This is a genomic window from Balneolaceae bacterium, assembly GCA_034521445.1.
Lineage (GTDB): Bacteria > Bacteroidota > Rhodothermia > Balneolales > Balneolaceae > JAXHMM01.
In genome coordinates, this window is the sequence record JAXHMM010000003.1 from 458,411 (window position 1) to 573,753 (window position 115,343).

The window sequence follows — 115,343 nt, forward strand, 5'->3', positions numbered from 1 at the left end:
TTCAAGCCCGGCCAGGACCACGTGCACCACGAGCTGCTGCGCATGGGCTTCTCCCACAAGGAGAGTTCCCTCATTCTCTACGGCGGCTACGCGCTGTTGACCGCCGCCGCCCTGCTGGTTCTCGCCCTTCCCGTCAACCTCTTCCTGGGCGTACTGGTAGGCACCTGCCTGCTTGTCTATCCCACGGTGGGCGCCAAGCGCAGGGTCGTGGCCGCGCTGTTCAACGTGGACTGGACCGCCTTCCGCGCCTCCAAGATGGACCGCATGGACTGGGCCGAAAACGGACACAGCCCCGCCCGGAACGGCTCCTCCCACAGGATCTCCACGCATACCCAAAAGGAACACGCGCGGAAAGAGATGGAGGAGGAAGAGGTCTTCGCCGCCTGAGAGGAGGTGAACGCCGGCATGGTCCGGCAACGATGTTTCAAGAGCCTTTCGAACCCACGCACGTCTCCCGTAAACCCGCTCCCGCATGATGCCCCGCTCCAAGCTGGATAAGATGCTGCAGATCAACGAGCGCCAGAAGGACTTCTATGAAGTCGAGGAGCGCGACCTGGAGAGCAAGGGCAACCTGCCCACGCGCCTCTGGCGCTGGATGCGCCGCCGCCAGCAGGCCGTCCGCAACGCCATGGGGGTGGACGAGGAGACCGACGCCCTGCAGAAGAAGTGGATGGGCGATCTCTCCGGCAAGTCGGTACTGGACCTGGGCTGCCACTCCGGCAATCCCCTCAGCCTCTACCTGGCCCGCAACTGCGGCTCCTACCTGGGGGTGGACCTGAGCGAAAGCGCCATCGACATCCTGCGCGACAAGCTGGAAGGCATAGCCCACGCCGAGGCCCGGGCCGTCGATTTCCTCTCCCCGGAGTTTCCCGACCGCACCTTCGACGTCATCTACGCGCGCAGCGTCTTCCACCATTTTGAATACTTTGAGACCTTCCTGGAGAAGCTGCAAGGCCACCTGGCGCCCGGGGCCGTGGTGGTGACCTACGACCCCCTCAAGACCTCCCTGCCCGTGCGGCTGGTGCGCACCCTCTACCGGCCCTTCCAGTCGGATTCTTCCTGGGAGTATCCCTTCGACAAGGAGACCTTTCAGACCATCCAGGAGCATTTCGAGATCACCGACCTGCGCGGGGTGATGGGCGCGGCCAAGTGGGCCCTGCCCGTGGGCATGCTCAACGTGAAAGCTGGGCGGGGCGCTGGGGAAAAAGCTGGACGCCGTGGACAAGAGACGCGCGAATTCCTTACATTCCGGCCTTTGGAGCTGCATGCTCGTCACCATGCGCCTGGAGGCGAGCCGCAGTCAGGACCCCTGATCCGCACCATCATACGCCGACTGCCCCTATACTACCGCACCCTCCGCCACCTGCGGCCGGTGCAGATTCGCTACCGCCTCTGGTACGCCCTGAGGGCGCGCATCCGCGCGCTGGTGGACCATCGGCTGCCCACCTACTACCCGCGCAAGGGTCACCCGCTCGATCTGGCCGAAGGCCTGCCGCGGCCCGAGTCGCTGGAGGAGGGCAAGCGGTTCACCTTTCTCAACCGCACGCACGACTTCGGGGAGACCGTCGACTGGGACCATCCCGACTTCGGCAAGCTCTGGACCTACAACCTGAACTACTTCGACTTTCTGCGTCAGCCGGGGATGGAGAAGGAACGCGGACTGGAGCTGATACGCGATTTCCTCCAGCACCGCGAGCAGAGCCGCACGGCCTGGGAACCCTACCCGCTTTCCCTGCGCGGCATGAACTGGATTACATTCCTGAGCCGGCACGGCGTGGAGGACGCCGACATCGACGGCTGCCTCTACGCCCAGTACCGGGCGCTGCTGGACAACCTGGAGTACCACATCCTGGGCAACCACCTGCTGGAGAACGGCTGCTCGCTGCTCTTCGGCGCCCTCTACTTCGGCGAGGAGGAGTTCTGGGAGCCCGCCCGGCGCATCCTCCGGGAGCAGCTCCCCGAGCAGGTGCTGGCCGACGGGGGACATTTCGAGCGCTCGCCCATGTACCACGCCCTGGTGACCGAACGGCTGCTGGACTGCTACGACGCCCTGCAGCGCAACGAGGTTTTCGAGGGGCAGGAGAAGCTGAAGCGGCTGATAGGGGAGACCGCCCAGCGCATGGGCGGCTGGCTGCAGGCCATGCGCTGGGCCGACGGCAGCCTGCCGGAGGTGAACGACCACTACCCGGAGGGAGGACCCGCCGCGGAGGAGGTGCTGGCTTACATGAAACGCCTGGGGCTGGAGCCCAAATCCACCTCGCTGGGCGCCTCGGGCTACCGCACCTACCGCGGCCGGCGCTACGAGGCCCTGGCCGACGCGGGCCGTATGGGACCCGATTACCTGCCGGGCCACGGCCACTCGGACCTGCTGGCCCTCTGGCTGCGGGTGGACGGGAAACAAATACTCTGCGATACCGGCACCTCCACCTATGAGTCCGGCAGCCGCCGCCAGGACGAGCGATCCACCGCCGCCCACAACACCGTGACGGTGCAGGGCGCCGAGCAGAACGAATGCTGGGCTGCCTTCCGGGTGGGTCGCCGCGCCCGGCCCCGCATCCTGCAGGAATCCGACGAAAAACTGGCGGCCTCGCACGACGGCTTCCGCCGCCTGGGGGTGGAGCACGAGAGGCATTTTCAATTCGAGGAAGATCGCATCGTCCTGCGGGACATGCTGCGGGGCGGGGGAGACGGCGCCCGGGGCACCTTTCACCTCCATTTCCCGCCCGGGCTTGCCCTAAGAAAGGAGGGCAACCGGCTGAAGGGCGAGGACTTTACCATTACCTTCTCGGAGCCGCTCTCCCTGGAGCTGGAACCCTACGAGAAAGCGCTGGGCTACAACCGCCTGGAGCAGGCCACCGCGGCGCGGGTCCGCTTCAAGGAGGAGCTGCGCACGGTGATCACCGTGGGGGAGGAGACATGAAGATCCTGATCGTCGCCCAGTACTACACGCCCGACATCACCGCGGCCGCCTTCCGCATGGGGGAGACCGCGGAGCTGCTGCGCAAGGCCGGCCACCAGGTGCGCGTGATCACCACCTGGCCCCACAAGGCGGACGTGGAGGTGACCTCCGCCGAAGAGGGCGTGGCGCGCGTGCGCCTGGTGCCGGAGCAGGTGGGAGAGGGGGGACTGCTTCGCTACCTGGCCCACTACCTCTCCTTCGTCCCCGGAAGCGTGCTGAAAGCCCTCAAATGGCGCCTGGGCGGGTGGAAGCCCGAGGTGCTGTGGGTGAGTTCCCCTCCGCTGTTCACGGGCCTCAGCGGGCGAATAATCCAGCTTCTGACCGGCGCCCCCATGGTCTTCGACGTGCGTGACATCTGGCCGGACACCGCCGTGGCCGCGGGACAGCTTTCCGGCGACGGACGCGCCTACCGCTGGGGGCGGTGGCTGGAGCGACGGCTCTACCGGGCGGCCGACCGGCTCACCTGCGTCTCACGCCCCATGAAGGCGTACCTGGAAGAGGAATCGGGCGGCAAGCCGGTGAGCGTCATCTACAACGGGGTGGCAGGCGACAACTCTTCGGCCACCGGCACAGCGCCGGAAGCGAAGGAGCCGCGCCCAAGCGATAGCAAAACCCTGGTCTACGCCGGCAACCTGGGGCACCTGCAGGGCCTGGACGTGCTGCTCGAGGCCTTCCACCGCCTGCGCACGCAGCAGTCCGGCGGTGCCGCCGCGAGCTGGCAGATCAGGCTCATAGGCGGCGGGGCGGAGGAGGAGGCCCTGCGCCGCCTCACCCGCGAGCTCGGCCTGGAGGACCAGGTGCACTTCGAGGGCGTGGTGTCCCGCGAAAAAGCCGCCCGGGCGCTCAGGGAAGCCGACCTGCTCTTTTTCAGCCTCAAGTCCCACCCCGTGCTGGAGAAGACCATCCCCTCCAAGCTTTTCGACTACCTGCAGGCCGGCGTGCCCATCCTGGGCGGCGTGAAAGGGGAGGGGGCGCAGATCCTGCAGGAGACCGGCGCCAACCTTACCTTTGAGGCGGGCGACGCCGCCGACCTGGCCCATACCCTGCGCGAAGCCTTCGAAAAGCACACAAGCCTGCAGGCGCGCGCGCCGCGCAACCGCGAACTGGTAAGCCAACGCTTCGGCCGGGAGGCGATGACCCGCAAACTGATATCCGTATTCGAAAAGACCCGCGAGGCATGAACTTCGTCATCGTCACCCAGAAGGACCTCTTTTTCACCCCGGAGTTTTTCCGCGTCTTCCTGGCCTCCGACTACCCGGGCACCTGCCGCGGGGTGGTGGTGCAGTCCACCCTCGGCAACCGCTCCACCGCGGCCTTCCTGAAACGCATGCACGCCTTCTACGGCACCAAAGACTTCCTGCTGCAGGGCCTGCGCCACCTGAAACTCACCCTGCAGGCGCGGCTCTACGATACGGGACTCACCTCCCGGCCCGTCTCCATCGAGAACTGGTGCCGCCGCCACGGCGTGCCCGTCCTCGATTTCCAGAGCGTGAACAGCCCCGGCTTTAAAAATTGGCTCAAAGAGCATACTATTGACCTGGTCGTCTCCATCGCGGCCTCCGAGAAATTCGACGAGGAACTGCTGGAGCTGCCCCCCATGGGATGCATCAATTTCCATAACGCGCCCCTGCCGCGCTACCGCGGCATGCTGCCCAACTTCTGGCAGATGTACCACGGGGAGGAGGTCTCCACGCTGACCGTGCATGAGATGACGCCCGAACTGGACCGCGGGGCGGTGCTCTACCGGCAGGAGACGCCCATCCGGCCCGAATACAGCTTTTACGACCTGGCGGAGGTGACCAAGCGGCGCTCGGCCGAGGCCCTGGCGGAAATCCTGAAGAGGTACCGCGAGAACCGCATGGAGAAAAAACCCATGCCCGAAGGGGAGGGATCCTATTTCACCTTCCCCGGTCGGGAAGACGTAAAAGCCTTCAAGCAAAAAGGAAACAGGCTCATTTGACCGGCCCATGAACGAGGTGTACGTGACCATAGACGTGGAGGACTGGTTCCAGGTGGAGAACCTGCGGCCGGCCTTCCCGCGGGAGACGTGGGACCGACAGGAGTGGCGCGTGCACCGCAACGTGGAGCGCCTGCTGGAGCTGCTGGCCGACCACCGGGCCCGGGCCACCTTCTTCGTGCTGGGCAGCGTGGCCGACGCCTTCCCCGATCTGGTCCGGCGCATCGCCGACGAGGGACACGAGGTCGCCTCGCACGGCTACAACCACCAGCTGCTCTATTCCATGAACCAACAGGAGCTCCGCGAGGACCTCACCCGCTCGAAGAAACTGCTGGAGGACCTCACCGGCCGCGAGGTCACCGGCTACCGCGCGCCCTCCTTTTCCATCAGCGACGGCATTATCGAACACATTCGCGCGGCGGGCTACCGCTACGACTCCTCCTACAACGATTTCGGCAGCCACGGCCGCTACGGGAGCATCGACATGGAGCGTTGGGAGCTCATCTGTCAGGGGGTCTGGCGCTGCAACGGCACGCCCTTCTACGAAATCCCCATTCAGAACCTCAAATTCATGGGACTCAACATCCCCTGGGGCGGGGGAGGCTACTTCCGTATGCTGCCCTGGCGCCTGTTCAAAAAGGGCATCGAAAATATCACCGCCCATAAGCCATATATTTTTTATTTTCATCCCTGGGAAATCGACCCGGACCAGCCCGTCATCAAAGAGCTGCCGGCGGGATCCCGTTTCAAGCATTACGTCAATTTGTCCAAGAGCGAAGCGCGCTTCAAGGAATTGCTCAAGACCTTCGAACCTATGAAGGTGCTCAGTCAACTTGTGGAAGAGCGTTAAATTTCCTTTGTTCCTGCAAGCTGAGCGACCGCAGAACGAAAGACAGGCAAGGTACATGCGCATTTGTATTACCGGAGGGGCCGGTTTCATCGGTTCGCACCTGGTTCGAGAGATCCGGGAGGGGCACTCCGTCACCATCATCGACCGGAGCCCCGGCGACAAATTTCCGGAACTGACCGTCAAGGGAGACATCCGCGACGCCGACCTGCTCAACAGGGAGCTGCAGGACGTGGACCTGGTGGTGCACCTGGCCGCCGAGCATGCCGACAACGTAAGCCCCGAATCCCTCTACTACGAGGTCAACGTGGACGGCACCCGCAACCTGCTGGAGGCCATGGAGCAAAACGGCGTAAAGCACATCATCTTCACCAGTACGGCGGCCGTCTACGGCCTGGAGAACGACAACCCCGAACGAAACCCAGACGCCCACCCCCTTCAACGACTACGGGGAGAGCAAGCTGCAGGCGGAGCGGCTTATCAAGAAGTGGTACGAGGCCAAACCGGACGAACGCACGGCCTCCATACTCCGACCCACCGTGGTCTTCGGGGAGGAGAACCGGGGCAACGTCTACAACCTGCTCAACCAGATCGTCACGGGACGATTCCTGATGGTGGGAGACGGCAAGAACCGGAAATCGATGGCCTACGTGGGCAACCTGGTGAGCTTCATCCGCTACCTGGTGGAGCACCCCGACGGCTGCCAGGTGTTCAACTACGCCGACAAGCCCGACCTGTCCACCAACGAAATTATCAACACGGTCAGCGAGTCGCTGGATCTGGATATTCCCGATTTTCATGTGCCTTACTGGCTGGGCCTGGCCGGGGGCTATACCTTTGACGCCCTCTCCAAGCTTACCGGCAGAAAGTATCCCATCTCCTCGGTACGCGTAAAGAAATTCTGCGCCACCACCCGCTTCGACGCCGGCAAGGTGAGCCGCAACGGCTTCGAGCCGCCCTACAGCATCGACGAAGGACTGGAGCGTACCCTCAAATACGAATTCAAGGAACAGCACCAGTGAAAATCATCAGCGTGGCCAGCGCCCGCCCCAACTTCATGAAAGTGGCGCCCCTGCTCCACGCCTTCAAGGAGAGCGAAGAGCCCATCGATTCCGTGCTGGTCCACACCGGCCAGCACTACGACTACGAGATGTCCAAAATCTTCTTCGACGAGCTGGGACTGCCGGAGCCGGACCATCACCTGGGCATAGGCAGCGGCAGCCACGCCGAGCAGACCGGGCGGGTGATGATCGAATTTGAGAAGGTGCTGCTGAAAGAAAAACCCGACTGGGTGGTGGTGGTCGGGGACGTCAACCCCACCATGGCCTGCACCATTACGGCCAACAAGCTGGGCATCAGGGTGGCCCACGTGGAGGCCGGCCTGCGCAGCGGGGACCGCACCATGCCCGAGGAGATCAACCGCATCCTGACCGACGCCATCGCCGACCTGCTGCTGACGCCTTCGCCCGGCGCCGGCGAAAACCTGAAAAAAGAGGGCATACCGGGGGAGAAGATCCGTTTCGTGGGCAACATCATGATCGACACCCTCTTCCGGATGCGCGAAAAAGCCCAAAAGTCCACCATCCTGGAGGAGCTGGGTCTCAAGAAAAGAAACTACCTGCTGGTGACCCTGCACCGCCCCTCCAACGTGGACCGCAAGGAGACCCTGGAGGGCTACATGCGCCTGTTGGCAGAGCTCTCCGACGAACTGCCGGTGGTCTTTCCGGTGCATCCCCGCACACGCAACCGCGCCGAGGAGTTTGGCATCTGGGAGGCCATGCAAAGCAAACATAACCTCCACCTGCTGGAGCCGGTGGGATACCTCGACAACATCGCGCTGATGGAGCACGCGCGGCTGGTCCTGACGGACTCGGGGGGCATACAGGAAGAGACCACGGCCCTTGGCGTGCCCTGCCTGACGGCCCGGGAGAATACCGAGCGCCCGATCACCGTCACCGAGGGGACCAACCGGGTGGCGGGCGCTGACCCTGAAAAACTGGGTGCTGCCGTCCGGTCGGAACTGGAGAAAGAGCTGTCTAACAGGAAACCCCCGTCCAGGCCCGAGCTGTGGGACGGGCAAACGCGGCCAAGCGGATCCGGGAGGCCATACTCGATTACGGGAACACCTGATAATGATACATACGCGGATAACAACCCTAACTATTTTTTGTATATTTCGCGCTTCCCGAAACCAATGATCAAGAAATAAAACGATGCTGCAAGAGCTGCTGGAAAAGATTGAACGAAAAGGAGTACACCGTGGGCATCGTGGGGCTGGGCTACGTGGGCCTGCCGCTGATGTGGACCTTCCACGAGGCGGGCATGCCGGTGCTGGGTTTTGATATCGACAAGGAGAAAATACGCTGTATCAAGGAAGGCGAAAGCTATATACGCCACCTGGACGGCGGCATGATGGAGCGGCTTGCCCAATCGGACCGCTGCGACGCCACCACCGACTTCTCCCGTCTGGCCGAAGCGGACGCCATCCTGATCTGCGTGCCCACCCCGCTGGACCGCCACCGCGAGCCGGACATGGAGTACGTGGAGAAGACCACCTTGACCATGCGGGAGCACCTGCGCAAGGGACAACTGGTGATCCTGGAATCGACCACCTGGCCGGGCACCACCGAAGAGCTGATCATTCCCATGCTGGAATCGAAATCGGGCATGAAGGCGGGCAGGGATTTCTTCGTGGCCTACAGCCCGGAACGGGAGGATCCCGGGAACAGGGAGTTCAACACCGGCAGTATTCCCAAGGTGGTGGGCGGACATACCGAAGACGCTATCGAGCTGGCCTGTACTCTTTATGAAACGGCTATCACCCGAACCGTGCCGGTCTCCAATACCAAAACGGCCGAGGCGGTCAAGCTCACCGAAAATATCTTCCGTTCGGTCAACATCGCGCTGGTGAATGAGCTGAAGGTGGTATTCAAAAAGATGGACATCGACGTGCACGAGGTGCTGGACGCCGCCGATACCAAGCCCTTCGGCTTTATGAAATTCACGCCCGGTCCGGGCCTGGGCGGGCACTGCATACCCATCGATCCCTTTTACCTGACCTGGAAGGCGCGGGAGCACGAACAGAATACCCGCTTCATCGAACTGGCCGGGGAGATCAACACCTCCATGCCCGATTACGTCATGCGACAGACCTTCAAGGCGCTGAACCATCACGGCAAGCCGGTAAAAGGGAGCAAGATCCTTCTTATCGGCCTGGCCTACAAGCCGGACGTGGACGACACCCGCGAGTCGCCCACCTTCAAACTGATGGATCTCTTTGACGAGCACGGGGCGGAGGTGGAGTACTACGATCCCTACCTCCCAGCCGTACCCCCCACGCGGGAACATCCGAACTGGACCGGGAAGAAGTCGGTGGACTGGAACCGGGAAACCATCGCCAGCATGGACGCGGTGGTGATCTCCACCAACCACTCGGAGATCGACTACCGGCAACTGGCCGAGTGGAGCGATTGCATCGTGGATACCCGCAATGCCATGAAGGGCATTGCCCAAACCCATGCCAACCAGATCTGGAAAGCGTAGAATGCCTGACAAGCACATACTGGTGACCGGCGCGGCCGGCTTTATCGGTTTTCACCTGTCCCGCAGACTGGTGGAGGAAGGGTACCGCGTAACCGGACTGGATAACATCAATGACTACTACTCCCCGCAGCTTAAAAAGGACCGGCTGAAGGAACTGGGCATAGCCCATGATGCCATTCGGGAAAAAGAAACCGTTTCCAGCGAATCGCACGATTCCTTCCAGTTTATCAAGGCGGACCTGGAAGACCAGGAAACCCTGAACGCTCTCTTCGAGGAAGAGAACTTTGACGTGATCGTCCACCTGGCCGCCCAGGCGGGTGTGCGCTACAGCCTGGAGCACCCCCACGCTTACATCGACAGCAACATTACCGGATTTCTGAATGTCCTGGAGGCGGCTCGCCACCATCCGGTGGAGCACCTGATCTTCGCCTCCTCCAGTTCGGTCTACGGGGCCAACACCAAGGTGCCCTTTTCGGTAGAGGACAACGTGGACCACCCGGTCAGCCTCTATGCGGCCACCAAGAAATCCAACGAACTGATGGCCCATACCTATGCCAGCCTGTACGATATACCGGTGACCGGGCTGCGTTTTTTTACGGTGTATGGACCCTGGGGACGTCCCGATATGGCCTACTTTCTATTCACTGATGCGATCGTTAACGACCGGCCCATTAAGGTGTTTAACCATGGAGACATGGAACGGGATTTTACCTATATCGATGATATTACGGAGTCCATCACGCGTCTCATCCCCATGAAACCGGAACCTGACGAGAGCTGGTCAGGCAAGGACCCCCATCCCGCCCGCAGTTTTGCCCCGTACCGTCTTTTCAATATTGGTAACAGCAGCCCTGTGGATCTAATGGACTTTATAGGATGCATCGAGCAAGAGTTGGGAAAGGAGGCGGAGAAGAATATGCTCCCGATGCAACCCGGTGACGTCGCCCGAACGTGGGCGGACGTAGAATCCCTGATTGATTATATTGGATACCGACCTGAGATTAACATTGAAGAAGGTATTCGTAAATTTGTTGAATGGTACCTATCCTATTATCGGGTCCAACCATAGTTAAATCACCTAATAAATGGACAACACCAGCTTTTCCGTTTGTGGTTATGGCCGAATTGGCAAGAGGCACGCGCATATCATCCACAACCATGACAAGAGTAATCTCGGCGGTATCATAGATCCCCGAAGGGAAGCTGAGCAGGAAGTGGCCGATTCCGGACTCGATGTGCCCGTGTACCAGAGTCTGGAGGAATTCATCCGTGCCGATCAAAACAACACCGATGTTATAAACATCTGTACTCCTAACGGTTTGCACGCCTCCTTGGCCGTTATGGCATTAAAGGCCGGATATCACGTGGTCATCGAAAAACCTATGGCCCTGACGCGCAAAGATTGTGAACGCGTTATTGAAGCCGCGGAAAAAACCGCGCGATTTGTCTTTGTGGTCAAGCAAAATCGCTACAGCCCGACCTCCACCTGGCTCAAGGAAATCGTGGAGGAGGGCGTATTGGGGAAAATAAACCTGGTGCAAATATCCTGTTTCTGGAACCGGGACGAACGGTACTACAGCCCGGATGACTGGCATGGAACCCTGGATTTGGACGGGGGCGTGCTTTATACCCAGTTCAGTCACTTTGTGGATATCCTATATTGGGTATTCGGGGATATTGATAACATTTCTGCCCTATTTTCCAATGAGACGCGCAGTGATCTGATTGATTTTGAAGATACCGGTTCCGTGATCTTTGAGCTTGACAGGGGGGGGATGGGCAGCTTGAACTACACCATAGGCTGCTGGGAAAAAAACATGGAAAGCAGTATCACGGTGATTGGCTCAAAGGGGAGTGTTAAAATTGGAGGCCAGTATATGAATACCATCGAATACTGCAACGTAGAAGACTATAATCAACCGGAATTGCCCGAGACCAATCCCCCTAACGACTACGGCCCCTACCAAGGAAGCGCGGCAAACCATCATTTCGTCATTGAAAATGTCATTAATACCTTATCGGGTTCGGCCTCGGTGTCGACCACGGGTATTGACGGTATGAAAGTGGTGGATATCATTGAACGTATTTATAAGCATCGGAAAGTATGAGCACATCCAAACCCTTTATCCATGAAACGGCGGTAATTGATGAGGGCGCTCAAATTGGCGAGGGTACGAAAGTGTGGCATTTCAGCCATGTTATGAGTCAAGCAAAAATTGGCAGGGAATGTGTGTTGGGCCAAAATGTCTTTGTCGGCAATAGGGTGCGAATTGGGAATAAGGTGAAAATCCAGAACAACGTCTCGGTCTACGAAGGAGTAATACTTGAAGACGAAGTATTCTGTGGACCCAGTATGGTATTTACAAATGTCATCAATCCTCGGAGTGGAATTGAACGAAAGACGAATCTTTTCAAAGAAACCCACGTAAAGAAAGGAGCTACCAATCGGCGCAAATGCAGTAATAATTTGCGGGCTAATACGATCGGCCAATATGCCTTAATTGGAGCAGGTGCCGGTGGTAACAAAGTATGTGGCTGATTATGCTTTAGTTGTGGGTAATCCTGCTAGGCAGATAGGGTGGGTTTCCCAAGCCGGAAATCAGTTGTACTTTCATGGACAAGTAGCATTTTGCCCTGAGACTGAAGAAGAATACAAACTTATTAAAGGGAAAGTCCAGCGAAAGTCATAGCTGCCTAAACCTTGTTTTCTTACTCATTATTAAATAATAGATAAGTATACTTATCCCTCGGAAAATTTTGAATGAAATGATTCGTAATTGAGCTTATTTAATACTCGGCTGACAGAATAAATATCTATCAATATTGCATGGCTTCTTTGACAAAGAAGGTATTTGATGGCACATTCTGGGTAATTGGACTTCGTGCCGTTCAGAAAGTTTTTGATGCACTTCGACAAATTATTCTTGCTCGGCTTCTCTTTCCAGAAGACTTCGGTCTCTTTGGTATAGCCGCACTAATGTTACTGGCATTTGAGGTCCTTACCAGGACAGGATTTGACGATGCAATTATTCACATCCAGAATAATTTATCCGAGTATTTACATACGAGTTATTGGATACAAGTAGCTCGTGGCATTGTAATTGGTTCAATAGTTTATGTAGGTGCTCCGTTAATATCGGAATTTTTCCAATGAACCTCGTGTTGCACTTATTGTCCAAGTACTAGCATTGACCGAAATTTTAAAAGGTTTCAGGAGTGTAGGCATAGTAGTACTTAAAAGGAATTGAAGTTTTCTCGGGAATCCGGATTACTTGCCATAGGTGTCTCGGCAAATTTTCTGGTAACCGTTATTCTCGCGTATTTATGGCGAGATGTTTGGGCACTTGTATGGGTAAGGTTGTATCTGAAGCTTTGTTAGTTTTAGTATCCTTTTTCTTTCACGACTACAGACCGAAACTTTCATTCAATTGGAATAGAGCAAAAGAGTTATTTCGGTTTGGAATATGGTTACTGGGTTCTGGTATACTTAGCTATATTTCCCTACAGGCGGATAATATTGTTGCTGGTAAATAATTGGTGCAGGAGCATTGGGGATTTATCAAATGGGGTATTACCTTGCGAATCTCCCAACAACAGAAGTGGCGAAGCAATTGGCCAAAGTATTACAATCAAGTTATTCAGAAATCCAAAATAAGCCGACATTTCTCTTGTGGAGGTCTATAGCAAAACATTTGCTATAGTTTTGATGCTGTTATTGCCGTTCGTAATAATTTCAATACTCTTTGGTGAAGATTTTATTCATCTTTTGTTGGGTCCAAACTGGACTGATGTTACTTCCATATTCCCAATTCTAGTATTTGGGGCATTTTAGAGCTTTAGGGTCTACCACCGTTTCATTGTTTAAAGCAACGGGATATACTTTGAATGTATTCAAAGTTGAACTAGCACGGTCTAGCACTCTAATATTAGGACTATTCATTTGCGTTCAATTAATATTTCATTGATAGCAATATCTTGGGCATTTATTGCCTCCACCTTCGTAATGCTTAGTTTTCATCTGTTATTATACCAGAGGACGTTTGGAGGTGTCGAGCGGATAATACATATGATTTGGCCTTCACTTGTTTCTGGCTCTATTATTTGTTGCATTGTATGCCTGCAAGAACCTGTTTCCTGAGCATGGAGCACATATTAATATCATATATCATGATTTTGTCTTCAATATATATATATATTATTTATAATATAGAAAAATATACTAATAGTAAGGTGTTGCTATTTATTTATGGCTACTTCAGTAGAAATATATACAAGGAAGATTGATGGATTTTTTTATAGTTGGAACTGGCAGGTGTGGCACACAGATTCTGCGCCAAATGCTTATAAGTAATAAAAGAATAAAGATATATCCCGAATCACACTGGATAGTAACATTGTATCGGACATTTGGAAATCAAGTAATTAAAATTGAGGATTTTCTATCCGTATTGATGGATCGCTATGATTCGAGTGGGAACAGGTGGATTGATATCGTTTTAAGAAAGGAAAAGTATTTGTTGATGATTTTCCAGCGAGTTATCGGCGATTTTGTAATCTGGATGGCCGGACAGATTTATATAATTATCTGAACTGCTTAAACAAATTTATTTATGGAGATGGTGATCTTATTATTGGAGACAAAACGCCACAGTATGGTTTGGATATGTCTCTGTTAAAGGAGATGTGGCCCAAAGCTAGATTCATACATTTAGTTCGTGATGGCATGTATGCAAGCAGATCTATGACTAAACATCCGGGCTTTATTAAACTAATCAATTCAACGATATCCACCAATGAACTATCAAAAATGACCGACGGTAAGAGTTTGTTCCACGCCTCTGACGACCCAGAACACAAAGTGAAGCACTTGCATCTTTGGGCGGACAATATTGAATCAATTCTTCAAGAGGCCAAGAAAATACCTACAGGAGACTATTTAGAAATTCGCTATGAAGATTTAATACGCTATCCCCGTAACACTATAGGAAGAATATATAATTTTCTAGAATTAGAGATGAATAAAGAAATTATTGATCGCTCCGCTGTGATGATAAAACCGTTCTATTTCTTCCGGAGTTACAGGGGAGAAAAGTCTGAAAAACTCAGAAACTCGTATCAAGAAAACGAAACCCTTTCCCGTCTGATGAATCGTTTTGGAATACCCCATTCCAAATAACGTTCGAACTAGGAAACATATGGGTAGAATCAATCAGGAGTATATTCTATCTTAAATACCGACTAGTAAAGGGTGTTAAAAACGTCATGGATAAAAATTTCTGGATCATCAGGTTTAACGCACTTCTCAAGAAACTGAAATAATTTCATTTTATAACCTATGCAAAAGGAATTGCCACTGGGGACTGGAGTAGCTAAGAACGACAATAGGGCTAATTCGACTTTCAGATGCAGTAGAAAGCATTGTACTGCAAACATATGAGGAAATCTGGAAATCGATAAATTCTCGACGCTCATTCAAGCGACCATACACCTGAAGTAGCCAAAGAATGGGAAAAGAGAGATTCGCGAATTAAATATATTCGGCATGATAAGAATAGGGGAACTGGAGCAGGATTTAACACTGCTAATGAAGTTGCATCAGGAAGATATGTTGCATACTTAGATGATGATGATAGATGGAGACCCTATAAAATTGAAAGGCAAGTACGATTATTTGAAGGAGTCTCCTGAGGATATTGGTCTCGTCACTGGTGCAGTACAGTATTGGGTAAAACTATGATGGGAGACCTCGCGAAATTAAAGTTTGGCTCCCGCGAAATAGAGGCGACGTATACTTGAAATCATTGGGCCCGAGTGGTGATATTTTTGGCCCTCCTTCGGTGATAATGTTACGAAAGGAGGTGCTCTCAGATATAGGTCGATTTCGTGAGGACATGCCTCGGGGATGTGGGCAACATTATTTCCGTAAGGTTGCCAAAGAGTATAAGATAGACTACGTGGAAGAAAATATGTTCTCAGACTGACGTGTACTCATGAGGAAGCGATTACCTGATATTTCCACTGATTCACGATATTAAAAAATCTGATAAAATCTCTGGGAAATAAAAATTGAAGATACAAAAGATGACCTTTTAAGAGTCCCTAATATTTATTCGTAGCGAATTGGCAAGGACTGGGCGATTTCTACTGTAAGTTGGGTAAAACGAATTGGGACGAAAGTTGTTTCGCAAGGCGCTTAGTTACAATTCTTTGAATTTCCAAGCTTTCTGGGCACTATTACTATTTTCGAGTTCTAGATAAGAAGTATTACAAATCGGCTTTTCTTCTTCGGCACGAAAATGTAAAAATGCTCTCAAATCAAATTGACACCCTGATATCACGTAAAGGTTTACGAGAATTGTTTTTTTTGGTAAGGGCGTGAGAGGTATTACTTGTCTTCGTAACCGACTTAGGAGGGAGGGCTTTGATGTTTCGGCATTCGTCGGGCTGTATCCAAATGAGGAGTGCGCGAAATATGCTTTTCTTATTGTCAACTACCCATATTGTACAGCAATAATATTAATCTCAAAGAATCCGAGCAATGGCTAAAGTCCTTATAGACCCGATGTGTTTTATTCCATCAGGCTACAATCGCATTTTTAAAGGAGAACATTTTTTCGATTCGACGGATAACTTCCATCAATTTGCATGGGTGGAGCATTACCAAAATATCGGGGGGTAGCAACCGATCAACTGGTAGATATTACAGGGTGAGACCGAGGGGGCATGTTGCGTATTGGAGGTAAATGAAGGAATTGACACATGGGGCCGATCTTACTCTTGAAAAATACTAGAGAATTTCTAAACGTGATGACCATTTCTCCATATTAGAGAAAACATTATCCCAGTTTCCTGAAAATGTTAGTCGAAGTTTTATCCAATTGAAATCAAATACTTAGACAGTAAGAGTATAGATGAATCCAATGGAGGTGGAGGGTATTACACAGACGAAGATACTCCGGAAGACAGCGAAATTCATTGGGACCAACGGACTGACAAGCAGGTTCATAATTTAATACGGGCCATGCATGGTCCATATCCTTGGGCATATAGTCTATCGAGATGAGATTAGGGTCGAATCTAACAATCTACGCTGCTGACAAAAAAACATCTACGGTATTCCGGGTCGATTGACAAGATCCGTCGGAGTAGGCTAATTATCATAATATGCCGGAATCGCGGATTGCTGATCGGTCGAGGAAGTTAAAGTCTGAGGAAATGTGACTCCAGCAGCATCTTTTTTAAAATACGGACAAAATATGAATGATTATGGATCATAGCAAAGAAACGGTATTTCTTAACGGTGGGCGGGACGCAATTGGATCGCGCGTTGCTGAAATCGGTAAAGCAAAGGCTACAATGTTGTTATTTTTGATCCCTTTGTGAAATATATCAGCCCGTTTAAAATCAATATTAAGAATTACATCGAGTTACGATTTCCCGGTATCGAAGATCAAGTAATCTTTGAAAGGGGAGACACTACTAATATCAGCCACTCCCGAAATGTGATAAACAAATATAAGCCGGAATATATTTTACATCTAGCGGCTATGCCGTTGGCGGACCTTTCCAATAAGCACGTGGAGGAGGCAGTGGCCAATATTCTGCAGGGGGCTGTTAACGTACTGGAGGTAATTAAGGGTTTGGATGATCTGAAAAAGTTTGTTTATGTCTCCTCCAGTATGATTTATGGAGATTTTCACGAATTCCCTTGTCCAGAGACTCATCCGAAGAATCCCAAAGACATATATGGCGGATGCATGACATGCCGGTGAAGTAATGACCAGAACCTTTGGTCAAAGGTTCAATATTCCTTACTGTATTGTCCGTCCCTCAGCAGTATATGGGCCATATGACGTCAATCGTCGTGTGAGTCAGATTTTTGTTGAAAAGGCGCTATTGGGTGAAAAACTTCGATTGGATGGCGGGGGGAAAATCACATTGGACTTTACTTATGTTGATGTTATTGCCAGGGACTACTTTCTAGTTATTTGAGGATGAGTCTAGGGGAGAGGCGTTTAACATGACCTATGGGAAAGGATATACCTTGCTAGAGTTTGTCAAAATTTTCAAAAGAATTGATCCCATCTACTGAATATTACATTGTTGATGAACAAGATGACTTTAGACCCAGTCGTGGAGCACTTTCTATAAAGAAGGCAAAAGAAAAACTCGGTTACAATCCACAATATCCATTGGAGAGGGGATTAAAAATGTATATCGATACTTACAGAAAACTTGGAGTTTTTAACCAATAATTAGTCACTGTTATGGATATCCCACTTTGTGTCCCTGCAGTAGGAGAAGAAGAGAAGAAGTTGGTGAATGAGGTAATTGAGTCTGGTTGGTTAACACACGGCCCGATGAATTCAAGATTCGAGGAGTTATTTGCTGATTATATTGGGACAAAACATGCCATCGTACTAAATTCATGTACATCCGGCCTTCATCTCACAATTGAAGCAAATGATATTGATGGTGAGGTAATTGTTCCTAGTTTCTCTTGGGTGGCATCTGCAAATGCTATAGTTACTGCTGGTGCGACCTAGTTTTTGCAGATATCAAAAAGGAGGATCGAGCATTGAATATTGATCATGTGGAATCATTGGTAAATTCATCCACAGAAGCGATCATGTTGGTACATTATGGAGGGATGGCAGCTGATATTGATCCATTTTTATCACTATGTAGAGATAAGAAATTACTTTTGATCGAGGATTCCGCAGAAACTATAGGTGGTGACTATAAGGAAAAAAGCAGGTTCATTTGGAGTTGGCAATTTCTCATTGTTTCCAACTAAAAATATCACAGTTGGTGAGGGGGGGATGATAACGACAGATGACGATGTTCTTGCAAGACGTATACGCACCTTAATGGCACACGGATTGGACAGCAGTACATATGAGCGGGAAGCAGCAGAAAAATCGTGGTACAAAGATGCATCTGCAGCTGGCTATAATTTCAGGCTGTCTAATATTTTTAGCCGCAATTGGCGTAGTTCAAATGCAAAAAATTGAGGATTTGAATCAAGCTAGGCGAGAAAAATCACACAAATTAAGCGATCTATTGTCAGAAGTTCAATGGATTGATACTCCTACTGAATTACAGAATCGGACACATGTTTATCAAACATATTCCATTATAGTAGATGATCATATAAACAGAACCGATTTCATAAATTATTTAAAAAATAAGGGTATTGGTGCATCTGTTCATTTTGACCCTCCAATACATAAGCAAAAATATTATAAGGAAAATTATGGATATTAATCTACCGACAACAGACTTTGTTTCTTCTCATATAGTTTCACTACCTATGTTTCCTGGTATTACAGACAATCAGATTGAGTACATAGCAAAAGAGATAAATAAATATAATATATAGTGAATTTTTATGGTGAAGAATATTATTAAAAAATATACATATGACAGAATTCATGAACTTGAGTGTACTATAAAGTTATTCGACAATTTGAATGTATTGTCCAGTAAATTTTTAGTATTCCCTGATGGATCTTCAGGAAGCTCTACATTTTTATACTATTTGCTAAAAATTCTTTATAGTGTAAAGCCAAAATAGAATACTTGAATTAGGTTCAGGACAGTCGACAAAATTAATAAATTTATATGCAATAAATAAATAAATATAATAGAATTGTATATCATTGAACATAATATAGATTGGTATAACAAAATAAGTGCTGAGATAGGGCCTAGTCCTAGTAAATTTAATTACCACAATGTAAGCATGGTAGAATTAAGTATCATCTTATAATAGTGATAGTATAAAGCATTACGCATATGTCTGTGATAGATGATAGTACTGCTTATATGATTTCGTAGTAGTGGATGGCCGACCAAGTAGGGGAGAGAAGGGTAAGTAAATTTCTATTTGAAACCAATTCACTTGCTAGAGATTTTGGTAACTTGATTGACGATTATGTAACAAAAATAAAATTGGTTTTCGATTCCTTAAAGGAGGAATTGAATCATAGAGAAATTGAATTTCAATCTAGAGTAATAAGAGGGAAGAAGCAGCAAGTAATTCTTATGTCGGAAAAGTATCAGTACATATCAACTATATAAAACCTTTATAGTTAATGCATGGGATTAGTTAGTGTTGTTATTCCAACCTATAATCGTAAACAGTTATTGGTAAGAGCTATTCGAGTCAGTAATTGATCAATCTGTCCCTGAAGAAATAATAGTTATTGATGATAATTCAAGGTATGACGTCTGTGGTTACTTATCTAGTATATTCTCTTCACCAAAGATAAGGTGTTATTCAAATATGAAAAACAGGGGGGCAGCTGTATGTAGAAACCTCGGCGTACAATATGCAAGGTGTAAATATATAGCTTTTCTAGATTCAGATGATTATTGGAAGCCAAATAAAATTGAACATTTTTTACCAGCTATTGAAAGCGAATCATTTGACGTCTTGTACAGCGATATAGAAATTGAAAGAAAAAGTGGGATAGTCCCATCAAACAAAGAAATAATTACAAAAAATATATATGCAATTAGTTAACGGTTGAACTGCCCCTAATACATCATCAGTAATCATAAGCAGGAAATTTTTCAACAAAATAGATGGGTTTGATGAGGCATTAACTAGTTGTCAGGATCACGACCTGACGGTTTAAGATCGCTGTCAGTAATGGAATTGTGTACTCAACGACTGAGAAACTTAGCATATCGAGTAAAGTAACAAAAAATAGAATGTCATATGATGTTAACAAAGGGTGGATGGTATGGAAGTATTTTTAAAAAATGGGTAATAGATAGTCAGTACGCATAACAATAGTACTTATATTGAATTTAAATATAAATATTATCTGAAAGTAGTCCCGCCACTTATAATATCAAGCTTAAAAACTGCAACTTAAAATCATCATTTAAATCTCATAGTGAAATATATAATATTTAATAAATATTTATATATGAAAAATACTTAGATATGGAAAATGCCTAAACTACCAATAAAAAGTATTAATTGTTAAGCCAAGTTTATAATTATTGGGTATCAACAATTGTTCTTCAGAATATGCAATAAGGCTGTGAATTTTTCATGGATGTGCAAAATCGTGTGTCCCCTATCTTCTTGCGTAGAATGACAGGGTAGTAACATTTTAGAACTGAAACGCCCAGGGTTTAATGTGAGCCCCGGTACGATGGCATCACCTATGCGAGAAATGGTTTAGTCGGTAGCGTACCTTGAAGATCTTAAAGAACGACACCGGATATCGCCACAGTTTTACGTACGTTAGATATGATTATCGGATCCGTTCGATGATCGATACCACGTACTGGAACTAGCGGCTCAACCGGGGTTATTGCGGGTACTCCGTATGAGAACTAGTATACCCGTAAAGAATCCGTCTTGTACTACTTGGAAACGTAGCTATGAATCGGCAAGCCTATGGAAACTACCAAAATGAATTGCGGGACGCTTTTCCTGCTGACACATACGATGACAGAAACCTAGAATTGTAATAGCTTGTCTATCTACACTAAGGGACGCTGGACTACTCGATAGGATACTACCTATAATAGAGAAGAACTGAGGCACTCCATTACTAGCATGTATAAAAGTAAAAGTACAGCTTTCTTTAATTGGTATTTTAGCATTAGCACAATTACCGATTGTCCGTATCCAAGAGGAATCCATTGGTATATTTGATATATATATTCTTTTATTTGGAATTTTGTTTTTTTACGATCGTTTTAAGAAGGGCGTAATTAAGTATGACCATTCTGCCCTTGCATACTCGTTTTTTATCCTATATGTCACTATTAACTTTTTATTAATTGGAGACTTATCTAACGTAAAAAATTTAGGATTATATTTTAAATTTATTCAATTTCCGATTATATATATTTTGGCAATATATAGTTATAGGAATGTAAAAGTCATGCCTGCATTAATTTAATTGGTATAAGTACAGTAATCATTTTTACATATGGTGTATGGGCTCTATTTGTCGGTAATCAGTGGTACCGGATGGGACTTCCATTCAAAACAGGAGTTTCTTTAATCCTGCAGGTTTCATCAGCGATTCATATAATTATTATACTATACTTTATATTTAATAATAAAAAATACAGGCTATATGGATCAATATTAATACTATTAAATACCATAATTATATATTTTACATACTCCCGTACTAATCAGATTGCGTTAATATTCGTATTGGCATTACTATTTGCCTATGAAGCTAGAAATAGATAAAGTCATTTGTGTATGCATCGAATAATGGCGACAATAGTTTTTTTGAACTATTACCTTATAAATTCATATGAGTACAGTACGTAAAGCATCATTCAATATTCTAAACTACATATTTGATTATGAACAATATGTATTGGGTTCTGGATCTGTATTAGCTAGAATTGATGTTTGGCAATACAACTTTCAATTATGGAACTATTCCATATTTACAGAGCTATTTGGGATTGGCATTTGACAGGGTTGGTCCTGTTGATAATTTATATTTTCGAATTCTATTCAACCTCGGGATTATTGGGTTTCTCCTCTCCCTGTTATTTGTAATACTCCATGTTCAAAAACGTCTTCAGGATAGGCTCTTATTATACATCCTCATTTTTCTGCTTATCAATGGACTAGCGGCCGATACCCTTTTCTCATCGTACAGAACCATTCAGTATTTTTTGATTACTGGTTATATCTGAAATAATTGGAAACAGAGTTCCTGTGAAATGATATATGTGCTAATTCCTATATATCGCGATTATGAAAATATTAACATCTTAATTAGTGACATAAACAGGATAATAGATCAGGAATTAGAATAATTGTTGGCGATGACTCACCCAGGAGATATAGAAAAACTATTACTAGGAGTCATACTGATGTAGTTACCGGTACGGGAGGATGTATTGGGCGGCACAATAAACTTATGCATAAATCATCTAGATAGTAAATATGATCCTGACATGAATGACATCATTGTTTTTTCCAATGATGATATCCGAATTAATCAATCTATAGTTCACATATTGAAACGATGTGCTACTCTCCAGATAGATTTTACACCCGCAAGTGGTTGATGGTGAAGGAAACTGCGCATTGCCGGATCAAGTATTAAGTTGGTTTCCTTTTTTTACTATTCACCCTTTAGTTGAAGAAAAAGCTGAAAGAGTGGATTTAGGCACGGCACGCTTTCTAACGTTTAGCTATAAAGTTTAAAAAAGGTAGGACGGATTCCAGAATACATTAATCACTACGGAGGTGATAATACTTGCTCTCATGCCTATCATCGGCATGGAATACCTACTTATGTGTTCCTGAAACAACAATTCTATTACGAACGGAAAGGACCGGTTACCAGCTGATTTGGCATCTTTTGGTGAATTGTGGCATAGTTTTTGGGATATTAAATCGACAAATACTGAGGGTGAAGTATCGTTTGATGCGCTCTGTACATAGCCCCTTTAAAAGTGCTTTAATATGTCTGAGCATGGCATTTAATGTAGTAGCCAAATATATCATGTCCAGATGAAAATAATATATTTGCACCAGTATTTTAATACTCCGGAGATGAGCGGTAGCACCCGGTCATATGAAATGGCCAGAAGGTTGGTTGCGTATGAACATGAAGTTCATATGATAACTACCGACCGGGAAGGAGGGATGATAAATAATCCCGATAGTTGGTATGTGACTCAAGAATCGGGCATAAAGGTGCATTGGTATCCCATTGCCTATTCAAACACCATGACCTTTTACCGTAGAATTAGTTCATTTATCCGCTATGCTCGGCATGCATTACAAAGGACAAATCAGCTCGAGGCTGATCTTATATATGCCTCTGAGTACGCCGTTGACCATGCTATTCCCGCTGTAATAATATCGAGACCGAACGATTATTCCAATGGTTTTTGAGGTAAGGGATCACGGCTGGAGGCGCCCATAGCCACGGGAATACTCAAAAATCCACTATTGATTTATTTATCACGACTTTTGGAACGGGTAGCCTATTCCAATTCAGATCAGATTGTGGTCCTATCTGACGGAACGAGATGGAGTCATCAGCAGAGGAATATCCTCAGAAAAACTAGCCGTCATACCAAACAGCTCCGACAATGAATTGTTCGACATACCCGCATACCGGGGGACAGAGTTCAGGGAGACAAGATCCTGGCGGGAGAGCCCTTGATCGTATATACTGGGACTTTTGGTAAGGTAAACGGTGTGTCATACTTGGTTGACTTGGCAGTAATGACCTACGAGAAGAATCCAGAGATTAGATTTCTGAGTAGTAGGTGGTGGACGTGAATGGAATAAGGTTGAAAATTATGCACAACGTAGAGGAGGTATTGGAGAAAAATTTTTATATGATGAAGAGCGTGCCCAAGTATCAAGTGCCAGAAGTATTTTATCTGCGGCAGATATTGCGACTTCCGTAGTAATCAATAACGAGGCTCTATGGAAGAACTCTGCAAATAAATTATTTGACAGCTTCGCTGCTAGCACTCCCATAGCTGTTAATCACCCAGGTTGGCAGGCCAGTTGCTGGAAGAAGAAGAGGCGGGATTCATGTTGCATCCCACAGATTTGAACGCTGCAGCTGAACTGTTAAACAGTAGGATTACAGACAGCGCGTGGCTGGCGAAAGCATCCCGAAATGCGAAACGATTGGGTAGGGAGAAATTCGATCGGGATAAACTGGCTATGAAACTAGAGAACGAATATTGAAAGAAACTGTAAAAAATTTATAAAAATTGTATTCTAATACCTCAAACGTGTTTTAGACATTATTGTGGCTATTCACTGTTACTAGTTTTGAGTCTCCCGCTCATGTTAATTATAAGCCTATTGATATGGTATACGATGGGGTCTCCTGTATTTTTCACCCAGAGGAGGGCAGGTACTCGTGACATATTTCGACTAGTTAAATTTCGGACAATGACCAATGAAACCAATGAAAAGGGGAGATTTGCTACCGGACAAGGAGAGATGTACTCGAATCGGATCCTTCTATCTCTACTCAGCTTGGATGAACTACCCACACTTTGGAATGCGTTGAAGGGGGAGATGAGTCTTGTGGGACCCAGGCCACTCTGGTAAAATACGTGGAACGCTATACGGCTTCCAAATGCAGAGGCACCTTGTAAAGCCAGGTGTGACGGGATGGGTCAGGTAACGGGCGTAATGCGATAAGTTGGCAGAAGAAGTTTGAATTGGATGTATGCGTATGTGAAAAATCATTCTTTTTCTCTTGATTCGAAGATATTAGTTTTTAGTATTTGGAAAATTTTTAAAAGAGAAGGAATCAATTCTTCAGAATCAGTTACCATGGAAGAGTTCAAGGGCAACTAAAGCTAAATGCACAACCAGATCGATTGTTTTCGGATCGGGAGGGCATGCAAAGATCGTCATTGAGCTGGCGAAACTTCTTGATAGGGGAATTGTGGCTGTACTAGACGATGATTCCACCAAATGGGGACAAGATATTTTAAATTAATCGTATTAAGGGGGGTAGAATGGCTGGAGGAGAATTACTCAAAATCTGACCATACTTTATTTATAGCTATAGGAATAATAAGGACCGTCGATTGGTTTATGAAAGAAGTAAATCGATTGAACCGGTTTGGCGACGCTTGTTCACCCGTATTCATCGGTTTTGAATTCTGCCCAAATTGCTGAAGGCACCTTGATTTGTGCAGGGTTGTAGGACAGGCGGATTTTGTCATTGGAATCACATTCAGTTATAGATACGGGTGCTACAGTTGATCATGATTGCAGTATAGGTGATTTTGTACATGTCGGTCCGGGCGCAAATTTAGCAGCCCAAATTGAAGTTAAACTAGGAGGATTTATTGGAACTGGTGCCGCTTTGATACCCAACGTGAAAATAGGTGAACATGCAGTAGTAGGAGCTGGCGCGACTGTAATTAATAATGTTATGTCCAGCGAGACAGCACAGGAACCTGACGAACTACACTCAGATGAGTAAGAACAAGATATGGTTATCATCTCCGCACATGGGGGATAACGAACTGGAATACATTCATGAGGCTTTCAATAGGAATCGGATTGCACCACTCGGGGCCAATGTAGAATGGTTTTGAAAACGATATAGCAAAGTATACCGGGTCTTCATTGAGCTGCCTCTCCTCCGGTACTGCAGCAATCCATCTCGCACTGGTTATCTTGGAAGTGGAAAGAGGTGATGAGGTAATCTGTCAATCAATGACTTTTGCAGCTACAGCTAATCCTATTGTCTACCAAGGGGCAACCCCTGTTTTTGTTGACAGCGAGCTAGAAACTTGGAATATGGATCCTGACTACTGGAGAAAGCAATTAAAGATCGAATAGCAAAAACTGGGAAAAAACCTAAGGCAATTATTCCGGTTCATCTTTATGGTATGCCAGCTAGATGGCAGAGCATACTTGATATTGCTGATCATTACCAAATTCCGGTCGTTGAGGATGCAGCTGAAGCTCTGGGATCCAAGATTGGTGAGCAATATGCCGGTACCTTCGGTCGTCTTGGAGTGTTTTCTTTCAACGGTAATAAAATCATTACAACCTCAGGGGGCGGAGCTCTCTTATCAGATGAAAAAAAGCTAATAGATCATGCTCGCTTTCTTGCAACGCAAGCTGGAGATAGCGCACCTCACTATCAACATTCCACTATTGGTTATAATTATAGACTAAGTAATATATCCGCGGGAATAGGGAGGGGGCAAATGGAGGTATTGGATAAAAGAATTCAACAAAAACGAACTTTATTTAGACGGTATTTCGAGAGGCTCGAAGGATCGTGGTTTATTGGTGAGAACGATGACACTTCCTTGGGAATCTCTGGCATTCAATTTTTAAAGGAATCCGATAACTCTTATAGTAATCGTTCGGTTGACGTACTGTTATAATTGATCCTGAGGCCACGGGAGGAATAAATCGCGAAGATGTTAGAAAGGGTCTTTTGATGGAGAACATTGAATCACGCCCTCTCTGGGAAACCCATGACATGCAACCTGTATATCATGATGCCCCGTTCTATGGCAATGGAGTTTCGGAGCACTTATTTAAACATGGGCTCTGTCTGCCATCCGGCACCAATATGACCGAATCTGATTTTTATCGCATTATAACAGCTGTAAATAAGCTCATTTAGGACGCCTGAATGCGTAAAGCGATAATCATAGGAATATTGCTGGTATTTGGGCCGATATATGGTGGTTGGGCTCAGACTATACCAGTCGGCGATATTCGAGAAGAACAGTTTAGGATACAACAGTTGCTGGGACAGGATACGCTTTCCCATTCGTTTTCCCATTGCTCCTTGGGTTTGGATCAATATAAAGCTGCAATAGGGAGGAGAGAGCGTGTTCAAGGATGGTGGAAACGCGCATGGTCATACCGGACTGTATATACCGGAAATAGTTACCGTATCGGCTGTATGACTCAGAATTTACCAATACAGTCAACTCGACATTACCTGTAGGAGAAAATAATGGAGCGGCATGGTACGGTAGAGGATTGAATACGGAAATGCAGGGAGGACTATTTGATAAAATCGGACTATATCACACTCTCTGTCCGCCCCCATCTGAGCTACCAGCAAAATACCCGCTTTGAACCCCCTCGATTCGTGCGACGGGACAATAAGGGAAATATTATCTACGGCTCTGACGTGGGTTATTCCTATGATCGGCCTTTTAGATTTGGTCCCAAACCTTTCTGGACCTTGAATTTGGGACATTCATCCCTCCGCTTTCACACTAGATCACTGGAAGCCGGCTTCAGCACCGAACCGATGTGGTGGGGGCCTGCTGTTCGATATCCACTTCTAATGAGCAACAATGCACCGGGTTTTTTCCACGGATTTTTCAGTACACGTAAGCCATTGATTGTGCCCTATATCGGGTCTATTGAAATAACTTGGGCAGTTGGCTTGCCCCGAAGATTCGAAATGGATAATCTTCATGCCGAATATGGCAGGCGGTTATTTAACGGTGTTAATCTTTCATGGTCTCCCGCGGTGTTTCCCAATTTGCATTTTGCGGTTTAATCCGAATATTTCATGTGTATACTCAAAAGGACCAGTTGTTAGGTGATATTTTCCGTGTATTTGATCCCTTTCAAAAAAGCAGACTTCCCTCCGAAGACAATGATCCCACAAGATTGAGTAGGGGAAGTGAAAACCGACTTGCTCTTTTTATTTCCGATGGGTTTTCCCCGAAGCTCAGACAGAAATTTATGGAGAGTATTTGAAGGACGATCACAATCACGATTTACGTGGCTTCCTTACACATCCCGATAAAGACCGTGCATACACCATCGGGATACAGAAATTTATTTCCTCACGATCTCTAATTCGCTCAAGATAAACTTGGAATATAACCACCTTACTTATTCCCGGATTAATGAGGTTGGTAGAATTCAGGCTCATTGTATAACCACTCTTCCGTGACAGAGGGACACACCAACCGGCGGGCAATTGCTCGGAGCGGCAATTGGTCCCGGATCCAATAGTTTATTTCTTGGAATGGACGCCTATAAAGAAGATTGGCAGATAGGTCTGTTTGTACAGCGCTGGGGTGGACAACTGATGCAGTTCCATCTTGATTATGACCTATCAAATCAGCCGGCATGGCGCGAAGGAGATAAATGGCGTCACAGGGTGAATCTTAATTTAGGAACCCGAGTGCGATGGGTGCGAGATCCCTTTGCAATAAGCGCTAAAATTATATGAGACCAAAGCCTACAATTACGGGCGCTTTAATTATGGAAATTACGATGTTAATTTCGAATCTGTCGAAAAAGATGATGTTAATAGTGTACAATTACAGTTTGGGCTACGATATTTGTTCTAATAAACGGTTAGGATAAAAAATCGCTATTTAATGTTATTGTTTATTATTAGTACGATTTGCATTGAAATTGTTTAGCTGATTTATCGGTATCATTCGACAGGCGAGAGACGTCCCGAAAGAATGAAAATGCATTTGGCCAGATGAATACCATTAAAGAATATTTACGCTGAAGCGTATTGGGGCTAAATTCGGTATAGATTTGCTTATATGGCTGCTATGCCACGCCGATAGCATATCTGTTACGTGTTGAGAGCTCGTGGACCAATCACCTGGAGTCTGTTTTCTGGGTGCTGCTATTGTTCTTCCATTCAAGACGACCATTATCTCTTTCGGGGAAATATTTTCTTCAATCCTGCATCGCATTGGTCTGAGAATATCTTTCAAGCATTAACAAGGGGTAAATCACTTACTCACTGATATTTGTTGCGCTGGCTGTACTGTTCAGGGACGAATTCTTCATACCCTACAGCGTACCCTTTATAGAGGCCATGCTACTTGTACTTGGATTCAGGTAGCGTAAGGCTAGTCAGCCGCCTATGGTATGATTATAAATATCATCAAATAGGAGGCTACGGACGTAAGGGAAAACGGGTCCTGATTGCAGGAGCAGGTGAGGCTGGAACCATGATAGCGCGTGAGATGCTGCGACATCCGGAAGAGCGGATGAATCCCATTGGTTTTGTAGATGATGACAATACCAAAAAAAAAGCAGAGTTTTCTTGGCCCTACCTGTATTAGGTGGCACACATCAGATTGAGTCAATTATCAATAACTATGCTGTTGATGTGCTGTTGATAGCAATGCCCTCTAAAAGTGGTGATGTGATTCGGGAAATTATTGAGCAGGCACGGTCATGCGAAGTTGAACACAAAATTATTCCCTCAATTCATGAGTTGATCAGTGGTAAGGTTTCCGTTAATGAAATTCGCGATGTTGATGTAGAGGACTTGCTGAAGGTAGAGAGCCTGTTAAACTCGTATACGAATGAAATTGCAGGTTATCTGAAAAACCAAACGGTGTTGGTGACCGGAGCAGGCGGTTTTGTAGGCTCGGAAATTGTACGACAAATATTGCCATTCGGACCTCAGAAATTAATATTCACTCGATGATAACGAGTACAACATCTACAAGCTTGAAGAAGAGATCCGGTCGACCAAACCGGATATTCAGTTCGAATCTATTATTGCAGATGTACGTGATATAAACAGGCTCCAGGCCATTATTGAAAAATATCGGCCGACTATACCTTTCCATGCCGCGGCCCACAAGCATGTACCACTGATGGAAAAAAATCGGTGTCAGGCCATTCTTAATAACGTAGGAGGTACCAAGAACCTGGTCGATCTGGCGCTTGAATACAATGTGGAGCATTTTGTAAATATTTCCACGGAGCAAAGGCTGTGGAACCTTCTTCCATTATGGGAGCTTCCAAGCGGGTGGCGGAATTCATTATCGAGTGGGTAGCAACAAAGCCGCTTCCAATCAGATATTTGTATCAGTACGATTTGGAAATGTATTGGGCAGCAGCGGCAGTGTTGTTCCCAAGTTTAAGCAACAGATCAAGCGCAAAGAGGCGGTTACAGTCACTCATCCCGATATGAAGCGCTATTTTATGACAATCCCCGAAGCCTCACATGCTTGTTCTTCAAGCAGGTGGTCTGAGGGAAAATGGCGTGGTCTATATTCTGGAGATGGGGGAACCAGTACACATACTAGATTTGGCAGAAGACTTGATTCGCCTTTCGGGTCTTAAGCCACGAATAGACATTCCTATTGAATTTACGGGTATAAGGAAAGGCGAAAAGTTGCACGAAGAGTTATTTACATCAGAAGAACATACACGGGTTACTCGATATGATAAAATACACATTGCTGTACAGAAAGGATTGCCAGATGAATTTGAGGATAAACTTGAATAGTCTAATCGAATGAACGCAACAGAAAATGATGAAAATGGAATTGCTGAAAAGTTGATTGCGATCATTCCCAATAATAAACTTCTGTCCTCACAAGACAGGATATCCGAAAATATTCAATAACTATTACCCAATAGGCGTATAACTGCAGGGTGGACGTTAGGAGTCATAACCAAAATATTCGAAATCTGCTTCTACAGCAAATTTGTAAATGATCTGTTTGCTTGAGGGCGACAAGTTGGAGTACTTCTCCCTCCCTCGCTTACGTTCATATGCGGTAGATCACCTTCCAGATTTAATCGGTCTCGCAAATCTCTTCCATTCATTCCTCCAGATACTCAAATTTGAGTATATTGTCCACCAATAATTTTCCATTCCCGTCAGTTACAAAGTAAATCTGGGGCCGGAAGTGAATTCCCATTCGGATCGATTTATTGGACAATCCTTTCTGTACAAAAGAATTCAAAGTGCCGTAAGCTGCCAGATGATTTTTCGCCCATACTCTGATCGTAACTGTTCGCTCCTCCCTGTTGCAGGTAGTAATAGGCAGAACATATGCGATGGTAGGGATTTCGCACAATAGTGAATACAGGGGGGAGATCAACTTGTTCAGGCTTTTTTCGGAGTAGAAATGACACGGGTTCGCGCCACTTGTAACAACTGACATTTAATTGCCGGATGCTGGTTCCTGCCGTTTTAGGTATATGAATAAAAATCGGCTTTTCCCAGAAACTTTTGTCGATTGATTCAAAACGAGATTTAATTGATATCTGGTATTGGGTGTGAATATATTCATATCGATCCTGCCCGAAGAAGGGATTTAAGGATCCCATGTAGAAGTACTTTGTAGAAATTGGGAGATTCCGGTCAAGCATGCCGCCGCCTGGTGATGAACATTGATCATATCCTGTGAAACAGTGTGAATATATATTCAACTTATTATGGATACGTATCTGATGCTCCTGATTTAGTGATAAAGGCGTAGAAGGATGGCGTCCATAGGTGATTAGTGCTGTATGTTAATTGTAATAAGATATAGGCCATGAAACACAGAAATAACCAAAAAAATAATGTTCTGATCATGCCAGCCGGGAATTCATCTCATTACGAGGATTGGATATTCGATACGACCGGCAGGAACTTTGACGTCAAACTCTTTTTTTACTGATCCTGAAGATTCAACATGACTGGATAATCGAAGAGATCAGACGCTTTTAAATATTTCACCTACAGGATTTTAAATGGTTCACTGATTCACCGGTTTTTAACCCGAAATTGATCCTGAAACATTGGCTACCTATGAGACATTCTTCTTCCCGGATGATGATTTGGCCATTGGCAAACACGCTTTAAACGATCTATTTGAATATTTTAACCGTAGTGACTTCAAAATGGCGCAACCTTCACTGGCTAAGGGGTCATACCACGCATGGCCGGATGTCATATCCAAACCATTATCCGCATACCGGTATATGTCCACTGTCGAAGTTATGTGTCCCATGATGAAAAAGGAAACATTGGAATTGGTATTGCAGACTTTTCGTGCAACTGAATCCAGTCTGGGTATCGATCTTATTCGGGAGATCTCATTCGGAAGGTAATATGGGCCCAAAAGTGTAGCCATATTCGATACCATAGAAGTTAGACACTTGAAACCAATTGGAAAGGGCGAATTGTACAAAAAACTTAAAACCAGTGCCGAGATTGAGCTGCAGAAGGTAATCGAGCAATTTGATGTCGAGTGCGTGAATATAAAAGGCCTTGGAAATTCCTGAGAATAGGTTGCCTAGAGCTTTCCGGTATTTTAGCTATGTTTTTAAATCGATACTTCAATCGTTTCATTTCTGAGATTTCGGAAATTGACCTATGTCTGTTCCTCTAACGGTGTTGATGCCGGTATTCAACACGATTGAGTACCTTGATGAGGCAGTTGCAAGCATTCTGCAACAGCAATATGAGGAATATGAATTTCTAATCATTGATGATGGCTCCACAGACGGGTGCTGGCGCCGCCTTCAGGCATATTCCGATCCGCGAATTCGTCTCTTTCGGAACGATACAAATGAAGGGCTAATTGCCACCCTCAATAAAGGGTTAGAGCTGGCGCAAGGAAGGTATATAGCTCGAATGGATTCGGGATGATATCAGTTTGCCGGAACGACTGCAGCGGCAGGTGGCATATATGGATGACAATCCTGAATTGGGCGCTTCATCCGCTTGGATTTTACTTGCGGTGAAGGTCCTTCACAGATCTGGAAGAGTCCGGTTCAACATGAAGATATACATTCCTACCTATTTTGTGATAACAAACTTTGGCATCCTGTGAGCAATTATCCGTAAGAAGGTGTTAGATCAACACAATATTAGTTACAGGGTTTCCTACGTAGGATCGGAAGACTATAAATTATGGACAGAACTTGCTGAATGTAGTAAGTTGGCAAATATTCCCGAAGTGTTACTGAAGTACCGTCTCTCACCCTAGGCAGGTTACCTAAAAAATCCAACCGTTCTCAGAGAATAAGGGAAGAACTGGAGCAGAAGATTTGCTGGGGCGTTCATTGACGAAAAAGGTAGCGGAAAAACTTCATCGATGGTTGCATTTCGAGGAGTCATTGACTGAATGATGAAATTGGTCTACAGGTGCGCGATCGGACAATCTTCATTAATGCAAGTGAACCGGGAAAAGGACAAGATAAACCTAAATCCCTTCGACAGCAGGCTCTAAATCCGAAACGGCGGCTGGACCCGGAGAAGGGCGTTTTATGATAAATTGAAAACAAAAAGACGTCTAGATCCATCATTATTGCTGGATTTTTTTTCACCTGGAAAGTAAATATTTTACCGCCTTTGGCTTGTGGGGCACACCTGAAAATTGTCATCAAATCTTTAATCTACTGGCCTGTCAAACGTAAATAATTAAAAAATGGTTACCGGCAAGTTTACTCCATACTGTAATCGTGAACCGGAGAGACTTGATAAATCCGTCCAGTCATTGAGGTCACATGCATTCCAGGATTTTCAGGTGAATGTAGTGGATTACGGCAGTAAACCGAAGGTAGCAGCGCAAATCGAAGTCATCTGTAGGAAGATGTCACTCAAATATATCCGTTGCGAAGCCGAAGGTCTTGCCCTGGAACCGTTCGCATGCACTGAATATAGGAGTTCGCCAATCGGAGACGGAATACGTCCTTACGAACGGATATCGACATGGTTTTTGCAGATGATGTGATATCCCTGTGCTTGAAAGAGCGTTGAAGCCCAAATCAGTAATATATTGCCGCCCGCGTCGGCTTCCCGAAAGGAGGAATTCGCAAAGGGGCTGTGTCGGGAGATAAAGCCCAGAGAGGTGGATTTCAGTTCATCCGGAAGGAAGGCTTATGAAACCGTAGGAGGATTCGATGAGCGAATACATTTTTGGGGAGGTGAAGACACAGACTGGTATTTCAGACTTCGTAGGAATGGATATCGGGAGATTTGGATAGATGCGGAAGCAAAAATTTATCACCAGTGGCATCCTAAGAGCAGTAGGCATTAGAGAGCGATCACCTAATTCGGCCCTTCCTGATACTTGGCGAATTCAAATGGAAAATGCTGTTGGTCAAGTAAGAAAAGCCGTTTGGAGCGAACGGGGACGGAACTGGCATCGCGAGGATCGTCCTATTCTAAAGTACATGTCAGAAAATGATTGCGATATATTTGTAGTGAAAAACTATGTCAACCAATTCCCTGAAATTATTGAGCAACTATTTAATCAATCTTTTATTTGCCTGGAGCTTGGAGGTCGTATTCGACACGAAAATTGGGTGACGGAAGAGTTTAAATTTATTTTCCTATTTGGAGCGGACATCTTCTTTCCCGCCTCGGTTATCATATCCGTCCCATAATGAACTGGAACTATGATCAGTTTTACACCTCCCTGCCATTGCTTGAGGAAATGGGTCTGTTGGATTACTATGTTAGTGCAGAAGCAGGACCCCGTGTATATTTGCTTGTGAATACTTGATTAAATACAGTCCCTTCTTGTGGAAACACCTCCTATTTTGCTGCTCGTGTACAATCGCCCGGATACAACACGGGGAGGTGACGAAATCCCTGCGAAAATGCCCAGCCTTCACGCATTTATGTGGCAGCTGATGGACCTTGTTCGGAACGTCCTAGAGATCTTGAACTATGTAAATTGGTTCGATCGGAGGTTGTCAATGGTATTGACTGGGAATGCGAAATTAAAACACTATTCAGGGATCAAAACTTGGGACTCCGCCGCGCTGTAAGTGAGGCTATTAACTGGTTTTTCAAACATGAAGCCGCCGGTATCATTCTGGAGGATGACTGTGTTCCAGACTTAACTTTTTATCGATTTTGTGGCGAAATGCTCCAGCGATATCAAGATGATGAGCGGATAATGTCCATATCAGGAGTGAACTTTCAGCCATACAGAAGAACAAACTACAGCTACTACTTTTCTCGCTATTTACACTGTTGGGGTTGGGCTACATGGGCAGGTGCGTGGAGTCATTTCGATCGCTATCTCGATCATTGGCCGGATCTGGCTGTGATGTCCGACAGATTTGACTTACCCGAAGAAAGATCATACTGGAATAACATATTTAATCAGGTGAAGAAAGGTAATATTGATTCTTGGGCGTATGTTTGGTTTTACTGTATGCTTAGGCAAAATGGTCTTTCAATTATTCCTGAGGTGAATCTGGTCAGTAACATTGGTTTCGGAAGTGAGGGAACGCACACTCTTGATTCAGATGATCCTTGGGCAAGCCGTCCCTTAAATTCGTTAAAATGGCCGCTGAAACATCCTCCTTCCGTTGTGCGCAGTGAAAAGGCCGATCGGTATACGTATCGGCATCATTACTCGAGATCAATTTGGCACCGTATTAAACACCGATTAGCAACATGGCTAAAATAGGAGAGGCAATGGGGATGATCAGAATATGGCAGATTGCCGGATATGTGGAAAGAAATCGTGGAATTTATGACCGGTACAATATTAGGCTTTGAGGTTTCCTACTTCGAGTGCCCCCGGTGCCGGTTTGTATTTACGGAAGATCCCCACTGGCTCAGCAATTCATATAGGGTGGATGTAATAAACCGTTCGGATACTGGAATTTTAGAACGTAATCTGCTCAATGACGGATTACCCTTTGTGCACAGGTTTTGACAGGTCATCTGGGAGAACCAGTTTTGGATTATGCCGGTGGTTACGGACTGCTGGTAAGACGGTTGAGAGATCTGGGTGGATGCTTACTGGGAAGATCCATATGCCGAGAAAATCTGTTGGCCCGTGGATTTGAATTCGAAGGTCAAAAGGTATCTTTACTTACCGCTTTTGAACTCTTTGAGCATTTGGAGCATCCCACCAAAGAACTCAAAAAAATGGTGAATCTGGCTCCAAACATTCTCTTCAACTATGATGATTCCTGATCCCGCACCTCGCATTAGTGATTGGTGGTACTACGGAACAGAACATGGTCAGCATATCGGTTTTTATCGCTTAACAACTTTAAAATACCTGGCCAGGCGTTTTGAAAAATATCTGGCCAGTGACGGGATTTCATGCCATTTATTATCCAGTCAGCCATTTTTGCGACGTTTTGGAACTGGGCGATTCGCCTGAATAGGGTGATTGCATGGTGGGTAGGACGAAGGCTTGATTCGAAACTAAGACGGATCACCAACAGCTTTCCCGTTCGACAGCAGCGCGTGAAAAATCATGAAGGTAGCCTACGACCATACAATTTTCGCTATGCAAAAATACGGGGTATTTCACGTTATTTCACAAGTCTTTTTGAACATCTGCCCAATGAGGACGTGGACTGCAAGGTATTTGCTCCCATATATATTAACCAATTTCTTAGAAAGCTCCGAGGTGAAGCTTGCAGGTCGCTCCATAAATTCATTTCCTCCTTTCACCGCCCGATTGTTTCTCAAATACAATGACTGGATGGGGCGCAGGACAATGAGAAATGGAGCCCGGACATCGTTCACGAAACCTTCTACCGCTCTGAACCTGCATTCACCTTGCTCGCCTTCCATACTCACGGTTCACGACCTGATAACTGAGCGGTTTCACGAATCCTATGTTCCAAGGATTGTTTCTTCAAGATACTAAACGAGCGGCTGTCCGGCGCGCCGATCATATCATATGCGTATCTGAATGTACTAGAACAGATCTTATGGAGATATTTAATGTACCGGAGAAGAAGATATCCGTTATATATCACGGTGTATCCCGTCTAGAAGGGGGAGGAGGAAGCAAAGTTAATCCTTCGTTGGATGTACCTTATCTTCTCTTTGTAGGACGGCGTGACAGTTACAAGAACTTCAAACTACTTTTGGATGCATTCTCTGTTTCCGACAGACTGGCACGAGATTTCCGAATTGTAGCTTTCGGGTGGTAATTTCACCCCTTTAGAAGGTTCGCTACCTTCAGAATAAGGGTCTCCAGGGGTGTGTTAGTCACTTGGAGGGTGGAGATGAACTGCTGGCTTCTCTGTACAAGAGAGCTGAGGCTTTTGTATTTCCTTCCAAATACGAAGGTTTTGGGTTGCCTGCCCTCGAAGCCATGGTTTACGAATGCCCAGTGGTTGTTTCCAGGGGAGGGGCTCTGCCCGAAATAGTAGGGGATGCCGGATTGTATTTTTATTCTGACAAAACGGAGGAACTTCGTTCTGCCCTTGAAGAACTTCTTTATTCCGACGATCTCAAGCAGAGATTACAGGAAAAGGGTTTACAAAGAGTCGGCAGGTTTTCATGGGAGAATTGCACGAGGGAAACAGCACGTATTTATCGGAAATTGCTCGGGTCTAGTTAACTATCTGTTACGTGTCCCACTCTATGAATAATTGCGAGGTGTATCCAAAGATCCCCATTTGAAAAGTCTCCGATACTTATTACTGGTGCGCATCGGTCGGGGACGACCTGGGTGGGGAAAACACTCTGCTCAGAATCCTGGAATCCGATATATCCATGAACCCTTTAATGTGAATAGCCCTAATCCGCTGTACGGTCTTGCACTCGATACGTGGTTTCTTCATGTCCCTTCATCTGGAAAGGAAAAACTGATACATAAAAAGCTTAATTATCTGATGAATCCATTTGGCTATGCTGTCAAGAAGAGCAAGGTAAACGGCATTGGTCCCCAATTCTTACAACTATTTCTAGGTGAATTACTGTACGAGTTCTGCCATCAACCGCGATTTCTTTTAAAAGATCCTCTTGCCCTCGTATCGGCTGATTGGTTTAGCGAAGTACTGGACTTTCAGGTGGTTGTAACGATACGAAACCCACTTGGATTCGTGGGCAGTCTCAGAGAAAGTGGGATGGGATTTTGACTTTGAACATTTTCGTCACCAGCGAGAGCTAATGGAAGGTAAATTGTCGCCCTTTTGCTAATCAAATACGGGCTATGTGTTCGCGATCCAGGCCGGGTGATTTTATTGATCGGGCAAGCTTATTATGGAACATCCTCCATTTTATTATTTTGGACTATCAAAGAAATCAAACTGACTGGTATTTCGTGAAACACGAAGATTTGGCAGTTCAGCCCCGGAACGAATTCCGACAACTGTTTCAATTTCTGGATATACCTTTCAACAGGGAAGTGGAAGAGTATATTGAGAAATATACTTCAGAGAGAAATCCTGTGGAGTCACAATCCGATAATTATGGGCCACGAGCGTCAATAGAAACACTTTACACTTGGAAGGATCGGTTAACGGAAGGAGAGGCAGAACGTGTAATAACGGCAACCAAGGAAGTGGCATCTTCATTTTATAAACATTCATATGTATACTAAATTCTAAGTAGTGAGTACTTCAAGGGAAACAGTATTATTTCAAAGTCATATCCTTAGCAAGCCGGTAGTCCAGGAATTTCAGCGCCTGCGGGAAACAGCAGGTAACCGACACGTGGTTTTTCTATATAATGGCCCAAACACTGAAACAAGCCCCAAGCCCATTTTCCAGTACTCTGACGAAATGGTGCAGCATGCTGATTATCCTACCTTTGACCGGCAATTATTTCCATGGCATGTACATTTCCCCCTATTCTCATACTTTGCGAATAACCAAGAAATAAAAGTTGACTATTTCTGGGTGGTGGAATACGACGTTCGATTCACCGGCCCGTGGCATCTTCTATTCGATGGCTTGTCGGATAGCAAAGCAGATCTTATATCATCTCATATTGAATGGTTTTCGGATCACCCGGATTGGTCTCTCTGGCATTTGGAACACCCGGTTGAACATATCCCTTAAAGAAAAACGAGTCCGTTCATTTAATCCCATATACCGCATTTCACGACGGGCTCTGGAATTTCTGGACCAAGCATATCGTGATGGTTGGAAGGGCCATTATGAAGTCACATATGCTACCCTTTTAAATCATAGTGGATTTCAGATATTGGATATGGGGAATAGAGGTTATTTCGTTGATGAAAATCGGGAGCCATACTACTATACATGGGTGGTTCCTCTTCTTGGTATAATTCTCGGAAACGATGCGTCACAGGCCAGCTTTCCGTAGTCCCGGACTCATTTCAAATAAAATTTACCACCCCGTAAAACCGGAATCATCGGCGGGTCTATTGAATTCCTTACGATACTACAAAAACCAAATTATATAACATTGATAGCTTGGTCGTTTTATTCGGCATAGCGTCAACCCGTCCGTCCCACGGAGGCACTACACGTGTTTCAGCATATTTGGCGAATAGCTTGGTAGAGCTAGGTCATCCGATGCATATCGTCACAGCAAATCCCCCTGATATTGATCGACCGGATTTTCTCTCGCGAGATGTCCATTTTCACAATTTGGTAGAACAGGGATGGTTTAATCGTGTTTTTCGCAGTCCTTTTAAATTTTACTCCCACCTACGTAAGGCAGTAGAAATTATACGTCCGGATGTTATACATGACCACGGGGCCTGGCTTCCCAGCAACTGGGCAGCATTTCAGCATAAGTGGTAAATATGATATTCCTTTAATTGTCACACCTCATGGACTTTTGAAATCAGGGGCGATGCGCCAGAATACCATCAAGAAGCGGCTGGCCTGGAATTTATATCAGAAAACCATCCTGAAAGAGGCAGATCTGGTCCATGTAACCTCAGAGGACGAAAAGGAAGATCTACTCCGCCTAGGAATTAAAACGGAGATAACGGTTATTCCCAATGGCGTTAATATTCCGGATTGTCTTTCCCGTGAGGATTCAGGGGGACTCAGGAAGGCTCTTTTTCTATCACGTATGGAACCGATAAAAGGATTGCCCATGCTTCTGAAAGCATGGAATAGCCTGAATACTTCAGGTTGGGAACTGATACTAGCTGGGCCCAGCAAAGGATCATATATTGACTCAATTCGAAATTTAATCTCCAAATTGCAACTGGAGAACGTGAAACTGAATGGCGAAATCGCTGAAAATGACAAGTGGGATCTGTATTGTGATTCAGATCTGTTTATTCTGCCGAGTCACTCGGAAAATTTTGCGCTTGTCGTAGCAGAGGCGCTTGCAACTGGTTTGCCGGTGATTACTACTACATCCACACCTTGGGAGGAGTTGCGGAGCCATAGGTGCGGGTGGTGGGTGGCACCGGAATTGGATCATATTCGGACCGCACTAGAAGAAGCCCTGAACCTATCACGCATGGAACTGAAGCATATGGGTAAGCGTGGACGAGATCTTATAGAGCGAAACTATACTTGGGAAAATGTCAGCGCTCGTATGGAGACCCTGTATCGAAAGGTCTGTTCTTAATGTCTTTACCAATTACAACCATTTTGGCAGTTAAGAATGAAGAGCGGAATCTTCCGGCATGTCTGGAGGCGCTTGATGTAATGGACAAGGTATATGTAGTTGATTCCCAGAGTACTGACCAGACCGTTGAAATTGCCCAAGAATACGGGGCGAATGTTCGGCAATTTCACTTATGAGGGTGGATATCCCAAAAAACGCCAATGGGCAATCGACACATTGGAAATCCACACTCCTTGGGTACTGTTACTGGATGCCGATGAGGTAGTACCTAAATCTCTCATGACGGAAATAAAAGAAGCTGTGGAGGGACCGAATCCTGCAGATGCATACTTCATTCGCAAGGGTTTCCATTTCATGGGTAGAAAATTTCGATACGGTGGATTCTCATTCGATAACATATTATTGTTCAGAAAAGGAAAGGCAATGTTTGAACGTTTGCTTGATAATTCGCCAGATAACCTGGACATGGAGGTTCGTGAGCGATTGATTGTGAAAGGGAAGATAGGTCGACTGCATTCTGCCTTGATACATGCTGATCAAAAGGATCTCCAAGCATATTTAGATCGTCACAATCAGTACTCAACTTGGGAGGCTCATCTTCGGCATGAATTTTTTAAACAAGATCGTTACGGTGAGCAAAGTATAAAACCTACTCCGTTCGGGAATGCTCAACAACGCCGAAGATTCTTGAAGAAATGTATAATTCGACTACCGTTCGAACACTTCTTTTGGTTCATTTATCATTATATTCTTCGGCTTGGCATCTTGGAAGGAATTCCGGGATATTACGCCCTAAAGATACGTTCAAATTACATTAGCGAGGTCAATGCTAAATTGTATGAACTCAGAAGGGATGTACTTTAAAACCGCTGATTTCATACGTATATGCATAATCCCGTTTCAATCGGTGATCCCAAACTAAGACCCACAGAGTATTGAGTTTGAAAGACAACCAAAACGACAATCAGAACAAGCCTACTTTCAGAGAATACGAGGGTGAACTTCATATCCATGTACATAATCAAGGGTATGAGGATGAATCTGATAATGAGATAGATCTCTTCGCACTCACAAGTAAAATATGGCAGTCCCGAAACAGAGTTTTAATGAGTATCGTCATCTTTGCTGTTATGGGGCTCATTGTTGTATTTCTCAGTTCAGTCGAATACCGGACGGAAGCTACACTGATGCCGGAATGCAAGAGCTGCACAGAGTCAGTCCAGTAATATGTTGCAACAGTACGGAGGATTGTTGGGAATAAGCAACCGGCGTCTCGCAGATGCAGAGTGACGTTATTCCTACGCAGCTATATCCACAAATTGTCCGAAGTCTTCCTTTCCAGATGGAGCTTATGCATACTCCCACGAAATTCATGAGTCTGGATACCACATTAACACCGCATGAATATTTTTATAACTGGCATTCCTGGTCCCTCGGGGGATATGTACGTGAGTATACTATTGGTTTACCCAGCAAGTTATTCGGACTGTTTTCGGGAAGTCCCAGTGAGGTTATCAGAGATACTCCAGAGGGAGGGTTTGACAGGGATACTATCGTACGTCCCCACTAAGGCGGAGATGGCAACTATCCAGACACTAATAGGACGAATTAATGTTAACCAAGATCAGGAAACAGGCGTTATAAATATATCCGCCGAAATGCCTGATGCACGGGCGGCTGCGGAAGTAGGTAAGAGCTGCCATTGAATTGCTTAAACAACACGTGAAAGAATATCAGGACACAAAAAGCGAAGGCCGATCTGGCTTTCCACCAGCAGCAGGTGGATAGAGTACGAGGTCAGTTCGAAAAGGCTCAAGCCGAATGGGCGGAATTTCAAGACAGCAATCTGAACCCGGCCACGACCCGGGCACAGGTCAGAGGGGAGGAGCTGCAAGCTGAATACCAGCGTCTGTCGAATCTTTACAACTCCCTCAGCCAGCAGCTCCAACAGGCGCGTATACGTGTACAGGAGAGCACGCCTGTATTTTCCATTATTCAACCGGTAAACCAACCATTGGAAAAAAGCAAGCCAAAAAGTTCGCTTATCCTATTGTTCTCAATATTACTTGGTGCTATGGTTGGAATTGCTTGGGTACTATTGAGCGATTTGAAGGAAGAGTTCTCTCAGAACGTGTTGCAAAGTGGAAGCACCCCTTGAAGATTTACGTATCAGACGGTCTGATTCCCATGAAGGTCTCGATCATTACGCCCTGTTTGAATAGCGAATTAACCATCGGGGATTGTATCCGATCGATCAACAGACAGGATTATCCCGATATAGAACATGTCATTGTGGACGGCGGTTCTTCAGACGGTACATTGGCAACTGTACGTGACCTCGATGGGAGGAAACCAATCCTGCTTACCGGGCAGGATGAAGGTATCTATGATGCTATGAATAAGGGTATACAAGCCGCAAGTCGGGAGATTATCGGAATATTGAACTCAGATGATATGTACAATCGCCGGGATGTGGTTTCGCAGGTTGTTCGCTTATTCCAAGTACCACAGACAGGCGTGGTTTTTGGTGACCTACATTATGTTAAAAGAAACGATCTCGATACCACAACTCGATACTATTCGTCAGCTCATTTTAAGTGTTATAAATTCAGGTTTGGATTTATGCCAGCTCATCCTGCTATGTTTATCAGAAAACGAGTCTATGAAAAGTACGGGTATTATAGAGTCAGATTACAGAATAGCGGCCGATTTTGAACTGTTACGACGTTTCCTGATGATTCACAAAGTGCCCTATAAATATATACCTCTGAATATGGTTAAAATGCGACTAGGGGGAGCAAGCAACGATTCATGCGGAGACAAATATGTTCTCAACAAGGAGGTCGTACGTGCATGTCGTGAGAACGGAATATATACAAATATGATATTTCAGATACCCAAATACTTAATCAAGATGTTTGAACTCTACCGAAAGGAATAGCCGACAATTAACCAGTGCCAATAATATCCTCTACATCTCTTCTATTAGTATTGGGACTGGTGGTAATGAACTACCTGTTTTACAGGTGGTTTATCGCTTATGCAAAAAAACTGCGGTATGACGGATGTTCCTACCCACACAAAGCTCGCATTCTCATCCCATTCCCAGCGGTGGGGGCATTGGATTTGGCGGGGCGGTGATTGTTGCAATGGTGCTATGGATTCTGGTACATACGGGGCAGAGTTTGAAGTATCCCATTATCGCTACGCTGTCTGCGATGAGCATGTTACTGATTACCGGCTGGTGGGATGATCATTGGAGATTAACACCGGCTTTCCGGTTTGGTGTATATTCGCTGGCCGCTTTAAGTGTGATGTATACGATTTCGGCCTAGAGACCTTCTATATTCCCTATTTTGGGTGGGTGCAAACCGGAATCGTTGGCTACCTAATGGTCTATCTCTGGTTAACGGGATGGATGAATGCCTACAATTTTATGGATGGCATAGATGGGATTGCGGCAAGCCAAGCTGCTGTTGTTGCCATGGGATGGTCCTATTTTGCATTGAAAGTGGGATGCCCCCTTGATTTTAGCATTCAATGTTTTTTTGCTAATCAGCATTGGCGTCTTTCTAATCGACAATTGGTTGCCCGCGAAAATTTTTATGGGAGATTGCGGTAGTGTATTCTTGGGATTCACCTTCGGGATGATGCCATTTCTGGCGTCTGTTCAGGTAGAAGGTTTGCAAGCGGGATATGCTGTTTGGCTGGCTGCGGTTATGCTTTGGCCTTTTCTCTTTGACCCGTTCTATACCTTTATTGCCCGACTGATTAATGGGGGAAAGGTTTTTATACCCCATCGGACACATCTATATCAAAGATTAAACCGCTTGGGGTGGTCTCATGCCCATATAACCTTATTTTATACCGCTTTTTCTGTTTGTACTTTTTTTGGAGCAATCCTTTTTTGAAGAGGGAGGAGAATGGATGCGCCAATCCGTTGGTGGGGTGCTCATCGTACTATCGATCCTATTCGTGTGGGTCGTTAGGTTGAAAGAAAACCGTACTTGTACAGGGCGGGAGGCCCATCCTTAAGATTTTTACTGTCACTAAGTTATATATTCTTGTTTGATTTCAATTATTAGGTTGCATTACAATTTTTTGTAACCAAATAGATTAAAAATTGGTCGCTCGTAGTTGTAAATCAGTTCAAGCAGTCGCTGAGGTGTAATATGCCCTGAAAGTTTTGGGAGTCGCATGCTAGCAGATTGATCTCGATCCATCGAATAAATGTGACTCAGTTTGTTTTTAGAATACCCCACTTTTTTAAAGCTTCAAATAATTCATTATTTAAATTTTCCATTTCGAGAAAAATTATATCGGATTTGGTAAGATCGGGTTGTCTTTTCCGCAGCAATTCCGAGGAATTTTTATAATACATCTGTATGAACTTGTCGGTATCGATGCCATATTCTACTTCATAACCCGATTGTTTCTTGTACTCTACACCCTCGATGAAGAAGGGTAGAAATTCACTGAAGGAGAGATCAGGAAATGCGGGATATTTCCTTTTAATTTCAGCCATATCCATGGCTGGGTATTTTTTCCACCAGCCGAAGTGATACAATGACACATATCGGTCGTAAGGATTACGTACGGAGAAGAGATTACAGGTTTATCCTGAAAGCGGTCGGGGAGATCCGTAATGAAATTTGTGCTGACTGGGAAATACACACAATTCTCCATTTCGGCATGCATCTGATTGGCGTGCGGTAAAATTTGTAGTAGTAAAAATCGCTCAAAAAGAAAAGTTTGTATAGTTCTCAGCAGTTCGACAAGTACGGGATGGTACATTTTCTGGAGGGCGCTTGTCACGAAAGTACCCCCCGTCTTACCCATGTGAAGAAATACGTAGTTTGTCCGTCAATACCATTGCGCGATCAATTTTGCAAGTTGGCTTCCGCATTTATGGCGCAGAAAACGAACTCAATTTGTACATTTTAGGTTGAATACCCAACACGTGACCATGCGTTGTCCATGCTGATATCGAGGGAACACCAGTTTATTTTTATTCATCTCTACAAGACAGCGGGAACCAGCATCAAGCAGGTATTGCGGCCCCTTATCGTGAACGGGTGGGAATGGGCGGCCGCGCGGGCGCTGAAAAAGCTCAAACTGCCGGTGCCGGCCTCCATGGATCCAACGCCCTATCCCGAGCACGCTACGGCGGCGGAGTTGCGGTCAGCCATGGGACCAGAGGCGTTCGACCGCAAATTCTCCTTCGCCTTCGTGCGCAATCCCTGGGACTGGCAGGTATCGTTGTATAAATACATGCTGAAAACTCCCGCTCACTTCCAGCATGAAAAAATCCGCCGAATGGATAATTTCAAAGAATACGTATTCTGGCGCTGCCAGGAGGAAGTGCGGCTTCAGAAAAACATGATCTGCTCGGAGGAGGGGGACGTACTGGTCGATTACGTGGGCCGGTTCGAGCGGCTGGAAGAGGACTTCGCGGAGGTCTGCCGACACATCGGCCTGCCGTCGCTCAGCTTGCCTCGCACCAACGTGTCCAATACCAGGCCCTATCGTACTTTTTACGATCGGGAGAGCCGGAAGTGGGTGGAGGAGGCCTTTGCCCCCGATATCGAGATGTTCGGCTATGAATTTTGAACTAAATGTTTTTCATTTACCCCCAAACAGGATTTGATTATGAGCATTTCCCTTTTTGACCCGTCACCGGAAATTTCCGAGCTGCGGGATGAGATTGACGAGGCTATTGGCCGGGTCCTCTGACCACGGGCAGTTTATCCTGGGTCCTGAAGTTCGGGCAGTTCGAGGAAGATGCCGCGGACTACCTGGGTGTCAGGCACGCTGTGGGCGTCAGACTCGGCACCGACGCCCTGGTGATCGCTCTGGAAGCCGCTGGGCATAGGGGAAGGGGATGAGGTGCTAACGAGTTCCATGTCCTCTCCGCCTCCGCCGAGTCGATCAGCCAGGTGGGCGCCAAGCCGGTATTCGTGGATATCGATCCCGACACCTATAACCTGGACGCAGCGGACGTGGAGCACCGCATCACCGAGCCGCACAAGGGCCGATCTGCCGGTGCATCTCTCGGCAGGCCGGCGCCTATGGGCGCTTGCGGGGCTGGCCGAGAAACATGATGCTCCGGATTGTCGAGGATTGCGCCCAGTCATTCGGGGCGGTCGACGACGGCGACTAGACCGGCGCCATGGGGGACCTGGGGTGCTTCTCCTTTTTCCCCACCAAGAACCTGGGGGGTATCGGCGACGGCGGCCTGATCACGACCGATGACGACGAACTGGCGGAAAAAGCCCGGATGCTGAGGGCACACGGGGCGCACGACAAGTACCGCAACCAGATGCTCGGGTACAATTCGCGCCTCGACACCATACAGGCTGCGGTGCTGGACGTGAAATTGAAACATATCGACGACTTCAACGCCGGACGGCGGAGGGTAGCCGAGCGCTATTCAGAAAGGTTGTCAGAGATCGATGAAATCGTCACGCCTCCTGTCACCGGCGGGCACATATTTCACCAGTACACCATTCGCGTCCGAAACGGCCGGAGGGATGCCCTCAAGGGCTACCTCAAGGAGAAAGGCATCTCCTCGAAGATCTATTTCCCCCTTCCCCAGAACGAACTGCCGGTCTACGAGGAGAAGGGATATCGCCCTGCCCCAGGCCCGCAGAATGTCCGAGGAGGTGTTGAGCCTGCCGATGTGGCCCCAACTGGAAGAGGAGGCTATTGACAAGGTGGCCAATGAAATAACGTCCTTCTTCGACCGGTAGCGCTGGAAACGGGAGATTTGCCGGGAATCTGCGCCGCTTGGCAGGTATGAGACAGAAAGCTTAAGTTCGGTCTTCACAAGATTTATGCAAATAAGACCCTGAGATGACGCCCATGAAGGAATTCGTACTGGCCGGCGGCAGCGGAACCCGACTCTATCCCATCACCAAGGGGGTTTCCAAGCAGCTGCTGCCGGTATACGACAAACCGATGATCTACTACCCGCTCTCGGTGCTGATGCTGGCGGGCATACGGGAGATCCTGGTGATTACCACGCCGGAAGACCGGCAGAGTTTTAAGAAGCTGCTGGGCGACGGCTCCGAGTGGGGACTGGAGCTGTCGTATAAAACCCAGCCCGAGCCCAAGGGCATCGCCCAGGCTTTTACGCTGGGAGCGGAATTTATAGGGGAGGACCCGGTATGCCTGATTCTGGGGGACAATATTTTCTACGGTCGCGGATTTACGGAATTGCTGCAGAGGGCGGCAGGCCGGCCGGGAGGGCGCCACGGTATTCGGCTACCAGGTGCGTGACCCCGAGCGCTTCGGCGTGGTGGCCTTCGACGAAGACCGCAAGGCCGTCTCCATCGAAGGAGAAGCCGGAGAAGCCCCGGAGCAACTACGCCGTCACGGGCCTCTATTTCTACGACAACCGGGTGGTCGAGATGGCTCGCGAACTGGAGCCCTCCACCCCGGGCGAGTACGAGATCACCGATCTCAACAAGGCCTACCTGGAGCGCGGAGAGCTGCATGTGGAATTGCTGGGCCGCGGTTTTGCCTGGCTGGACACCGGCACCCACGACGCTCTTATGGAGGCCGGGCAGTTCGTGGAGGTGATCGAGCGTCGGCAGGGCATGAAGATCGCCTGCCTGGAGGAGATCGCCTGGCGCAAGGGCTGGATCTACGGACCGGGAGGTCCTGGGGCGCGCCGAAGAGCTGGCCAAGACCTCCTACAGGGACTACCTGAAGGAGCTGGTCAGCCCGTCCTGAATCGCTGGCATTCCTGCACGAAGCTTTACGGGATGGTTGGAAGGGGCACTACGTGGTGAGCTTCCCAATACGCTATACCACCCGGCAAAACCGGAAGAGGACAGGGGGAGGTGGCAGGCGCTGCGGCACTACCTGGAAAAACCGGCAAACGGGGGCATAATTTTGCCATAGGCTGCAATCCAGCCGTTTGTTATTGAATCTCTATGGTATCCTGCGTACACTGCGCAAGCGTCAATTTCTTCTAAATATCATACTACGATCCGTGAGAAAATCATTTCAGGCCTGTCTGTTATCGCTTTTTTTGTGCCTGCCGTTGTGCGCCGCCGCCCAGAATTTCGGTGTAGGTTTCAGGGGAGGGACCACCGGGTTGGGTGCGGATGTGATCGGTTCCATCAACGAGTCGTTGAATGTCCGCCTGGGAGGCTCCTATTTTCCCTATTCGCATGACATGATCATTGAGGATGCGGACGTGGATGTGCGTTACGAGGGAGAGGTAAAACTGATGTCCTTGTCGGCCATTCTGGATTGGTACCCATCCCAATCGGCCTTCCACCTGAGCGGGGGGATAATCTCACAATGGTACGCAGGGCACCGCTACAGGTCTGCCCATTGAGAATTACGAATTCGGCTCGCGTACTTTCAGCCCGGATGAGCTGGGATCATTATCGGCGGAAGTGGGGTATGAATCGAACATCGCACCTTATGTGGGACTGGGATTCGGTAATCCTGTGCAAGGCAGCCGGGCCCTGGGATTGTTTGTCAGGCTTGGCGTGATGTACACCGATGCACCCCGCTTTGACATGCAGGGTGAGGGTTTGATCGCCCCGACCGCCAACCAGGACGAGGATATAGAGGAGGGCTTGCAGGATTTCAAATGGTACCCGGTACTTAATCTCGGATTTTCCGTAAAGATACGTTAACGCCATACCCTCAGATGCAGAACATGAAAGGACGGAAACCTACTTTTTTACCAGCTCGATACGCTGCATGACCGCTGCACTGCTGATGGTCGCCCTTGCGGCAGGGTGCGATACCACCCGGCTGAACAACGCCACTGGATGATTTCAACGTGGTTATCGGCCTTGATTCCGTCGAAACCACGGTATCGGGACAGTTTTTGGATGCCCGTACGGGCGAACTCATCGAACAGCCGCTCACCGTTACCTTCCAGGGACCCAACGCCGATGATGTGATCGACATGTTCAGCAAGCCCATGGACCGGCAGGAGATAGACGGCGGACTGGCCTCCTTCGGTTTGCGCAACAGCCTGAATTTGTCGGAGGAGTCGCCGGCCAGGGTAACCGTGGTGGCGGAGTCGGATGGATATATCCCTACCGGCCGGCCGGTCACGGTGAATTCGGAAGGGGAGACCACCTTTATCGTGTACATGATCGATCCCGGAAATCCGCCCGCGGGATCTGCCGTTCGCAGTGAGCGTAGCGGTGAGGCGGGATCGGACGGAACGGTTCAGCAGGATGTCACGGTAGGGTCCGGTACCGAACAGCAGAGCAGTGCCCGGGCCGCCATACAGCTCAGCCAGGGCACGGTGGTGCGTGATGCCGACGGCGGAACCCTGAGCGGTCCGCTGACGACCACGCTGGGCTATTTCAACAACAGCTCGGGCCCGTCCCTGAGGTCGTTTCCGGGCGGCGTGGAAACTCCGGAAGGGGAGAACCTGGTTACCGCCGGCTACACCTCCATTGAAATCGAGGAATCCGGCGGCAGCGAGGCGGCCACCTTTTCGCAGCCCGTGCAGCTTACCGTTGACCTTCCGTCCGGCATGACGAATCCCGGCACCGGTCAGCCCATTCAAGCCGGCGACGATATCGACATCTACAGCTACGATACGGACCAGGCCAAGTGGGTCCATGAGGGATCGGCCACGGTGCAGGGCCCCAGGGCCAACGGCAACTACTTCGTGGAATACCCGGTCGATCACCTGTCGTACTGGAGCCTGATTTTTCCCGGCGTCCCGACCTGCACCTCCGGCGCATCGATTACCATTAATCGCAGCGGGAACACGGGTCCACTCCAGGCGACCTTGCGTGCGGAGGGATTCAGCAAACACCTGACCATACCGGCGGGTGTCAGCACCATCTCTCTTCCCGATGACCTCAAGCTGGGCAGCGTACCGGCGCTCGATGCAACGCTGACCATTCGTACGGAAACGGGCGAGAGCACGCAGACGGGCAACCTGTGTTCCGGCAGCTTTAACATCGTTCTGGCGCAGGCACCGGACGAAGCGTCGGATGTTACGGGCAATGTCACGCTTCAATGTCCCAATACCGACGAGTATGTTCGCATGACCAGCATCCCGACCGCCACGGTGAAGTACCGCAGAACCGACGCTTCGGAGGGGACTACCTGGGATACGGCCACCGACCTGCAGTGGGACTATCAACGAAGAGGAGCACCGCCTGGATGGAGGCAGCTTTTCCGTGCAGGGCGTGACGGACGGGGCGGACTACGATTTCAAGATCTTCTACGACGGGGATACCTATACCCGGGAGGCCATCACGGTAACGGCCCCGGAGACCTCCTATACCGAAGTGGTCAGCGGGGACAGCTGCAGCTGAGGTTTTGCTCTAGCCGGCTGGCCGGCCTGGCTCTTCGGCGGCCCGTGCTTTAGCGGGCCCGTGCGTCAGCTTGCCTTGCTATTCGGCGGCAGATGCGGCCGGAGCGACAGGTAGGCCAGCAGGGAGCCCAAGGCGACGGAGATGACGGCCCAGGCCAGGATGGTCTCCATGGTAACGTTGCGGTCGAGCAGCCAGCCCATCAGCGCGGGACTCAGCGCGGTGCTCAACACCATGAGTGTGGCGAAAAGGGATCGCACGCTTCCGATGACCTCCTCCCCGTACCGCTCGGCCCACAGCGCCGACTTGATCGGGCTTCCGGCCCCCAGGGTGAGTCCCATAAGCGCCATGTAGAGGAAGGCCGACCAGTCGCCCGGGTGGTACCAGGCCACGGCCAGGCCTGCGCCGAGTGGCAGCAGGTGGTAGGGAAAGAGCCTGGCGGCGCTCCAGCGATCGATCAGGGGACCAATTCCGAGGGAACTCGTTATACGCGCGACGGCAAAGGCGGTAAAGGCTGTGGCCAGCAGGGCGGCCGTCCACCCGAATTGTTCGGCGATGGAGATCTGGTACAGAAAGAGTGCCGTCACCCAGAAGGAAGGCAGGATGACGGCGGGGACCAGCAGCCAGAAGCGGAGATCGGACACCATCTTCCGGTAAAAGGGGAAGGTAGGGCCTTTGGCTTTTTTATTGGACCCGTTTGCCCGGCCGTTTGCCCGTCCTTTGCCCGTTCCTTTGCTCCGCCGGGCGCTTCAGAACGACCGCCAGGAAGGGGATGAAAACGAAGGCGATGACTCCGGCAAAGATCAGCCAGATTTCCCGCCAGCCCAGGATGGTGAGCAGTCCTGCTATGAGCATAGGGAAAAAGGCCTCGCCCAGTGGGTAGCCCAGTCCCACGATGCTGAGGGCTTTACCCCTTCGGACGGTAAATTGACGGGCCATGGCGGTCTGGGCCGTGTGGCCGCTGAGTCCCTGTCCGGTGAGGCGAAGCAGCAGGAGGGCCGCGAAGAATACCGCCACATGCCAGGAGAGCGCCAGAAGAAGGCTGGCCGCCAGGAGTCCCCCGGCCACCAGGTAGCTGTAGCGTTTCAATGGCAGGCGGTCGATCCCGCCGCCCAGCCAGGGCAGGGTGGCTGCGCTTCCGAGGGTCGCCAGGGAGTAGAGGGTGCCGAAGGCGGCATTGGAAAGCTGAAAATCCTCCAGGAAATGGGGCACGAAGAGCGAAATGAGGAAGGTCTGGCCGAAGCTGGCAATGAAGGTGAAGGAGAGGCCGAAGGTCAGCATCCTTTTTTCCCGGAGGGCGAAGGCAAGATAGTTCACGGGAATGCGGCGGGGGGCTTGGGCGGGTAGCTGTTGATGATAATCACGTTCGTGGACGGCAAAGATAGGCTATTTCGCGGCTTTAATAAACCGGAATCGGTGGGCTATTTGGTCTGCCTCCGGGTAGTTGCTGACGCCCATCGACACCTACCAGGGAAAGCCAATCCTATGCCCGCCAGACTCTGGCACTGGTCGTATTTCCACGCCTGTAAGGCATCTTCCCATCTTGTGAGTCACATAGCCTGTATCAGGATTTTTGTTGTAATTAATTAACCTATAGATTAATTTGTTTTGAAACGTACCTGCTTTTGAGATAGATAGAAGCCAATCTGCACATAAAATACTGTATGTAGACGAGGCGAACGCGGAAGAGAAGCCAAGAGCCTGGATACCAGATTCAGGGAATATTATAAATCGGATCGGAGGGTATGAATATGATTTCGAAAGTTGAGGAATTGAAGCGCCGATTTCAGCGGCTCGATCAATTTGAAAGCAGGGAAGACGAAATTGAATATGCGGAAATGGTGTCCAGTGTTCAGCTTTCTGAGTGATGTCCAGCGGGAACTTGATAGAAGAAACTGGACTAGAAAGAGGCTGGCCGGGGAGATCGGAGTTTCCGAAAGCTATTTATCTCAAATTGTTCCATGGTGAAAAAGTGATCAATCTGGAAACCATGGTCAAAATTTCCAAGGCTTTGGATACTGAGTTTGAACTGAGAATCTCCCCGAAGAATCAGTCAAACGGTAAGAGAAGCCCATGGCTCAAATGGATCTTTGGATATGATCTCCCGGTAATGTTTAATAGTTGGGTAGCGGGTACGCTATTCAACGCTTACCGTTGAATAACATAGATTTTCAATATAAAGGAAGAAAGTAATCGATTTTCACGATATTGTAGCCGCATTTCGCCGTTACACCTTACCGGAAAACCCGTCCCGGAGCATATCTCCGCCCGGTGGCAGGACGTCCCCGACCTGATCGAGGAGTTGTTGCAGGCGGAAAAACAATTGTTCGAAGGAGACTTCGATACCGTTCTGGTCGATGCCCTTTTTGCCTTTGGATTCGTCTTCATCCATCCTTTTGCGGATTGGAACGGTCGTAATTCACCGTTATGGAAGAAAAATACAGGGAGTTGTTCGAGCTGTAGCCTGACGGCGATACGAAACTGGCGTTCTGCTTTCGTATCTTACCTGCGCATTCACGAATTCGATGCACGTGAAGCCGCAACCGAAAACCAATATTTGTTGAATGACGACCCTATCTATAGCAGACGAGACGAAACCGCTCCAGGAGGTCAGCCTGGACTGGATAGTCAGCACCATCAGCCGGAATCGGATCATGGATATCCGGAACTGCGTGGTGGTGGAGATTGAGTCGGAGAAGGTGGATCTCCGCCTGACTGCCAACTGCGAGGATCAGCGGGAGGCCACCTCTTCCAATGAGTTTGAAAGCCGCATCGTGTTTCTGTGGCAAGACCTGGTGTTGGGTGAAGGACGACCTGGATCCGCATGCGCTCTATGATTTTCTGAAGCGCATGGATCAATGGGTCGCCTATGAGCCCAAAAAATAGCCTTTTGGCGGGTTATCGTGGTCTGTCTCCGGTAGTTGCTGACGCCCATCGACACCACCAGGAAGGCCAGTCCTATGCCCGCCAGCCACTGGTACTGGTTCTTGTAGTCGGCGTACTCCTGGCTGGCGAATTCGCCCTGCTGCAGCTCGTCCAGCCTCCCCAGGAAACGGTCGATACTCTTACCGCCTGTATCGATGGCGTAGTACTCTCCGCCGCCCTGCCCGGCGATGTCGCGTAGCACCTGCGGCTCCAGCCGGGTGGTGACCACCTGTCCCTGTGCGTCGCGCTTGTTGCCGATGAGCGTGCCGCTCTGGTCATAGAGCGGGATGTTGGCGCCGGAGGTGGTGCCGATGCCCACCGTGTAGATGGAGACGCCCATGGAGGTCAGGGCATCCAGCTCCTCGCTGTAACCCTCCCCATGGTTCTCTCCGTCGGACATGATGAGCATCACCTTGGCGGCCTCGGTGGAGCCGCTCTCCTCGTCAATGGATTCAAAGGCCTGGCGGGCGGTTTCCATGGCTGCGCTGAAGTCGGTGGAGGTGGAGGGCATCTGGTCGGAATCCACGATGTCCAGGAAAAGACGCATGGCGGAGTAGTCCAATGTCATGGGGGTCTGCAGGTAGGCGTCACCGGTAAAGACCACCAGGCCCACCCGGTCGCCCTCCAGCCGGTCGACCAGCCGGGAAATTTCGTATTTGGCCTTGTCCAGGCGGCTGGGCCTGACGTCCTCGGCGTTCATGGAGGCCGACAGGTCCAGCGCCACCAGCAGATCCACGCCCTGGCGCTGCACCTCGCGCACCTCAGTGCCTAATTTGGGTCCCGGCGAGGGCGATAGCCAGGAAGAGGAGTCCCAGGTAGAGGCTGGCGGACCGGATGGTCTCGCCGGTGTCCCAGTAGCCGCGGCGCAGTTTTTCAAAGAGGCCGTCCTCGAAGTACTGCTCGCGCTTTTGGTGCAGCTTGCGGCGGTACCACCAGATGCCGGCCGCCAGGGCGGGAATGAGCAGTAGAGAACCAGAGGTAATGAATGTTTTGCCAGATCATGCTTTAAAGTCTAATAAGTCTAGTAAGTCTTAAAGTCTAGAAGTCCAGAAGTCGGAAGTACCGCCTCCCCCTTCTCTACCCCTCCCCCCAGAGGCTCTGAATATGGGTACCGAAAGTTGTGATTTTTTCACAAAAGCTAAATGGCCCATGGGCCATGTGCGCTTCCAGAAGCCGATTGGCGTTTCGGGATTTGTGATAAAATTCACAAATATCAGGTACGAAAAAATCACCCTGTGAGGGGTATACATGGTGCTGCATGAACAGCCTGTTCTGCTGTTTCCCTGAACTTTCTGTGCGGGCCGAAAATCAACGGCTGGTTTGGCATCAGTTGTCTTCGATTTCTTTCAATAGCTCGAAGTAGCGCTGGATGAGCTGCTGGTAGTCCTGCTTGAAGCGGGTGCGCTGGGGGTCGTTGAGCAGGCTGCGGATGCGGTTCTGCAGCTCTTCCAGGGTGACGTCGGGGGGCGTGGCGCGCGGGGCATCTTTAGCGGTGCTTGCCTCGCGCTCTTCCTTTTCTCCGCGCTCCTGCACCGCCTGCTGCGCGCTGAGCATGCGTGAGAGGATGTTCTGCTGGCGCTGGGCCACGTTGGCGTCGGTCTGTCCCCCGCGCATGTCGTTGATGCTCTGCTCCATCTGCTCGGACATGCGCTCCATCTCGCTGAGCACCTCGTCGCCGGGTTCCAGCACGCCGCTCTGCTGGAGCTGCTGAAGCTGCTCGCGTATCTGCCGCTGCTGGCGGGCAAGCTGGTTGAGGCGCTCCATCTGGTCCTGCGAGAGGCGGTCGCCGGCCATGTCGTTGATCATCTGCTGGAGCTGGTCGTTGAGCTGCTGCTGGTTCTGGCTCATGTTCTGCATCTGCTGCATGAACTGCTGCATGCTCATGCTGGCGCTCTGGCTTTGGCTGTTGCTGATCTGGTCCAGCAGCTGCGCCAGGGAGGAGGCCAGGTCGTTGATGCCGCCGAGGGACTCCCGCAGGGCGAAGGAGGCGTTGGACTTGTTGCGTTCGGCCAGGTAGGTGACGGCGTTCTCGAGCTGCCGCTCCACCTCCAGCTTTTTCTTGTTGATGGCGTTGGAGAAGCCGGGGATCTGCGTGGAGAGGCTGAAGAGGGAGTCGGATAGCTGGATAAAGTGCTGGCGTATGGAGCGCTGGGTGCGCGCCTGCTCCACGAAGGCCTGGCTGCGGTTGGCCAGGCGGTCGGTCTCCCGGGCCACCTCCTCCTGGTTGAGCGAAAGGTCGATGAGAGAGAAGAGTATGTACTGCCAGGCCGGACATGTTGATCCGCCGGCCCTGCTGGCTGATCTGCTGCCGTGCGCTGCGCATGGCGTCGGCCGTCTGCTGCATGCCCTGGCTGATCTGCTGTTGCTGCTGCTGAATTTGCTGCTGGCCTTCGCCGGGGGACTGCTGGCCTCCCTGCTGCTGTCCGGCCTGCTGCGCCCTGCTGCCATCCTGCTGGCCGCTGGCCGCCGGCCTGCGCCTGCTGTCGGCAGCGGCAGTCCCGGTGCCGTCCGTGGCGTGCTATCGGCCTGCATGCGCGCATCTGCTCCAGGTTCTCCTGCACCTGCGCGGCCAGGGAGTCCATGCGGGCGCCCTGCCCCTTGCTGAAGCTGTTCCACCTGCTCGCGCGCCTTCTCGGGAGCGTCCCGGTTGAGGGAGTCCACCTTCCCGCGCAGCCGCTCCATATCCTGCCTGGACAGCCTCCTGGCGCTGCACCTCTTCCCGGCCGGTTTGGTCATCGCTGGCTGAGTTCCTGCTCCTGTTTGGCCAGCTCTTCCATGGTATTGGCCAGCTTGTCCAGGTTGCTGTTGAGCTTGAGGCTGCGGAAAAGCTCCAGGGTGCGCTTGAGGCGCTCGCTGTAGAGCTCCTCGTTGAATTCGTAGTTCTCCAGCGCCTCACGCAGGCGGTCCTGGCTCATGCTGTCCATGGCCTTCCGAAGCTCTTCCATGGCCTGCCGGAAGGCGGGGTCGTCAATCTCCTGCATCAGCCGTTGCAGCTCCCGGTAGCTCTCGCGGGTCTCCGGTGAGACGGCGTCGCTCTGTTCCATCTGCCGGCGAAGGTCCTGGAATTTCCGGTTGAGCTCTTCTACCTGCTGCTGCATCTCCTCGCGCCGCTTCTGCATCTGGTCCAGGCTCTGTCGCTGCTCCCAGTTGGTCTGGGGATTCTCGCGGAGCTGCTGCCGGAAGCGGTCGAACTCCTCCTGCATCTGTTCGTAATTCTCGTTGATTTTCTCGAGGGACTCCTGAACGTCGGACTCCCCGCTCGGGAGCTCAGCTCCTCCATCGATTCGGTCACCGACGGAAAGCGGATGGTGACCGTGCGGGAGAGGCCCTCCTTGGGACCGTTGTCGGGGTCGTTGTCCAGCACGCGGATGCGGAAGGTGAGGCGGTCGCGGGGACCCGGCCCGAGGCGGGTGAGGTCCCATTCCAGGCTGCCGCTCTGTTGTTCGGGGCTCCAGTCCAGCGGCACGCTTCCGCTGGAGGGGCTGTCCGTGAAGGCCTTCTGCAGCTCCCAGTCCAGCGTGGCCGCCTGCAGCCCGAAATCGTCGCCCACCTCCCAGGCTACCTCCAGCGGCTGCGGCGTGCGCATCTCGGGATCGCCTTCAGGGGGCGGTGATCTCCGCCCAGGGGAAGCGGTCGCTGACGGGCTCCACGGTGAAGGAGAACCGGTTCTCGTTGGTCAGGCCGTTGGCGTCGGTGATGGCAAAGGAGAGGCTGTCGGGTCCGGCCAGGGTGAAGGCGTGCTGGAAGGAGGTGACCTCCTCCGGCTGCTGCTTCTCCGTTGCAGCATTTCCTGAGGCCATGAGAGCGATGGAGGTGCCCGGCTTGTTGGTGGCGCCCCGATGCGCAGCTCGGAGCCGTGCATGGCCTCGATGCGTGAGAAGGGGTAGCGGTAGCCGGTGGAATCCAGGCCTGTGTAGGTCGGGGGATCGACGGTTACGGAAAGGGACTCGAAGCGGGGGCGGAGCTGTACGTCCACGCGGTAGAGGGGGCTGCGGAAGCCGTCCATTTCCACGTAGTAGCTGCCGTCGGTCTGCAGCGTGACGCCCTCGAAGCGCAGGGTGTCGGAGGCGGCCGCAGGCCGTGCGCGGTCCGAGCTGGCGGAGCCCGTCCCGGCGGCCGGCGGGACGGCTGCGGTACTGCTGCTCCAGCGTCGGTCTTGAAGGCCAGGTTCACCCGCCGGTGGCACTCCCCGTGGAAAACCACCCGCGGTTCCAGGCGTGCGCCCTGTTCCAGGGTATGGTCGCCCGGGCAGCACAGTATAACTCGTAGGGATTGGGCTGCTCGTAGCTCTTCCAGAAATGCAGGGCGCGTCCGGCGGCGCTGCCGAAGACCAGCACGGCGGCCAGCAGGAGGAGCAGCGAACTTCCGGCGCCCAGGCCGGCGCGGCGCAGCAGGCGCTGGTTGGAGGAGGCCTTCAGGTAGGCTTCCAGCTCCGAGCGCACGCTGATTCGCGGTCCAGATCCTTCCAGGTTGGCGCGGATGGCGGCCTCCCGCAGGCGTTGGGAGGCGTCGGCGCGGTCAGGTGGAGCCGCAGGTCGCAGGGCGTGGCGCAGTACCGGGCAGGTTGCGGCGAGCTTGCAGAAGTCGAGGTAGAAGGAGCGGAAGCCGGTTACGCTTGCCGCCGCCGCATGAGCAGCCAGGCGACGTGCCCGCTGCGGTGACCGCGAACAGGGCGACGAGGGCGGTCTTGGCCCAGGCAGGCAGCCAGAGCTCGCTCTCCAGCAGGCTCAGCAGGGCGAATCCCGCCACCGGCGCCAGCAGGGTGAACAGGAGGGAGGCGGCCAGGTATTTCCGGCGCAGGCGTTCCCAGGCCCCGTGGAGCATCTTTTGCAGCTCCTCCAGACCGCCGCTGTCGCTATGTGGGTTCTGCCTGGCTCACAATGGATGCATTTCCTTAACGATGCTGTTAAGGCTAACGGCCCCATGTCTCTCGTGCGCGCGACCCTGTAATAAGATATGGAAATGGGACGATGCGCCAACCGGCGTACCGTCCCATCGCTGCAATGTGGGATCCCGAAGGTTTACCTCCCGAACACTCACCTCCCGAACACTCACCTTCCGCTTGCGGTCACCTGGAAATCTGGATGATGGTGGTCACGATCAGCGAGGCCGTGGAGACGATGGCCGAGTAGAGACTCACGCGCTCTTGCGGCGTCAGGCGCAGGGTCTCCGGTTTTTCGGGCACCACGATGGTGGCACCGGGACGCACCTCGGGGTAGTTGGTGAAGATGCCCAAGGGCCTTTTGGTCTGGGACACCTCCCCGTTGGCGTAGATCACGTAGCCCTTTTTGTCGCGAGCCAGCTCGGTAAAGCCGCCGGCCTGGGAGATATAGTCCTTAAAATTGCTTCGCTCGTCGTAACGCACGGTGGTGGGGTGCTGCACGCCGCGCTGGATGGTGACGCGGTCTGCAGGGTGCTGCGGGATGAACGAGGAGTCTGCCCGGTTCCAGGTAGAGGTCGTATCGGGAACGCGGGATTATCGCACCACCTCCTGCAGGTCGATACCCACCTGCACTTTCTGTGAGAAGGACACGCCCTGGCCGCCCATTTGGCCATCTCCGTTACCGTCTCCCTGGTTCCCGGCCACGGCCGCCAGACCGGTTCCCTGGGCCTGCCGCGCCATCTGGGCCTCCTGCTGGGTCTGATTCCTTTGACGGAATAGGGAGGCGCCTTCGATATAGGCCTCGGGGGTCAGTCCACCGGCCCGCTCGATCAAGTCGGAAATACGTTCGTTCTTGTCCGAGAGGGTGTATTTACCTGGGAAGCGGACCTGTCCCACGACTCTCACCTCCTGTTGCTCTTCGTAGTTGGGCAGCTCGCGCACATAGACCTGGTCGTAGGGCATCAGCTCAAACTGGGCTTCCTCGCCGGTCAATCCAAGGTCGGGATCCACCTCAAAGGTGAATACCTCGGCGATGCTGGTGCTGACCTCCTCCTGGTTCAGGTCGCGTATGCGCCGGGAGACCTCAATCTGATAGGGTGCGGCCGATTCGCGGAAGCCACCGGACCGGAAGATGGCATCCCCTAGGGTCATGCCGTTCACGAAGCGCATGGTATCGCGGCTCCATTACGGGTCCATTGATACGGACGGTGTGCGTCTTCACGCATCTCGAAGATGTTGTTGATGTAGATCACGTCCCGCTCCTGAAGCTCGATGTCGTTGGCGGAGGGGTTCTGCATCACCGCCTGCAGGTCGAAGGAGATAGCCTCGGTATCGAAATTATCCTGTTCCCGGTAGATGACGCCGCGGTTCATAAAGGCGTCTTCCTTCAACCCGTCGGCCCGTTCGATAAGGGAGTGGAGGGTGGTTCCCTCGGAGAGCTCGTATTTGCCGGGACGGTAGACCGCGCCCTTGATCTCCACCATATTGGCGAATCGGTCCAGGATCTTACCCGCGTGCACCGAGTCGCCCGATTCCAGGTCGAACATTGCCGAAGTTGGCCTGTCCCACGTCTGCTACGGTCCGCTCGCGGGGGGTATTGCCGATGACGGTCACCCGGTCGGTGTAGGCCTGATCCGTGAAATCGCCGGCAAATTTTATAAGATCGGCTATCGTTTTCGCCCTCTTCCACCTCGTAGAGGCCGGGGCGTTTCACCTGCCCTGAGATGGCCACGCGGTTGGTGTAGGGCTTGATCTGGATCATGTCCTGACTGCGTAGCAGGATGTCACCGGAACGGTCGCCGTTGATCAGAATATCGTACAGGTCGAAGGTGGCGGCCACCGAATCGCCGCGGATAATGTTGATGTGGCGAAAGCTCCCGTTGACGTTGGGTCCGGCGGAGGCGTAGAGCGCATTGAAGACCGTGGCCAGGGAGGGGAGGGTGTAGGTGCCGGGCATGGTGGACTCGCCCATGACGGTCACGTTAATGCTGCGGATCTGTCCCAGCGATACCTGCATGTAGGTATCCTTCTGATTTTCGTTGTCAGGGCTGAGTCCGCTATAGATGGTGCCCAGGCGTTCGTAAAGGCGCTGCCGGGCCTCCTCGATGGTCAGGCCGCTCAGCTGAACCGGTCCCAGGTTGTCGATCAGTACCATCCAGTCGGGTGAGACCTCCAGCTGATAGGTCATCTGCGCGGCGCCCCAGATATCTACGATGAGCTGGTCGCCGGTGGCGAGCACGTAGTCTTTCGGGTGTGGGAATGTTAAGTTCGGCCTGGAACGCGTTGCCCGCCCTGGCCCTGACCCTGGCCTTGCATGCCTCCCGTTTGCCCCTGGTCCATCTGGAAGCGTCGCACCTTGAACAGTTCATAGCCGTAGATACGGTCCCGCAGTTTCTGGTTGGCAAGGTTGGTCGAGTCTTGACGCGACTGATATTTGATCTGCTCAATGGTGCGGTAGAGGCGCAGGGAATCGATGCCTGTAGCGCCCCCGAATACGGTGTCAAATACGTTGTTTGCGGTTTGCAGGTCCAACCCGGAACGTTGCCGTCCCGTGGTCTGGTCTCCCGCCTGTTGCCCACCAAGTTCACCGCTCTGGGCGTCCTGCAGCCGGCGGCGTAGTTCAGCGGCTTGCGACTGTGGCAGACCCCGCTGGACGGCCAGCTGTACCATCTGGTCGATGGAGAGCCCCCGAGCCTGGGCGCTTTCGTAAATGGCCATAATGCGCTGGTCACTCAGATTGCCTACATCGGCGGTCTGAAAGTCGATGTTGCCGATGTTCTGCGCGGTCGCCGCGGAGGCCAGGCATAGCAGTGCGATTACGAAGAAACTCTTTATCAGTCGCATTAAGATTCCCTTGTTTTATGAGCGGTTGGAGTCCAGTGAAAAACTAAGCCACCAAATTAAGTAATTTTGAGGTAAAAAGAATATGGGGATTTGGCCTTCCTGCTTGCCTAAAGCTCGTTCAGGTGCAGTTTTTGATCTACCTCGTATTTGTTATTGTTTTTGCGGACGGTGATCAACTCCTCGGCGGCGTCGTGCTCCAGGTAGAGGTGCCAGCCGCCGGCCGCGGCGTTTTCCAGAAAGGCCTCTTTCTCGCCGAGGGTCTGCACGGGATGCATGTCGTAGCCCATGACCCAGGGCAGGGGCACGTGTACGTGGGTGGGGATGAGGTCAGCCATGAAGACCAGGGTGGTGCCGCCTCCCTCGATCTTGGGCAGTTGCTGGGAGATGGTGTGGCCGTGCACCGGGATGGCGGAGAGGCCGGGCTCGTACTCATGGTTTTCCTCCACCAGGTTCGAGCCGGCCGGAATTTTTCAGGGACGCCGGTTTTCCTCGAAGAAGCTGGCGGTTTCTCGCTTGTTGGGATTGTTGGCCGTTTCCCAGTGCTTGGCGGTGACGTGAAATTGTGCCGCGGGGAAGATGACTTCGGCGGTATTCTCCCCGCCCTCGACCCATTGGGTCGTGCCCCCGCAGTGGTCGAAGTGGAGGTGCGTGAAAATGACGTCGGTGATGTCGCCCAGCCCGAAACCGTGGGCTTTCAGAGAGCCTTCCAGGGTGCTGTGATTGTGATCCACCTCGTAGATCTTCTCCATCTTCTCGCCGAACTTGGTGCCGATGCCGGTGTCCACCAGGTAACGGCGGCCGGTGTTCTTGGATTCGATCAGCAGGCAGCGCATGGCCATGGGGATGCGGTTCTTCTCGTCCACCTCGATCTGCCGTGACCAGAGGGTTTTGGGCACCACCCCGAACATGGCGCCGCCGTCCAGCCGGAAGCGCCCCGTTTCGATGGTGTAGAGGTGGAAGGGGCCGATTTCGGTGTGGGAGAGGCTCATGATGTGTTGCGCTAATCGGTTAGTTTTTTCAAATCGTTCAAATCGGAAGGGCGGCCGGTTGCTCTTTTATTGATTCGAAGTTGTTCCTTGCCAATTGCGTACTGCGCTATTATACACTATCTGAGCTCTATTGTCTAACGGTTGGATGGCTAGCACGTGGGGAGGGGGTACTCCGCAAATGGGGCCGATAATGCAGGTTGATATTTGTGATTTTCACAAATGACTTTTGACGGAAGGGTGCGTGGAGCATGTATACCCACTTGGGTCCGCGAACATTTGTGAAAAAATCACAAATATGGAGGGCCCTATTTGGTCACCATGGGAGCCCCCAATGAACCTCATGCCCCATGCCCCCGAATGGCCGCTCAGCCGCATGGTCCCACACGTCCCCACATGCCCCCATGCCGCTCATGCCCGCCTGACATTTCTCCGGCGTTGTTGAACAGTTGTGCTAAACCGGTCAAACATTCGATTCATCTTTTATAATTGGTGTCAAATTGGTTCCTTTGTATTGCGAGTTTCCACTGGCGTTCTACGTGCCCAATACCTCCAGGAGGCCATCACCGTGATTATGCAAGATGCCGAGAGCAGTTATTCGGCGACATAAACTGGCTTGTACTTCGCCGGCCGGACTGGCCCGATATGGATTGCTATGCCTGCTTTATCTTATTTTCGGACATCCAAGCGCCGACGAGGGATGGTATCTCAATGCTTCACAGCTGACCATGGAGGGACTCGCACCTATCATGACTTCGCCTTCACCCAGATGCCGCTGTTGCTATATCTCTATGGGCTTGTGCTGGAACTGGGCGGATCGGAGATGTACCTGGGACGCGTGTTTTCGGCCGTTTGCTCCATGGCCTCCATGGCTTGGGGGTGAGCATTGCGGGGCGGCACGCAGGCGAACGAGCGCGGCCCCTGACCGCTTTGCTTCTGTAGCTTTACTTTCGGCATCTATTATCTCGCACTGGTCAAAACCTACGCCCTGCTGAGCCTGCTGATTATGCTTGCGCTGTATGTGATGAATGCGGGCATGGATGAGCGCCACGCGTGGTTTCTGGTCCTGCTGTTTGCGTTTCTGGCGGTGACGGTGCGGCTTTCGGCCCTCGCGTTTTTCCTGCCTGTAGCTTCTTACGCGATCTGGAAGGCGATCGACTCTCCCCGTCCCGCCTGAACCTGGCGCTGCGGGCCGGTTTCTGCGTGGCGCTGCTTGCGGGTTTCGCATGGTATGTATATCCCTGGACGCCCGTGGTATGGTGGAATATCCTGGGCTATCACATGGCCCAGTGGGGAGACGCCGGCCTGGCAGAAAAATTGGCAAGCATGGCGGCCCATCGTCTACCCTCTTTTGTGGCCTTCTATGATTATTACCTATTCCTTGCGATTCCCCCGCTGGTGCTGGCGGTGTGGGACCAGAAGCTGCGGGATAGCCTATGCGCCTTCCTGCGAAATCGTCCGGAGCTGGGGATTGGGCCGGGGCCATCCTGCTTCGTTGCTCTGAGCCATTTTCCCGCGCGGGGATGGCATCTGGAACATCTCGTTCCCTCCATCGCGGCCCTGTTGCCTCTAGTGGCTATCGCCTACGACCGCCTGCTGGAAAGATACCGGGCGTCGGCCGGCGGTCTCATCCTGGCGGGGAATTCTGGCGGTAGCCCTGCTGGTGGCCCCCATGCGCCACAACGTGCAGCACCTGGATCTTTCCGGCGACCTTCCCCTGGAGGAAATACGCACCCTGGGGGAGAAGGTTGAACGTCAGTCAGACCCGGGAGAACGTCTCTTGGTATTGGAAGCCATGTGGCTGGTGGTGGAGGCGGACCGTTCCACGCTGCCAGGCATGTCCATGGCACATTTTTCCTACCTGGAGATGGAGCGGGAGCGGGCCCGGAGGCTGGGTTACGTGAACGGTGAAATACTCCTGGAGTACATCCACGAGTCCCGGGCGGAGCTGGTTATCCTGACCGACCGCGACTGGGGACTCTTCCGGCAAAGGGACGTGGCCGGGCAGGTCCGCCGCGGCCTGTCCAAAGGCTATCGCCTGGAAAGCAGCCGCCGGATCTTGGGCCGGGGCAACAGTCTCATTGAGATCTATAAACGACTCTGAGAATGGTTATCGATCTGAAAACCGATCCGGTTCCCGAACTGCAGCCCTATGATGTCTGCATTGTCGGGGCAGGGGCGGCCGGCATCACTATAGCCCTGGGGCTGGCGTCAAGTTCCCTGCGCGTGTGCCTGGTGGAGAGCGGCGGGTTTGAACCTTCGGAGGAGACGCAGAATCTCTACACGGGAGAAACCGCCGGCAATCTGCGGGGGAGGGTTATCTGCGAGGTACCCGGCTTCGCTATTTCGGGGTACTCCAACCACTGGGGAGGCTGGTGCCGTCCCCTGCGATCCCATCGATTTCGAGAAGCGTTCCTGGGTGCCTGACAGCGGCTGGCCCATCGACCGGGCCGAATTGGAACCCTGGTACCGGGAGGCCGAGCGCCTGGTGGAGATCCGTCCTTTTCCCTCGCTGTCCAAAAGGGGGCACCTGGACCAGCGCGCGGCATCGCTTTGACGGCATGCGCACGCCCTGGTTCCAGTCGAGTCCCCCCACCCGGTTTGGTGACCGTTACCGCCAGGAGATCGTAGAAGCGGAAAACATCGACCTCTTCCTCAACGCCAATGTCACCGGTTTCAGGTTGGGGGAGAACGCCAGGCGGGTCGAACGACTGCCGGTGCGATCGCTGAATGGGAAAGCGATGGAAATCCGAGGCCGCCCGCACCGTGCTGGCCTGCGGAGGCATCGAGAATCCCCGCCTGTTGTTGAACTGCACCGAGGGGCCGCCAGGCGGACTGGGCAACGGGCATGGGCTGGTGGGCAAATACTTTATGGAACACCCCCATTACGGCGGGGCAGGGCTGGTCCTGGTATGGGACGCTCGGATCATACGCTGGGGTCGGTGGCGGGAATTCCGCCTGCATAACCGCGAGGATGTTCCCCGGACCCGCTTTTTTGCCCTGCAGGAAAAGACACAGCGGGAGGAGGAGCTGCTGAATATTTCCTTCCAGTTTCGCCGCCTGCTTTCTCTCTCCGATCCCGGGCTGGGAGAGCGGGAGACTTCCATGGCGAGGGCGGTGGCCCGGCTATCCGAACAGACCCAGGTGGAGCTGTCGGACTGGGGACCGGCTTACCGGGCTTCGACTGACCGACCAGGCCCAGCTTTTTACCTGTTACGTCCGCGCGGAGCAGATACCCGACGCCTCGAACGCCGTGAGGCTCACGGGGGAAAAGGATGCGCTGGGATTGCGAAAAGTCCGCCTTGCCTGCCGGGTGTCGTACCGCGAGGCGGACAGCTACCGCCGCTCGCTCCGTCTGCTGGCCGGCGCGCTGGGCAGGGAGCGGATGGGGCGCCTGCGTCTGGATCTGGACAGGGCAAGCCGGGTGGATGGCGGGGCCCATCACATGGGAACTACGCGGATGAGCGCGCACCCGGGAGAGGGGGTGGTGAATCCCGACTGCCGGGTTCACGGTATGGATAATCTATATATAGCGGGCAGCTCGGTTTTTCCAACTTCCGGCTTCGCCCATCCCACCCTGACCCTGGTCGCTCTTGCAGCCAGGCTGGCGGATCATCTCAGGAAGAGCGCCTGACACGGTAGAACAAGAAGCAGATGCGAGCTATTGAAAGGGTTTGTAATGCGACTCGTCGGCCAGATCAAGAAGCTGGCGGTCGCCCTCGCTGTCTCCGTAGGCGATGATATGGCAGGCGTCCAGATCGGGTATGAGCGACCGTAAGCGGGCCGCTTTTACCTCCCCGGAACAGTTCCGGCCCTCCAGTCCGCCGGTAATACGGCGGCTGTCCCGGCGGATCGAAGAGCAGATTACATGGTGAAAGGAGTGGCTAACGCCCCACGGTTTGACGTACAGATCGGGCGAGGCGCTAATCAGCACGAGGGTATGGCCGGCGGCGCGATGATCGGCTATGCGATCGAGGGCGGCCGGTCTCAGCAGGCCGGGCAGGACTTCGTTGAGAAAGAATTGGCTTGCCTGATCAACCGTGCGAGTCGACTTACCCCTGAGAAATGTATCCAGTAATTGATTTTTGGCTTTTTCGTTGCTAACTATGCCCAGGCCGTAGGCCAGCAACCAGGGCATGCACCTGGTCATCCCGGCGAAAAACTCAACGGGTGAGCTTTGAGATGCCACAGCCAGGGCAGGAGGGTATCGCCGCTGGTTATGGTACCGTCAAAATCGAAGACGGCGAGGACCTCTTTGGTATCGTTTACGGGCATGGTTAACAAGCGTTCATAGGGATTATGGCAAATCACGAACATTCCGGGATGGAGGACCGATCCTCGGCGGGGGACCGCCCTCAATCCCTGCCGCGCCTGCTGCTCCGGGAGCTTCGCCTCCACCAGTGGGTCAAGAATGTACTGGTTTTCCTGCCCTTTATCCTGGCTCACGAGTGGGATATCACGGGAAAGTGGATATCGGCCGTCTATGCGTTTTTCTCCTTCAGCCTGGTGGCCTCCTCCGTATATGTGGTCAACGACATCTGGGACCGTGAAGCGGACCGCCGGCATCCCACCAAGAGATATCGCCCCATTGCGTCCGGTGCGCTCAGCCTGCGGGTCGCCTGGATCACCGTGCCCATCGTGTTGCTGGGGGGGCTGTCGCTGGGCTGGTTTCTCATTTCCCGAAATTCGCCGGCGTTCTGCTGCTCTACGGGCTGGTTAACTGCAGCTATACCTTCTACCTGAAGCGCAAGGTCATGCTGGATGTGCTGATCCTTGCCGGCCTCTACACGACCCGACTGTATGGAGGGGCCGTTGCCACACAGGTTGAAATAAGCGAGTGGCTCATGGATTTTCCTCTTTTTCTTTTTTCTGAGCTTGGCGCTTATCAAGAGGTATACCGAGCTCATGGACAGGAAAGAGCGACGATGCGGGCATTCGCAGCAGCAGGGGTTACGAGGCGGGGGACCTGAACCTCCTGATGTCTACCGGGATTTCGTCCGGCCTGATATCGGTGCTGATCTTCGCCCTCTATCTTAACAGCGAGACCGTTCGGAAGATGTACGTTTTCCCGCCCCTGCTCTGGCTTATCACGCCCGTGCTTATCTACTGGATTATGAGAATGTGGAGCGTGGCCATACGCCGGAACATGCACGACGATCCGGTGGTGTTTGCCGTCAGAGACTGGGTCAGCGTGTCGTGCGGCGTGCTGATCCTGGCGCTCCTGTTTCTTTCCACCCAGCTATGAGGCTATTGACCACCCGTAATCCGAGTGAACGCCCAAGTGAACGCCCAAGTGAACGCCCAAGCAGCAACTCCCACGTCAACGCCCAAGCTGAACGCCCATGATCATTGACCTCAGAGAGGACGAGGTACCCGAACTGGAGACCTACGATGTGTGTATCGTCGGGGCCGGAGCCGCAGGCATCACCCTGGCCAGGGAGTTTGCGGGTGGTAACCTCAGGATTGCGCTGGTGGAAAGCGGTTCCTTCACCCAGGAGCAGCAGGTGCAGCAACTGTATGAGGGCGAGGCGCAGGGCGAAATTCCGGGCGCCGACTCCTACCTGAATACCTCCAGGCTTCGCTATTTCGGGGGAACGACCAACCACTGGGGAGGATGGTGCAGGCCGCTGGATGCCATCGATTTTGAGGAGAAAGCCTGGATGCCCTACAGCGGCTGGCCCATTTCCAGGGACGACCTGAATCCCTATTACCGGAGGGCGGAAGAGGTCGTCGAAATCAACTCTTTCGAGCCGCTGGACCAACTTCAGTACACATGGTCGGACCAGCACCGGAGGAACACGACATTCGCGCGCCCCTCTTCCAGGAGAGTCCTCCCACCAAGTTCGGCCAGAAGTATCGATCTGAGATCGTCGACGCCGGGAATATTGACGTCTTTCTTCACGCCAATCTCACCAATCTCAGGCTGACGGAGAATGCCTCGCGGGTCAGCCACTGCCTGATTCGGTCCCTGAACGATAAGGAAGCTACGCTGGAGGCCCGCAAGCTGTAGTCCTGGCCTGCGGGGGCATCGAAAACCCCCGCATCCTGCTCAATTGCCGCGACACCGTCTCCTCCGGCATCGGAAACGAGGAGGGACTGGTGGGCAGGTTTTTTATGGACCATCCCCACTACAGCGGCGGCGGGATGTGCCTGGTGTGGGACACCCTGAAGTCGGAACGTCTGGGCAGGTGGAGGCTTTCGATCCGCACACACGCGACGGGGTCACCTGTTTCCGGGTTTTTTCCCTGAGTGAGGAGCGGATGCGCGAGGAGCAGCTCCACAACATGTCCATTCAGTTTCACCGTGCGCTGGGCCTCGACACCGACCAGCTTGACGAGGAGGAGCGCAGGTTTACAGGCGCTCTGGCCTCCCTTTCCGAGAAGGTGTTTGCAGAGAGGTCCATCGTGGATCGCCTGACGGGAATCGGGCTATTGGACAAGGCGCAGCTCTACACCTGTTTCGTCCGGACCGAACCGGCCCCGTCTGCATCCAATCTTGGTGGAACTGATCGACGAACAGGATGCCCTTGGCATGCAGAAAGTCCGCCTCTCCTGTTCGGTTTCCTCCGCGGAAATTGCTAATTACAGGAAATCCCTCTCCATCCTGGGCAACGTGCTCGGCCTCATGAGGGAAGGGCGGTTCCGGGTTGACCTCAGCAGTGAAAGCAGGGTGGGGGGAGGCTATCACCACATGGGTACCACCCGGATGAGCGAGGGGCCCGGCGAGGGCGTGGTGGACCGGAATTGTAAAATCCATAATGTGGATAACCTCTACGTCGCGGGAAGCCTCCGTTTTTCCGACCGTAGGATTTGCCAATCCCACGCTGACCATCGTGGCGCTGGCCATCAGGTTATCCGACCATCTGAAAGGGGAGCTCAATCATGGCTGAATCTGATACCTTAAGCAGGCGAAAATTTCTTCTGATATTACTTGGGCGCGGCGGGACTCTCTTGCCGGGGATGCTCCTGCGTTCGTCCTCTCTCCCGGGAGACCCTTGAGCGGCTGGAGGAGGGCCTGGATGGAGGAGGAGTTGCTGAAGAATTTTTCAGGTCTATCGGCAGGAATCTGCAACACGTAGGGAAACGGGTCATGAACGATCCCCTGAAAGGCTATACCCGGCAGCAACTCGTCGCCGAGCTGGACGCGTCGCTGCGCCTCGGCAGCGACTTCCAGGTGGGTGAACGCTGGACCTACAAGCTGAGATCTGGTCATGCGTTCTGGAACTTTCAGGAAACCGCCACGCCTGCATGGTCGACCGACTGGATCCTGCGCACCGAACCGAGGCGAAAATGTGCGCCCTGTTTCTACCCTGCGCGTACCTGATTGGTGTTACCGGGCGGCGTGGCCTGTGCCCGAATTTGATGGCTGCTATTCCTCGCTAATGGCGCGGCCAGCTTTTCCGTGCCCCCTAATCACCATGTGGTGGGCAAACACGGCCAGCGACTCCATGGCCTCTACTTCCCGCGAATGGCAAAAACAGCCAGCGATTCCGTGACTCCTAATCTATTCGAATGGCAAACACGGTCCCCGTATCTCTTGACAAGTGATGTTTGCTAGCTTTGGATCATAGAATTACCTTCAAAGCGAGCGATGGAAATTTTGTATTGAACAGCTCCTTATTCAACCAAAACGAACAGCAAGCCGGCGGGCGATACCTTCCATGAAGAAAACCGTAAGCGGATGGGGTCGATACCCGGTGATGGAGGCGGAGGTGCGGGAGCTTCTGCCGGGCTCGACGCCTGCCCTTCCGGAGGAGGGGGTTATCGCCCGGGGACTGGGTCGCAGTTACGGGGACAGTGCCCTTGCGGAAACCATGTACCAGACTCTTCCCCGTAACCGTATGCTTGATTTCGACAGGGAGCGCGGGGAGCTGCACTGCGAGGCGGGGGTTTCTTTTGCCGAACTGCTGCGGGTCTTCGTGCCCAGGGGCTGGTTCCCGCCCGTGACGGCCGGCACCAAGCATATTACGGTGGGAGGGGCCATTGCCAGCGACGTGCATGGCAAAAACCATCACCGGGATGGCTGCTTCTCGGATTACGTAAGGGAGCTGACCCTGCTGGGGCCGGGGGGAGAGATCTTTGTCTGCTCACGGAAGGAGAACCCGGAACTATTTCACGCGACGTGCGGGGGCATGGGACTCACCGGCATTATCCTGGAGGCCCGGATGCAGGATGAAGCCGATCGGGAGCTCAAGACTGGATGTTGAGACCCTGAAGGCGGAAAACCTGAAGGAGATTTTCCGCCTGATGGAGGAGTACGGCGACTGGCCCTACTCCGTCGGCGTGGCTCGGACTGCATGGCGGGGGGAGGGAAACTCGGGACGATCCCTGCTGATGGCGGGCCGGTTCGGGAGGAATGGCCCGACTGCGACTACACGGAGAAGGCCGCCCCGGGGATTCCCTTTACTCTGCCCGGCTTCCTTTTGAACAGGGGAACCGTTTCGGCTTTTAACGCCCTCTACTATCACCGTGTGTGTGGCAAACGTACCTCGGGAATCCAGGAGGATCTCCATTCGTTTTTTATCCCCTGGATATCATATCGAACTGGAACAGGATCTACGGCAGGCAGGGGTTCCTGCAGTACCAGTTTGTGCTCCCCAAGAAAAACAGCTACGAGGGCATGAAATCCGTATTGGAGGAGATCAGCGCCTCCGGCATGGGGTCCTTTCTCTCCGTTCTGAAATTGATGGGACCGGAAAACGATACGTTTCTTTCCTTTCCCTGGAGGGATATACGCTTGCGCTGGATTTCGAGAGGTGCAGCCGGGCCTGCTTCGATTTCCTGGACGGGCTGGATCGCCTGGTAGCTGACCTGGGAGGCCGCATTTACCTCGACGAAAGACGCCCGAATGTCGGTCGGCATTTTCGAAGAAGGCTATCCCGGGCTGCAACGTTTCCGCGAGGTACGCAAAAGGTATGGCATGGCGGGGTGCTTTGAATCAGAACAGTCACGAAGACTCGAAATCTAAGATGCATATACTGATATTGGGCGGTAATTCGGACATCGGACTTGCCATTGCCCGGACCTACGCCGAAAAGGAGGGGGCCTCCCTGACCCTGGCATCCCGGGAATACCGGGGAGCTTGAACGCGATGTCCTCCCGATTTGTATCCATCCGGTACGGCGTGGAGGTGGACGCGGTTCGCTTCGATGCCCGCCGATTTTGATGCTCACGGGGAATTTTTCGAGATCGGCTGGAGAACAGACCCCGACGGGGTGGTGCTTGTTCTGGGTACAACGGGGACCAGGAGAGGGCGCAGACCGATGCAGAGGAGCAGCGTCCTGTGCATGGAGAGCAATTTCCTGGGGGCGACCAGTATTCTGAGGGTGGTTGCCGGAGAGTTCGAAGGGCGGGCGAACCGGGGTGAAGCATCGCTGTTTATTTATTGGACTCAGTTCGGTGGCGGGCGAGCGGGGACGGAAGGCCAATTATGTCTACGGGAGCTCCAAGGCCGGCTTGTCGGCCTATCTTTCAGGTCTGCGCCAGAGGCTGGCCCCGCAAGGCATCCGGGTTGTCACGGTGGAACCGGGCTATGTGGACACCAAAATGGCGGCCGGCATGGACCTGCCGGGCCCCCTGGTATCTCGCCGAAAAGGTCGCCCGGAAAACGTATTCCGCCTGGAAGAGAGACAAGAGCGTAACCTACGTAACCTGGTACTGGCGCGTGATCATATCCCTGGTGAAAATGGTGCCCGAACGGCTTTTTAAGCGACTGGAATTATAAGGGTGCTGCGTGCTCAGATCGGGCTGATTGCCTATTCAGCTCATACCTGTTTTGCCTTAGTGGCTCGAAGGTGGCCTTTCAGGTGTTCAAAATGGCCATTAATATCACATCAATATACTCCCCGTCAATGTACTTGGCATCCTTCAAGGTCCCTTCATGTTCAAAACCACATTTTTCGTAGGTTTTGATGGCCCTGGTGTTGGGGGCGTGTACCTCCAGCTGCACCCGATGGAGATTGAGGTCCTGAAAAGCAAACCGGACCAGTTTGTTCACGGCCTCGGTTCCCAGGCCCTGTCCCCAATAATCACGCTCACCAATCCTGATCTGAAGTTCAGCCCTGCGGTGCGTGCGGTGGATTTCCTTCAATTGGCAGGAACCGATGGGAATCTCATCCTCAATATGCTCGATCACAAAGAGTACCATATCGTCCCGCCCCTCTAACATGGTCTCCACCCATTCCTCATGCTCATATTCGGAGACGGGATGATAGGTGGCGTTGTATAACAGCAAATCCCGATCGGTAATCCATCGGTAGAAACGATCTGAATCCTCTTTTCTGAGTGGTCGTAATCGGATGCGTGAGTCGCTCACGGAATAGGGTTGGGTGGGTGAGTTTGGCTCAGTTGGTTTGGCCTGCTTTCAGGAGGACCGGTGTAGAGGTGAAAGAATTCGTGGTGAAATGGCGTGTTATAGTTTTTCAATCAGCTTTTCCAGGAATAGCTTCACTTCCTTGAGGTCTTTTTTGACGGTGGTGGGTACTTCGGCCTTGCCGTTGCCGTCGTCCTCCTGCCGTTCCCGCTTCAGGGCCTGCTTGGCCCCCTTGGTGCTGTACTTTTTCTCCTGGATCAGCTCCTTCAGTTTGAGCACCGTATCGATGTCTTTATCCCGGTATACCCGGTTGCCCGCCTTGTTCTTTTTGGGACTGAGTTCCTTGAAAATGGTTTCCCAGTAGCGAAGTACGTGGTCTTCCACGTCGGCGATCTCGCTGACTTCCCCGATGGAGTAATAAAGTTTTTTCATGGCTGGACGGATTCTGGTTTGGGCAGCGGACTTGGACCGGTGTGCCTGTGACGGGCCTGGGCCATTTGCTTAATGCTATTATACATGATCTGAGGAATATTGTCTAACCTGTTGCGCGGGTTGGGGCGAGGAGGTGGTGGTTGTGCCTGAGAGGTGGTACATGTGCCGGGGTGGCGGTTGTGCTGGTAAGGCGGTGGTTGTGGTTGTGCTGGGATGAGGGCGCCCCTCAAAGGCCTCAAATTCTATGGTCTATATTTGTGATTTTTTCTCAAATCCCAATTGCCCTGTATGGCACAGGAACTCCCAGGGGCCCATCACCTCCTGCGGAATTGTGATTTTTTCACAAATATCAGGGTCCGAATTTTGGGCTTTTGGAAGGGACTGGGGGAGTGGGGGACTAGGGGATAGGAGACAGGGGACAGGGGTGCAGGGGGTCATGCCGGGACTCCTGCTACGCCTGGCAAGACCAGCCACGCCTTGCATTACCTGCTACGCCTTGCAATACCTGCCATGCCTGGCATAACTCGCAACGCCTCGCAATTCCTACCAGGCGTAGCCCAGTACCTCGATCAGGTCCTCGGTCACCTCGCGAAAATGGCTCTCCACCTGCTCGTCAAAATGATTGCGCCAGTCGCCGGCCACGCCCTTGCGGTAGTGGTGCTTGCGGTCGCCGGTGCCCTTGCTGCGTCCCCCGGCAAGTTTCTGGAAGGCGTAACGATCGATGAGATCCGCAAGCGCCTCATCGGGCATGGGGATGGTGCAAAAATCGAAGAGCTCCCGCAGGTGCTGGAACTGATCCCCTCCCACGAGATCCTCGTAGCGAAAAATACGCACGTTGGAATTTTGGGCGCCATCCCTCACCCAGGAGCGTTGGGCCTCGAGAGCTCCCATATTGTGCAGGGTGTCGATGGACCAACAGAGGCCTTCCTCCCGGGAAAGCGCGTCCAGCCTCTTGCGGAGCCCCTCGCCGATATTCCCGTGGGAGTGCTTCATGGAAAAGTAGTAGGATACGGCCAGGTCGCGCGGGTCGCGCATGACAAAAAAGGCGCGGTGATTTTCGGGTTTTTCCAGGGCCTCGAAACACTCGTAATGAAAATAGAGAGGGCCGCAGATGCGCCGGCGCGGGAACGCGCGGCTGAAGCGGCGTTCGTTGTAGGGGCGGGAGTCCTTCCCGTTTGGCATCCACGCCTTCTGGTACTGAAAGCCGGTCAGTCCGCTGTAGCGGTAGGTCTCCATATCGAAGAGCAGTCCCTTGACCCACTGGCTGGCCGATTTGTGGGTGCAGCAGTGATAGATGTTGTCTACTTCAGCCTGCCTCTTCACGTAGAAAAACCGAAAAAGGGCGCTGGTTTGAATGCCGTTTTTCAGGGAGCGAGGAATGCGTTGCTTCAGAGAGTGGGGAATGCGTGATTTCAGGGTCTCGAGCATGTGTGTCAGGTGTTATTCCGGTGCGTGCCAAATGTAACAAATAATACACAGGAGTTGGAGCGGGATCGTTGAAGCAGGATTGAGCGCGGATCCCGAATTTCTCTCCCGCATTCTGAATTCTGGACTGCATGCTCTATATTTTACCGGTTCCTGATTCATCCAAACTCCAACAGACCCTGTTCAGCATCCACTGACCGTGCCCGAATCGACGGATAGCCATACCGACCCCATAAAAGAGCAGTCGACCAGCGACGGCAACGGCAACGGCCGCAGGGAACCCAATGGATCCCCGCGGCCCTCCGAACGCGGCCGGAAGGAGCTGACGCCCGATACGCAGACGCATATCAGCGTGGTGGTGCCGCTGCTGGACGAATCGGAATCCCTCCCCGAGCTGGCCCGGCGCATCCGTGACGCCCTGAAGGAGGACTTCAGCTACGAGATCATCATGGTGGACGACGGTTCGGAGGACGACTCCTGGCAGGTGATCCGGCGCCTGGCCGAACAGCACGACGAAGTGCGCGGCATCCGCCTGCAGCGCAACTACGGCAAGAGCACCGCCCTGCAGGCGGGCTTCGACGCCAGTCGGGGCGAGTACGTGGTGACCATGGACGCCGACCTGCAGGACGACCCCCGCGAAATTCCGGAGATGATCGACCGGCTGAAGAAGGGCTGCGACCTGGTGAGCGGGTGGAAAAAGAAACGCCACGATCCCCTCTCCAAGACCATTCCCTCGCGTTTTTTCAACAAGGTGACCTCCTGGGTGACCGGCATCGGGCTGCACGATTTCAATTGCGGGCTGAAGGCCTACCGCCGCGAGGTGGTCGAGCACCTGAAGCTCTATGGCGAGCTTCACCGCTACATTCCCTTCCTGGCCAAGCTGGAGGGCTATACCCGCATCGAGGAGCAGGTGGTGCAGCACCATCCCCGCAAGTACGGCACCACCAAGTTCGGGTTGTCGCGTTTCATGAACGGGTTCCTGGACCTGCTGACGCTGATCTTCGTGCGCAATTACCTGCAGCGCCCCATGCACTTTTTCGGGGCGGTCGGTTTTCTGTTTCTGTTTGTGGGCGGCGTGATCAACGCCTGGCTGGCCGTGGAGAAAATCTTCTACGGGGCCAACCTGGGCGACCGGCCGCTGCTGCTGCTGGGCGTGATGCTCATGGTACTGGGCGCGCAGTTCTTTTCTATCGGATTCCTGGGCGAGCTCATTCAGAAGGGCAACGAGAAGAAGCAGGCCCCCAATATAAAAGACCGGGTCTGATCTATGAGCCGCATCGCCTACGACCCGGTAAAGGATCGATTCGCCCGCATCATCCGATCGTCCCGCCTCCTCCGTACCCTCTTCTACAAAATCCTCGACCTCTTTTTCCTGCGCTCCTGGTACATCCGCCGGGTGCTGCGTCGCGAGGGAGGGCGGCTGGACGGGGAGGGGCCGTGGACCCTGCTGGACGCCGGGTCGGGCTTCGGGCAGTACGACCGTTTTATTCTGCGGGAGTTCGACCGGGTGTTGGTAACGGCGGTGGACGTGAAGGAGGACTACCTGGAGGATGCGCGCAGGTATTTCAGGCGGGAGATCCGGCGCGGACGGATTACGCTCAACCAGGCCGACCTGCTCAAGCTGAACTCCCCCGATGCCTACGATTTCGTGCTTTGCGTGGATGTGCTGGAGCATATTGAGGAGGACGTGCGCGTGATGCGCAATATCGCCGGGGCGCTGAAAGAAGACGGGCTTTTCCTGATGCATTCGCCCTCCATCTACTCGGAGGAGGACGCCGAAGGGGAGGAGAGCTTTGTGGACGAGCACGCCCGCACGGGCTACTCGGAGGAGGACCTGCGCGTAAAGCTGCGCGAGGCCGGCCTGGAACCCGTGGAGATCTCCTATACCTACGGGCGGAAGGGGCACCGCGCCTGGGAGTGGATTATTAAATACCCCATGCTCTGGATGACGCGCTGGCGGCTCTGGGCGCTGCCTTTTATGGCCGTCTGGTATCTGTTTGTGCTGCCGCCCGCCCTGCTGCTGATGCGGCAGGACATGGAGGAGGAGAAGGAGTGGGGCACGGGGATTTACGCTTTGGCGAGGAAGGGGTAGGGGGTGGCTGCTTACCTGCCGGCCTGGATCTTCACCTGCCGGCTGCCGCCCAGCAGCAGGTAGCTGCCGTCCCCCGTGCGCCGGGAAACATTTTTTGATGTAATGGCTGCACTTCTGGCGTATCTCATTTTGTTACCCGTTGCTTGTGCCTTATGTCATTTCAAGGTAGTTTTAATATGGTGTCAAAATGAAATCATCTCATATGCCTGCCAGTATCACCATCCGTGAAATACCCGATGAGGTACACCGGCGCTTGAAAGAGCGTGCGGAGCGCCATCATCGAAGCCTCAACAGCGAGATTATCGTCTCCCTGAAGCGGAGTGTAATGAGCCATGAAAGGGATCCGGATCAGATTCTTGCACGGGCGGATCAACTCAGGAAGAGGATTAAGGGAAGCCTTACCATGGAAGAGATTCAGGATGCCATCGAGGAGGGACGGCCGTGATTGTGGCTGACACCAATGTTCTGGCGGCTGTCTGGATGCCCAGTGAAGAGGAAAGTGTGGTCCGGAAACTGCTTCGTACGGATTCTGAATGGGTTGCACCACGGTTGTGGCGGTCTGAGTTCAGAAACATGCTGAGTCTCTATTACCGGAAGCAGCTTCTGGACTTTGATACCGCTCTGCAAATCATGCAGCAGGCGGAGGAATTAATGGATCAGCGGGAGTACGAAGTGCCCTCGGTGCGCGTGATGGGAAAGGTGTCGGATTCCTCCTGTTCCGCTTACGATTGCGAATTCGTCGCCCTGGCCGAAGACCTCGACATAACGCTGATCACGTTCGACCGCAAGATCCTGAAAGAATTTCCGGGAATTGCACGCACTCCGGAATCCCATCTGGCCTAGTTGCTGGTTAGGCTTGCCCATGCCTCCCGTATTAACCCCGCCAACAGGACTCTTTCAGAACGCGACCTATAGCCTCATCTGCCAACGGTTCTCGCTCAGAACGAGGTGCGTACGGATACCTGCCGGCTGCCGCCCAGAAGCAGGTATTGGCCGGCGCCTGTGCGCCGGAACTGTGGGCGAAAGTCACCGCTGAAGCCCAGGGATGTGCCCATCTCGGCGCTTGAAATGCTGCCGGCGCCCAGGTCGATGGCGTAAAAGCCTGCGTTACCGAGCATGCCTGCGCGCTCGCTGAAGTTGCCGGTGAGTCCCACAATGGTTTTATCTTCCGGGAAGTACTGCGCGTGGTAGAGGGGGTCGCCGAAGCTGGCGCTGCGCACGCGCTCGCCGGTGAGGGTGGAATAGACGATGGCGCGTCCGGGTGACCATGCCACCAGGTATTCCGCGCTGCCCGAGAGGTTGGCGCCGGCAAGCTCCTCGTCGGTGGTTACAGCTGCGATGGTGTTGCCGTAGCGGTCGAGGATGTGCACGCGGTCGTCGGTGCCTTGCGCGCGGGTGACCAGCACCATGAACTGCCCGTCGTCGGAGACGTCGGCGTAGATGATGGTGCGGTCCTGGCTGTAGAAGATGGATTCGAATTCTGGCTGCGTGATATTGCCCTGCTGTTGCCCGCCCTGCTGTTGCCCGCCCTGTTGTTGCCTGCCTCCGCCGGACTGCTGCCCGTTCACGGCGAGCCGCTGGGCGCCTGATCCCAGGCTGCCGCTTTCTGTCTTGATCTGTGTGGTATAGAGCATGAGGGTTCTGCCCGAAGGGTCGGCGGCCACATGCGGCATGGTGGCGCCGCCCGATCCCTGGCTGCCTCCGGAGAGGGAAAGGGAGGAACGGCCGAAGATGTCGTAGCCGGTGAAGGTGCTTATGTTGCTGCGCACCCAGAGCGAGCCGTTGTCGCCCGGGAAGAGGGCGAGGGATTCGTCTCCTGCGGGGGTGGAACCCAGGGAGTAGCTGGCCAGGGTGTCGCCGGTTGTGTTCATGATCAGGGCGCGGGTGCCTCCGGCGGTAGCTCCGGTGCCGGCGCCAGCGTTTCTGTTTGTAGTTCCGCCATCCTGCGCCATGGCCACCACCGAAAGGCCGGGGGAGACGCCCCAGGCTTGCACGTTGTTGATCTCGGTGCCCGTAGCGAGGAAGCGCACGGTGCCGTCAATGAAGCTCACCTCCCCGCTGTCGAGGGCGTAGGTGGCGGGGTTGTTGTCGCCGGTAGGCGTCTGCACGGAGAGGTCGAGGTCCTGGGCGATTGCCTGCTGGGCCGGCAAAGCCAGCAGGGCTGCGAATAGAACGGCCAGGGAAAACGTCAGGCTATAGGCAGCGATCGTTCTGATCAGACCGTGGATGCAGATGAGGCCTTCGGGGTGGTGCCGCATGGAGTGGTTCTTGTAATTCCGGTGATTGAAAGTGGGGAATATACCGGAATTGGGGCAAGTAGAAAAAGGGACTTGGTCTGGAATATCTGGCTGCCTCGCCCCGGTGGGTTCACCAGACGAGATCACTCACCAGACGGGATCGCTCACCAGACGGGATCGCTCACCGTTACCTCGCATTCCAGCCGGATGCGCGTTTTGACGGAACGGGAGATGAGACAGTTTTTCTCGGCCTTTTCCAGCAGCCGGACGGCTTTGTCGCGGTCGCGCTCGCGTTCGATGGTGAGTGCGGGATAGAGGGTGATTTCCGTCATCATGTACCCCTCCTCCGTCTTATCCAGGGTGCCGCGGGCATGCACTTCAAGATGACTGTAGGAGAGGCGGGCGTATCCCGCCATGGCCAGGAAGGTGGTCATCAGGCAGCTGCTCACCGAGGCGACAAAGAGATGCTCGGGCGACCAGATGCCGGGCTCGCCACCCTCGAACTCGGGCGGGGTGGCCACTTCGATGCGATCGTTCAGTTCGGGCGAGCTGAGGGTGCCCCTGCGGTCTTCCCGCCAGTTCAGGTCTACCGTATAGCTGTGTTGGTCCTTCATGATTTCAGTTGATATGCCGGGTATGTTTCTCGGAATAATAGGCATTATCGGTGTACGAACGGGAGGGGAGATGTAGGGTGCGGATGTAGGGACATACCCGTCAGGGGTGGGTTGGGGAACGCATTGGAGCAGGGATGTGGCTGCTACGGGGGGGTGTTCATGCGGCCATATTTTGGTGGTCAGAATTTGTGATAATTTCACAAATAGGGACAGCGCGCATGGGCTATACAACCCGCAGGGGCCGTTGGTAGCTGATTACTTTGTGAAAAATTCACAAATATTGACCATGCTTTTCAGGCTCCTGGGGGGCATGTGCTACTCCTGTACAATCTGGCTGCTCGGCCGATTGGCTGCGTGGTCCGTTGTCTCCCGACACGTCACAGGCCCTGCCCAGCCCGTCGCATGCACCCTGTCACCGCGAGCCTCAGTACACCGGACTCAAAAACGGAATACCCAGGCCGAGTCCACGAAGCACCAGCAGCACACCCACCGCCGCCACGAACCAGGGCGACCATCGCTGCACCCGTTCGCGAAACTCCACCGGAACCAGTCCCCCGGCCAGGCTGACCCCCAGCATGGCGGGAACGGTTCCCAGCCCAAAACCCAGCATAAACACCGCCCCGGCCCGGGCGTCGCCCAACGTAACCGCAGCCAGCAGCGCCGTATAGACGAATCCGCACGGAAGCAGCCCATTCAGCAGTCCGATGGCCAACAGAGAGAAAGGGTTTTCGTGCCGGAAGAGCTCTTTGAGGGGTCGCGAAGCGCGCGACACCCAACGGGCGGGCATGGCTTTCCAGCGGTTGGCCTGCCGTCGAAGGGCGGGAAGAAGGGGTCCAAGCAGCAGGAGGGCGCCTGCGCCGATGGACAACCCCTGCTGCAGGCCGGCCAGCGAAAAAGCCCGGCTCAGCAGTCCTGCCGCCATCCCCAAAGCCGTATAGGTGAACACGCGCCCGGCGTTGTATAGGAGGCGTCCCCCGATAAAAGCCGCGTCGCGGCGCGCCTCCCCGGGGAGGGCGAGGGCCAGGGGGCCGCACATGCCTACGCAGTGGAAGCTGCCCAGGAAGCCAAAGGTCAATCCGGCGAGGATCCATTCCATGATCAGCACCCCTGTACTTGCAGTTCCATCCCGGCGGAGGGGAAAGGTGCCTGAACCGGGAGGAGCGACTCTCCGGCCGAGGCGGACAGCTTGCAGGCGAAATCCAGCCGATACCGGAACGGCCCGGCCCATTGCTACTTCGCCTGTAGGGAAAATTCCCACAACTCCCTGCACCCTTTCCCCTACGTCACGTACGCCAAAAATGTGTTCCATTTGCTGGCCTTGATAGTTGTCGGGCTTCCGGTTGACTATTTGACTTTTTGAGGCTACTGTTTAGTTTATGATATAAAATCAACGGGGCGTTTGCACCTAAAAAGGGCAGACGGCATTGCTTACTAACCAAGGGACAAGCTGATGACCGACGACCGTTCCACGCCTTCCGACCCATCCGGGGATCGACCGGCATCCTCTGCCGGCGCAGGTGACACCGCGCCGCAGGCCGCGACGCCAAGCGGCGATACCGGCGGCCGAGGCAGCGACCAGACCGCCGATAGCCGCGACACGGACCGCCGCCAGAACCGCGATCCCGAGATCGTCCGTGAAATCTCCATGGAGGAGTTCCAGCCGACGGGCACCCTGACGCTGGCGCTCATCTACTTTGTGATCGTCATTCTCATGTGGGTTTTCATGTACTTCTTCGAGTTCGCGGGCAACGATCCCTCCATCCTCGGATAAACCAAACCAACGACCGAAATGCACATACACAAACTGGAGAAGTTCTGGATCTATCTCTCCTTTGTGGCCATCGCTTTCTTCATCGGCACCGTAGTCTACGGCTTTACCGTGATGGAACTGAAGGTGATCGACAAGGAGAATACCCTGGACCCTGACCGGATCAACGAAACACGCTTCGGCAATCCCGGCGTCTACGAGGCCGCCGAGGGCAGCGATGCTGAGTACGAGGTCTACGTCAAGACCATTCAGTTCGCCTTCCAGCCGGGTACCAGCCAGCCTATTACGGTGCCGGCCAACACGCGCATCACCTTCTATATCACCAGCCCCGACGTGCTGCACGGTTTCGATGTGGTGGGCACCAACCTGAACACCATGGCCATCCCGGGGCAGGTTGCCAAATTCACCACCATCTTCCCAGAGGTCCGCAGCTACGGCATCGTCTGCAACGAGTATTGCGGACTGGCCCACCACTTTATGGAGGGCTCGATCAACGTGGTTCCCAAATCCGAGTTTGACCAAAGCTACCTCGTACAATGAACTTTCTGCAACGATATCCCAAGGCGGCCAAGCTGGCCAAGGCCAATTTTCTCGTAGCGTTTATTGCGCTCCTGTTGGGCGGGTTGTTCGGTTTTATCCAGGCCCTTCACCGCACGGACGTTTTCCGGGGCTTTTTTGACTCTTCCGAGTACTACACCCTGCTGACAGGCCACGGCGTGCTGCTGGCCCTCGTGTTTACCACCTTTTTCATCATGGGCCTGTTTGTCTGGGGCGTGACGCGCAGCCTGGAGCGCGAGCCTGAGAATATGGCCTATACCTGGAGCTGGTACTGGCTGATGGTGGTGGGACTCACCATGACTTCGGTGGCCATTCTCGGTGGACTGGTCCCGGGATCTTCGATCAGGGCCGCCGTGCTCTACACCTTTTACCCTCCCCTGCAGGCCCACCCGCTCTTCTACATCGGGCTGGCCCTGGTGATCGTGGGCACCTGGATGGCGGGGGCCGACTGGTTCCGCTCCTACCTGAAATGGAGGAAGGACCATCCCTCCGAGCGCATCCCCATCCTCACCTTCATGACGCTGTTCACCATGCTCATGTGGTACGTCTGCACCATCGGCGTGGCCATTGAGGTGGTGGGACTGCTTATTCCCTGGTCGCTGGGCTGGGTTACGGAGATCGAGCCGCTGCTGCCGCGCACGCTCTTCTGGTACTTCGGGCACGCGGTGGTCTATTTCTGGCTGCTGCCTGCCTACTACGTCTGGTACGCCATCCTGCCCAAGCTGAGCGGGGGGCGGCTGTTCAGCGATTCCATGACGCGCGTGGTGTTTATCATTTTTCTCATTCTCAGCACGCCGGTGGGGTATCATCACCAGTATGCGGATCCGGGCATCTCGACGGCATTCAAGTTTTACGCCATGGCTACCACGCTGCTCTTGCTGCTGCCCAGCATGATCACCTTCTTTACGGTGATCGCCTCCATGGAACACGGCGCGCGGCAGCGCGGGGGCACGGGGAGGCTGGCGTGGATCAAGAAGTTGCCGTGGGATTCGCCCGCGTTTGTGGGATGCGCCCTGGCCGGGGTGATGTTTGCCGCGGGCGGCTTCAGCGGGATGATCAACGCCTCGATGAACATCAACCTGCTGATCCATAATACGATTTGGGTGCCGGGCCACTTTCACCTGACCGTGGGTACGGCGGTGGCGCTGACCTTCATGGCCGTCACCTACTGGCTGCTGCCGCAGCTCACCGGACGCAAGCTCAAGGACAAGACGCTGGCATTGATTCAGCCCTACGCCTGGTTCCTGGGCATGACGCTGATGTCCAACGCCATGCACCGCGCGGGACTGGCCGGGGTGCCGCGCCGCACCTCCGAGCCGCAGTATACGCAGTTTGATTTCGAGCCGGTGTTCGGCACCATGGCCGAAATGCAGTGGCAGATCGCCATCGGCGGCACCATTTTGACCATTTCACTGCTGCTGTTTCTGTGGGTGGTGGCCCGCACCTGGCTGGCTGGTGAGAAGTCTGACCGGCCGGTGGACGATCACATTCCCGAGCCGTTGTCGGGTCCCGAGCACACCCCCGCCGTGCTTGATAATATTAAATTGTGGGTGGCCATTGCGGTGGCCCTGGTGCTGCTGGCCTACAGTTTCCCGCTCTGGGAGATGGTAGCCGACGGCGTGTTTGAACCCGGCTTCCTGCCGCGTCCCTCGTGAGTGACAGGGACGGTTTATCCGGCGCGGGCGCCGGCGGTTCCGGCCAGTCTGGCGGCTCTGACCAGTCTGGCGGCTCGCGTGAGCCAGGTTCCGGCCAGTCAGGCGGCTCTGATAACACCATGCGGCTGGTCAAGTGGCTGGTGATTATCGGCATCGGCATTCCCGTGCTGGTGGAGGTTTTGACGCTCTTCAACCTGGTGCAGGTTCGGCTGTTTGAGGGGGAGGACCCCGCCTCAGAGGTGCGCAGCCAAGACCCGGCTGCCGCGACCGACGGCCTGTCCGTGCTGGGCGCAGGCGACCGTCTGACTTTTGAGGGCGATGTGCCTGTGCTGCGGCTGGAGGAGAAGATGATAATGGTGGCCCCGGAGGAGTGGCAGTTTACGTTGAGCCTGGCGCCTGACAGCCTTTCTGTTTTATCCGAGGGTGTGCAATTCCGGTTTTTTGTGGACAGCCTGCGGCTGCGAAGCGGCGAGCTGCTGGAAGGGAAAGGACCTTTTCGCTGGCCGCTGGAGGGAGAAGGGGTGCAGGGGCAGCCCGAGATTCAGCAGTTTCTCTGGCGGTGGGCTTTTCCGCCGGGTGATTTGCCCCAGCGCGTATTTGTGCGATTTGAGTGGGAGGGGGGCGCGGTTGTCGGTGCTGCTGGACGTGCCGAGGCCGAGCGGGACAGCGCCGCCGGGGTCGCAGGTATTGCCGAGGATTCCCTCCGCGTGGTTCGCCGCGAGTTCAGCCTGGGGAATATCCCCACGCGTTACCAGGAGGGCGCTTCTTCCCGTTCCGGGAACCAGCGATGAGGAACCAGGCCGTTGAATGAGTGACCAGGGGACCCTCCCCCAAAGCGGTGAATTTTGCACCTCGAAATTTGTGATTTTTTCACAGATGCAGAGGGGGGCACGTTGTCTTGCTGCATGGAGAAGCAATCAGGTGAAATCGTTTTTGTGATTTTTTCACAAATTCGGGGGATAGTTTTTTGGGCCCTGTGAGGGCCCTGGGAGGGTATTGAGGGGTATTGAAAGGGTTTCGGGAGAGGATCAGGAGGGGGTCGGGGAGGATATTATTGGGGGGGGTTGGAACCCGGCTTGCAACGTACTTCTTACTGTAACCAAGGTGCGGCACGCACGGACACGCACGGACATTAGCGAGGACATGGTCGAGGGTGCAGCCTCGCTCGCGCGCGCGTCCGAGATTTTTCGGTTCCGCTGGCGACGGCCTTTCCCGCCCGGAGACCTGCCACAGCGACTGTATGTGCGATTTGAGTGGGAGGGGGACGCGAATTGACCAACTCTTTTTCTCAGCCGGTTATGACGGGATGGTCGGCGATGCCGCCGGCTCCTTCGGCCATCAGGCCATAATCCTCCAGGTAGATGCCCTCGTCGAGGGTTTTCACATCTTCGAGGAGCAGCTGCATCATGGGAACCAGCATTAGGGTTTCAGGCCGCTTGCCCTACACGGCTTCGTTTTCACCCTGCCCGGTTCCGAGCTCAGCCTGTCCTTCGGCGCTTTCGGCTTGACCTGCAGCACGGTCAGTCTGTCCAGCGGCATCCTTCCCGCCCTGCCCGGTTGAACGGCCGGACTCCCGTGGGGTGCAGGCCTGGAATAGTGCGGCGGCCAGGGCGGTGAGAATGAGCGTGGCGAGGATGGGAAGATAGTTTTTCATGACAGCTTGATGGGTACGCGGAGTTCCGAATTCTTTCGTCGAGAGCGGAGCGACAGGTCAGGCCGTAGCCGGCTCCCCTTCCAGCCGGTGCGAGAGCTCGCGCAGCCGTTTACGCTGCCTGTCTGCAACCTCGCGGATGGAGGCGAGATTTTCCATTCCGTAGTTGATTCCGTTTGCCAGCTCTTCACCGTAGTCGATGCCGGAATGCAGGTTGGACAGGAAATCCAGGAGTTTCTTGCGTTCGCCCTCCGATCCGTCCGCGGACGCCGGTGCTCCCGCCTCCACCGCATCCTGCGAATCACGGGCCTCCTCCCACTGGGAAATTCGCTCCTCCAGGTAATCCACGTACATGGCCATCTCCTTGGCAAACATGTGCGGGCGCTCATTCGCCACCAGGGATTCCCCGCGGCCGTAGATGTGGTCGATCATCTCGCGCAGGCTGTAGCGACGGTCGAACCAGGCGATATTGGGACCCGGGCAGATGGCCTGCGGCGCGCGGTGCTCTTCCAGGATGTCCAGCGCGATCAGGGCGCCGTTGCCCAGGTGGTCGCACAGGCAGGCCTTGTCGAGGACTTCCTCCCGCAGCGATGCCTTCCTGTCTTCATCCATTTCGGACTCGGCGATCTGGTTGAGCTTGAGCAGCTGGTACTGTGTGGAGGCGGTGCAGATGGGGTTCTCGGTGAATTCCGTGTTGGATTCCAGGAAGCCCTTGGGACAGGGAGACCCGGGCTTGTCCTTTTCGATGCGTTCGCGGTGCCACGCCTCGGAGCCGGTGTCGCGGACGTTGTTGAAAGGCACTCCGAGAGGGGAGACCCCGCTCAGGTAGAGCTCCTCCTCCCCCGCGTTCTCCAGCAGCCGGCGCGTGGGACGGTCGACGGTGGTGGCCTCCGGGACCAGCAGGAATGGGCTGCCCCACCCGGTGGTGTCCATGCCGTATTCCTCCATCAGCCTGCGGGCCTCGCCCGCGGTGCCGATGCCGCCCTGGACGGTCAACCGCGGCTCGGTATGTTCCCATTTCGGATCCCACGAGTCGTTTTTTTCGTACCATGCCTCTACCAGGGGACGGACTTTGGAGATGAGCTGATCCCTTCGTTCCCGGAATTCCTTAAGCAGGGCGGGCAGAAGGTGCCCGTCGGAAGGGAAGGCGTGTCCCCCGCAGTTCAGCCCCGATTCGATACGGTATTCGTAGACTTCCAGCCCTTTTTTGGCTAGGTACATGCCCTGGATCAGGGCGGACCGGAAGTCCGACACTTTCAGGATGATGCGTTTTTTGATCTCGCCGGCCCGGTCCCGGTAGAAATCCTGGAACTCCTCCAGGTAGTTGTAGAGGCGGGGATTGAAACCCGCCGAAAGCACCAGGCTGGAACGGAGTCCGCTTCGGGCGTATCCACGCAGCGCGGCGCTGGCGTCGGTGAACTCCGCGCTCATCGGCGTGCCGTCCTTCCGGTAGTTCATCCCGTCCACCTTGGCCATGATGTTCACGTCGATGGACCCGGGCCGCATCAGGCGGGTCAGTTCGCAGGCCAGGGAGTCCCTCGCGGGGCCCGCATCGCCGGACATCATCCGGTCGTACATCTGCCGGAGCCTGCTGCTGCCGGGAAGCATCTCGAAGTAGGTGGCCTTGTCGTTCTCTTCAAAAAAGGGCTGGCTTTTCACGCGCTCGAAATTTTCGCTCACCAGTCGCCCGACGAGATCCAGGTAGGCCGTGATGCGTCGGGCCCGTCCGTCCTCGGCCTTTCGGGGGATGTTTTCGTAGGGGAGGCTGGCCTGCCGGCAGTAGTGCTTGCGGATGCGCTCCACGAGCAGGTCGTCAACGATGGAGATGACCGAATCGATGCCGTAGTGGGCGACGCGGATGGGAGAGTCGATGGAGTGTCCGGTTCCCATGACGGGAATGGAAAAAGTGTGGGGTGAAGCGTTCATGGAAAGGGTCCTGTATGGGTCAGAGATTACGATGAAGAGATTCTTGCGCAGCTGCCCCTGACGTCCACGGCCCAGGCTCCCCCGTTCCCGGCCATGACGCAGAGCGGATTAATTTCCAGTTCCTCGATTTCGGGATGATCGGCCGCCAGCTTGCCCATGGCGACCAGGCACCGGATGACGGCCCGGCGGTCTGCGGCCGGTTTGCCGCGCCACCCCTGCATCCTGCGGCCGGCCAGTGTGGCGTCGATCAGGCGGGCGGCCTCCCGCTCGCTGAGCGGTGCGATGGCCGTCGCCACGTCACGCAGAAGCTCCACTTCCGTGCCCCCCGTACCGAAGAGCACCAGGGGACCAAATTGGGGATCCCGGCGGATACCTACGATGACCTCCTGGCATTCGGCGGCCATTTTCTGCACGAGGGCGCCCCTCATGTCCACCTCGTTGCGCGCCGCGGAGGTTTCCAGCTCGTTCCAGGCCTCTTGAAGCGCCTGCCCGTCTGCCAGGTGCAGTTTGACCCCGCCCATTTCGGTTTTATGGGTGACGTCGTCCGACATCAGTTTCAGGGCCACCGGCCAGCCGATCTCCTCTGCCGCTTCGACCGCCTGTTCCGGGCTTCCGGCTTCCCTTTCGGGGGGAAGTTCCACGCCGTAGTCCTGCAGCAGTGCTCGCCAGCTATCTTCGCCGGGGAAAGATGCGTGCGATGGGGAAGGCGTCTCTGCGTGCGATGGGGAAGGCGTCCCCGCCTGCTTTTGCGAGGGACGCTCACTCTCCGGTTTCGGGGATGCGTTGGTGCGCATATCAGGGAGTGCTTCGGGAGCGTCCTGAACCCGGTCCAGCCATTCCCGTCGCTCGGCCAGGGCCGACATGACCGAAGCCAGCCGCTCCGGGAAGGATACGTTGGGGATTCTCCGTTTGTGAAGCATGGCCAGGGCCTTGTCAACCGACGCTTTGCCCATGATGGAGGCGACCACCGGCTTGTCGTGCACGCCGGCCACCTCCCCGATGACCTCCGCCAGGCTCTCCGGCAGAAACCAGTCCTGCGGGGCCTGGATGACCGCGACCGCATCCACCGTGTCGTCGCTCAGCAGGGCGTCCAGGGCCAGGGCGTAGGTGCCCGGTCCCGATCCGGCGAGCACGTCCACGGGATTGCCGACGCTGGCGGCACCGGGGAGCCGGGACCGGAGAAATGCACGTGTGCTGTCGCTCAGGGGTGCCAATTCCAGGCCTGCCGCCTCCAAGGCGTCCACCGCCAGGATGGCGGGCCCGCCGGCATTGGTCAGCACCGCTATCCTTCTTCCCGCCGGCAGCGGCTGCCAGGCAAGGGCGCGGGCCCGGTCAAACATCTCTTCCATGCTGTCCGCCTGCTGTATGCCGCATTTGCGAAAGGCCGCATCGTAGGCTTCGGCGCTTCCGGCGAGGGCGCCGGTGTGGGAGGCCACGGCGCGGGCGCCACTTTCGCCGCGGCCGCCTTTCAGCGCCACGACCGGCTTGTCCATGGAGGCTTGGCGCATGGTCTGCAGGAAGGCCCGTCCGTCCGACACACCCTCGATGTAGGCGGTAATGACGCGGGTCTGGCGGTCCTGCCACATGGCTTCCATGATTTCGGTTTCGCTCACGTCCGCCTGGTTGCCCAGGCTGGCAATGCGGGAGAAGCCTACCCCGGCGCCCCGGGCCCAGTCGATGACGGCTGCCACCATGGCGCCGGACTGCGAGCAGAATCCGATGTCACCGGTCTCCGGCATGCCGGTTACGAAGGTGGTGTTCACCGGGGTGTGGGTGTCGATGGTGCCGATGCAGTTCGGGCCGATGATGCGCATGTCCCATTTGCGCGCGATCTTTTTCAGCTCTTCCTCCCTTTGCTCGCCTTCCTTGCCCGTTTCGCTGAATCCCCCGCTGATGATCACGGCATGACGTATGCCGCGTTCCCCGCACTGCTCCAGGGTACGGGAGACCGCGGGGGCCGGTACAATGACGATGGCCAGCTCTACGGGGTCCGGCACTTCGGAAGGGGAGGAATAGCAGGTGAGCCCCAGAATTTCCATCGCTGTGGGATTGACCGGGTAAACGGGTTCCCGGTAGCCGTGTTCCTTGAGGTTGCGCACCACGCCGTATCCCAGCTTGTGGGGATCCCGCGAGGCGCCGATCACCGCAATGCCGTCCGGGCGGAAGAAGGGGTTCAGTGTGGCACTCATCGCAGGAGAAAATTAATTTACTGAACGTGATTATTCAGTGAATAGTGAATAAGGATTTACTGAATAAAGAGTATTATGTCTTAATACTAGATTATAGTACCATCATTTCTGTCTATTGTCAACGTGTACTTCCTGTCGGAGGGAGGCCAGGCTGGAGGAGCCTGGCTGAAGATATCTGGCTGGTGACCTGTGGACCCTCCCCAAAAGCGGTGTATTTTGCACCTCCAAATTTGTGATTTTTTCACAGATGTAGAGAAGGGTACCTTGTCTTGCTGCATGGAGAAGCAATCAGGCGAAATCGTTTTTGTGATTTTTTCGCAAATTCGGGGGATAGTTTTTTGGCCCTGGGAGGGCCCTGTGAGGGTGATGAGGGGTATTGAAAGGGTGTCGGGAGAGCATCAGGAGGATGTTGGAGAGGATAATAGTAGGGGGGGGCTTTTTTGTTTAAAGGGTTGGAACTGTACTAAAGTCTATTTCTATAAAAGAGCTGATATGTTTCTCAATAGCTAATCTCATCCCTCTCTTTACCCTCCTCCATTTTTAAATTGCAAATGTTCGCATTTATGCTAACTTTGATGAATGCGCGTTATCATATTCTACTGAACCCAGTCCGGGAATTGTCCTGTGGAGGATTTCTTGAAAACCCTTCCGGACAAACAGTCAAAAAAGATTGCCTGGACTATGCGAGTGGTTCGAGAATTGGATCAGGTTCCAACACAGTACTTAAAGAAATCGAGACGGCCGAACAACGAAAACTGGATTATTACCGGAGGAAAGGACAATGAAAAAAGACGACCTGGAAATATTTATTGACCAAAAGAAGGCAGAAAGCGCGGAGTTTGCGGAGGACTTTGAGGAAGGATACCTCAATTTTAAAATCGGGGTGATTCTGCGTCAGGCCCGAGAGGATATTGGGATCACGCAAGCCGACGTGGCGGAAAAACTGAATACCACCAAATCGGTTATATCCCGAATGGAAAACCATGCGGAGGATATCAAGCTTTCCACTCTTACCAAGTATGCCAAAGCCCTTGGTAAGAAAGTGACCCTCGATATACAGTAGTTCAAAACATTACAATCGCATGGACCTCTAGCAGCCTAAGAAATGGGAGTTGCAGTTACCGGTTCGCTTGGCACTTTGGTTACTGCGAAAAGGAAAGGACATATTCAGACAATTCAACCGATCGTTGGGAAGACACAAGAAACGAGCCTTCTGAATAGGGAACCGGACTTGGCTGTGGTGGTCCACGCAGCCCTCGTGCATGGTATGGTAGTGACGTAGCACCACGTCCATGCATTCCCTTCATCTCTTCGGCAAGCGGATCTTAATCATCCAGGTTCATACCGCGCGCGGAGTTGCCGACCACCAGCAGGCTGCTGGCTGCCATGGCCAGGGCGGCAAAGAGGGGATTGATGAGGCCTGCCACGGCCAGGGGAATGCAGACAGCGTTGTAGAGAAAGGCCCAGGCCAGGTTCTGGCGGATTCGGCGGCGCGTGAGCCGGATGGCCCGGAAAACCGAAAAGATGCGGTCCAGGCGGGGTTCGGGAATGACCACCTGGGCCGATTCGGCCGCCACCGCGGTAAGGTCCCCGAAGGCGATGCCGTAGTCGGCTTCCGCCAGGGCAGGGGCGTCGTTGCTGCCGTCGCCGATCATGGCCACGGTGCCGAATTTCTTCAGTTTACGCAGGATTTCGGTTTTTGACTCCGGACGCGCTCCGCTGAAGAGGAAATCAGGTTGCAGGGCGTCGGCCAACCGGCGGGAAGCGCGCTCGCTGTCGCCGGTGATGACAGCCACTTTCTTGCCGGCAGCCTGGAGGCGTGGGCCACGGCCTCGGGCGCATCCTCCCGCATGCGGTCGCCCACGACCAGCACGGCGCGGGCGGCCGGTTCCGGGTCATCCCGCTGATCTTCATACGCCACCGCAACCGGCACCTGTCCGGCACCCCGGGCGTCCTCCACCGCATGCTGCTGCGAGGTACTCAGGGCAAAACCCAGCTCCTGTATCCATTCGGGCTGGCCCACATGCACCAGCTTACCGTCCACCGTGCCTGAGATGCCGGTGGATGTGGTTCGCAGGTCGGTCACGGGGAGGTTTGTGGGGTTTGTGGCGCCCGTGACCGCGGCGGGCAGGGCAGCAGCCACAGCCCGTCCTACCGGATGCGTGGAGTAGCGCTCCACGGCGGCGGCGAGGGTCAGGGCGCGGGGGTCATCGCCGGCGTCCAGCAGCTCCATCCTGCCGCCCGTGAGGGTGCCCGTCTTGTCGAAGGCCACAATGTCGGCCTCGCCCTCCTCCTCAAAGAGCGCACCGGTCTTGAAGATGATGTTACGGCGCAGCGCCTCGCGCATGCCCGAGGCCAGGGCCAGCGGCGTGGCCAGTCCCAGCGCGCAGGGGCAGGAGACGATGAGCACGGCCAGGGCCGACAGGAGGGAGGCGGAGGCCGGAGCACCTCCGAGCCAGCCGACCAGAAAGGTGACGGCGCCCAGCAGCAGCACGCCGGGCACAAACCAGGAGGCGATGCGGTCGGCCAGTCGCTGCCGGCCCGGGCGACTGCTCTGGATGTCCCACATCATGCGCAGGAGGGCGTCCAGGGTGCTGCGTACGGTCTCGCCGGTGTCGATTTCGAGGCGGTTCTGGGTGAGCACGGTCCCGCTGGAAACCCTGTCGCCCTCCCTTTTGGTGACGGGGAGGGATTCGCCGGTGATGAGCGCCTCGTCGACCACGCCCTCGCCTTCGATCACGGTGCCATCCACCGGAATGCGCTCCCCGGCCAGCACCACCACGGCGGGATGCACTTCCCGAGGGTGCGTAGCCCGGAGCCGTGCTCGCATGCTGTCGCTCGCGAGCCTTAGCTCGTGCCGTTTCGCCGCACACGGGCGTGGTCGGCGCCCCTTTGGGTGAGCTCGTCGAGAATGCTGTTGCGGCTGCGGCGGATGCGCCGCTCGTAACGGTTTCCCAGGGTGACCACCAGCACGACCGCCATGGTGACGTCGAAGTAGACCTCCCCGCCGCCCGACAGCAGCACGCCGGTGCTGTAGAACCATGCGCTGCAGGCCGCAATGCTTACAAGCAGGTCCATATTGGGCTGGCCCACCGAGAGGGAGACCCAGGCGCCGCGCAGAATGGGGAAGCCGGTGTAGGCCAGCACGAAGGTGGTCATTACAAAGATGTTGGCGATGATGAAGCGGCTCTCCATGGGACGCAGGCTGACGATGCCCTCGCCGCCCAGGTAGACAGGGTAGAGGAAGAGAGCGTAGAGGAGGAGTCCCATGATGCCGAAGAAGCCTCCTATGGCCAGGCGCGCGGACTGGTCGTCGGGCTCCGCGGCAGCTGCGTCTGTTGTGTCCGCGGGCGGCTGGTCGTGGTCGGCAGGCGGATGTTCCCTTGCCGGCTGTTGTTGCCCCGTTGGAGGCTGGTGCTCCGCTGGACGTTGTCCCGCCGCATATTGTTGCCCCGCCGGCCGTTGGCGCCCCGCCGGCCGGGCCCGGTAGCCCATGCGGCTGAGGGCTGAGGCCACCTCGGTGGGATCGGTTTGCCGCGGGTCGTAGCGCACGCGGGCCATCTCCGAGGCGTAGCTGGCCTCGCAGGAGCGAACGCCGGTCTGCCGCATGGCGAGGGCGCCCAGGAAGGATTCGCAGGTGGCGCAATGCATGCCCTCTACGTGCAGGAAGAGGGTTTCGGAGGTGTGTTCTGCGGCGGTACCGGCGGCAGTTCCGGCGGCGGTGCCAGCTACGTTTCCAGCTGGAGTGCCTGTTTCCCGGCGTGCGGCCGCCTCGTCGCGAACCTGGCGTGCCTCCCCCTCGTCCAGATCCTGCAGCAGCCGATGGACCTGCAGGCAGCCCTGGCAGCAGAAGGCACCCTCTGTATCCGATGCCGTAACAGGCGGGTCGGGGAGGGGGAGCTCACAAAGGGTGCATCGTTCGTGGGTTACGGGCATGGGCGCCGCCGGGGGTTGATTGCTGCGGATAACCTGTAAACATAAGGGGATTACAGGAATATCGCGGGGCCAATTGCCGTTCGGGCGGCCGTTGGATTGCGCGGCGATTCGGTACGGGTTACCCCATGCCTCATATCGGCCCAAAAACGTTGGTCTGTATTTGTGATTTTTTCACAAATACAGATTGTTGAAATCACTGTCAGACAATCTGTAAGGCTTTTGGCAAAATACTTTTTGTGAAAAATTCACAATTATGAGGGGTGGTTTTTTGGCGGTTTTGAGGGGTGGTGTCAGGTGTCTCCTTACATAAGGGAATAATGTGAAAATCACGGCGTCCGCGAAGGCCTGTCAGTTTTTTATTACCGGGGGAACTTCCCTACATTGGGAACTGTGTTGCGTAAGGTCATCTCCATACTACTTGTGGCATGCCTCCTGGGCGCGCTGGCGCAGTTCACACTGCCTTATCTCTGGTACTACGCCAACTACGAATATATCGTGACCGAGCTCTGCGTGAATCGTTTCAATCCCGACGTGGAGTGTGAGGGCTACTGTCAGCTCCACGATAAGGTGCGCAAGCAGCACAATGACCACAGCGAGGACGCGCCTCAGGCTCCAGCGCCACAAACCGACAAGCGCCTCCAGCTTTTCTACAGCGACGAAGAGCAGCCTTCAGCTGACCGCGAGCGCAAGGAATCCCGTTTCAGATCCCACCTGGAACGCATGCAGACCCTCTGGTACGGCGAGCCCGTTTTCCCTCCTCCCAAGGCGGCCTGATACGATCGAAGTTCCCTTTCCGGTGATCGGTTCATCCGGCCAAACCTTATCGATATAACCCATCGGCGGGCTCATTTCGTGCGCCCCGTACGTCGCCGCATTTGCGTGCCTTATTGCCAGGCAGCACCCGGCGGCGTGGTCCGCCTTTCATAACTGCATGAATTTATGTACAAATCTACCTTCTCGATTCTATTTGTCCTTGCAATCATACTGACGGCCCTTGCGCCTCAAGCCCTCCATGCCCAGGAGCGTGCCGCCCTCCGCGGCGTCATTACCGGCGGCGCCGAAGGGCAGGAGCGCCGCGCGCTGGTCGGCGCCAACGTGCTGGTGCTCGGCACCAATCTGGGCGCCTCCACAGATGTGGATGGACGCTTCTCCCTCAGCTCGGTGCCACCGGGCACTCACGAGGTGCGTTTTACCTATATCGGTTATCGAGAGCGGGTGGAGACGGTCACCCTGCAACCCGGCCAGACCCTGGAGATGCAGATCAACCTGGAGCCCTCATCCTTCATGATGGAGGGCATCCGCGTGACCGCTCTCAGCCCCAACCTGGAAGTGGACGCCACCATGGAGCAGTCGGATGTGCGCGAGGCGAATCCCCGCGATTCCGGCGAACTTCTGCGCAGCGTGAGCGGGGTGGGAGCCGTGCGGCGCGGCCCTGTGGGCCTCGATCCGGTGGTGCGCGGGCTGCGCGAGACCGAGGTGGGCACCTACCTGGACGGCACGCGTATTTTTCCCGGGGGACCTGCACGGATGGACTCGCCCCTGAGTCACCTCGATCCCTCCACCATTTCGTCTATAGAGGTAGTCAAGGGTCCCTACGCCCTCACCTGGGGCGCCGGTAACATGAGCGCCATCCGCGTACAGACGCAGCAGCTGCGCACCCTGAACCGATCCTTCGGTGGCAACGTCAGCAGTGGCTACGACTCCAATTTCAACACCTTTGAAGAATCTTTTTCGGTGCAGGGAAGGCTGGATGCGGGGGGATCCGGACGCATGAATCCCGGTGATGCCGGCGATTTCGGCTATTTGCTGAGCGGCGCCTGGCGCACGGGCAGCGACTACACGACCGGCGACGGCGTGAGCGTGCCGGCTGACTACCTCTCCCGTGAGATCCGTGGCAAGGCGGGTTACGGCACCGGGGAGAACTCCTGGCTGACCCTCTCGGCCGGCTACCAGAATCAGGAGAACATCGACTACCCCGGGCGGTTGCTGGATGCTGACTATTTTGACGCCTACAACCTGGCGGCCGACTGGGAGCTGCGTCCAGAGGAGGGCCTGGTTTCTGCCGTGAACGCCAAGCTCTACCTGAACCAGGTGGATCATGGCATGGACAACGACGATAAACCGACCGCCCAGCCTGCACCGGGACGCATGCCGCCCTTCGGCCTGGATGTGGAGGTGGATGCCCAGGCGAAGGTGGTTGGAGGGCGCCTGGCGGCGGAATTGGATCCTGCCGGTGACTGGCACCTGGAGGCGGGCGGTGATTTCTATAGCGCCTATCGCGAGGCCACCCGGTACATTAGCCGCCGCGACAACGGCATGCTGATGTTCACCGATTTCATGTGGCCACAGGCTACCATTAACGACGTGGGTATTTTTACGCGGGCGACACACACCTTCAGCGACCGGCTGAGCGCCACGGGTACGGTGCGTCTTGACCTGGTGTCGGCTGATGCCGACACGGTGAGCACTTTTTTTCGCGACAATGTATCGGGCGATCTTGCCTCCTCGGAGACGAGCATGAGCGCCTCAGCCACGCTGAACTACCTGTTGGGCGACCACTGGTCGTTGGGATTGGGTGCCGGCAGCGTGACACGTACGGCCGACGCCACCGAGCGCTATTCCGACCGCATTCCTGCCAGCAAGGCACAAACCAGCGCGGAATTTGTAGGCAATCCCGAACTGGATCCCGAGCGCAGCCTGCAGGCCGATCTATGGCTGGAGGGAGAGTTCGCTGCGTGGACGCTCTCGCTTAACGCTTTTGTGCGCCGCATGGACGATTACATCACCCTGGAGCCTACAGAGCTGCCCAAGCGCCTCCCGCTGAGTCCCTCCACCGTCTATCGCTACGTGAACGGCTCGGCACAATTTCACGGCTTCGATCTGAGTACGGTGTACCGCCTGGCGCCCGAATGGCGCCTGAAGACGGGCGTGCACTACCTGTGGGGCGAGGATACCGAATTGGATGAGCCAGCCCTTGGCGTGGCGCCTCCCGGCGCGGATCTGGGCCTGCGTTACGAGGGGGATGAACGTCCTCTCTTTGTGGAAGGGACGTTGCACCTGGTCGGCGAGCAGGACCGTGTGGCGGTCACCCGCGGCGAAACGTCCACGGATGGTTACATGACCGCCGATCTGCAGGCAGGCTACACCTTCTGGGAGCGGGTCTCCGTGCAGGCGGGCGTGAAGAATGTGCTGGACGAGAACTACGTAAATCATCTGAACGCCAAGAATCCTTTCACCGGCATGCAGATTCCGGAGCCGGGAAGGGTATTCTTTTTAGACGTCAATGTGCAGTTCTAGGGTGTCTGGCTGGGGTCGCCGCTGGTCACCCCATGCCTCATATCGGCCCAAAAACGTTGGTCTGGATTTGTGATTTTTTCACAAATACAGATTGTTGAAATCACTCTGAGGCAATCTGGAAGGCTTTTGGCAAAATGCTTTTTGTGAAAAATTCACAAATATGAGGGGTGGTTTTTGGGCCGTGAGGGGGCTATAAAGGTTGGATGCCTGTATTCAGCGCGTTTGCCACCGGTACTCGAATAAATGGCCGCCATTACCTATGTTTATCCCAGAAGGCGTGAAATGCCGGAACGCCAGGCACCGATGCTGCTGGCACGCCAGGTACTGCCGGAACGCCAGGCACCGATGGAGCGCCGGGTACTGCTGGCACGCCGCGCACCGATGGATCGCCAGTTACTGCCGGAACGCCAAGCACTGCCCGAATCGCCTTAAACCTCAAACGGACTTATCCGAATGGCCGACCCCCAAGACGTCAGCTATAGCCGTAAAATCGCCTTCACCGAGAAGATCAGTGTTATATTCGAGGAGGCGGGAGAACCGCGCATCAGCGGTCAGATTCTGGGTTGGCTGCTGGTCTGCGACCCGCCGGAGCAGTCCTTTTCACAGCTTGTGGAGCACCTGCAGGTCAGCAAGGGTTCCATCAGCACCATGACGCGCAGGCTGCTTCAGTCGGGCCTCATCGTAAAAACGCGCAAGCAGGGGGAGCGGCAGGTCTATTTCCGTCTGGCTGAGAATGCCTGGAGCCGGGTGATGGAGCATCGTCTGAAATTTGCCCATACGCTGCGTGACATGGCGGGCGAGTGGCTGGAAGGGGAGGAGGGGCGCAGCAAAGGCGATTCAGATAGAGCTGGAGAAGCTGCAGGAGAAAATACCGGCAAGGACGCGGGGCAGAACGCCGTAGACACCTCCCGCCTGCGGGAAATGCACGCATTTCACCAATTTGTCTCTGAAAAGCTGGAGGAGACTATCGAGGAGTACAACAATAAGCGGGACACAAAATAGGGGCGGTCTGGCAGCGCCGCCCAAGTAGCCCCAGCCAGCTCCGGCTGAGGCGGAAACCGCGCTCAGCCAGCCGCGCTCAGCCGCCCAAACAGCGTCAGGCTGCCATCCGCTCCCTCCAGCCGCGCACCTTCTCCTTAACCCTCACACCGAGGTAGTACATGGAGGGCACCAGCACCAGCGTCAGAAAGGTGGCGAAGGCGAGCCCGTAAATAATGGTCCAGGCCAGGGGTCCCCAGAAGGAGGCGCTGTCGCCGCCGAAGTAAATATTCGGGTCCAGACTGGCAAAGAGCCCGTAGAAATCGATATTCAGTCCGATCGCCAGCGGAATGAGTCCCAGTATGGTTGAGGCGGCGGTCAGGATCACCGGGTTCAGGCGTACGGCCCCGCCCTCGATGACCGCCTCCCGCAGGTCGAGGCCTTCCCTCCGCAGGATGTCCGTATAGTCAATGAGTATAATGCCGTTCTTGACCACAATGCCGGCCACGGCAATAATCCCCATCCCCGTGAGCACCACCGAGATGTCCATGCCGAAGGTGGCGAAGCCGATGAACACCCCAATCAGGCTGAAGACTACCTGCGACATGATGATCAGCGGCTTGCCGATGGAGTTGAACTGGGAGACCAGCACCAGGAAAATTAATCCCACGGCCGATAACAGCGCCATCATCAGAAAGTTGGCGGTTTCGGCCTGCTCCTCCTGTTCGCCGGTCAGCGAAACCTCGTACCCGTCGGGCACCTGAAAATCCTGCAGGGCCTCACGAATCTGCCCATTGATCTCATTGGCGTTGTAGCCCTCCAGTACATTGGAGGAGATGGTGATCACGCGCTGAAGGTCGATGCGGTTGATGGAGCCATAACTCGACTCGAAGCGCGCGTCGGCCACCGCCGAGATGGGCACCAGTCCCTGGGGCGAGGGCACGCGCATATTCATGAGGTCGGTGATGTTGGAGCGGAACTCCTCCTGCAGCCGCAGGGTAATGTCGTATTCTTCCTCCTGCTCCCGGAAGGTGGAGACCGGCTCGCCCAGCAGGGCAGTGCGGATCTGGTTACCCACCTGGGCGTGGGAAATACCGTAGCTGTTGGCCTTCACCCCGTCGATGTCCACTACGATTTCGGGGTTGTTGGCCTGCAGGTCCGACTTGAGCTGCTCGATGCCGGGGATGTCCTGCGACTCGATATACTCGCGGAAGCGGGTGGCCAGGCTGATCAGCTGCTCGAAGTTGTCGCCCGACACCTCGATGTTGATGGGTTTGCCGGTGGAGGGGCCCGACTGCTCCTGCTCGACCACGATCTCGGCCCCAGGGATGCCTTTCATGTTGGCGCGGATATCCTCCAGGATGCGCTGGGTGGAGACCCCGCCGCGGTTCTGGTAATCCACAAAGGAGATGGCCACCCGGCTCTTGTTGGGACTGGGGGTCTGGTCCATATCGTTGGGCGCGGAGGCCCCGACAGCCACGTTGGAGATCACCGATTTCACCACGGGGTTGTCGCGTCCGATCACCTCGTAGACCCGGTCCTCGATGGTGCGGGTGACCTCGTTGGTGACGTCCAGGTCGGTGCCCGAAGGCATGGTGTTGTAGATGTAGACCGAATTGGGTTCGTTGCCGGGAAAGAAGACCACGTCGGGGGAGGCGATGCCCAGCAGCACCACGCTCCCGATGAGTCCCAATACGGTGCCTCCCAGCGTGTACCAGGGGCGGTTCCCCTCCAATACAAAGGAGATGGTGGCGCGGTACCGCCGCTGTATCCAGGGGAGTACGCTGCGGTTGAAACCCAGGATCATGGGCTTGAGAGCGAAGCGTTCCAGCAGGTAGAGGGCGAAGAGAAAGAGTATCAGGTTGCCCACGATGGTGAGGCCCAGCAGGTGGAAGATCGTGCCCAGCACCACGAAAATGCCGCCGCCTATGGCGAGGCCCCGCGTGAAGCCGGGCGCACTGTCGGACGAGGCGCCGGATGCGCTTTCGGACGAGCCGCCGGATGCGCTGTCGCCGGAGCCGTCAGGCGCGCCGGCCTCCGCCGCATCCCCGTCGGTCATGCCGTAGCCTTCCGAGCCCTTGCCGTCCCCGGACTCCATGAAGCTGACCGCAAAGACGGGGTTCATGATCAGCGCCACCACCAGCGAGGCGAGCAGCGTGACAATCATGGTGATGGGCAGGTAGATCATAAAGCGCCCGATGATGCCGCCCCAGAAGAGCAGGGGAATGAAGGGTGCTACGGTGGTGAGGGTGCCGGTGATCACCGGAAGGGCGATCTCCCCCGAGGCTTTCTTGGCCGCCTCGTATTTGTCCATGTCCGTGGTGTTGATATATCGGTAGATATTCTCCACGATCACGATGGCGTTGTCCACCACGATGCCGAGCCCGAGAATCAGCGCAAAGAGCACCACGATGTTGATGCTGAAGTCCATGGCCGGCATGAGGGCGAAGGCGATCAGCGAGGAGAGGGGGATGGCGAGTCCCACGTAGATGGCGTTTTCGACGCCCATGATGAACATGAGCACCAGCACCACGAAGAAAAAGCCCAGTACCACGGTGTTGAAGAGGTTGGCCACGCTCTCGCGGGTGTCGTCGGAACGGTCGCCGGTGTAGGTGACCTCCAGTCCATCGGGGAAGCTGCCCTCGCGCAGCTCCTCTACAGTGGCGCGGGTCTGCTCGGAGGTTTCGATGAGGTTGGCGCCGCCCTGTTTGATCACGTTCAGGGTGATGACGGTCTCCCCACCGAGGCGCGCATAGCTCTCGCGGTCGGCGAAGCCGTTGCGGATCTCGGCGATGTCTTTCAGGTAGACGTCGCGGCCCAGGGTGTTGGTGAGGGTGACCTCGCTGAGGTCGGAAGCGTCGGTAACCTCCCCGTCTACCCGCACCGCGCGCTCCTTGTCGCCCACGTCGAGGTTGCCGCCCGAAATGGTGACATTCTTGCCGGCTACGGCCTCGCGGATCTGGTTAAAGGTGACGTTGGCGGCCTGCATCTTGTGCAGGTCCACGTTGATCTGGATTTCGCGCTCCAGGGCGCCCACAATTTCCACCTCGTTGATGCCTGACTGGCTCTCCACAGCGTCCTGGATCTCGTCGGCGAAGCTTTTGAGCCGCACCAGGTCGTAGTTGCCGGAGAGGTTGATGTTCATGATGGGCTGGTCGTCCAGGTTGACGTCGGTGACCTCCGGCTCCTGGGTGAGCAGCGTGGGGAGCTCGTTGCGCGCGGCCTCCACCGCATCGTTCACCTCCTGCTGGGCGACCAGTTTCTCCTTGCTGGTTTCGAATTCGATGGTGATGATGGAGGTGGCCTGCTTGGAGACGCTCCGGATCACGTCCACCTGGTCGATGCCCTGCAGCTCCTGCTCGATGGGGCGGGTGACCAGGTTTTCCATGTCGGCCGGGGAGGCGCCCGCGTAGACGGTGACCACGTTGAAGATGGGGATCTCCACCTCGGGGTACTGCTCCTTGGGCAGGGTCATGTAGGAGAAGACCCCGATGAGGGTGATGAGCACCGTCAGCAGGTAGACGCTGGTGCGGTTGTTGATGGCGATGCTGGACGGTTTGAACTCTTTGATGTCCATGTATGGGTGGTGGTCGGTTGTGCTGTGCTGTGTTGTGCGTTAAGCTCGGGTTGCTTTATTGGCGCTGCAGGGTGATGCGGTCGCCCTCCTCCACGTTGCCGTAACCCCGGGTGATGACCAGGTCGCCCGCGGTGATTCCGCTGTCGGCCACCACGCGATCGTTGTAGGACATGCCCGTGACGACCGGCTGCCGGCGGGCGGTCCAGGCGCTGTCGCCGCCGGCCTGCTCGGCCAGGTAGACGAAGCGGCTGTTGTTGCCCGACTGCACGGCGTTGACGGGGATGGTGAGGGTCCCGGGCCGGGTGATGTCGTTAATGCGCAGGCGAGCCATCATATTGGGACGTATGCTGTTGTCGGTTCCCGGCAAGAATATTTCTATGCTGAAAGTGCGGTTGGCCGGGTCGATGACCCTGCTGACCACATCGATGACGGTGGTCCGTTCGTAGCCGATGCTGGGGATGGTGACGGTCACGCTGTCGGTGGTTTCGATGCGGGAGATGTACGACTCGGAGAGCTCGGCGGTGACCTTCAGCGCCTCGGAATTGGCGATCTGGAAGGCGGGCGCGGTCGGGGATGCCGTCTCGCCCACTTTCAGGGAGACGCTGTTGACGGTTCCCCCGATGGGGGCGGTGATGATGTAGTTGTCGTACTGCTCGCGGAGGGTGGCCAGCTGGCTTTCGAGGGACTGTACCTGGTTGCGGGCGCGCAGCAGCTCGATCTCTGAGCCGATGTCGTCCCGGCGCAGGTTCTGCTGGCGCTCGTAGACGGTGCGGGCCAGGTCCAGCCGGGTTTTCAGCTCCTCGATCTGGGTGCGGGTGACCTCCCCGTCAAGGGTGGCCAGGGTGTCGCCGGCCTGCACCTGCCGGCCCGACCGGACGTGTATGGTTTCGACGGTGGCCGTGGCCTTGGGAAGGATGCGGATGGTGCGGTCCGATTCGACGGCGCCCTGGATGTGCACGTAGTGGCGGAAGGTGCCCGGCTGCACCTGCTCGGTGTAGACCGGGACGTGGTTGTTGGGTGTGGCCTGTTGCTGTGTGGCAGCCTGTTGGGTGGCCTGTTGTTGCGCGGACTGTTGCTGCGCGGGCTGTTGCTGGGCAGCCTGCTGTGCGGGCTGCTGTGCGGGCTCACCGCCGCAGGCCGCGAGTGTGCCGGCCAGGGCCAGGAGCATTAGGTGGTAGCGAAGCGTGGAGAAGTTCATGTGATGTTGGCTTGAAACGGGGTTCTGGGATTAGGTTCGTCGGGGATGGGGCCGGGTGGCGCGGGGTAGCGCGTGGTGGCGCGGGATGGCCCAGCGGCCGTTTACCGGCGGCCAGGCTCGGCGCTCTGCGCCGGCTTGTCGCGGCTCAGCGCTCTGCGGCCGGCTCCATCCGTATGTCGTCTCGTATGGATTCGATGTTCTGCTGTACAAAGGGCACCCGGCCGATGGCCTGGTCGTACTGCGCCTTGGCGGCCAGGTAGCTGTAAACCATCTGGGCGTAACCTGTTTCCGCCTCGCGCAGCTGCAGTTCGGCATCGGTGACTTCCTGCTGGCTGCCCAGTCCGCTGTCGTAGCGTTGGCGGGCGCGTTCATAGCCCTCGCGGGCCTGCTCCAGGGCGCGGGCTCGCGCCTGGGCCGTCTGCATGGCGTTTTCGATGTTCTGGCGTGCGGAGATAATCTCCTTGCGTGCGTCGCGTCGGGCCTGCTGCTCCTGCAGGCGAAGGTCTCTCAGCTGGATCTGCGATCGTGTGATGGCTGCGTCGCGGCTGAAGCCCTGAAACAGGGGTACCTGCAGGTTGATCATCAGGGTCTGCGAGCGGGCCCGCTGCTCCGAGCTGCCGAAAAAGGCGGGGCTGCCCGACTGGGCGGCTGACCACTGCAGGTTGTAGGAGGCCGACAGTGTGGGCAGGTACTGGCTTTTCTGGGCGGTAATCTGCTTCTGTTGGAGTTCCTGACGCACGTCCAGGATGCGCATGTCGCCGCGGAATTCCATGGCGCCTTGCAGGAAGGTGGAGTCGGCCTCGGCCAGGGGAGTAAGCCGGTCGATGCGCTTGAGGGCCTGGTTTTCGGCTGAGGAAGCCTGGGTTGTGCGGATGTCAAAGCTGTTCAGGTCGCCGCGCACAGTGAGGTCGAGGTGTACCGGCAGTCCCATCTGGTCAAGCAGGTTGCGGCGGGCGTCCTCGACGGCAAAGCGTGCGTTGGTGAGCTGGGGCTCCTGGTTGCTGAGCTGTACCTCCAGCTGGGTCACGGCGTAACGGTCTACGAAGCCCTGTTCGTAGCGGCTTCTGGTGTCGCGCAGGTTGGCGCGGATGCGCTCTACACGGGTTTGCTGCATGGCCAGCTGCTGCTTGGCGATGAGCAGGTCGTAGTAGGCGATGCGGGTCTGCGTGACTACGCCCTGGGCGGTGGCGCGCAGGTTTTCCGACTGGGAGGCTTTTACGAGCTCCGAGCTGCTGATGCCCACGAAGGCCTGCCCGTTGAAGAGGGTCTGGGAGACGCTGAAGCCGCCCGACCAGTTGTTGTCGGTGCCGAAGGCCACGGGCACCAGCGTGTTGGGGTCGCCCTCGGGATCGAAGACCACCTCGGGGATGAAGTTGACCGGCACCTCCAGGTTGCGCGTGTAGTTCATGGATCCGGCCACGGTGGGCAGCACGTTGCTCCAGGCCGAGCGTATTTGCTGGTCGGCGTCGCGAATGGACAGCAGGGCCCGCTTCACGGAGGTATTGTTGGAGAGGGCGATCTGCAGGGCCTGGGTGAGGTTGATCTCCCCGCTGAACTGCAGGCTGTCGGGGAGGGCGGCGCTGTGCTGGCTCGTGTCGGAGGTGCGTTGGGCGGAGGCGTTGCCCGGCAGGTAGGCCAGGCCGATCAGCATGGCCAGCAGGCAGGCGACGGCTGCGCGGCGCAGGGATGTGGCGGTTGTACGGCATAGGGATGTGGCGGCCGCCTTGCCGAGGGAGGACTTGCCGGGATCGAAAGGAGGGAGGTGAATCTTATTCATCGTGATGGTCTTCGGCGTTGTGGTTTTGCGATTTTATGCCCTGCAGGAGCACCCGGTTGAACTGCCGGAATATGTCGTGCTTGGTCAGGCCGCTCTCCTCCAGCACCGACTCGACAGGTCCGTGGCGGTCGCATACCAACAGGTGCATGATGCCGCGCATGCCTCCCCAGAACTGGACAGCCAGGATTTTGGGATTCATATCGGAGGTAATGCTTCCGTCCTGCATGCCGATCTGTATGGCGCGCGTAATGGTCATCAGCAGGCGCCGGGCTACGTCTTCCAGCTCCTCCTGTTCGGGGAATTCGTCCGGCGAGGCGCTGTGACGGCGCGCCTCGTTCATCATCATGGTGTTAAGGTAGTGGGGGCGGCTGGAGACGTAATCCAGGAAGGTATCGCCCATCTCCTCGATGAGATAAAGGCCGGGCTTGTCTTTCTGGATAATGGCGTTGAAATCCTGGAAGAGGTCTTCCAGCTCCATGCCAGTGATGGCCAGGCAGAGGTCGGTCTTGTTTTCGAAGTAAAGGTAGAGGGTCCCCTTGCTGAGCTCCGCGCGATTGGCAATCTCGCTCATGGTAAGACTGTCGATCCCTTTTTCGGAGATCAACTCCTTGGCGGCCTCCAGGATCTGACGGCGGCGGCGTTCCTTTTCGCGTTTTCTGCGTTCTTCGGTGCTCATGATGTATGGACAGTCAGTTAATGACCGTCCGTTCAGTCTGTTTGAAAGAAGGTCGTCAATATAAGTAGTTCAGTGTGTACTAAACAAATTGAATTATGTGGGAATTTGGTGCGGCGCAGGATCGGGCAGGTACATGCCCCTCAGAGGCCCGAAAAGGGACCCTCGTTTTTGTGAAAAAATCACAACTCTGCAGGAGGTGAAGGGCCGCTGGGAGTTCCTGCGCCATACAGGGCATTTTGAGATTGTGAAAAAATCACAAATATGGAGGTAAGAAATTTGGGCCCATGGGGGGGGTATGTGGGGCGGAAGAGGCAGGAAGAGGCAATGAGATTGGGAATACGGGGGAGGTATTTGTAGTCCGGGGCTTCAGCCAGGCCAGCCTCCCACATCATACAGCCGAATGCTGCCTGACGTCAATATTGTTGGGATATGCAGGATAGTTGGGTTATGCAGGGTTTGCTTGTAAACCCGACTCCCAACGAGCTCACTTTAACGGAAATGCCATACCATGCCTATTGTACTGCAATCCGATACCCTGATGGAACACCTTACCGGAATCGTCCATGCCGGCACGCAGCAGCACACGCACCGGGTGGACCTTACCGCCGCGGCCGTCCTGAAGCCTGTCGGCGCGGGTGAATTGGACTTCGGGGGCGGGGAGTTTAAACCCGCCCATACCGAGAGGATGGAACCGCAGAAAAGAGACGCCTCGGACGACTACGGCTGGTGGGAGCTGAGTGAGGGAGGCTACCGGGTGCGTTTTAACGAGCAGGTGGAGGGGCCACGCGAACTCTTCATGCTGCTGACCCCGCATCGCCATCTCTCGCAGGCGGGTGTGGTGGCTGACAGCCTGCTTATCGCACCCGAGGAAGATCCCGAAGCCCTCGCACTCAATTTCCAGGTGCCTGCCGCCGGCCTGAACATCAAGGAGAATGCCCGCATGGCTTCCCTCTATATGTTGAGCGGGCAGTGATAGATGTCATTGGAAAGGGAGGGCTACAAGCATGCAATCGATAGATTAGCACATCCCGCTTTTGTCAATAATGTTTTATATTATGAACAAATTAACTATATTTAGTTCAGATTAATGAACATTATGTCTCAGAAACGTCCTACGATGCTTCCACAGCAGAAACGTATTCTTGCAAAAGTGGGGGAGAATATGAAATTGGCTCGGCTTCGCAGAAAGCTCAGTATGGAACAGGTTGCCGAACGGGCGGATATCAGCCGAACGACCCTTTGGCATATTGAGGAGGGCTCCCCAAGCGTGGCCATGGGCTATTATTTGCAGGTTTTATCCATTTTGGGCCTGGAGGATGATCTTTTGGCGGTTGCTTCCGATGATAAGTTGGGCCGTAAGCTTCAGGATGCGGAGTTGAAAGTCAACAAAAGAGCTCCTAAGTCAGGGGCGTAGGGAGAAGATGGCAGCTTCGGACAACAGAACTACGATCTACGTCTATGCACATTGGCAGGGTATGACAGAACCCCTAATGATGGGCAAGCTGCATGCCACGCCTGTTCGAGGCGAGGAAGTATTTTCATTTGCTTACGAAAAAGATTGGCTTGCTTCCCCTCATGCGCAACGATTGGATCCGAATCTTCGCCTATATGAAGGTGAGCAGTATGTACCAGACCAAAGGCGTAATTTTGGCATGTTTCTAGATTCCTCACCCGATCGATGGGGTCGAATGCTCATGAACCGAAGAGAAGCGCTATATGCACGCAGGAATGAGCAGGAACCCCGGACATTAAGGGAATCTGATTACCTTCTTGGCGTATATGACGGGCATCGTATGGGGGCTCTGCGATTCAAACGGACTCCATCAGGGCCTTTTCTGGATGACAACCATCAGCATGCTTCCCCTCCTTGGTCCATGTTACGTGACTTGGAGTATATCAGCCGTCAGGCAGAACGACCAGATGCTTCTGAAGAACCTGAGTATCATAAGTGGCTTGACCTGCTGGTAGCACCGGGCTCCTCCCTGGGAGGAGCCCGTCCCAAAGCCAGTGTTCTTGATCCGGATGACCAGCTTTGGATCGCTAAATTTCCCAGCCGAAGTGACGACCGTGATGTTGGTGCTTGGGAAAAAGTTGCCGGATTGCTAGCAGATCGATGTGGAATCCCAACGGCTGAATCCAGGTTGGAGAAATTTTCCAAGATGGGTCATACTTTTATCTCAAGGAGATTTGACAGATCTGATGCGGGTTACCGAAAGCACTTTGTTTCGGCCATGACTTTATTGGGCTACCGGGACGGGATCGACCATAGAGACGGTGCCAGCTATCTTGAATTGGTCGCATTAATTATCGAGATGGGCTCTGATGTTCAGGCAGATTTGATGGATCTATGGAAGAGAATGGCCTTTAATGTATTAATATCAAATACAGATGATCACCTGAGAAATCATGGTTTTCTGCTTACTCCAGCCGGTTGGAAGTTATCTCCTGCATTTGATCTGAATCCTGAACCAGCCGGTATCGGCCTGACACTTAATATTAACGAGCGGGAAAACGCCTTAGATCTCGACCTGGTACGGGAAGTGGCCCCTCATTTTCGGTTGGATGAAGGTGAGGCTAATAGTATTATTCAAAAAATGGAGAAGGAGGTCGGAGCATGGCGTGATCTGGCTGCCTCCAGGGGAATATCCAGAGAAGAAATTGCACTAATGCGTCCGGCATTTAATGTGGCGGTATGAGATGAGGCAGTTAGAGACGTGGCAGTAAATGAGGTGGCGGTGTGAGTTTGCGATTCCAGGCTGTAAATATGCCAACGAGAGATGCCAGCGCAAGTTGCCAGTCAAAATTGTCAGCGAAAGTTGCCTGCATAAAAAGAAAGCCCCCGCTTGCCGAAGCAGGCGGGGGCTCGTACCGCGTACGGGATTCGAACCCGTGCTACCGCCGTGAAAGGGCGGCGTCCTAAACCCCTAGACGAACGCGGCATAAATCCGAAAAGGGCTACAAGCATACGGGATTTCCGCCTCTCTTACAAGATAACGGCAGGTGCTGCGGGTCCGCTCGTTTGCCGGAAATGCCTTTCCGTTCCGGACCGGACAGCGCGCCTGCATCCCGCGTGAAAGGGAGCTCGAGGGGATTTGAACCCCCGGCCTCCAGGGCCACAACCTGGCGCTCTAACCTACTGAGCTACGAGCTCCATCTGGGAATTTTCAGGCCTCAAAGATACGGATTAATACGGGAGTTTCAATGCCCTTTGTGCCTCAAAAACCCTCTCCTGGGGGGTGTTCGCTCCAGGGCCGCGGATCGGGAGGTGCCCGTATTGGGAGATACTCGTAACGGGAGGGGCCATTATTAGGATTTTTTCATTTAAAGGACCTTGAAGCTGCGGCGATAACATCAAGGACGGATGAAGCAAGACCATACCGGCCGGTACAGGAATGAACGGGTGGCACATACGGGCAGGGAGAGCGGGAGGGCCTAGGGCACGAGAGCAGAGGTGCAGGAATAGCCCGGGGGTGCAGAGATGGCCCAGAGGTGCAGAGATGCCCCAAAAGTGTAGAAATAGTAAGGCCGTCATCCTATTTAATAACCTTTAGGCCCTGAATTAAGCGGGACCGACATGGAAATTTCATCTTCAGAGAGCCGTCGTTTCTACCTCTCCCGGAAACTGATCTGGGCGGTGGGGCTTTTCGTCGTGTTGGCCAGCGGTATGGTGGTTCTGGTCAACTTCTCGCTGAACATGATTTCGGCCTCCCGTAACTACACTTCTCTGCTGTCGCAGTGGAGCCAGTTCCACTCCCAGGGCACCCTATACCTGGAGCGCTATGCCCGCGACGGCGAACTGGAGGATCTGGCGAGTTACCGTCAGGCTAAGGAGTACGAGGAGCGCATATCGGGGGTGATTGACGAGCTCTTTCTGGAGGATATGGACGTGGAGAAGGTGTTTGATGTTTTCAACGAAGCCGAGCTCTATCCGAACGAGATTTCCACCCTCATCATCTCCTTTCAATATTTCGGGGACCTGCGGCCGGTGCAGCGCCTGAGGGAATCGTGGAACGAACTGGACAGCCTGGACCGGCTGGAGGAAAGGCTGGTAACCCGCCTGGAACGGGCGGACGATCCTGCAGGAACGAACGCCACCCAGAGCCGCGCCTTTCTGAGCCGCCTGGACGAAATCAACGAGCAGTGGGTGTGGCAGAGCCGGCAGCTTACCGCGGAGGTGGCCGGCATTTCGCAGGGACTGCGGCAGTTCGGTCTCTGGTTCAGCGTCATCAACGGACTTCTCCTGCTGCTCGTGGGGGTGGTCATTTCGGTGCGCGTATCTAAAAGCATCAACCGCTGGGAGCACAGCATGGCGGAGCGCGACCGGCTGGCCCGCATCCCCGAGATGAATCCCAACCCGGTGCTTGTGTTGTCCGGTGAGGGGGAGGTGTCCTATTGCAACTCCTCGGCTGAGGAGCTGCTGCCTCGCATCAGGAAAGAGGGCATCGATCATGCCTTTCTGCGCCATATGGCGGATCACCTGAATCACGATCGGGACATGGAATTTTCACGCACGCGTACGGTGGAAGTGGACGGTACCTGGTATCAGCAGCTGATTCACTATGTCCGCGAGGAAGACGCCTACCACATTCATGCCCAGGATGTGACCGACAAGCGCCGGCAGCAGCACGAGCTCCGTGCGTCACTTGAAGAGAAGGAGGTGCTCCTGGGGGAAATCCACCATCGCGTCAAGAACAACCTGGCGGTGGTTTCCGGGCTGCTGGAGATGGAGAGCATGATGGGACGTGATCCCGGGACGGCGCTCCAGGAGAGCCGCGACCGCATCAAATCGATGGCCATCATTCACGAGATTCTCTACCGGTCCAACTCCTTTTCCAATCTGAATCTGAAGCACTACGTGGAGCAGCTTTCCGACTACATCGGTGACACCTATATACGCAACGGGCACGGGGCCATCCGTCTGAAGAAGGAGGTGGAGGATGTCACCATTAATATCAACCAGGCCATTCCCGCAGGACTCATACTCAGCGAAATGCTGGGGAACGCCATCGAGCACGGCTACGATTCGGGCCAGGAGGGGGAGATTCGCGTGCAGCTTCGCCAGGAGGGAGATTGGGTTGTCCTGATGGTTTCCGACGACGGCAAGGGGCTTCCCGAGCATTTCGACTACGAATCGGAGGATACCGTGGGCTTTACGATTGTACGGGAGCTGTCGCGTCAGCTTGAAGGTGAGGTGGCGCTGGATTCCGCGCCGGGAGAGGGGGTTCGTTTTGTCCTGCGTTTCCAGAAGGAGGCGGAGGCTCGCGGGGCTGCCGGGAATTACACCCCGGATGCGCAGGATCGCGGGAGCGAAGACGCGGGGAGTGTGCCTGACGGCGAAACTTCCGGCGGCGAAACCGCCGGGAGTGTGAGTGACGGAAGTGTGCCTGACGGCAGCGAATCCGCCGGCAATGAAACCGCCCCAAATAATGATAGGAGATCATAATCATGGGTATTCAACGTACGGCAGGCAATGTTCTGAAAATTTGGTTGGCGGGTTTCGTGGCCAGCCTGGTGATGTTCGTCTTTATTTTTCTGGGCGTGCACGTTACCGGCCTGGCCCCCTTCAATGTGGCGCCTTCCGCCGCTTTTCTATACAACATCGGGGTGGAAGTGCCCATCTACGCCGTACTGCTGCATTTCGCCTATGGCATACTGTGGGGTTATGTGCTGGTCTTTACTTTTGAGGATGACCTTACGGTGAGCAAGGCGCTGGGGCTTTCGATGGTGCTCTGGCTGTTTATGATGGTGGTCTATTCGCCCCTGATCGGGTGGGGCATTTTCGGTTACGGCTACGCCCATTTGCTGAGTCCCGGGCACCCGCTCTTTTTGCAGGCCGGCCTTGCCTATGTGTCGGTTACCCTGGTGCTTCACCTGGTGTATGGGGCGGTGCTGGGTCTGGCGACTACGCGGCAGTGGTTGCTGGAGAGTCGGGTGTGAATGGGTGCCGGCGCGTGGTGGGTTGTCGGTAGCCGGGTGTGGGAAGTGCAGGAGGTAAAGTGCCGGGGGTGCCAGGGCGTGTCAAGGCAGGGGCATTAGGGGTGCCCCACGGCGCCAAAATTTGACCCCTTATTTTTGTGATTTTTTCACAAAAACGAATGTAAGGTATGGCTGTTACAGGGTCTATAGGGGTACCACACCCTTTAGAACTGCGAAAAAATCACAAATATGATGGGCCGTTTTCGGGTCCAAAACAGGGGACCCTTTCTGGGGCAGGCCGACTTCGATCTGACCGCCTCCCACTACAAAGAACACCCCTCTCACCTGCTACACCTGGAGGGATCGCATCCGTCGCTGCTTCGAAACGCACTGATTGTCGGCGATAATGGCTCAGGCAAATCCGTACTGCTGGAAGCCATACGCTATATCCGCGACCGGGTCGTTCGCTGCCCCGAGCCCGAGGAGGGCATGAACGCCCGTATGTTTCGGATCCGAGGCGGGGCGAAACACCTTTCGGCGAGTTATGTGTATTCGTTCTATCATGAAGGGGTCCGCTATCGCTTCAGGCTGTCGATCTCTCCGCGTCATGTGGTACATGAGATGCTCTACCGGGTCGACACCCTCCCCGGTACCCAGGGAGCGGCCCTTTATCATCGCTGGAACCGGGGGGAAACCACCCGTGCACGTCCCATTCGGCCTCAAATGGAAAAGGTACAGGACATCCGAGCCCTGCATCGTATGGCCGCAGCTACGCCGCGCAACGGGATTCTGCTTGCCCATGCGGAGGAGGAGGGTCTTGAGATGCTGGTGCCGCTGCTCAACTACTTCCGTCAATCGATTCGCATCATTCCTGGTCGCGACGAAGTGCCCCTGATGGACATCCTCGCCGCACGGCCCGGGAGTCCCTTTTACCGGTATCTGCGGGAGCACCTTGCGGCGGTTCAGGCCGACGGACTTCTACAGGGAACGCATTATGAGGAGCATGAGGGGACGCTCGGATCCTGGAACCATTACCGCCTTCAGAAGGCGAGGATTTCAAACACCGGGGAAATCATGACGGAGGGACTGGCCTGGTACCTGCAGCAGCTGGCCTGTATTTACGATGCCCATCGAAACGGCAAGCTGCTGATCATCGACGGACTGGACCGGGGGTTGCATCCCCGCGTTGCGCGCAGGCTGCTGAAATGCTGCGTGGAGCCCTGGAGTGGTCCCGCAATTTCGGACAGTCGGCCAAGCCACGCCAACTCGCCGAACTCGTCCAGCAAGGCCAACTCGTCCAGCAAGGCCAACTCGTCAAACAAGTCCAGCAAGCCCAGCAAAGCCAGCAACGCGCAGTTTGTACTCACCGCCCACGATCCCGTGCTGTTGGATCTGTCGCTGCTCCGGCGCGACGAGATCTGGCTGGTGGAAAAGGACGCCTCCACCGGCACTTCGACGCTCCGAAACCTGAGGGAGATGGGCTTGCGCAACGACCTGAGGCTGGGCCGGGCCTACCTGGAGGGGCGGCTGAAAGGCTAATCCTCCCGCTTCGATGAGTGCTTTTTCAAGAATTCTGCCAATTCCTTCTTCTCAACTTTACCGTTGGCCAGGTCGATCATGATAGCAAACAGCCCTTTCTTATCAGCCGCCATCCGGTAACCATTAACAAAAAGAAAGGTGTACATGGCAATAAGAGCTGTTCGTTTGTTGCCATCATAAAACGGATGGTTTTGACAGATATGAAATCCATAGGCCGCTGCCATTTCAAACAGATCCTCGTGGACATACTCTCCTCCAAAGCTGGCCTGAGGTTGGGAAAGGGCAGATTCCAACAGTCGTTCATCCCGTATCCCCTGGCTGCCTCCATAGGAGACTATTTGATCCTGATGAAAGGCAAGGATCGTCTTCTTATCCAGAAATTTTATCACTTGGCCAACTCCTTGAGCACGTCCTTGTAATCGGTATTGGCCTCGCGATAGGCCTCGGCCCACTGTTCAAATTCAGGATCCATCGGCGTTAGTTTCACATTACCATCCTGGGTTTCGATAGTCAGGGTATCTCCCTCTTTCAGATGGAGTTCATCAATCAATTGCTTGGGAAGGGTGACACCCAGACTGTTTCCAATTTTGCGAATTTTGGTTTCCATAGCCACGTATTTGCGGTTCTTTAAGTTATAACAATGTTATTATTTGTCCAAAAATACAATGCCTATCACCAAAAGTTATTCCATATGTCTATTCTACGATTCCGGGAGGAGGCCATGAACAATATCAAACGCATGAACCTGATGCAGCTTGCTTTTCTGGAAGGCATCAATCAGATTTAGAATATCAAATCTGGGTAGCTGATCCCAATTCTGCACAGATTATGCTCCACACGTTATACACGCATCCTCTACTCATCAACTTTCATTTTTACTGAAGTTTATTCATGAGTGATATTCTGCAAACCCTTATTCGTGGTTTAACCTACGAAGGTGAACTACTACATATCATCATAAACTATACCCTGATCATTTTGACCGTTATGCCATTCGTGTTGTACCGTGGCTCGCCTACTCATTGGGAAAATCGGGGATGGGCGATAAGCTTAACAATAATAACTTCTTTCCAAGTTATTGTTTGGTTTGTCATAGATGCGGTGGGGGTCTCACTGATATGGTGCACGATGGCAGGTTATACAATTATCTGCTATTGGTATGAATGGCACTGCGCCCATGAGAATGTTCCAAAACGATTAGCTTTAATAGCCGTCCTATCTGCATTTTCAGCGATAGTTTATTATGCAATTGTGTTTCCAATAATTACGACCGTAGCGCATGTTGTAGCGGTGCTCATAGGCATCAGTCTATTCTTTCTAATACGAGGTATTCAAAGTAAAACAGTAAAGTAATGAATGACCCCGAGGCAGAGCTATTGAGGTATCATTTCTACGCCCATCGCACTATTGAGCATATCTTTGAACGGGCTGAAAGCATATCACAGACACACGTCAAGGGAGTAAAGATTTCTGAATATGCCAATGAACATTCGGCCGCCCTCTGCACCCGTGATGCCGCAGGGTCGGAGATCCGGGCTTACACATGGGAGGAGCTGCTGAGGATTATATCGTAACCTGGCCCGCGATTTTTCGTGAGAGACGGGGAAGCGCTTCGGTCCGCCACCAACCCCGAACTCCATCTTCCCAGCCATGCTGAGAAACTACGTTAAGATCGCTTTTCGCAATCTGTTCAAGGAACCCTCCTATACGCTGATCAACGTGGCCAGCCTGGCCGTAGGCATTGCCTGCTTCCTGTTCCTCCTGCTGCTGGTCCAGTATACCTTCAACTTCGATACCTTCCACGAGAAGTCCGAGCAGATCTACCGGCTCAACGATCATATCCTTACCGAGTCGGGCAGTGAAATCAACGCGGCCATCACGCCCTGGCCGTGGGCGCCGGCTATCGCCGATGAGTTTCCCGAGGTGGAGGGCTATGTGCGCTTCGCCGACCGGTCGCACAGCGTGGCCTACCAGGAAAATATTCTCAGTTACGGCGTTCACTACGTGGATGAGGCGTTTTTCGACGTCTTCTCCTTTGACCTGCAGACGGGTGATCCCGCCCTGGCGCTGGACGGGCCGAACAAGGTGGTGCTGACCCCGCCGGTTGCCACCAGCCTATTCGGACAGGAACAGCCGGTAGGCAGGGAAATCCTGCTGGACGGGGAGCCGTATGTGGTGAGCGGGCTGCTCGAGGAGATTCCGGCCCATTCAAGCATCGGCTTCAACATGCTGGTCTCCTCCGACAACCTGACCCCGCAGAACTACGCCAACTACGACAACTGGCGGACCCACAGCATCTATACCTACCTGCTGCTGAGGGAAGGGGCGGATATAGCCGCCATGGAGTCCCGGTTTCCTGCCTTTCTCCGGAGCTACATCGACGAGGATGCGGCGGAGCGGTACACCCCCTCCCTGCTCAAGTATACCGATATGTTCCTTGCCGACGAGTACTACAGCAGCCAGAACGCCACTCTCGATGAAAGCTACGTATATATATTTACGGCCATCGGATTCCTGGTGCTGGTGATCTCGTGCGTGAATTTTATCAATCTCTCCACGGCGCGCGCGGCCCGGCGAAATACCGAAGTGGGCATTCGCAAGGTGCTCGGGGCCATGCGCAGGCAGCTTGTATTCCAGTATCTCTTTGAGGTTCTGATCATTGCGCTTTTCGCCGTGGGGTTCTCCATGCTGCTGGTGGAGGTCGGGCTGCCGTGGTTCAACTCCATGACCGGCTGGGAGGTCGTGGTGGGTTACACCTCCAACGCCTTCTTCTGGCTCTCGTGCGCCGGGATCCTGTTGTTTGTTACGCTGGTGGCCGGCGGGTATCCCGCCTTCTACCTTTCCCGCTTCAAACCCTCGCGGGTGTTTCAGTCCTCGGGTACACGGTCACGCAAATCGTGGCTTCGTACCGGTCTGGTGGTCTCACAGTTCACGCTGGCAGTCTTTCTGTTGGTCAGTTCGCTGACCGTAGACCGTCAGCTCAGCTTTCTCCAATCCAAGGATATGGGATACCAGCAGGAAAACCTGATACAGGTTATCCTCCCGAACGAAGAGGCCCGCCGGCAGGCCGAGCTGTTCAGCCAGGAGCTGCTTCGCAATCCGTCCGTGGAGCAGGTGGCGCTGGCCTCCAACGGCCCGTATTCCAGCGGGTCCGTCACCGAGTACCGGATCGAGGGCACGGAATGGGAGGAGGGTATACTGGTCAGCACCTGGTATGCGGATGAGCGGTTGATTCCGGTGCTGGGACTGGACCATAAACTGGGCAGGAATTTCAACCCGAACCTGGCCTCGGACAGTGCCGGTGCCTTTATCATCAACGCCACGGCGGCGCGCACCTTCGGCTGGGAACCTGAGAGCAGTCTCGGCAAGACCATTCGGACCGGCAGCGGGGACGACCTGATTACCGGGGAGGTGGTCGGGGTGGTGGAGGATTTCCATTTTGAATCCCTCCAGAACCGGATCAGTCCCCTGATCCTGCGCTACCGTCCGGCCGAATTCGACAATATCCTGGTCCGGACGGTTCCCGGCGCCGGCGGCGAGGGCGGGGTGGAATCCACCGCTTCCCTGCACGGGCAGGTGGAGGAGCTGTGGCGGGAGATGTTCCCCGGCGAGCCCATCTACTATTTCTATGTGGAAGAGGATCTGTCCGATATCTACACGACAGAAGAGGTAATCGGCAGGTTGCTGAGCAGGCTGACCTGGCTCACCATGTTCATCGCATGTCTCGGGCTGCTCGGGCTCGCCTCCTACAGCACGGTGCAGCGCACCAAGGAAATCGGCATCCGCAAGGTAATGGGCGCCACGGCGCGGC

Annotated in this window: 106 protein-coding genes, 2 tRNA genes and 3 pseudogenes (2 of these 111 running past the window's edge); 70 read left to right on the top strand and 41 right to left on the bottom strand. The window is 54.2% G+C overall.

Annotated features, from left to right (window positions below):
• From U5K31_02615 to U5K31_02755, 29 genes and pseudogenes are all read left to right on the top strand, one after another.
• Nucleotides 1-387, top strand: the 3' end of a protein-coding gene (locus tag U5K31_02615) for an MraY family glycosyltransferase (GenBank protein MDZ7771623.1). 768 nt of this gene lie to the left of the window's left edge; the window shows 387 of its 1,155 coding nt (coding positions 769-1,155); its start codon lies off the left edge, out of view; it ends in the stop codon at nucleotides 385-387.
• An 88-nt stretch (nucleotides 388-475) separates the two neighbouring features.
• Nucleotides 476-2,920 (top strand): heparinase II/III family protein, encoded by a 2,445-nt coding sequence (locus tag U5K31_02620; protein ID MDZ7771624.1) that lies wholly within the window; start codon nucleotides 476-478, stop codon nucleotides 2,918-2,920.
• The gene (locus tag U5K31_02625; protein MDZ7771625.1) at nucleotides 2,917-4,140 is read left to right on the top strand and encodes a glycosyltransferase family 4 protein; all 1,224 of its coding nucleotides are present in this window, start codon (nucleotides 2,917-2,919) and stop codon (nucleotides 4,138-4,140) included. Before U5K31_02620 ends, U5K31_02625 begins: the two co-directional genes overlap by 4 nt.
• Nucleotides 4,137-4,919, top strand: a complete 783-nt coding sequence (locus tag U5K31_02630) for a formyltransferase family protein (protein MDZ7771626.1) — start codon at nucleotides 4,137-4,139, stop codon at nucleotides 4,917-4,919. Before U5K31_02625 ends, U5K31_02630 begins: the two co-directional genes overlap by 4 nt.
• Before the next feature lie 7 nt (nucleotides 4,920-4,926).
• A complete protein-coding gene (locus tag U5K31_02635) occupies nucleotides 4,927-5,766 on the top strand; it encodes an XrtA system polysaccharide deacetylase (protein MDZ7771627.1) in 840 nt (279 codons plus the stop codon).
• 419 nt (nucleotides 5,767-6,185) lie between these two features.
• Nucleotides 6,186-6,785 (top strand): annotated as a pseudogene (locus U5K31_02640) (NAD-dependent epimerase/dehydratase family protein).
• On the top strand, nucleotides 6,782-7,972 hold the full coding sequence (gene wecB, locus U5K31_02645) for a UDP-N-acetylglucosamine 2-epimerase (non-hydrolyzing) (protein ID MDZ7771628.1): 1,191 nt from the start codon (nucleotides 6,782-6,784) through the stop codon (nucleotides 7,970-7,972). Before U5K31_02640 ends, wecB begins: the two are co-directional and overlap by 4 nt.
• A 29-nt stretch (nucleotides 7,973-8,001) precedes the next feature.
• On the top strand, nucleotides 8,002-9,306 hold the full coding sequence (locus U5K31_02650; protein ID MDZ7771629.1) for a nucleotide sugar dehydrogenase: 1,305 nt from the start codon (nucleotides 8,002-8,004) through the stop codon (nucleotides 9,304-9,306).
• Between the two features lies 1 nt (nucleotide 9,307).
• Entirely contained in the window at nucleotides 9,308-10,375 is a 1,068-nt protein-coding gene (locus U5K31_02655; GenBank protein ID MDZ7771630.1) for an NAD-dependent epimerase, read from the top strand.
• 16 nt (nucleotides 10,376-10,391) lie between these two features.
• A complete protein-coding gene (locus tag U5K31_02660) occupies nucleotides 10,392-11,414 on the top strand; it encodes a Gfo/Idh/MocA family oxidoreductase (protein ID MDZ7771631.1) in 1,023 nt (340 codons plus the stop codon).
• Nucleotides 11,411-11,845 (top strand): hypothetical protein, encoded by a 435-nt coding sequence (locus tag U5K31_02665; GenBank protein MDZ7771632.1) that lies wholly within the window; start codon nucleotides 11,411-11,413, stop codon nucleotides 11,843-11,845. Before U5K31_02660 ends, U5K31_02665 begins: the two co-directional genes overlap by 4 nt.
• Before the next feature lie 288 nt (nucleotides 11,846-12,133).
• Nucleotides 12,134-12,460, top strand: coding sequence for an oligosaccharide flippase family protein (locus U5K31_02670; protein MDZ7771633.1), 327 nt, complete (start codon nucleotides 12,134-12,136; stop codon nucleotides 12,458-12,460).
• 1,452 nt (nucleotides 12,461-13,912) lie between these two features.
• Complete coding sequence (locus tag U5K31_02675) at nucleotides 13,913-14,482, top strand: sulfotransferase (protein MDZ7771634.1); 570 nt, start codon at nucleotides 13,913-13,915, stop codon at nucleotides 14,480-14,482.
• Nucleotides 14,483-16,664: 2,182 nt separating this feature from the next.
• Nucleotides 16,665-17,078: pseudogene (locus U5K31_02680) on the top strand (GDP-mannose 4,6-dehydratase).
• Between the two features lie 495 nt (nucleotides 17,079-17,573).
• Entirely contained in the window at nucleotides 17,574-17,852 is a 279-nt protein-coding gene (locus U5K31_02685; GenBank protein MDZ7771635.1) for a DegT/DnrJ/EryC1/StrS family aminotransferase, read from the top strand.
• Between the two features lie 352 nt (nucleotides 17,853-18,204).
• Nucleotides 18,205-18,573 (top strand): DegT/DnrJ/EryC1/StrS family aminotransferase, encoded by a 369-nt coding sequence (locus tag U5K31_02690; GenBank protein MDZ7771636.1) that lies wholly within the window; start codon nucleotides 18,205-18,207, stop codon nucleotides 18,571-18,573.
• 7,071 nt (nucleotides 18,574-25,644) lie between these two features.
• On the top strand, nucleotides 25,645-26,205 hold the full coding sequence (locus U5K31_02695) for a DegT/DnrJ/EryC1/StrS family aminotransferase (GenBank protein ID MDZ7771637.1): 561 nt from the start codon (nucleotides 25,645-25,647) through the stop codon (nucleotides 26,203-26,205).
• A gap of 2,666 nt (nucleotides 26,206-28,871) precedes the next feature.
• Nucleotides 28,872-29,261 carry a hypothetical protein gene (locus tag U5K31_02700; GenBank protein ID MDZ7771638.1) on the top strand — a complete coding sequence of 130 codons (390 nt, stop codon included), beginning with the start codon at nucleotides 28,872-28,874 and terminating at the stop codon, nucleotides 29,259-29,261.
• Nucleotides 29,262-29,786: 525 nt separating this feature from the next.
• Nucleotides 29,787-30,071 (top strand): polysaccharide biosynthesis protein, encoded by a 285-nt coding sequence (locus U5K31_02705; protein MDZ7771639.1) that lies wholly within the window; start codon nucleotides 29,787-29,789, stop codon nucleotides 30,069-30,071.
• 1,863 nt (nucleotides 30,072-31,934) lie between these two features.
• Nucleotides 31,935-32,210 (top strand): glycosyltransferase family 2 protein, encoded by a 276-nt coding sequence (locus U5K31_02710; GenBank protein ID MDZ7771640.1) that lies wholly within the window; start codon nucleotides 31,935-31,937, stop codon nucleotides 32,208-32,210.
• 1,340 nt (nucleotides 32,211-33,550) lie between these two features.
• Nucleotides 33,551-33,952, top strand: a complete 402-nt coding sequence (locus tag U5K31_02715; GenBank protein ID MDZ7771641.1) for a hypothetical protein — start codon at nucleotides 33,551-33,553, stop codon at nucleotides 33,950-33,952.
• Between the two features lie 365 nt (nucleotides 33,953-34,317).
• Nucleotides 34,318-34,989 (top strand): hypothetical protein, encoded by a 672-nt coding sequence (locus U5K31_02720; protein ID MDZ7771642.1) that lies wholly within the window; start codon nucleotides 34,318-34,320, stop codon nucleotides 34,987-34,989.
• Nucleotides 34,990-35,490: 501 nt separating this feature from the next.
• The gene (locus tag U5K31_02725; GenBank protein MDZ7771643.1) at nucleotides 35,491-35,697 is read left to right on the top strand and encodes a hypothetical protein; all 207 of its coding nucleotides are present in this window, start codon (nucleotides 35,491-35,493) and stop codon (nucleotides 35,695-35,697) included.
• 1,366 nt (nucleotides 35,698-37,063) lie between these two features.
• Nucleotides 37,064-37,414, top strand: a complete 351-nt coding sequence (locus U5K31_02730; protein MDZ7771644.1) for a hypothetical protein — start codon at nucleotides 37,064-37,066, stop codon at nucleotides 37,412-37,414.
• Nucleotides 37,415-38,984: 1,570 nt separating this feature from the next.
• Complete coding sequence (locus U5K31_02735; GenBank protein MDZ7771645.1) at nucleotides 38,985-39,836, top strand: glycosyltransferase; 852 nt, start codon at nucleotides 38,985-38,987, stop codon at nucleotides 39,834-39,836.
• 126 nt (nucleotides 39,837-39,962) lie between these two features.
• Nucleotides 39,963-40,700, top strand: coding sequence for a hypothetical protein (locus U5K31_02740; GenBank protein MDZ7771646.1), 738 nt, complete (start codon nucleotides 39,963-39,965; stop codon nucleotides 40,698-40,700).
• Between the two features lie 916 nt (nucleotides 40,701-41,616).
• Nucleotides 41,617-41,994: a GNVR domain-containing protein gene (locus U5K31_02745; protein ID MDZ7771647.1), complete on the top strand. Its 378-nt coding sequence runs from the start codon at nucleotides 41,617-41,619 to the stop codon at nucleotides 41,992-41,994.
• 29 nt (nucleotides 41,995-42,023) lie between these two features.
• Nucleotides 42,024-42,551 (top strand): glycosyltransferase family 2 protein, encoded by a 528-nt coding sequence (locus U5K31_02750; GenBank protein MDZ7771648.1) that lies wholly within the window; start codon nucleotides 42,024-42,026, stop codon nucleotides 42,549-42,551.
• Between the two features lie 541 nt (nucleotides 42,552-43,092).
• Nucleotides 43,093-43,458 carry a hypothetical protein gene (locus U5K31_02755; GenBank protein ID MDZ7771649.1) on the top strand — a complete coding sequence of 122 codons (366 nt, stop codon included), beginning with the start codon at nucleotides 43,093-43,095 and terminating at the stop codon, nucleotides 43,456-43,458.
• 615 nt (nucleotides 43,459-44,073) lie between these two features.
• Here U5K31_02755 and U5K31_02760 read toward each other — a convergent pair.
• Nucleotides 44,074-44,367: a hypothetical protein gene (locus U5K31_02760; GenBank protein ID MDZ7771650.1), complete on the bottom strand. Its 294-nt coding sequence runs from the start codon at nucleotides 44,365-44,367 to the stop codon at nucleotides 44,074-44,076.
• 446 nt (nucleotides 44,368-44,813) lie between these two features.
• Between U5K31_02760 and U5K31_02765 the strand changes: the two genes are divergently transcribed.
• Nucleotides 44,814-45,446, top strand: a complete 633-nt coding sequence (locus tag U5K31_02765; protein ID MDZ7771651.1) for a sulfotransferase family 2 domain-containing protein — start codon at nucleotides 44,814-44,816, stop codon at nucleotides 45,444-45,446.
• Nucleotides 45,447-45,580: 134 nt separating this feature from the next.
• On the opposite strand, the gene U5K31_02770 is transcribed toward U5K31_02765, so the two are convergent.
• Nucleotides 45,581-45,706: a hypothetical protein gene (locus U5K31_02770; GenBank protein ID MDZ7771652.1), complete on the bottom strand. Its 126-nt coding sequence runs from the start codon at nucleotides 45,704-45,706 to the stop codon at nucleotides 45,581-45,583.
• Between the two features lie 299 nt (nucleotides 45,707-46,005).
• Between U5K31_02770 and U5K31_02775 the strand changes: the two genes are divergently transcribed.
• The 5 genes and pseudogenes from U5K31_02775 (at nucleotide 46,006) to U5K31_02795 (ending at nucleotide 50,199) form a co-directional block, all read left to right on the top strand.
• Nucleotides 46,006-46,545 (top strand): DegT/DnrJ/EryC1/StrS family aminotransferase, encoded by a 540-nt coding sequence (locus tag U5K31_02775; GenBank protein MDZ7771653.1) that lies wholly within the window; start codon nucleotides 46,006-46,008, stop codon nucleotides 46,543-46,545.
• Between the two features lie 152 nt (nucleotides 46,546-46,697).
• Nucleotides 46,698-47,570 (top strand): annotated as a pseudogene (gene rfbA, locus U5K31_02780) (glucose-1-phosphate thymidylyltransferase RfbA).
• 262 nt (nucleotides 47,571-47,832) lie between these two features.
• Nucleotides 47,833-48,183: a hypothetical protein gene (locus U5K31_02785; GenBank protein ID MDZ7771654.1), complete on the top strand. Its 351-nt coding sequence runs from the start codon at nucleotides 47,833-47,835 to the stop codon at nucleotides 48,181-48,183.
• Between the two features lie 91 nt (nucleotides 48,184-48,274).
• The gene (locus U5K31_02790) at nucleotides 48,275-48,490 is read left to right on the top strand and encodes a hypothetical protein (GenBank protein MDZ7771655.1); all 216 of its coding nucleotides are present in this window, start codon (nucleotides 48,275-48,277) and stop codon (nucleotides 48,488-48,490) included.
• A 149-nt stretch (nucleotides 48,491-48,639) separates the two neighbouring features.
• The gene (locus tag U5K31_02795; protein MDZ7771656.1) at nucleotides 48,640-50,199 is read left to right on the top strand and encodes a hypothetical protein; all 1,560 of its coding nucleotides are present in this window, start codon (nucleotides 48,640-48,642) and stop codon (nucleotides 50,197-50,199) included.
• 12 nt (nucleotides 50,200-50,211) lie between these two features.
• On the opposite strand, the gene U5K31_02800 is transcribed toward U5K31_02795, so the two are convergent.
• Entirely contained in the window at nucleotides 50,212-50,790 is a 579-nt protein-coding gene (locus tag U5K31_02800; GenBank protein MDZ7771657.1) for an MFS transporter, read from the bottom strand.
• A 37-nt stretch (nucleotides 50,791-50,827) separates the two neighbouring features.
• Entirely contained in the window at nucleotides 50,828-51,460 is a 633-nt protein-coding gene (locus tag U5K31_02805) for an MFS transporter (protein MDZ7771658.1), read from the bottom strand.
• 550 nt (nucleotides 51,461-52,010) lie between these two features.
• On the opposite strand from U5K31_02805, the gene U5K31_02810 reads away from it, so the two are divergent.
• The gene (locus tag U5K31_02810) at nucleotides 52,011-52,301 is read left to right on the top strand and encodes a hypothetical protein (GenBank protein ID MDZ7771659.1); all 291 of its coding nucleotides are present in this window, start codon (nucleotides 52,011-52,013) and stop codon (nucleotides 52,299-52,301) included.
• A 69-nt stretch (nucleotides 52,302-52,370) separates the two neighbouring features.
• Here the strand turns inward: U5K31_02810 and U5K31_02815 are convergent, their stop codons facing one another.
• The 15 genes from U5K31_02815 to U5K31_02885 all read right to left on the bottom strand — a co-directional run bounded on the left by U5K31_02815 (nucleotide 52,371) and on the right by U5K31_02885 (nucleotide 61,783).
• Nucleotides 52,371-52,535: a hypothetical protein gene (locus U5K31_02815; protein ID MDZ7771660.1), complete on the bottom strand. Its 165-nt coding sequence runs from the start codon at nucleotides 52,533-52,535 to the stop codon at nucleotides 52,371-52,373.
• 339 nt (nucleotides 52,536-52,874) lie between these two features.
• Nucleotides 52,875-53,828, bottom strand: coding sequence for a VWA domain-containing protein (locus tag U5K31_02820; protein MDZ7771661.1), 954 nt, complete (start codon nucleotides 53,826-53,828; stop codon nucleotides 52,875-52,877).
• 566 nt (nucleotides 53,829-54,394) lie between these two features.
• Nucleotides 54,395-55,804 (bottom strand): hypothetical protein, encoded by a 1,410-nt coding sequence (locus U5K31_02825; protein ID MDZ7771662.1) that lies wholly within the window; start codon nucleotides 55,802-55,804, stop codon nucleotides 54,395-54,397.
• Nucleotides 55,801-56,187 carry a hypothetical protein gene (locus U5K31_02830; protein MDZ7771663.1) on the bottom strand — a complete coding sequence of 129 codons (387 nt, stop codon included), beginning with the start codon at nucleotides 56,185-56,187 and terminating at the stop codon, nucleotides 55,801-55,803. Before U5K31_02830 ends, U5K31_02825 begins: the two co-directional genes overlap by 4 nt.
• On the bottom strand, nucleotides 56,151-56,618 hold the full coding sequence (locus U5K31_02835) for a hypothetical protein (protein ID MDZ7771664.1): 468 nt from the start codon (nucleotides 56,616-56,618) through the stop codon (nucleotides 56,151-56,153). Before U5K31_02835 ends, U5K31_02830 begins: the two co-directional genes overlap by 37 nt.
• A gap of 49 nt (nucleotides 56,619-56,667) precedes the next feature.
• Nucleotides 56,668-56,868, bottom strand: a complete 201-nt coding sequence (locus U5K31_02840; GenBank protein MDZ7771665.1) for a hypothetical protein — start codon at nucleotides 56,866-56,868, stop codon at nucleotides 56,668-56,670.
• A gap of 369 nt (nucleotides 56,869-57,237) precedes the next feature.
• On the bottom strand, nucleotides 57,238-57,510 hold the full coding sequence (locus U5K31_02845; GenBank protein MDZ7771666.1) for a hypothetical protein: 273 nt from the start codon (nucleotides 57,508-57,510) through the stop codon (nucleotides 57,238-57,240).
• Between the two features lie 76 nt (nucleotides 57,511-57,586).
• Complete coding sequence (locus U5K31_02850; protein ID MDZ7771667.1) at nucleotides 57,587-57,892, bottom strand: hypothetical protein; 306 nt, start codon at nucleotides 57,890-57,892, stop codon at nucleotides 57,587-57,589.
• Between the two features lie 244 nt (nucleotides 57,893-58,136).
• A complete protein-coding gene (locus U5K31_02855; protein ID MDZ7771668.1) occupies nucleotides 58,137-58,451 on the bottom strand; it encodes a hypothetical protein in 315 nt (104 codons plus the stop codon).
• A gap of 93 nt (nucleotides 58,452-58,544) precedes the next feature.
• Nucleotides 58,545-59,120, bottom strand: a complete 576-nt coding sequence (locus U5K31_02860; GenBank protein MDZ7771669.1) for an SLBB domain-containing protein — start codon at nucleotides 59,118-59,120, stop codon at nucleotides 58,545-58,547.
• The gene (locus U5K31_02865; protein ID MDZ7771670.1) at nucleotides 59,108-59,341 is read right to left on the bottom strand and encodes a hypothetical protein; all 234 of its coding nucleotides are present in this window, start codon (nucleotides 59,339-59,341) and stop codon (nucleotides 59,108-59,110) included. Before U5K31_02865 ends, U5K31_02860 begins: the two co-directional genes overlap by 13 nt.
• Complete coding sequence (locus U5K31_02870; protein ID MDZ7771671.1) at nucleotides 59,338-60,189, bottom strand: SLBB domain-containing protein; 852 nt, start codon at nucleotides 60,187-60,189, stop codon at nucleotides 59,338-59,340. The genes U5K31_02865 and U5K31_02870 overlap by 4 nt, the downstream gene beginning before the upstream one ends.
• Before the next feature lie 23 nt (nucleotides 60,190-60,212).
• Nucleotides 60,213-60,794, bottom strand: coding sequence for a hypothetical protein (locus U5K31_02875; protein ID MDZ7771672.1), 582 nt, complete (start codon nucleotides 60,792-60,794; stop codon nucleotides 60,213-60,215).
• Nucleotides 60,795-60,901: 107 nt separating this feature from the next.
• Entirely contained in the window at nucleotides 60,902-61,240 is a 339-nt protein-coding gene (locus U5K31_02880) for a hypothetical protein (GenBank protein MDZ7771673.1), read from the bottom strand.
• A 24-nt stretch (nucleotides 61,241-61,264) separates the two neighbouring features.
• The gene (locus tag U5K31_02885; GenBank protein ID MDZ7771674.1) at nucleotides 61,265-61,783 is read right to left on the bottom strand and encodes an MBL fold metallo-hydrolase; all 519 of its coding nucleotides are present in this window, start codon (nucleotides 61,781-61,783) and stop codon (nucleotides 61,265-61,267) included.
• A gap of 697 nt (nucleotides 61,784-62,480) precedes the next feature.
• On the opposite strand from U5K31_02885, the gene U5K31_02890 reads away from it, so the two are divergent.
• From U5K31_02890 to U5K31_02915, 6 genes are all read left to right on the top strand, one after another.
• Complete coding sequence (locus tag U5K31_02890; GenBank protein ID MDZ7771675.1) at nucleotides 62,481-62,663, top strand: hypothetical protein; 183 nt, start codon at nucleotides 62,481-62,483, stop codon at nucleotides 62,661-62,663.
• A 123-nt stretch (nucleotides 62,664-62,786) separates the two neighbouring features.
• On the top strand, nucleotides 62,787-62,957 hold the full coding sequence (locus tag U5K31_02895) for a hypothetical protein (GenBank protein MDZ7771676.1): 171 nt from the start codon (nucleotides 62,787-62,789) through the stop codon (nucleotides 62,955-62,957).
• Nucleotides 62,958-63,452: 495 nt separating this feature from the next.
• Nucleotides 63,453-63,884, top strand: a complete 432-nt coding sequence (locus U5K31_02900) for a hypothetical protein (protein MDZ7771677.1) — start codon at nucleotides 63,453-63,455, stop codon at nucleotides 63,882-63,884.
• Nucleotides 63,885-63,886: 2 nt separating this feature from the next.
• On the top strand, nucleotides 63,887-64,207 hold the full coding sequence (locus tag U5K31_02905; GenBank protein MDZ7771678.1) for an FAD-binding protein: 321 nt from the start codon (nucleotides 63,887-63,889) through the stop codon (nucleotides 64,205-64,207).
• Nucleotides 64,200-64,337: a hypothetical protein gene (locus tag U5K31_02910; protein ID MDZ7771679.1), complete on the top strand. Its 138-nt coding sequence runs from the start codon at nucleotides 64,200-64,202 to the stop codon at nucleotides 64,335-64,337. The genes U5K31_02905 and U5K31_02910 overlap by 8 nt, the downstream gene beginning before the upstream one ends.
• A 675-nt stretch (nucleotides 64,338-65,012) precedes the next feature.
• Entirely contained in the window at nucleotides 65,013-65,414 is a 402-nt protein-coding gene (locus U5K31_02915) for a GMC family oxidoreductase (GenBank protein MDZ7771680.1), read from the top strand.
• A 27-nt stretch (nucleotides 65,415-65,441) separates the two neighbouring features.
• On the opposite strand, the gene U5K31_02920 is transcribed toward U5K31_02915, so the two are convergent.
• Together U5K31_02920 and U5K31_02925 are read right to left on the bottom strand one after the other, a co-directional pair.
• Nucleotides 65,442-65,918 (bottom strand): HAD-IB family phosphatase, encoded by a 477-nt coding sequence (locus U5K31_02920; protein MDZ7771681.1) that lies wholly within the window; start codon nucleotides 65,916-65,918, stop codon nucleotides 65,442-65,444.
• 8 nt (nucleotides 65,919-65,926) lie between these two features.
• Nucleotides 65,927-66,055 carry a hypothetical protein gene (locus tag U5K31_02925; protein MDZ7771682.1) on the bottom strand — a complete coding sequence of 43 codons (129 nt, stop codon included), beginning with the start codon at nucleotides 66,053-66,055 and terminating at the stop codon, nucleotides 65,927-65,929.
• A 24-nt stretch (nucleotides 66,056-66,079) separates the two neighbouring features.
• Between U5K31_02925 and U5K31_02930 the strand changes: the two genes are divergently transcribed.
• The 8 genes from U5K31_02930 to U5K31_02965 all read left to right on the top strand — a co-directional run bounded on the left by U5K31_02930 (nucleotide 66,080) and on the right by U5K31_02965 (nucleotide 71,487).
• On the top strand, nucleotides 66,080-66,523 hold the full coding sequence (locus tag U5K31_02930) for a UbiA family prenyltransferase (GenBank protein MDZ7771683.1): 444 nt from the start codon (nucleotides 66,080-66,082) through the stop codon (nucleotides 66,521-66,523).
• Between the two features lie 235 nt (nucleotides 66,524-66,758).
• Nucleotides 66,759-67,025 (top strand): hypothetical protein, encoded by a 267-nt coding sequence (locus tag U5K31_02935; protein MDZ7771684.1) that lies wholly within the window; start codon nucleotides 66,759-66,761, stop codon nucleotides 67,023-67,025.
• A 97-nt stretch (nucleotides 67,026-67,122) separates the two neighbouring features.
• Entirely contained in the window at nucleotides 67,123-67,707 is a 585-nt protein-coding gene (locus U5K31_02940) for a hypothetical protein (protein ID MDZ7771685.1), read from the top strand.
• Between the two features lie 228 nt (nucleotides 67,708-67,935).
• A complete protein-coding gene (locus tag U5K31_02945; GenBank protein MDZ7771686.1) occupies nucleotides 67,936-68,361 on the top strand; it encodes a hypothetical protein in 426 nt (141 codons plus the stop codon).
• Nucleotides 68,362-68,869: 508 nt separating this feature from the next.
• Complete coding sequence (locus U5K31_02950) at nucleotides 68,870-69,103, top strand: hypothetical protein (protein ID MDZ7771687.1); 234 nt, start codon at nucleotides 68,870-68,872, stop codon at nucleotides 69,101-69,103.
• 337 nt (nucleotides 69,104-69,440) lie between these two features.
• Nucleotides 69,441-69,986, top strand: a complete 546-nt coding sequence (locus tag U5K31_02955) for an FAD-binding oxidoreductase (GenBank protein ID MDZ7771688.1) — start codon at nucleotides 69,441-69,443, stop codon at nucleotides 69,984-69,986.
• A gap of 266 nt (nucleotides 69,987-70,252) precedes the next feature.
• Nucleotides 70,253-70,585, top strand: coding sequence for a hypothetical protein (locus U5K31_02960; protein ID MDZ7771689.1), 333 nt, complete (start codon nucleotides 70,253-70,255; stop codon nucleotides 70,583-70,585).
• A 557-nt stretch (nucleotides 70,586-71,142) separates the two neighbouring features.
• Complete coding sequence (locus U5K31_02965; protein ID MDZ7771690.1) at nucleotides 71,143-71,487, top strand: SDR family NAD(P)-dependent oxidoreductase; 345 nt, start codon at nucleotides 71,143-71,145, stop codon at nucleotides 71,485-71,487.
• 94 nt (nucleotides 71,488-71,581) lie between these two features.
• On the opposite strand, the gene U5K31_02970 is transcribed toward U5K31_02965, so the two are convergent.
• The 3 genes from U5K31_02970 to U5K31_02980 form a co-directional block, all read right to left on the bottom strand.
• Entirely contained in the window at nucleotides 71,582-72,094 is a 513-nt protein-coding gene (locus tag U5K31_02970; GenBank protein ID MDZ7771691.1) for a GNAT family protein, read from the bottom strand.
• 96 nt (nucleotides 72,095-72,190) lie between these two features.
• On the bottom strand, nucleotides 72,191-72,523 hold the full coding sequence (locus tag U5K31_02975) for a MerR family transcriptional regulator (protein MDZ7771692.1): 333 nt from the start codon (nucleotides 72,521-72,523) through the stop codon (nucleotides 72,191-72,193).
• A 543-nt stretch (nucleotides 72,524-73,066) separates the two neighbouring features.
• Nucleotides 73,067-73,951, bottom strand: a complete 885-nt coding sequence (locus U5K31_02980) for a sulfotransferase domain-containing protein (protein ID MDZ7771693.1) — start codon at nucleotides 73,949-73,951, stop codon at nucleotides 73,067-73,069.
• 196 nt (nucleotides 73,952-74,147) lie between these two features.
• Between U5K31_02980 and U5K31_02985 the strand changes: the two genes are divergently transcribed.
• From U5K31_02985 to U5K31_03000, 4 genes are all read left to right on the top strand, one after another.
• A complete protein-coding gene (locus U5K31_02985; GenBank protein MDZ7771694.1) occupies nucleotides 74,148-75,212 on the top strand; it encodes a glycosyltransferase family 2 protein in 1,065 nt (354 codons plus the stop codon).
• 3 nt (nucleotides 75,213-75,215) lie between these two features.
• Nucleotides 75,216-76,040 (top strand): class I SAM-dependent methyltransferase, encoded by an 825-nt coding sequence (locus tag U5K31_02990; GenBank protein MDZ7771695.1) that lies wholly within the window; start codon nucleotides 75,216-75,218, stop codon nucleotides 76,038-76,040.
• Nucleotides 76,041-76,242: 202 nt separating this feature from the next.
• A complete protein-coding gene (locus U5K31_02995; GenBank protein ID MDZ7771696.1) occupies nucleotides 76,243-76,485 on the top strand; it encodes an Arc family DNA-binding protein in 243 nt (80 codons plus the stop codon).
• Nucleotides 76,482-76,883, top strand: a complete 402-nt coding sequence (locus U5K31_03000; protein ID MDZ7771697.1) for a type II toxin-antitoxin system VapC family toxin — start codon at nucleotides 76,482-76,484, stop codon at nucleotides 76,881-76,883. The genes U5K31_02995 and U5K31_03000 overlap by 4 nt, the downstream gene beginning before the upstream one ends.
• Before the next feature lie 95 nt (nucleotides 76,884-76,978).
• Here U5K31_03000 and U5K31_03005 read toward each other — a convergent pair whose 3' ends face one another.
• The 3 genes from U5K31_03005 to U5K31_03015 form a co-directional block, all read right to left on the bottom strand.
• Nucleotides 76,979-78,298 carry a hypothetical protein gene (locus U5K31_03005; protein ID MDZ7771698.1) on the bottom strand — a complete coding sequence of 440 codons (1,320 nt, stop codon included), beginning with the start codon at nucleotides 78,296-78,298 and terminating at the stop codon, nucleotides 76,979-76,981.
• A gap of 143 nt (nucleotides 78,299-78,441) precedes the next feature.
• Entirely contained in the window at nucleotides 78,442-78,891 is a 450-nt protein-coding gene (locus U5K31_03010; protein ID MDZ7771699.1) for an OsmC family protein, read from the bottom strand.
• A 424-nt stretch (nucleotides 78,892-79,315) separates the two neighbouring features.
• Nucleotides 79,316-79,987 (bottom strand): sulfite exporter TauE/SafE family protein, encoded by a 672-nt coding sequence (locus U5K31_03015; GenBank protein MDZ7771700.1) that lies wholly within the window; start codon nucleotides 79,985-79,987, stop codon nucleotides 79,316-79,318.
• A gap of 354 nt (nucleotides 79,988-80,341) precedes the next feature.
• Here U5K31_03015 and U5K31_03020 point away from each other — a divergent pair, with 354 nt between their 5' ends.
• From U5K31_03020 to U5K31_03035, 4 genes are read left to right on the top strand one after another with little or no spacing between them, the layout of a single operon-like run.
• Entirely contained in the window at nucleotides 80,342-80,662 is a 321-nt protein-coding gene (locus U5K31_03020; protein ID MDZ7771701.1) for a hypothetical protein, read from the top strand.
• A gap of 18 nt (nucleotides 80,663-80,680) precedes the next feature.
• Nucleotides 80,681-81,199 carry a hypothetical protein gene (locus U5K31_03025; GenBank protein ID MDZ7771702.1) on the top strand — a complete coding sequence of 173 codons (519 nt, stop codon included), beginning with the start codon at nucleotides 80,681-80,683 and terminating at the stop codon, nucleotides 81,197-81,199.
• Nucleotides 81,196-82,872: a b(o/a)3-type cytochrome-c oxidase subunit 1 gene (locus tag U5K31_03030; GenBank protein ID MDZ7771703.1), complete on the top strand. Its 1,677-nt coding sequence runs from the start codon at nucleotides 81,196-81,198 to the stop codon at nucleotides 82,870-82,872. Before U5K31_03025 ends, U5K31_03030 begins: the two co-directional genes overlap by 4 nt.
• The gene (locus U5K31_03035) at nucleotides 82,869-83,663 is read left to right on the top strand and encodes a hypothetical protein (GenBank protein MDZ7771704.1); all 795 of its coding nucleotides are present in this window, start codon (nucleotides 82,869-82,871) and stop codon (nucleotides 83,661-83,663) included. The genes U5K31_03030 and U5K31_03035 overlap by 4 nt, the downstream gene beginning before the upstream one ends.
• A 650-nt stretch (nucleotides 83,664-84,313) precedes the next feature.
• Here the strand turns inward: U5K31_03035 and U5K31_03040 are convergent.
• The 3 genes from U5K31_03040 to U5K31_03050 are packed head-to-tail and all read right to left on the bottom strand — an operon-like array spanning nucleotide 84,314 to nucleotide 88,638.
• Nucleotides 84,314-84,526 (bottom strand): hypothetical protein, encoded by a 213-nt coding sequence (locus tag U5K31_03040; GenBank protein ID MDZ7771705.1) that lies wholly within the window; start codon nucleotides 84,524-84,526, stop codon nucleotides 84,314-84,316.
• A 57-nt stretch (nucleotides 84,527-84,583) separates the two neighbouring features.
• Nucleotides 84,584-86,449 (bottom strand): hypothetical protein, encoded by a 1,866-nt coding sequence (locus tag U5K31_03045; protein ID MDZ7771706.1) that lies wholly within the window; start codon nucleotides 86,447-86,449, stop codon nucleotides 84,584-84,586.
• A gap of 26 nt (nucleotides 86,450-86,475) precedes the next feature.
• A complete protein-coding gene (locus U5K31_03050) occupies nucleotides 86,476-88,638 on the bottom strand; it encodes an acetate--CoA ligase family protein (protein MDZ7771707.1) in 2,163 nt (720 codons plus the stop codon).
• Between the two features lie 781 nt (nucleotides 88,639-89,419).
• Here U5K31_03050 and U5K31_03055 point away from each other — a divergent pair.
• Nucleotides 89,420-89,701, top strand: coding sequence for a helix-turn-helix transcriptional regulator (locus U5K31_03055; GenBank protein ID MDZ7771708.1), 282 nt, complete (start codon nucleotides 89,420-89,422; stop codon nucleotides 89,699-89,701).
• A 262-nt stretch (nucleotides 89,702-89,963) separates the two neighbouring features.
• On the opposite strand, the gene U5K31_03060 is transcribed toward U5K31_03055, so the two are convergent.
• From U5K31_03060 to U5K31_03070, 3 genes are read right to left on the bottom strand one after another with little or no spacing between them, the layout of a single operon-like run.
• Nucleotides 89,964-90,425 carry an HAD-IC family P-type ATPase gene (locus U5K31_03060; protein MDZ7771709.1) on the bottom strand — a complete coding sequence of 154 codons (462 nt, stop codon included), beginning with the start codon at nucleotides 90,423-90,425 and terminating at the stop codon, nucleotides 89,964-89,966.
• On the bottom strand, nucleotides 90,314-91,468 hold the full coding sequence (locus tag U5K31_03065) for an HAD-IC family P-type ATPase (GenBank protein ID MDZ7771710.1): 1,155 nt from the start codon (nucleotides 91,466-91,468) through the stop codon (nucleotides 90,314-90,316). The genes U5K31_03060 and U5K31_03065 overlap by 112 nt, the downstream gene beginning before the upstream one ends.
• A gap of 17 nt (nucleotides 91,469-91,485) precedes the next feature.
• Nucleotides 91,486-92,574, bottom strand: coding sequence for a cation transporter (locus U5K31_03070; GenBank protein ID MDZ7771711.1), 1,089 nt, complete (start codon nucleotides 92,572-92,574; stop codon nucleotides 91,486-91,488).
• 420 nt (nucleotides 92,575-92,994) lie between these two features.
• On the opposite strand from U5K31_03070, the gene U5K31_03075 reads away from it, so the two are divergent.
• From U5K31_03075 to U5K31_03090, 4 genes are all read left to right on the top strand, one after another.
• Nucleotides 92,995-93,348, top strand: a complete 354-nt coding sequence (locus tag U5K31_03075; GenBank protein MDZ7771712.1) for a hypothetical protein — start codon at nucleotides 92,995-92,997, stop codon at nucleotides 93,346-93,348.
• Nucleotides 93,349-93,513: 165 nt separating this feature from the next.
• Nucleotides 93,514-95,871, top strand: coding sequence for a TonB-dependent receptor (locus U5K31_03080; GenBank protein MDZ7771713.1), 2,358 nt, complete (start codon nucleotides 93,514-93,516; stop codon nucleotides 95,869-95,871).
• Nucleotides 95,872-96,114: 243 nt separating this feature from the next.
• Nucleotides 96,115-96,303, top strand: a complete 189-nt coding sequence (locus U5K31_03085) for a hypothetical protein (protein ID MDZ7771714.1) — start codon at nucleotides 96,115-96,117, stop codon at nucleotides 96,301-96,303.
• Between the two features lie 21 nt (nucleotides 96,304-96,324).
• Entirely contained in the window at nucleotides 96,325-96,873 is a 549-nt protein-coding gene (locus tag U5K31_03090; protein MDZ7771715.1) for a MarR family transcriptional regulator, read from the top strand.
• A gap of 94 nt (nucleotides 96,874-96,967) precedes the next feature.
• On the opposite strand, the gene U5K31_03095 is transcribed toward U5K31_03090, so the two are convergent.
• From U5K31_03095 to U5K31_03110, 4 genes are all read right to left on the bottom strand, one after another.
• Nucleotides 96,968-100,426 carry an efflux RND transporter permease subunit gene (locus U5K31_03095; GenBank protein ID MDZ7771716.1) on the bottom strand — a complete coding sequence of 1,153 codons (3,459 nt, stop codon included), beginning with the start codon at nucleotides 100,424-100,426 and terminating at the stop codon, nucleotides 96,968-96,970.
• Between the two features lie 55 nt (nucleotides 100,427-100,481).
• The gene (locus U5K31_03100; protein ID MDZ7771717.1) at nucleotides 100,482-101,624 is read right to left on the bottom strand and encodes an efflux RND transporter periplasmic adaptor subunit; all 1,143 of its coding nucleotides are present in this window, start codon (nucleotides 101,622-101,624) and stop codon (nucleotides 100,482-100,484) included.
• A gap of 145 nt (nucleotides 101,625-101,769) precedes the next feature.
• Nucleotides 101,770-103,401, bottom strand: a complete 1,632-nt coding sequence (locus tag U5K31_03105; protein ID MDZ7771718.1) for a TolC family protein — start codon at nucleotides 103,399-103,401, stop codon at nucleotides 101,770-101,772.
• Complete coding sequence (locus U5K31_03110) at nucleotides 103,394-104,077, bottom strand: helix-turn-helix domain-containing protein (protein ID MDZ7771719.1); 684 nt, start codon at nucleotides 104,075-104,077, stop codon at nucleotides 103,394-103,396. The genes U5K31_03105 and U5K31_03110 overlap by 8 nt, the downstream gene beginning before the upstream one ends.
• Nucleotides 104,078-104,585: 508 nt before the next feature.
• Here U5K31_03110 and U5K31_03115 point away from each other — a divergent pair.
• The 3 genes from U5K31_03115 to U5K31_03125 all read left to right on the top strand — a co-directional run bounded on the left by U5K31_03115 (nucleotide 104,586) and on the right by U5K31_03125 (nucleotide 106,773).
• Entirely contained in the window at nucleotides 104,586-105,050 is a 465-nt protein-coding gene (locus U5K31_03115; protein ID MDZ7771720.1) for a hypothetical protein, read from the top strand.
• Nucleotides 105,051-105,173: 123 nt separating this feature from the next.
• Nucleotides 105,174-105,491, top strand: a complete 318-nt coding sequence (locus tag U5K31_03120; protein MDZ7771721.1) for a helix-turn-helix transcriptional regulator — start codon at nucleotides 105,174-105,176, stop codon at nucleotides 105,489-105,491.
• A gap of 76 nt (nucleotides 105,492-105,567) precedes the next feature.
• The gene (locus U5K31_03125; GenBank protein MDZ7771722.1) at nucleotides 105,568-106,773 is read left to right on the top strand and encodes a HipA domain-containing protein; all 1,206 of its coding nucleotides are present in this window, start codon (nucleotides 105,568-105,570) and stop codon (nucleotides 106,771-106,773) included.
• 170 nt (nucleotides 106,774-106,943) lie between these two features.
• Here U5K31_03125 and U5K31_03130 read toward each other — a convergent pair.
• Nucleotides 106,944-107,016, bottom strand: a tRNA-Glu gene (locus U5K31_03130).
• A 138-nt stretch (nucleotides 107,017-107,154) separates the two neighbouring features.
• Nucleotides 107,155-107,228: transfer RNA gene (locus tag U5K31_03135), tRNA-His, on the bottom strand.
• A 423-nt stretch (nucleotides 107,229-107,651) separates the two neighbouring features.
• Between U5K31_03135 and U5K31_03140 the strand changes: the two genes are divergently transcribed.
• The 3 genes from U5K31_03140 to U5K31_03150 all read left to right on the top strand — a co-directional run bounded on the left by U5K31_03140 (nucleotide 107,652) and on the right by U5K31_03150 (nucleotide 111,532).
• Nucleotides 107,652-109,520 (top strand): histidine kinase dimerization/phosphoacceptor domain -containing protein, encoded by a 1,869-nt coding sequence (locus U5K31_03140; GenBank protein ID MDZ7771723.1) that lies wholly within the window; start codon nucleotides 107,652-107,654, stop codon nucleotides 109,518-109,520.
• A gap of 2 nt (nucleotides 109,521-109,522) precedes the next feature.
• Nucleotides 109,523-110,014 carry a hypothetical protein gene (locus U5K31_03145; protein ID MDZ7771724.1) on the top strand — a complete coding sequence of 164 codons (492 nt, stop codon included), beginning with the start codon at nucleotides 109,523-109,525 and terminating at the stop codon, nucleotides 110,012-110,014.
• Between the two features lie 228 nt (nucleotides 110,015-110,242).
• Entirely contained in the window at nucleotides 110,243-111,532 is a 1,290-nt protein-coding gene (locus tag U5K31_03150) for an AAA family ATPase (GenBank protein ID MDZ7771725.1), read from the top strand.
• Here U5K31_03150 and U5K31_03155 read toward each other — a convergent pair.
• Together U5K31_03155 and U5K31_03160 are read right to left on the bottom strand one after the other, a co-directional pair.
• A complete protein-coding gene (locus U5K31_03155) occupies nucleotides 111,529-111,921 on the bottom strand; it encodes a type II toxin-antitoxin system death-on-curing family toxin (protein ID MDZ7771726.1) in 393 nt (130 codons plus the stop codon). The genes U5K31_03150 and U5K31_03155 overlap by 4 nt on opposite strands.
• Nucleotides 111,918-112,139, bottom strand: coding sequence for an AbrB/MazE/SpoVT family DNA-binding domain-containing protein (locus U5K31_03160; GenBank protein MDZ7771727.1), 222 nt, complete (start codon nucleotides 112,137-112,139; stop codon nucleotides 111,918-111,920). Before U5K31_03160 ends, U5K31_03155 begins: the two co-directional genes overlap by 4 nt.
• Nucleotides 112,140-113,182: 1,043 nt before the next feature.
• Between U5K31_03160 and U5K31_03165 the strand changes: the two genes are divergently transcribed.
• On the top strand, nucleotides 113,183-115,343 hold the 5' portion of the coding sequence (locus U5K31_03165; protein MDZ7771728.1) for an ABC transporter permease. Its footprint extends 245 nt past the window's final position; only the first 2,161 of its 2,406 coding nucleotides appear in the window; its start codon is at nucleotides 113,183-113,185; the stop codon falls past the right edge of the window.

What these genes read in the sequence shown, in the direction of transcription:
- U5K31_02925 (MDZ7771682.1), bottom strand. Translation starts at nt 66,055, where the DNA reads ATGCCCGTAAACGATACCAAAGAGGTCCTCGCCGTCTTCGATTTTGAC.
- U5K31_02840 (MDZ7771665.1), bottom strand. Translation starts at nt 56,868, where the DNA reads ATGGCCTCAGGAAATGCTGCAACGGAGAAGCAGCAGCCGGAGGAGGTC.
- U5K31_03100 (MDZ7771717.1), bottom strand. Translation starts at nt 101,624, where the DNA reads ATGAACTTCTCCACGCTTCGCTACCACCTAATGCTCCTGGCCCTGGCC.
- U5K31_03030 (MDZ7771703.1), top strand. Translation starts at nt 81,196, where the DNA reads ATGAACTTTCTGCAACGATATCCCAAGGCGGCCAAGCTGGCCAAGGCC.
- U5K31_02655 (MDZ7771630.1), top strand. Translation starts at nt 9,308, where the DNA reads ATGCCTGACAAGCACATACTGGTGACCGGCGCGGCCGGCTTTATCGGT.
- U5K31_03080 (MDZ7771713.1), top strand. Translation starts at nt 93,514, where the DNA reads ATGTACAAATCTACCTTCTCGATTCTATTTGTCCTTGCAATCATACTG.
- U5K31_03090 (MDZ7771715.1), top strand. Translation starts at nt 96,325, where the DNA reads ATGGCCGACCCCCAAGACGTCAGCTATAGCCGTAAAATCGCCTTCACC.
- U5K31_02955 (MDZ7771688.1), top strand. Translation starts at nt 69,441, where the DNA reads ATGAAGAAAACCGTAAGCGGATGGGGTCGATACCCGGTGATGGAGGCG.
- U5K31_03115 (MDZ7771720.1), top strand. Translation starts at nt 104,586, where the DNA reads ATGCCTATTGTACTGCAATCCGATACCCTGATGGAACACCTTACCGGA.
- U5K31_03005 (MDZ7771698.1), bottom strand. Translation starts at nt 78,298, where the DNA reads ATGCGGCACCACCCCGAAGGCCTCATCTGCATCCACGGTCTGATCAGA.
- U5K31_02830 (MDZ7771663.1), bottom strand. Translation starts at nt 56,187, where the DNA reads ATGCAGAAGCGGCGCGAGGAGATGCAGCAGCAGGTAGAAGAGCTCAAC.
- U5K31_03125 (MDZ7771722.1), top strand. Translation starts at nt 105,568, where the DNA reads ATGATGGGCAAGCTGCATGCCACGCCTGTTCGAGGCGAGGAAGTATTT.
- U5K31_02620 (MDZ7771624.1), top strand. Translation starts at nt 476, where the DNA reads ATGCCCCGCTCCAAGCTGGATAAGATGCTGCAGATCAACGAGCGCCAG.
- U5K31_03015 (MDZ7771700.1), bottom strand. Translation starts at nt 79,987, where the DNA reads ATGGAATGGATCCTCGCCGGATTGACCTTTGGCTTCCTGGGCAGCTTC.
- U5K31_02860 (MDZ7771669.1), bottom strand. Translation starts at nt 59,120, where the DNA reads ATGCGCTTCGTGAACGGCATGACCCTAGGGGATGCCATCTTCCGGTCC.
- U5K31_03145 (MDZ7771724.1), top strand. Translation starts at nt 109,523, where the DNA reads ATGGGTATTCAACGTACGGCAGGCAATGTTCTGAAAATTTGGTTGGCG.
- U5K31_02665 (MDZ7771632.1), top strand. Translation starts at nt 11,411, where the DNA reads ATGAGCACATCCAAACCCTTTATCCATGAAACGGCGGTAATTGATGAG.
- U5K31_03040 (MDZ7771705.1), bottom strand. Translation starts at nt 84,526, where the DNA reads ATGAAAAACTATCTTCCCATCCTCGCCACGCTCATTCTCACCGCCCTG.
- U5K31_02775 (MDZ7771653.1), top strand. Translation starts at nt 46,006, where the DNA reads ATGGGGGACCTGGGGTGCTTCTCCTTTTTCCCCACCAAGAACCTGGGG.
- U5K31_02750 (MDZ7771648.1), top strand. Translation starts at nt 42,024, where the DNA reads ATGAAGGTCTCGATCATTACGCCCTGTTTGAATAGCGAATTAACCATC.
- U5K31_03105 (MDZ7771718.1), bottom strand. Translation starts at nt 103,401, where the DNA reads ATGAATAAGATTCACCTCCCTCCTTTCGATCCCGGCAAGTCCTCCCTC.
- U5K31_03150 (MDZ7771725.1), top strand. Translation starts at nt 110,243, where the DNA reads ATGATGGGCCGTTTTCGGGTCCAAAACAGGGGACCCTTTCTGGGGCAG.
- U5K31_02995 (MDZ7771696.1), top strand. Translation starts at nt 76,243, where the DNA reads ATGCCTGCCAGTATCACCATCCGTGAAATACCCGATGAGGTACACCGG.
- U5K31_02935 (MDZ7771684.1), top strand. Translation starts at nt 66,759, where the DNA reads ATGTCTACCGGGATTTCGTCCGGCCTGATATCGGTGCTGATCTTCGCC.
- U5K31_02760 (MDZ7771650.1), bottom strand. Translation starts at nt 44,367, where the DNA reads ATGGATATGGCTGAAATTAAAAGGAAATATCCCGCATTTCCTGATCTC.
- U5K31_02670 (MDZ7771633.1), top strand. Translation starts at nt 12,134, where the DNA reads ATGGCTTCTTTGACAAAGAAGGTATTTGATGGCACATTCTGGGTAATT.
- U5K31_02940 (MDZ7771685.1), top strand. Translation starts at nt 67,123, where the DNA reads ATGATCATTGACCTCAGAGAGGACGAGGTACCCGAACTGGAGACCTAC.
- U5K31_02920 (MDZ7771681.1), bottom strand. Translation starts at nt 65,918, where the DNA reads ATGCCCTGGTTGCTGGCCTACGGCCTGGGCATAGTTAGCAACGAAAAA.
- U5K31_02990 (MDZ7771695.1), top strand. Translation starts at nt 75,216, where the DNA reads ATGAGCCGCATCGCCTACGACCCGGTAAAGGATCGATTCGCCCGCATC.
- U5K31_03010 (MDZ7771699.1), bottom strand. Translation starts at nt 78,891, where the DNA reads ATGAAGGACCAACACAGCTATACGGTAGACCTGAACTGGCGGGAAGAC.
- U5K31_02710 (MDZ7771640.1), top strand. Translation starts at nt 31,935, where the DNA reads ATGTCTGTTCCTCTAACGGTGTTGATGCCGGTATTCAACACGATTGAG.
- U5K31_02815 (MDZ7771660.1), bottom strand. Translation starts at nt 52,535, where the DNA reads ATGGATGAAGACGAATCCAAAGGCAAAAAGGGCATCGACCAGAACGGT.
- U5K31_02825 (MDZ7771662.1), bottom strand. Translation starts at nt 55,804, where the DNA reads ATGACCAAACCGGCCGGGAAGAGGTGCAGCGCCAGGAGGCTGTCCAGG.
- U5K31_03140 (MDZ7771723.1), top strand. Translation starts at nt 107,652, where the DNA reads ATGGAAATTTCATCTTCAGAGAGCCGTCGTTTCTACCTCTCCCGGAAA.
- U5K31_02930 (MDZ7771683.1), top strand. Translation starts at nt 66,080, where the DNA reads ATGGCAAATCACGAACATTCCGGGATGGAGGACCGATCCTCGGCGGGG.
- U5K31_03120 (MDZ7771721.1), top strand. Translation starts at nt 105,174, where the DNA reads ATGTCTCAGAAACGTCCTACGATGCTTCCACAGCAGAAACGTATTCTT.
- U5K31_02905 (MDZ7771678.1), top strand. Translation starts at nt 63,887, where the DNA reads ATGGTTATCGATCTGAAAACCGATCCGGTTCCCGAACTGCAGCCCTAT.
- U5K31_02900 (MDZ7771677.1), top strand. Translation starts at nt 63,453, where the DNA reads ATGCGCCACAACGTGCAGCACCTGGATCTTTCCGGCGACCTTCCCCTG.
- U5K31_03065 (MDZ7771710.1), bottom strand. Translation starts at nt 91,468, where the DNA reads ATGCGAGCACGGCTCCGGGCTACGCACCCTCGGGAAGTGCATCCCGCC.
- U5K31_03020 (MDZ7771701.1), top strand. Translation starts at nt 80,342, where the DNA reads ATGACCGACGACCGTTCCACGCCTTCCGACCCATCCGGGGATCGACCG.
- U5K31_03055 (MDZ7771708.1), top strand. Translation starts at nt 89,420, where the DNA reads ATGAAAAAAGACGACCTGGAAATATTTATTGACCAAAAGAAGGCAGAA.
- U5K31_02765 (MDZ7771651.1), top strand. Translation starts at nt 44,814, where the DNA reads ATGCTGATATCGAGGGAACACCAGTTTATTTTTATTCATCTCTACAAG.
- U5K31_02770 (MDZ7771652.1), bottom strand. Translation starts at nt 45,706, where the DNA reads ATGCCCAGCGGCTTCCAGAGCGATCACCAGGGCGTCGGTGCCGAGTCT.
- U5K31_02800 (MDZ7771657.1), bottom strand. Translation starts at nt 50,790, where the DNA reads ATGGTGTCCGATCTCCGCTTCTGGCTGCTGGTCCCCGCCGTCATCCTG.
- U5K31_03085 (MDZ7771714.1), top strand. Translation starts at nt 96,115, where the DNA reads ATGGCCGCCATTACCTATGTTTATCCCAGAAGGCGTGAAATGCCGGAA.
- U5K31_02625 (MDZ7771625.1), top strand. Translation starts at nt 2,917, where the DNA reads ATGAAGATCCTGATCGTCGCCCAGTACTACACGCCCGACATCACCGCG.
- U5K31_02635 (MDZ7771627.1), top strand. Translation starts at nt 4,927, where the DNA reads ATGAACGAGGTGTACGTGACCATAGACGTGGAGGACTGGTTCCAGGTG.
- U5K31_03095 (MDZ7771716.1), bottom strand. Translation starts at nt 100,426, where the DNA reads ATGGACATCAAAGAGTTCAAACCGTCCAGCATCGCCATCAACAACCGC.
- U5K31_02685 (MDZ7771635.1), top strand. Translation starts at nt 17,574, where the DNA reads ATGGATATCCCACTTTGTGTCCCTGCAGTAGGAGAAGAAGAGAAGAAG.
- U5K31_03160 (MDZ7771727.1), bottom strand. Translation starts at nt 112,139, where the DNA reads ATGGAAACCAAAATTCGCAAAATTGGAAACAGTCTGGGTGTCACCCTT.
- U5K31_03025 (MDZ7771702.1), top strand. Translation starts at nt 80,681, where the DNA reads ATGCACATACACAAACTGGAGAAGTTCTGGATCTATCTCTCCTTTGTG.
- U5K31_03045 (MDZ7771706.1), bottom strand. Translation starts at nt 86,449, where the DNA reads ATGAACGCTTCACCCCACACTTTTTCCATTCCCGTCATGGGAACCGGA.
- U5K31_02705 (MDZ7771639.1), top strand. Translation starts at nt 29,787, where the DNA reads ATGCTTGTTCTTCAAGCAGGTGGTCTGAGGGAAAATGGCGTGGTCTAT.
- U5K31_03110 (MDZ7771719.1), bottom strand. Translation starts at nt 104,077, where the DNA reads ATGAGCACCGAAGAACGCAGAAAACGCGAAAAGGAACGCCGCCGCCGT.
- U5K31_02895 (MDZ7771676.1), top strand. Translation starts at nt 62,787, where the DNA reads ATGCTTGCGCTGTATGTGATGAATGCGGGCATGGATGAGCGCCACGCG.
- U5K31_02875 (MDZ7771672.1), bottom strand. Translation starts at nt 60,794, where the DNA reads ATGCGACTGATAAAGAGTTTCTTCGTAATCGCACTGCTATGCCTGGCC.
- U5K31_03050 (MDZ7771707.1), bottom strand. Translation starts at nt 88,638, where the DNA reads ATGAGTGCCACACTGAACCCCTTCTTCCGCCCGGACGGCATTGCGGTG.
- U5K31_02810 (MDZ7771659.1), top strand. Translation starts at nt 52,011, where the DNA reads ATGTCCAGCGGGAACTTGATAGAAGAAACTGGACTAGAAAGAGGCTGG.
- U5K31_02735 (MDZ7771645.1), top strand. Translation starts at nt 38,985, where the DNA reads ATGTTATACATGACCACGGGGCCTGGCTTCCCAGCAACTGGGCAGCAT.
- U5K31_02715 (MDZ7771641.1), top strand. Translation starts at nt 33,551, where the DNA reads ATGCGGAAGCAAAAATTTATCACCAGTGGCATCCTAAGAGCAGTAGGC.
- U5K31_02660 (MDZ7771631.1), top strand. Translation starts at nt 10,392, where the DNA reads ATGGACAACACCAGCTTTTCCGTTTGTGGTTATGGCCGAATTGGCAAG.
- U5K31_02975 (MDZ7771692.1), bottom strand. Translation starts at nt 72,523, where the DNA reads ATGAAAAAACTTTATTACTCCATCGGGGAAGTCAGCGAGATCGCCGAC.
- U5K31_02725 (MDZ7771643.1), top strand. Translation starts at nt 35,491, where the DNA reads ATGATGATTCCTGATCCCGCACCTCGCATTAGTGATTGGTGGTACTAC.
- U5K31_02980 (MDZ7771693.1), bottom strand. Translation starts at nt 73,951, where the DNA reads ATGCTCGAGACCCTGAAATCACGCATTCCCCACTCTCTGAAGCAACGC.
- U5K31_03070 (MDZ7771711.1), bottom strand. Translation starts at nt 92,574, where the DNA reads ATGCCCGTAACCCACGAACGATGCACCCTTTGTGAGCTCCCCCTCCCC.
- U5K31_02950 (MDZ7771687.1), top strand. Translation starts at nt 68,870, where the DNA reads ATGAACGATCCCCTGAAAGGCTATACCCGGCAGCAACTCGTCGCCGAG.
- U5K31_02850 (MDZ7771667.1), bottom strand. Translation starts at nt 57,892, where the DNA reads ATGCTCCACGGGGCCTGGGAACGCCTGCGCCGGAAATACCTGGCCGCC.
- U5K31_02630 (MDZ7771626.1), top strand. Translation starts at nt 4,137, where the DNA reads ATGAACTTCGTCATCGTCACCCAGAAGGACCTCTTTTTCACCCCGGAG.
- U5K31_02690 (MDZ7771636.1), top strand. Translation starts at nt 18,205, where the DNA reads ATGAGCGGGAAGCAGCAGAAAAATCGTGGTACAAAGATGCATCTGCAG.
- U5K31_02890 (MDZ7771675.1), top strand. Translation starts at nt 62,481, where the DNA reads ATGGTATCTCAATGCTTCACAGCTGACCATGGAGGGACTCGCACCTAT.
- U5K31_02885 (MDZ7771674.1), bottom strand. Translation starts at nt 61,783, where the DNA reads ATGAGCCTCTCCCACACCGAAATCGGCCCCTTCCACCTCTACACCATC.